At 38.7% G+C, this 115343-nt stretch carries 105 protein-coding genes, 3 tRNA genes and 1 riboswitch (2 of these 109 only partly in view); of the genes, 72 read left to right on the top strand and 36 right to left on the bottom strand.

Going from position 1 to position 115343, the window contains the following annotated elements:
- The 11 genes from B4B65_RS12255 to B4B65_RS12205 form a co-directional block, all read left to right on the top strand.
- Window positions 1-396, top strand: partial view of a DUF2931 family protein gene (locus B4B65_RS12255; protein ID WP_293915871.1) — the 3' portion only. It extends 240 nt beyond the left edge of the window; 396 of the gene's 636 nt are visible here — the last part of the coding sequence; its start codon lies beyond the left edge, outside the window; the stop codon is at window positions 394-396.
- 45 nt (window positions 397-441) lie between these two features.
- A complete protein-coding gene (locus B4B65_RS12250; RefSeq protein ID WP_201679321.1) occupies window positions 442-1128 on the top strand; it encodes a hypothetical protein in 687 nt (228 codons plus the stop codon).
- The gene (locus B4B65_RS12245; RefSeq protein ID WP_293915870.1) at window positions 1100-2287 is read left to right on the top strand and encodes a PQQ-binding-like beta-propeller repeat protein; all 1188 of its coding nucleotides are present in this window, start codon (window positions 1100-1102) and stop codon (window positions 2285-2287) included. The genes B4B65_RS12250 and B4B65_RS12245 overlap by 29 nt, the downstream gene beginning before the upstream one ends.
- Window positions 2288-2298: 11 nt before the next feature.
- The gene (locus B4B65_RS12240) at window positions 2299-2883 is read left to right on the top strand and encodes a hypothetical protein (protein ID WP_293915869.1); all 585 of its coding nucleotides are present in this window, start codon (window positions 2299-2301) and stop codon (window positions 2881-2883) included.
- A gap of 355 nt (window positions 2884-3238) precedes the next feature.
- Window positions 3239-4813 carry a DNA/RNA non-specific endonuclease gene (locus B4B65_RS12235; RefSeq protein ID WP_293915868.1) on the top strand — a complete coding sequence of 525 codons (1575 nt, stop codon included), beginning with the start codon at window positions 3239-3241 and terminating at the stop codon, window positions 4811-4813.
- Between the two features lie 45 nt (window positions 4814-4858).
- Window positions 4859-6274: a fimbrillin family protein gene (locus B4B65_RS12230; RefSeq protein ID WP_201679317.1), complete on the top strand. Its 1416-nt coding sequence runs from the start codon at window positions 4859-4861 to the stop codon at window positions 6272-6274.
- Between the two features lie 82 nt (window positions 6275-6356).
- Entirely contained in the window at window positions 6357-9107 is a 2751-nt protein-coding gene (locus B4B65_RS12225) for a TonB-dependent receptor (protein ID WP_293915867.1), read from the top strand.
- Window positions 9108-9119: 12 nt separating this feature from the next.
- Entirely contained in the window at window positions 9120-10475 is a 1356-nt protein-coding gene (locus B4B65_RS12220; protein WP_236582167.1) for a DUF5689 domain-containing protein, read from the top strand.
- Window positions 10476-10486: 11 nt separating this feature from the next.
- Window positions 10487-11533 (top strand): endonuclease/exonuclease/phosphatase family protein, encoded by a 1047-nt coding sequence (locus B4B65_RS12215; RefSeq protein ID WP_293915866.1) that lies wholly within the window; start codon window positions 10487-10489, stop codon window positions 11531-11533.
- A 21-nt stretch (window positions 11534-11554) separates the two neighbouring features.
- Window positions 11555-12688: a clostripain-related cysteine peptidase gene (locus tag B4B65_RS12210; protein WP_293915865.1), complete on the top strand. Its 1134-nt coding sequence runs from the start codon at window positions 11555-11557 to the stop codon at window positions 12686-12688.
- A gap of 345 nt (window positions 12689-13033) precedes the next feature.
- On the top strand, window positions 13034-14074 hold the full coding sequence (locus tag B4B65_RS12205) for a hypothetical protein (RefSeq protein WP_201679312.1): 1041 nt from the start codon (window positions 13034-13036) through the stop codon (window positions 14072-14074).
- A 26-nt stretch (window positions 14075-14100) separates the two neighbouring features.
- On the opposite strand, the gene B4B65_RS12200 is transcribed toward B4B65_RS12205, so the two are convergent.
- Complete coding sequence (locus B4B65_RS12200) at window positions 14101-14754, bottom strand: alpha/beta hydrolase (protein WP_293915864.1); 654 nt, start codon at window positions 14752-14754, stop codon at window positions 14101-14103.
- Window positions 14755-14988: 234 nt separating this feature from the next.
- Here B4B65_RS12200 and B4B65_RS12195 point away from each other — a divergent pair, with 234 nt between their 5' ends.
- The 7 genes from B4B65_RS12195 to B4B65_RS12165 all read left to right on the top strand — a co-directional run bounded on the left by B4B65_RS12195 (window position 14989) and on the right by B4B65_RS12165 (window position 20412).
- Entirely contained in the window at window positions 14989-15741 is a 753-nt protein-coding gene (locus B4B65_RS12195; protein ID WP_201679310.1) for a nucleotidyltransferase domain-containing protein, read from the top strand.
- Window positions 15738-16796, top strand: coding sequence for a DNA polymerase beta superfamily protein (locus B4B65_RS12190; RefSeq protein ID WP_293915863.1), 1059 nt, complete (start codon window positions 15738-15740; stop codon window positions 16794-16796). The genes B4B65_RS12195 and B4B65_RS12190 overlap by 4 nt, the downstream gene beginning before the upstream one ends.
- Window positions 16797-16972: 176 nt before the next feature.
- Complete coding sequence (locus B4B65_RS12185; protein WP_293915862.1) at window positions 16973-17596, top strand: class I SAM-dependent methyltransferase; 624 nt, start codon at window positions 16973-16975, stop codon at window positions 17594-17596.
- 120 nt (window positions 17597-17716) lie between these two features.
- Window positions 17717-18898: a metallophosphoesterase gene (locus tag B4B65_RS12180; protein WP_293915861.1), complete on the top strand. Its 1182-nt coding sequence runs from the start codon at window positions 17717-17719 to the stop codon at window positions 18896-18898.
- Between the two features lie 150 nt (window positions 18899-19048).
- Window positions 19049-19498 (top strand): AraC family transcriptional regulator, encoded by a 450-nt coding sequence (locus B4B65_RS12175; protein WP_293915860.1) that lies wholly within the window; start codon window positions 19049-19051, stop codon window positions 19496-19498.
- Window positions 19499-19544: 46 nt separating this feature from the next.
- A complete protein-coding gene (locus B4B65_RS12170) occupies window positions 19545-19979 on the top strand; it encodes a VOC family protein (protein WP_293915859.1) in 435 nt (144 codons plus the stop codon).
- The gene (locus B4B65_RS12165) at window positions 19963-20412 is read left to right on the top strand and encodes a DUF1569 domain-containing protein (protein WP_293915858.1); all 450 of its coding nucleotides are present in this window, start codon (window positions 19963-19965) and stop codon (window positions 20410-20412) included. The genes B4B65_RS12170 and B4B65_RS12165 overlap by 17 nt, the downstream gene beginning before the upstream one ends.
- A 142-nt stretch (window positions 20413-20554) precedes the next feature.
- Here the strand turns inward: B4B65_RS12165 and B4B65_RS12160 are convergent, their stop codons facing one another.
- Complete coding sequence (locus B4B65_RS12160; protein ID WP_293915857.1) at window positions 20555-22945, bottom strand: TonB-dependent receptor; 2391 nt, start codon at window positions 22943-22945, stop codon at window positions 20555-20557.
- 222 nt (window positions 22946-23167) lie between these two features.
- Between B4B65_RS12160 and B4B65_RS12155 the strand changes: the two genes are divergently transcribed.
- Entirely contained in the window at window positions 23168-24106 is a 939-nt protein-coding gene (locus B4B65_RS12155; RefSeq protein ID WP_293915856.1) for a sensor histidine kinase, read from the top strand.
- The gene (locus B4B65_RS12150; protein ID WP_293915855.1) at window positions 24103-24804 is read left to right on the top strand and encodes a LytR/AlgR family response regulator transcription factor; all 702 of its coding nucleotides are present in this window, start codon (window positions 24103-24105) and stop codon (window positions 24802-24804) included. Before B4B65_RS12155 ends, B4B65_RS12150 begins: the two co-directional genes overlap by 4 nt.
- 9 nt (window positions 24805-24813) lie before the next feature.
- Here the strand turns inward: B4B65_RS12150 and B4B65_RS12145 are convergent, their stop codons facing one another.
- Complete coding sequence (locus tag B4B65_RS12145) at window positions 24814-25266, bottom strand: Lrp/AsnC family transcriptional regulator (protein WP_201679304.1); 453 nt, start codon at window positions 25264-25266, stop codon at window positions 24814-24816.
- 104 nt (window positions 25267-25370) lie between these two features.
- Between B4B65_RS12145 and rocD the strand changes: the two genes are divergently transcribed.
- From rocD to B4B65_RS12125, 4 genes are all read left to right on the top strand, one after another.
- Window positions 25371-26651 carry an ornithine--oxo-acid transaminase gene (gene rocD / locus B4B65_RS12140; protein ID WP_293915854.1) on the top strand — a complete coding sequence of 427 codons (1281 nt, stop codon included), beginning with the start codon at window positions 25371-25373 and terminating at the stop codon, window positions 26649-26651.
- The gene (locus B4B65_RS12135) at window positions 26648-27607 is read left to right on the top strand and encodes an arginase (protein WP_293915853.1); all 960 of its coding nucleotides are present in this window, start codon (window positions 26648-26650) and stop codon (window positions 27605-27607) included. The genes rocD and B4B65_RS12135 overlap by 4 nt, the downstream gene beginning before the upstream one ends.
- Window positions 27608-27979: 372 nt before the next feature.
- Window positions 27980-28447, top strand: coding sequence for a hypothetical protein (locus B4B65_RS12130; RefSeq protein ID WP_293915852.1), 468 nt, complete (start codon window positions 27980-27982; stop codon window positions 28445-28447).
- 935 nt (window positions 28448-29382) lie between these two features.
- On the top strand, window positions 29383-29733 hold the full coding sequence (locus tag B4B65_RS12125; protein WP_293915851.1) for a hypothetical protein: 351 nt from the start codon (window positions 29383-29385) through the stop codon (window positions 29731-29733).
- A 166-nt stretch (window positions 29734-29899) separates the two neighbouring features.
- Here the strand turns inward: B4B65_RS12125 and B4B65_RS12120 are convergent, their stop codons facing one another.
- Complete coding sequence (locus B4B65_RS12120) at window positions 29900-31093, bottom strand: aspartyl protease family protein (RefSeq protein WP_293915850.1); 1194 nt, start codon at window positions 31091-31093, stop codon at window positions 29900-29902.
- A 132-nt stretch (window positions 31094-31225) separates the two neighbouring features.
- On the opposite strand from B4B65_RS12120, the gene B4B65_RS12115 reads away from it, so the two are divergent.
- From B4B65_RS12115 to B4B65_RS12100, 4 genes are all read left to right on the top strand, one after another.
- On the top strand, window positions 31226-31561 hold the full coding sequence (locus B4B65_RS12115) for a DUF6660 family protein (protein WP_293915849.1): 336 nt from the start codon (window positions 31226-31228) through the stop codon (window positions 31559-31561).
- A 234-nt stretch (window positions 31562-31795) separates the two neighbouring features.
- Complete coding sequence (locus B4B65_RS12110) at window positions 31796-32527, top strand: methyltransferase family protein (RefSeq protein WP_293915848.1); 732 nt, start codon at window positions 31796-31798, stop codon at window positions 32525-32527.
- A gap of 16 nt (window positions 32528-32543) precedes the next feature.
- Window positions 32544-32966 carry a Fur family transcriptional regulator gene (locus B4B65_RS12105; protein ID WP_293915847.1) on the top strand — a complete coding sequence of 141 codons (423 nt, stop codon included), beginning with the start codon at window positions 32544-32546 and terminating at the stop codon, window positions 32964-32966.
- 75 nt (window positions 32967-33041) lie between these two features.
- Complete coding sequence (locus B4B65_RS12100; RefSeq protein ID WP_293915846.1) at window positions 33042-35084, top strand: heavy metal translocating P-type ATPase; 2043 nt, start codon at window positions 33042-33044, stop codon at window positions 35082-35084.
- Window positions 35085-35175: 91 nt separating this feature from the next.
- On the opposite strand, the gene B4B65_RS12095 is transcribed toward B4B65_RS12100, so the two are convergent.
- A complete protein-coding gene (locus B4B65_RS12095) occupies window positions 35176-36042 on the bottom strand; it encodes a hypothetical protein (protein WP_293915845.1) in 867 nt (288 codons plus the stop codon).
- A 193-nt stretch (window positions 36043-36235) separates the two neighbouring features.
- Between B4B65_RS12095 and B4B65_RS12090 the strand changes: the two genes are divergently transcribed.
- Window positions 36236-36616: a hypothetical protein gene (locus tag B4B65_RS12090; protein WP_293915844.1), complete on the top strand. Its 381-nt coding sequence runs from the start codon at window positions 36236-36238 to the stop codon at window positions 36614-36616.
- A 41-nt stretch (window positions 36617-36657) separates the two neighbouring features.
- On the opposite strand, the gene B4B65_RS12085 is transcribed toward B4B65_RS12090, so the two are convergent.
- Together B4B65_RS12085 and B4B65_RS12080 are read right to left on the bottom strand one after the other, a co-directional pair.
- Window positions 36658-36873, bottom strand: coding sequence for a hypothetical protein (locus B4B65_RS12085; protein ID WP_201679293.1), 216 nt, complete (start codon window positions 36871-36873; stop codon window positions 36658-36660).
- Window positions 36874-36898: 25 nt separating this feature from the next.
- Window positions 36899-37906 (bottom strand): DUF6268 family outer membrane beta-barrel protein, encoded by a 1008-nt coding sequence (locus tag B4B65_RS12080; RefSeq protein ID WP_293915843.1) that lies wholly within the window; start codon window positions 37904-37906, stop codon window positions 36899-36901.
- A 211-nt stretch (window positions 37907-38117) separates the two neighbouring features.
- On the opposite strand from B4B65_RS12080, the gene B4B65_RS12075 reads away from it, so the two are divergent.
- From B4B65_RS12075 to B4B65_RS12065, 3 genes are all read left to right on the top strand, one after another.
- Window positions 38118-39188 carry a sensor histidine kinase gene (locus B4B65_RS12075; RefSeq protein ID WP_293915842.1) on the top strand — a complete coding sequence of 357 codons (1071 nt, stop codon included), beginning with the start codon at window positions 38118-38120 and terminating at the stop codon, window positions 39186-39188.
- Complete coding sequence (locus tag B4B65_RS12070; protein WP_293915841.1) at window positions 39185-39910, top strand: LytR/AlgR family response regulator transcription factor; 726 nt, start codon at window positions 39185-39187, stop codon at window positions 39908-39910. The genes B4B65_RS12075 and B4B65_RS12070 overlap by 4 nt, the downstream gene beginning before the upstream one ends.
- 100 nt (window positions 39911-40010) lie before the next feature.
- Window positions 40011-40496 (top strand): hypothetical protein, encoded by a 486-nt coding sequence (locus B4B65_RS12065; protein ID WP_293915840.1) that lies wholly within the window; start codon window positions 40011-40013, stop codon window positions 40494-40496.
- A 22-nt stretch (window positions 40497-40518) separates the two neighbouring features.
- Here the strand turns inward: B4B65_RS12065 and B4B65_RS12060 are convergent, their stop codons facing one another.
- Window positions 40519-40881, bottom strand: a complete 363-nt coding sequence (locus tag B4B65_RS12060; protein ID WP_293915839.1) for a DUF4180 domain-containing protein — start codon at window positions 40879-40881, stop codon at window positions 40519-40521.
- Between the two features lie 155 nt (window positions 40882-41036).
- Complete coding sequence (locus tag B4B65_RS12055; protein ID WP_293915838.1) at window positions 41037-42341, bottom strand: hypothetical protein; 1305 nt, start codon at window positions 42339-42341, stop codon at window positions 41037-41039.
- Window positions 42342-42667: 326 nt separating this feature from the next.
- Between B4B65_RS12055 and B4B65_RS12050 the strand changes: the two genes are divergently transcribed.
- Both B4B65_RS12050 and B4B65_RS12045 read left to right on the top strand, forming a co-directional pair.
- Entirely contained in the window at window positions 42668-44992 is a 2325-nt protein-coding gene (locus B4B65_RS12050) for a GH92 family glycosyl hydrolase (RefSeq protein ID WP_293915837.1), read from the top strand.
- Window positions 44993-45194: 202 nt separating this feature from the next.
- On the top strand, window positions 45195-46784 hold the full coding sequence (locus tag B4B65_RS12045; RefSeq protein ID WP_293915836.1) for a M60 family metallopeptidase: 1590 nt from the start codon (window positions 45195-45197) through the stop codon (window positions 46782-46784).
- Window positions 46785-46861: 77 nt separating this feature from the next.
- Here B4B65_RS12045 and B4B65_RS12040 read toward each other — a convergent pair whose 3' ends face one another.
- On the bottom strand, window positions 46862-47728 hold the full coding sequence (locus B4B65_RS12040; RefSeq protein ID WP_293915835.1) for an AraC family transcriptional regulator: 867 nt from the start codon (window positions 47726-47728) through the stop codon (window positions 46862-46864).
- 252 nt (window positions 47729-47980) lie between these two features.
- On the opposite strand from B4B65_RS12040, the gene B4B65_RS12035 reads away from it, so the two are divergent.
- From B4B65_RS12035 to B4B65_RS12000, 8 genes are all read left to right on the top strand, one after another.
- Window positions 47981-48694 carry an RraA family protein gene (locus B4B65_RS12035; protein WP_293915834.1) on the top strand — a complete coding sequence of 238 codons (714 nt, stop codon included), beginning with the start codon at window positions 47981-47983 and terminating at the stop codon, window positions 48692-48694.
- A gap of 4 nt (window positions 48695-48698) precedes the next feature.
- Window positions 48699-51590 (top strand): glycoside hydrolase family 2 TIM barrel-domain containing protein, encoded by a 2892-nt coding sequence (locus B4B65_RS12030; protein WP_293915833.1) that lies wholly within the window; start codon window positions 48699-48701, stop codon window positions 51588-51590.
- Window positions 51591-51694: 104 nt separating this feature from the next.
- Window positions 51695-52861: a mandelate racemase/muconate lactonizing enzyme family protein gene (locus B4B65_RS12025; RefSeq protein ID WP_293915832.1), complete on the top strand. Its 1167-nt coding sequence runs from the start codon at window positions 51695-51697 to the stop codon at window positions 52859-52861.
- Between the two features lie 3 nt (window positions 52862-52864).
- A complete protein-coding gene (locus tag B4B65_RS12020) occupies window positions 52865-53653 on the top strand; it encodes an SDR family NAD(P)-dependent oxidoreductase (protein WP_293915831.1) in 789 nt (262 codons plus the stop codon).
- A 264-nt stretch (window positions 53654-53917) separates the two neighbouring features.
- Window positions 53918-56677 carry a DUF1553 domain-containing protein gene (locus B4B65_RS12015; RefSeq protein WP_293915830.1) on the top strand — a complete coding sequence of 920 codons (2760 nt, stop codon included), beginning with the start codon at window positions 53918-53920 and terminating at the stop codon, window positions 56675-56677.
- Between the two features lie 5 nt (window positions 56678-56682).
- Window positions 56683-58176: a DUF1501 domain-containing protein gene (locus B4B65_RS12010; protein WP_201679279.1), complete on the top strand. Its 1494-nt coding sequence runs from the start codon at window positions 56683-56685 to the stop codon at window positions 58174-58176.
- 10 nt (window positions 58177-58186) lie between these two features.
- On the top strand, window positions 58187-59071 hold the full coding sequence (locus tag B4B65_RS12005) for a sugar phosphate isomerase/epimerase family protein (protein ID WP_293915829.1): 885 nt from the start codon (window positions 58187-58189) through the stop codon (window positions 59069-59071).
- A complete protein-coding gene (locus tag B4B65_RS12000; RefSeq protein ID WP_293915828.1) occupies window positions 59071-60510 on the top strand; it encodes a c-type cytochrome domain-containing protein in 1440 nt (479 codons plus the stop codon). Before B4B65_RS12005 ends, B4B65_RS12000 begins: the two co-directional genes overlap by 1 nt.
- A gap of 92 nt (window positions 60511-60602) precedes the next feature.
- On the opposite strand, the gene abc-f is transcribed toward B4B65_RS12000, so the two are convergent.
- Window positions 60603-62189 carry a ribosomal protection-like ABC-F family protein gene (gene abc-f / locus B4B65_RS11995; protein WP_293915827.1) on the bottom strand — a complete coding sequence of 529 codons (1587 nt, stop codon included), beginning with the start codon at window positions 62187-62189 and terminating at the stop codon, window positions 60603-60605.
- 232 nt (window positions 62190-62421) lie between these two features.
- Window positions 62422-63147 carry a hypothetical protein gene (locus B4B65_RS11990; protein ID WP_293915826.1) on the bottom strand — a complete coding sequence of 242 codons (726 nt, stop codon included), beginning with the start codon at window positions 63145-63147 and terminating at the stop codon, window positions 62422-62424.
- Window positions 63148-63444: 297 nt separating this feature from the next.
- Here B4B65_RS11990 and B4B65_RS11985 point away from each other — a divergent pair, with 297 nt between their 5' ends.
- From B4B65_RS11985 to B4B65_RS11975, 3 genes are all read left to right on the top strand, one after another.
- A complete protein-coding gene (locus B4B65_RS11985; RefSeq protein ID WP_293915825.1) occupies window positions 63445-64518 on the top strand; it encodes a class I fructose-bisphosphate aldolase in 1074 nt (357 codons plus the stop codon).
- Between the two features lie 359 nt (window positions 64519-64877).
- The gene (gene ybaK / locus B4B65_RS11980) at window positions 64878-65348 is read left to right on the top strand and encodes a Cys-tRNA(Pro) deacylase (protein WP_201679273.1); all 471 of its coding nucleotides are present in this window, start codon (window positions 64878-64880) and stop codon (window positions 65346-65348) included.
- An 81-nt stretch (window positions 65349-65429) separates the two neighbouring features.
- Window positions 65430-66506 carry an acyltransferase family protein gene (locus B4B65_RS11975; RefSeq protein WP_293915824.1) on the top strand — a complete coding sequence of 359 codons (1077 nt, stop codon included), beginning with the start codon at window positions 65430-65432 and terminating at the stop codon, window positions 66504-66506.
- A 5-nt stretch (window positions 66507-66511) separates the two neighbouring features.
- Here B4B65_RS11975 and B4B65_RS11970 read toward each other — a convergent pair whose 3' ends face one another.
- Window positions 66512-67096: an NAD(P)H-dependent oxidoreductase gene (locus B4B65_RS11970; protein ID WP_293915823.1), complete on the bottom strand. Its 585-nt coding sequence runs from the start codon at window positions 67094-67096 to the stop codon at window positions 66512-66514.
- Between the two features lie 59 nt (window positions 67097-67155).
- Window positions 67156-67794, bottom strand: coding sequence for a Crp/Fnr family transcriptional regulator (locus B4B65_RS11965; protein WP_293915822.1), 639 nt, complete (start codon window positions 67792-67794; stop codon window positions 67156-67158).
- A 102-nt stretch (window positions 67795-67896) separates the two neighbouring features.
- Here B4B65_RS11965 and B4B65_RS11960 point away from each other — a divergent pair, with 102 nt between their 5' ends.
- Together B4B65_RS11960 and B4B65_RS11955 are read left to right on the top strand one after the other, a co-directional pair.
- Window positions 67897-68649, top strand: coding sequence for an SDR family NAD(P)-dependent oxidoreductase (locus tag B4B65_RS11960; RefSeq protein WP_293915821.1), 753 nt, complete (start codon window positions 67897-67899; stop codon window positions 68647-68649).
- Window positions 68650-68961: 312 nt separating this feature from the next.
- A complete protein-coding gene (locus B4B65_RS11955) occupies window positions 68962-70722 on the top strand; it encodes a helix-turn-helix transcriptional regulator (protein WP_293915820.1) in 1761 nt (586 codons plus the stop codon).
- Between the two features lie 56 nt (window positions 70723-70778).
- Here B4B65_RS11955 and B4B65_RS11950 read toward each other — a convergent pair whose 3' ends face one another.
- Entirely contained in the window at window positions 70779-71879 is a 1101-nt protein-coding gene (locus B4B65_RS11950; RefSeq protein WP_293915819.1) for an NADH:flavin oxidoreductase, read from the bottom strand.
- A 20-nt stretch (window positions 71880-71899) separates the two neighbouring features.
- The gene (locus tag B4B65_RS11945) at window positions 71900-72202 is read right to left on the bottom strand and encodes an ArsR/SmtB family transcription factor (RefSeq protein ID WP_293915818.1); all 303 of its coding nucleotides are present in this window, start codon (window positions 72200-72202) and stop codon (window positions 71900-71902) included.
- 724 nt (window positions 72203-72926) lie between these two features.
- On the opposite strand from B4B65_RS11945, the gene B4B65_RS11940 reads away from it, so the two are divergent.
- Window positions 72927-73775, top strand: coding sequence for an EamA family transporter (locus B4B65_RS11940; RefSeq protein ID WP_293915817.1), 849 nt, complete (start codon window positions 72927-72929; stop codon window positions 73773-73775).
- A gap of 111 nt (window positions 73776-73886) precedes the next feature.
- Here the strand turns inward: B4B65_RS11940 and B4B65_RS11935 are convergent, their stop codons facing one another.
- Both B4B65_RS11935 and B4B65_RS11930 read right to left on the bottom strand, forming a co-directional pair.
- Window positions 73887-74177 carry a putative quinol monooxygenase gene (locus tag B4B65_RS11935; protein ID WP_293915816.1) on the bottom strand — a complete coding sequence of 97 codons (291 nt, stop codon included), beginning with the start codon at window positions 74175-74177 and terminating at the stop codon, window positions 73887-73889.
- Between the two features lie 18 nt (window positions 74178-74195).
- Window positions 74196-74810: an NAD(P)H-dependent oxidoreductase gene (locus B4B65_RS11930; protein ID WP_293915815.1), complete on the bottom strand. Its 615-nt coding sequence runs from the start codon at window positions 74808-74810 to the stop codon at window positions 74196-74198.
- A gap of 97 nt (window positions 74811-74907) precedes the next feature.
- Here B4B65_RS11930 and B4B65_RS11925 point away from each other — a divergent pair, with 97 nt between their 5' ends.
- The 5 genes from B4B65_RS11925 (at window position 74908) to B4B65_RS11905 (ending at window position 80399) form a co-directional block, all read left to right on the top strand.
- A complete protein-coding gene (locus B4B65_RS11925) occupies window positions 74908-75828 on the top strand; it encodes a LysR family transcriptional regulator (protein ID WP_293915814.1) in 921 nt (306 codons plus the stop codon).
- A gap of 165 nt (window positions 75829-75993) precedes the next feature.
- Window positions 75994-76602 (top strand): hypothetical protein, encoded by a 609-nt coding sequence (locus tag B4B65_RS11920; protein WP_293915813.1) that lies wholly within the window; start codon window positions 75994-75996, stop codon window positions 76600-76602.
- Window positions 76603-76610: 8 nt separating this feature from the next.
- Window positions 76611-78482, top strand: a complete 1872-nt coding sequence (locus tag B4B65_RS11915) for a DKNYY domain-containing protein (protein WP_293915812.1) — start codon at window positions 76611-76613, stop codon at window positions 78480-78482.
- Between the two features lie 87 nt (window positions 78483-78569).
- Entirely contained in the window at window positions 78570-79400 is an 831-nt protein-coding gene (locus B4B65_RS11910; protein WP_293915811.1) for a hypothetical protein, read from the top strand.
- Between the two features lie 12 nt (window positions 79401-79412).
- A complete protein-coding gene (locus tag B4B65_RS11905) occupies window positions 79413-80399 on the top strand; it encodes a hypothetical protein (RefSeq protein WP_293915810.1) in 987 nt (328 codons plus the stop codon).
- Between the two features lie 96 nt (window positions 80400-80495).
- On the opposite strand, the gene B4B65_RS11900 is transcribed toward B4B65_RS11905, so the two are convergent.
- The 3 genes from B4B65_RS11900 to B4B65_RS11890 are packed head-to-tail and all read right to left on the bottom strand — an operon-like array spanning window position 80496 to window position 82502.
- A complete protein-coding gene (locus B4B65_RS11900; RefSeq protein WP_293915809.1) occupies window positions 80496-81383 on the bottom strand; it encodes a GEVED domain-containing protein in 888 nt (295 codons plus the stop codon).
- Window positions 81340-82065: a DUF4874 domain-containing protein gene (locus B4B65_RS11895; protein WP_293915808.1), complete on the bottom strand. Its 726-nt coding sequence runs from the start codon at window positions 82063-82065 to the stop codon at window positions 81340-81342. The genes B4B65_RS11900 and B4B65_RS11895 overlap by 44 nt, the downstream gene beginning before the upstream one ends.
- Window positions 82056-82502, bottom strand: coding sequence for a hypothetical protein (locus tag B4B65_RS11890; RefSeq protein ID WP_293915807.1), 447 nt, complete (start codon window positions 82500-82502; stop codon window positions 82056-82058). Before B4B65_RS11890 ends, B4B65_RS11895 begins: the two co-directional genes overlap by 10 nt.
- A gap of 678 nt (window positions 82503-83180) precedes the next feature.
- Between B4B65_RS11890 and B4B65_RS11885 the strand changes: the two genes are divergently transcribed.
- The 4 genes from B4B65_RS11885 to B4B65_RS11870 all read left to right on the top strand — a co-directional run bounded on the left by B4B65_RS11885 (window position 83181) and on the right by B4B65_RS11870 (window position 86035).
- Window positions 83181-84419 carry a hypothetical protein gene (locus B4B65_RS11885; RefSeq protein ID WP_293915806.1) on the top strand — a complete coding sequence of 413 codons (1239 nt, stop codon included), beginning with the start codon at window positions 83181-83183 and terminating at the stop codon, window positions 84417-84419.
- Window positions 84420-84441: 22 nt separating this feature from the next.
- Complete coding sequence (locus B4B65_RS11880) at window positions 84442-84840, top strand: hypothetical protein (protein ID WP_293915805.1); 399 nt, start codon at window positions 84442-84444, stop codon at window positions 84838-84840.
- 362 nt (window positions 84841-85202) lie between these two features.
- Complete coding sequence (locus tag B4B65_RS11875; protein WP_293915804.1) at window positions 85203-85598, top strand: hypothetical protein; 396 nt, start codon at window positions 85203-85205, stop codon at window positions 85596-85598.
- Between the two features lie 35 nt (window positions 85599-85633).
- A complete protein-coding gene (locus B4B65_RS11870; RefSeq protein ID WP_293915803.1) occupies window positions 85634-86035 on the top strand; it encodes a hypothetical protein in 402 nt (133 codons plus the stop codon).
- A gap of 274 nt (window positions 86036-86309) precedes the next feature.
- On the opposite strand, the gene B4B65_RS11865 is transcribed toward B4B65_RS11870, so the two are convergent.
- Window positions 86310-86383 (bottom strand) — tRNA-Ile (locus B4B65_RS11865).
- Window positions 86384-86425: 42 nt separating this feature from the next.
- On the opposite strand from B4B65_RS11865, the gene B4B65_RS11860 reads away from it, so the two are divergent.
- The 3 genes from B4B65_RS11860 to B4B65_RS11850 all read left to right on the top strand — a co-directional run bounded on the left by B4B65_RS11860 (window position 86426) and on the right by B4B65_RS11850 (window position 88209).
- Complete coding sequence (locus B4B65_RS11860; protein WP_293915802.1) at window positions 86426-87103, top strand: HAD family hydrolase; 678 nt, start codon at window positions 86426-86428, stop codon at window positions 87101-87103.
- 119 nt (window positions 87104-87222) lie between these two features.
- Window positions 87223-87414 (top strand): 30S ribosomal protein S21, encoded by a 192-nt coding sequence (rpsU, locus tag B4B65_RS11855; protein ID WP_002995293.1) that lies wholly within the window; start codon window positions 87223-87225, stop codon window positions 87412-87414.
- Window positions 87415-87669: 255 nt separating this feature from the next.
- Entirely contained in the window at window positions 87670-88209 is a 540-nt protein-coding gene (locus B4B65_RS11850) for a hypothetical protein (RefSeq protein WP_293915801.1), read from the top strand.
- Window positions 88210-88291: 82 nt separating this feature from the next.
- Here B4B65_RS11850 and B4B65_RS11845 read toward each other — a convergent pair.
- The 5 genes from B4B65_RS11845 to xerD all read right to left on the bottom strand — a co-directional run bounded on the left by B4B65_RS11845 (window position 88292) and on the right by xerD (window position 93107).
- Window positions 88292-88363, bottom strand: a tRNA-Arg gene (locus B4B65_RS11845).
- Between the two features lie 170 nt (window positions 88364-88533).
- Window positions 88534-89172 carry a hypothetical protein gene (locus B4B65_RS11840; protein WP_201679243.1) on the bottom strand — a complete coding sequence of 213 codons (639 nt, stop codon included), beginning with the start codon at window positions 89170-89172 and terminating at the stop codon, window positions 88534-88536.
- A gap of 61 nt (window positions 89173-89233) precedes the next feature.
- Entirely contained in the window at window positions 89234-91564 is a 2331-nt protein-coding gene (locus B4B65_RS11835) for a TonB-dependent receptor (RefSeq protein WP_293915800.1), read from the bottom strand.
- A gap of 234 nt (window positions 91565-91798) precedes the next feature.
- On the bottom strand, window positions 91799-92122 hold the full coding sequence (locus B4B65_RS11830; protein WP_293915799.1) for a hypothetical protein: 324 nt from the start codon (window positions 92120-92122) through the stop codon (window positions 91799-91801).
- Window positions 92123-92213: 91 nt separating this feature from the next.
- Window positions 92214-93107 carry a site-specific tyrosine recombinase XerD gene (gene xerD, locus B4B65_RS11825; protein ID WP_293915798.1) on the bottom strand — a complete coding sequence of 298 codons (894 nt, stop codon included), beginning with the start codon at window positions 93105-93107 and terminating at the stop codon, window positions 92214-92216.
- Between the two features lie 110 nt (window positions 93108-93217).
- On the opposite strand from xerD, the gene B4B65_RS11820 reads away from it, so the two are divergent.
- A complete protein-coding gene (locus B4B65_RS11820; protein ID WP_293915797.1) occupies window positions 93218-96088 on the top strand; it encodes a M16 family metallopeptidase in 2871 nt (956 codons plus the stop codon).
- A 72-nt stretch (window positions 96089-96160) separates the two neighbouring features.
- On the opposite strand, the gene B4B65_RS11815 is transcribed toward B4B65_RS11820, so the two are convergent.
- Window positions 96161-97021 carry a sigma-70 family RNA polymerase sigma factor gene (locus B4B65_RS11815; protein WP_002995274.1) on the bottom strand — a complete coding sequence of 287 codons (861 nt, stop codon included), beginning with the start codon at window positions 97019-97021 and terminating at the stop codon, window positions 96161-96163.
- A gap of 397 nt (window positions 97022-97418) precedes the next feature.
- On the opposite strand from B4B65_RS11815, the gene B4B65_RS11810 reads away from it, so the two are divergent.
- Entirely contained in the window at window positions 97419-97658 is a 240-nt protein-coding gene (locus tag B4B65_RS11810) for a helix-turn-helix domain-containing protein (protein ID WP_293915796.1), read from the top strand.
- On the opposite strand, the gene fmt is transcribed toward B4B65_RS11810, so the two are convergent.
- Window positions 97629-98555 (bottom strand): methionyl-tRNA formyltransferase, encoded by a 927-nt coding sequence (gene fmt / locus B4B65_RS11805; protein WP_293915795.1) that lies wholly within the window; start codon window positions 98553-98555, stop codon window positions 97629-97631. The two genes, B4B65_RS11810 and fmt, sit on opposite strands and share 30 nt — an antisense overlap.
- A gap of 93 nt (window positions 98556-98648) precedes the next feature.
- On the opposite strand from fmt, the gene B4B65_RS11800 reads away from it, so the two are divergent.
- The 3 genes from B4B65_RS11800 (at window position 98649) to icd (ending at window position 103379) form a co-directional block, all read left to right on the top strand.
- Window positions 98649-99869 (top strand): ABC transporter permease, encoded by a 1221-nt coding sequence (locus tag B4B65_RS11800; protein ID WP_201679237.1) that lies wholly within the window; start codon window positions 98649-98651, stop codon window positions 99867-99869.
- A 107-nt stretch (window positions 99870-99976) separates the two neighbouring features.
- Window positions 99977-102106, top strand: coding sequence for a cation:proton antiporter (locus tag B4B65_RS11795; RefSeq protein WP_293915794.1), 2130 nt, complete (start codon window positions 99977-99979; stop codon window positions 102104-102106).
- 10 nt (window positions 102107-102116) lie between these two features.
- Window positions 102117-103379 (top strand): NADP-dependent isocitrate dehydrogenase, encoded by a 1263-nt coding sequence (gene icd, locus B4B65_RS11790; protein WP_293915793.1) that lies wholly within the window; start codon window positions 102117-102119, stop codon window positions 103377-103379.
- A gap of 123 nt (window positions 103380-103502) precedes the next feature.
- Here icd and B4B65_RS11785 read toward each other — a convergent pair whose 3' ends face one another.
- Window positions 103503-103826, bottom strand: coding sequence for a winged helix-turn-helix transcriptional regulator (locus tag B4B65_RS11785; protein WP_293915792.1), 324 nt, complete (start codon window positions 103824-103826; stop codon window positions 103503-103505).
- Window positions 103827-103897: 71 nt separating this feature from the next.
- Between B4B65_RS11785 and B4B65_RS11780 the strand changes: the two genes are divergently transcribed.
- Window positions 103898-104353, top strand: coding sequence for a VOC family protein (locus B4B65_RS11780; protein WP_293915791.1), 456 nt, complete (start codon window positions 103898-103900; stop codon window positions 104351-104353).
- Here B4B65_RS11780 and B4B65_RS11775 read toward each other — a convergent pair.
- Window positions 104350-104886, bottom strand: coding sequence for an NAD(P)H-dependent oxidoreductase (locus B4B65_RS11775; protein ID WP_201679232.1), 537 nt, complete (start codon window positions 104884-104886; stop codon window positions 104350-104352). The genes B4B65_RS11780 and B4B65_RS11775 overlap by 4 nt on opposite strands.
- A gap of 93 nt (window positions 104887-104979) precedes the next feature.
- On the opposite strand from B4B65_RS11775, the gene B4B65_RS11770 reads away from it, so the two are divergent.
- Together B4B65_RS11770 and B4B65_RS11765 are read left to right on the top strand one after the other, a co-directional pair.
- Window positions 104980-105354 carry a winged helix-turn-helix transcriptional regulator gene (locus B4B65_RS11770; RefSeq protein ID WP_293915790.1) on the top strand — a complete coding sequence of 125 codons (375 nt, stop codon included), beginning with the start codon at window positions 104980-104982 and terminating at the stop codon, window positions 105352-105354.
- A gap of 110 nt (window positions 105355-105464) precedes the next feature.
- Window positions 105465-105544: transfer RNA gene (locus tag B4B65_RS11765), tRNA-Leu, on the top strand.
- A gap of 252 nt (window positions 105545-105796) precedes the next feature.
- Here the strand turns inward: B4B65_RS11765 and B4B65_RS11760 are convergent.
- Window positions 105797-106258 carry an Lrp/AsnC family transcriptional regulator gene (locus B4B65_RS11760; protein ID WP_293915789.1) on the bottom strand — a complete coding sequence of 154 codons (462 nt, stop codon included), beginning with the start codon at window positions 106256-106258 and terminating at the stop codon, window positions 105797-105799.
- 162 nt (window positions 106259-106420) lie between these two features.
- Window positions 106421-106601: riboswitch (cobalamin riboswitch) on the top strand.
- Window positions 106602-106769: 168 nt separating this feature from the next.
- Between B4B65_RS11760 and B4B65_RS11755 the strand changes: the two genes are divergently transcribed.
- The 4 genes from B4B65_RS11755 to B4B65_RS11740 all read left to right on the top strand — a co-directional run bounded on the left by B4B65_RS11755 (window position 106770) and on the right by B4B65_RS11740 (window position 110996).
- Window positions 106770-107774, top strand: a complete 1005-nt coding sequence (locus B4B65_RS11755; RefSeq protein ID WP_293915788.1) for a DUF1852 domain-containing protein — start codon at window positions 106770-106772, stop codon at window positions 107772-107774.
- 25 nt (window positions 107775-107799) lie between these two features.
- Window positions 107800-108831, top strand: coding sequence for a methionine synthase (locus tag B4B65_RS11750; protein WP_293915787.1), 1032 nt, complete (start codon window positions 107800-107802; stop codon window positions 108829-108831).
- A gap of 18 nt (window positions 108832-108849) precedes the next feature.
- Complete coding sequence (locus tag B4B65_RS11745; RefSeq protein WP_201679227.1) at window positions 108850-109842, top strand: bile acid:sodium symporter family protein; 993 nt, start codon at window positions 108850-108852, stop codon at window positions 109840-109842.
- A gap of 71 nt (window positions 109843-109913) precedes the next feature.
- The gene (locus tag B4B65_RS11740) at window positions 109914-110996 is read left to right on the top strand and encodes an alkene reductase (protein ID WP_293915786.1); all 1083 of its coding nucleotides are present in this window, start codon (window positions 109914-109916) and stop codon (window positions 110994-110996) included.
- A 294-nt stretch (window positions 110997-111290) separates the two neighbouring features.
- On the opposite strand, the gene B4B65_RS11735 is transcribed toward B4B65_RS11740, so the two are convergent.
- The 4 genes from B4B65_RS11735 to B4B65_RS11720 form a co-directional block, all read right to left on the bottom strand.
- Window positions 111291-112385 carry a hypothetical protein gene (locus B4B65_RS11735; RefSeq protein WP_293915785.1) on the bottom strand — a complete coding sequence of 365 codons (1095 nt, stop codon included), beginning with the start codon at window positions 112383-112385 and terminating at the stop codon, window positions 111291-111293.
- 112 nt (window positions 112386-112497) lie between these two features.
- Window positions 112498-112866: a nuclear transport factor 2 family protein gene (locus B4B65_RS11730; RefSeq protein WP_293915784.1), complete on the bottom strand. Its 369-nt coding sequence runs from the start codon at window positions 112864-112866 to the stop codon at window positions 112498-112500.
- 175 nt (window positions 112867-113041) lie between these two features.
- Window positions 113042-113500, bottom strand: coding sequence for a hypothetical protein (locus B4B65_RS11725; protein ID WP_293915783.1), 459 nt, complete (start codon window positions 113498-113500; stop codon window positions 113042-113044).
- A gap of 19 nt (window positions 113501-113519) precedes the next feature.
- A protein-coding gene (locus B4B65_RS11720; protein ID WP_293915782.1) for a bifunctional aconitate hydratase 2/2-methylisocitrate dehydratase crosses the window boundary here: on the bottom strand, window positions 113520-115343 show its 3' portion. 981 nt of this gene lie beyond the right edge of the window; the window shows 1824 of its 2805 coding nt (coding positions 982-2805); its start codon lies off the right edge, out of view — the gene reads right to left on this strand; it ends in the stop codon at window positions 113520-113522.

Below are 115343 nucleotides of genomic sequence, written 5' to 3'. Positions count from 1 at the left end.
TTTTTGAATTTTCCTGATTCACTCTATATTGTATATTTCTCTTATACGGATAGTCTATTCTACCGTAGCAGTGTCCCGATTAAAGATTTCAATCCGGAGGCATGGGAAAAATATAAGAAAGCCGGTCAGCATAATACATTTAGCCTGGGAATCGCTAACAAAGGCTGGATCATGTTATGGTGCAGTAATGAGGCGATGGGAACAACATTATTACTCAGAACAAAACTAACTCCGGTAGAACCAAGACCACAGGACCTGTATTATGCTAAGCAATATAATAAACAGGAATATATAAGAGAGATGTTTGACAAACTGAGTGACAGCATCAGCCTAAATATTAAAAACAACTATTATAATACAGATTATCAGGATAGTACAACCTATAATCTGAAGTGATAACTAATAACATATATTTTAAACAAAGAAATCATCCATTACATTATGAAAGGAAAAAAACGCACCATGTTGATTGTAATTAGCAGTATTATTCTGTTTGTCTTATTATTTCTTCATTTTGTGGTTGGCTGGCACCATATCCCTCATCATATCCGTGATTTCAAAGATGAGTTTCTGAGTAGCTCATCTTCATCAGATATAAATAACGGTGAGGCTGCCGGAGCAGACACCATAAGTGTAGGAGTAGATTATGCAAGCCGTGCTATTTCAGAACCACTGGATACGTTGATGTGGGGAAAGCAGATCAGGACAGGCGAGTTTGTTCCTGAAAGTGTCAAAGAGGAATACGATTATATTAAAACCATAGACTTTAGTAAGTTAGTGCCAGCAGAAGATGTTCCGACAGATGAAGAAGCACAATATGCGATAGTAAGAAGGTATAAGCAGGAAGTAGTCAATTTATTAAAATCTAACGATGCACATATACGGATCGGAAAAGGGTATAATGCTCCACTTCAAAAAAGAGATGATAACGAAGAAGAGATTGCACGGGTGACTGCTATGGTGACTGCATACAATACTAATGGGGTAAATCTGGGTAATATCCAGATGCCACTGAATATAGTCTATGACTTTGTAAAATTTGCAAGTGATCCAACAACGTGGTATATAACAGATTTCAGCCAAACTATTCCTTTTGATTATGAACTTAATAAAGACCGTCTCGACTAAATTATTTTGTATTACAGGTGCTGTAATTTCTCTGTTTGGAGGATGTAAGGATAACGGAAGCAAAAGTCCGGCAAAAACTAATCTTTTCATCACGACAAATGCCGGCAGTGTCTATGCATTTGATATTGTACATGATCAACTGCTGTGGGAAAAAGAAGTCCGGGATAGCAATATAGATGAACTGACTTATTTTTCCTTTTACAAAGATGAAGTTATAAAAAGCCATTTGAACGCCCGTATAGTGGGACTGGATCGTAGTACAGGGAAAGAGAAGTGGACTTATGAAGATAAGGTTTCTCCGGATCAGCAATATTATGACTATAATTTTTCGGATGTCAGATTTGTGCATTTTTATCAGGAGCCTACCGTTTACCAAAATGCAATGTTATTTGCAAATAGTCATGGCGAGATCAAATCAGTAGACATTCCCACATTAAAAGAGAACTGGATATACCAATCTGAAGTACCTTTATTAAGTGCTCCGCAAATTTTGGGAAGTTCAGTCTATATGAATATTGGTTACCGATTACTGAAGTTATCCGCCACAAACGGAAAACTGCTGCAGAGTTACAATTTTGATGAAGGGTCATCTTTTCCCGTCAGGATAAATGAAAATAAGATTTTTCTTCTGACAGAAAAAGGTACAGTAATTTGCTGGAACGATAATTTGGAAGCTGTATGGACTTTTTCACCACAAGATGAAAATCTGTACATCAGTACCAATCTGCTGATACATGATGATCAGATCCTGATCGGAAATAATAAACTCCTAAGTATAGATAAGGGGAGCGGAAAATTAAAATGGGAGCTTGACTTAAAGGATCCTGGTATATTTTCTGACGGAAAACATGCAGAGGAAGTGTCCAATTCCGGAACAGAGATTCTTTCATTGGTACCAACTGATGACGGTTTTGTGTTGAATACAAGTACACACATTGTTACGGTCAGTAAAAAAGGAAAAGTGCTGCAGAAATATGCATGGCCGGAATCGGATACGCTGATGGGCTTATCTTATCAGAACGGATATTATTATGTCGTAACGAAATCGGGAAAACTATTTAAAACAGATCAGGATTTTAAAGAGCGTAAACTGCTGAAAGAAAATATAAATTTCAATTTTGAAAGAGGTCTTGAAGATGTCTTTTTTAAATTTGATTAAATAAAAAGGTTATGAGAAATCTGATTTTGCTTTTGACGATTGCCTTCCTTATTGCGTGCAAAGGTTCAGATAAAGGAAACTCAGATACAAAAAAGTATCTGAGTCATGAAGATATGCCTAATGCAGCAACAACTTATGAAACTATTGAAACTACAGGTGTTACCGATAATACAGCACTTCTAACTTTTCTGCAGGAAAAGTTGGAGAAAGCAGGTTTTCGATTTGAAGAGGCAAAGGATCGGGGAGGTTGGTCTTACAACAATTGCGAGGACAATAAAATAATCTCTGTGAAAGGAAACGGCATCCGTTCCTATTTTTCAAGAAGTAAACAGCCGGAGAGTGGCACAAAAGATATCTATCCTGATTTTTCTATCCTTATCTATGAATTTCCAACGAAGGAGATTGCGCAAAAAAACTATGATATCATTTACAAAGCCTTATACTCCAGAGGAGCATTCTGTAATGGCAAAGCTCCTGACAATCTGGTTATCAATGGAAATGAAATATTTCATTTGTATACCCGGGCTGAAATGTTCAGAACTTATACTGAACGATACGGAGATCTGATTCAGAACTTTGGAAAAGGAGTAAAATAAGCGCAGTAAGATAAAAAGTTTAGACATAGTTGCTTTGAGTAGCTTTTTGTCGCTTATGAAACTAATATAAAAATCATCTGCAGCCACGCTTAACGTTTTTTTCATATATAACTTAAAATTTAATCAGAAGCTCGTTTTTTTAACATATCAATAGTATGTTAATTCATTAGTGATATGAAATGGTAATACTTAATAAAAAATTAAAAATAGATTAACCATAGGATTTTATTGTTTAGCTAACTTTGGTTAACTTTGAAAATCTATCATTCACTAATGAAAAGTTTTAAGATCCTATTGGGTCGACCGAATGATTATTTTCTATAAGTTTTTAATATTATTAATCTAATTAATGTTGATGAGAAAGAGCTGGCTCTATTTGCTGGGATGCGTCGTTTTAATGTTTTCTTCCTGTCGCAAGGAAACTGATCTAAATTCAAAAGGTACCTCAAATCAGGTATATTTTTCAAGTTCAATTGCGGGTTTACCGCAAACAAGAGTCCAGGGGACACAGTGGAGCGCTAATGATGCTATCGGTATCTTTATGTTTCAGAACGGTGTGCCGCTTAGTGGTACATCTGTTGTAAACAATGGGTTTAATAAACCCTACACTACCAATGGTAACGGTAATTTTTCCCCCTTGGATGCACAATCCTCTCTGGAATTTCCAACGGGAAGTAAAGTGAGTTTTGTTGCTTACTATCCTTATCAAAGTAACAGTACACTTACACCTACAGTTAATATTCTAAATCAGGATAATCAGCCATTACTTGATTTCATGATCGCCCGTAATACAACCGGTCTAACTTCCGGGCAGGGGCCTGTAGCCCTGTCTTTTGAAAGACAAATGACTAAAGTTGAACTCAAGATAAAAGGAACAGATCTGAGTGGTCTGAAAGCAAATTTTACTGCCCTTTCGTCCACCGCTGTAGTCGATCTTTCGTCAGGTCAGTTAACAACAGATAATACAGCAAAAGATATTCCTGCAAAAATATACCTGAATACAGCTAATGAGACCGTTGTAGAATGGACTCTATTCCCTGGAGTGCTTAGCGCACAAAACAAGATTATCTTTACCAAGTCTGATGGAAAAACCTATACCTGGACGATAGGTGCCGGAACAACTTTAGCCAAAGGACATCGCTATCAGTATGATATTACACTTGGGCAGGATGGGGGAGTAACACCGCAGCCAACAGTATCTTATATGGAACTTCCCGTGATAGCTGAGCAAACCAATATCAAGTATAATCTGAAAATGTCTACCACGACCAGAAGAAATTACTCGATGCTGTACGATACGCAGTATAAAGTAGCCTACTGGGTAGCCTATCCGTTAAGTAATGACTATCTGGGAAGCCAGGACCGTACAGATAAATGGGCATATGATCCTGCTTTTTTACAGAATCTGCAAGCAAATCTGGAAAGCGGATATCCGAATAATGCCAGTCTGCAGATTGACAGAGGACATCAGTTACCCAGCGGTGACCGGACTTATAATCGCGCGGAGAATGAATCAACCTTTTATTATACCAATATGACACCCCAAAACAGAAGCCTTAATCAGGGAGTCTGGGCTAATCTCGAAAATAAAATCCGTACCTGGACTACACAGGCAGGAGTGGATACGATGTATGTCGTGACGGGTGCTATGGTAACTACAGCTACAGACAAGACTGTTGAATATGTACAGGATAATTCGGGCAAACAGGTAGCCAAACCAAAATATTATTATAAAGTACTTGCGATGAAGCAAGGGTCCAATTATTATACAATCGGATTCCGAATGAACAATGTATCGCCTTCCAATACAGACTATATGAACTATACCGTAACGGTAGAATCATTAGAGAAAGAGACCGGCTTTACATTTTTTCCGGCACTGAGCAAGGAAGCCAAATCGACCATAAATACACAAATATGGCGCAAATAGTTATTAGTCAATAAAATATAAAAACCATTTATTCTTTAACAAAACATGAAAAAGAATCAATTTCTGGGTGCTGCTTTAGCACTTATTGTTCTGGGACATTCGTGCAAGAACGATGACTACCGCGATTTGGGAACACAAAACAACGCGCAGGTACAATTTACTTCTGCTATTGCAGGTAGTGTAGGTACACGTGTCACAGGTAATGCCTGGGATGGAAATGATGCTATCGGTGTATTTATGAAGCAAGGTAACGGATTGGCAACTCCTTTAGCTGCAAATAAAAAATACACAACAGGTGGCAACGGTAATTTCTCTGCACAGGGAACAGAGATCATTAACTATCCGGAGACTGGATCGGTTGATTTTATTGCTTACTATCCTTATAATGCAAGCCTTTCCGGTACTACCTTACCAGTGACAGTAGCGAATCAGACTACACCTGCTGCGATTGATGTATTGTACTCTAACAATGCGACAGGATTGACCAAATCCAGCGGAACAGCTAATCTTAATTTCAGTCACAAGCTGGCGAAAGTAGAACTGACTGTTAAACCGGGTACAGGTGTTACAGATGTCAACGGTCTGCAGGTAGCGTACAATAATGTAAACACTACAGCATCTTTAGATCTGGCTACAGGTACATTGAGCGGAGCTGCTGCAGCACAGAATGTATCGGCTAAAACTACAGCACAAACTGGTGCTCAGTTGGTAGAAGCTATCTTGCTTCCTGGGGATTTTTCTTCAAAAGAAGTTGTATTTACATTGGCATCAGGTACATTTAAATGGACTATGCCGGCAAGCACAACATTTGAAGGTGGTAAAAAATACACGTACGATATTGTTTTACAAACTACAACAACAGGAAATCAGGTAGCCGTAACAGGTGCAGGAACAATCACAGACTGGACAACTGTACCAGGCGGATCTGTAAATGTAGGTGTTGATGGAGGTACTAACCCAACTAATCCTGGAACCGGAACTGAGCAAACATTGTTTTTAGAAACATTTGGAACTCCTGATCCAAAAGCTACAACTAAGGATAGAATAGAAGCTTATACAGGTTACAGTGCAACAGGAATAACTTATACCGATATGTATACTGCTACTTATGCTGATATCCGTGCTACTTCAACTATGGACGGTCATGTGTGGTTGCCTTCTAATAAAGATACAGGAATCAAAATTGCAGGAATCAATACAACCGGAGCAACTAATCTTAAATTATCTTTTGATGTAACTGCCAATGCGAATGGCGCACCTGTTACAACAATTAAGGTACGTGCTAACGGTCAGGATATAACAGTTCCTGCAGGTACCGTAGCAACGTCAAATACGTACGTTCCTGTTAACATTACCGGAATTGCGAACAGCAATAGTGTTACTTTAGAAATCTTTGCGACTGCAGCTGATAATAAACAAGGTTATCGTATAGATAATATCAAATTAGTAGGTACAAAATAACTTTTATTACCAATCATTAACACTATAAACAAGGGGAGGATTATCCTCCTCTTGTCTATTTTTTTTTACTTAAAACAATACTATGCGTAATACGTTATACGTGTTATTTTTTCTTCTGGGATGTTTCCAGCTTAGTTATGCTCAGGAAAAGGCACAATTAAGGGGAACACTTGTAGATGAAAAAAATAAAACGCCTTTGGTAGGAGTCGTCGTTTCGCTGGAGAAAAACAAGCAAACAGCCACAACCAATACTGATGGAGCGTTTATATTTGTGAATTTGGAAGCCGGAGATGACCAATTGGTCATTAACTCAGCAGGCATCAGACCTTACAGCATGTCAGTTTCTCTAGCAGCTGGCGAAAATCAAACATTACCGGCCATAACATTGGTACAGGAGAATCAGATCGATGTACAGACCATTCTGGGCGTTATAAATGATGATATTCTCAATGACGATGGAGACATCCATGGTCAGGATATCCGTTCTTCTGTGATTTTATCCAATGATATTTACCTTAACAAAGTTGGATTCAAATTATCTCCTTTTCGCTTTCGCGTGCGGGGATATGACAATTTTTTTGAACAAACCTACATCAATGGTATATTGGCTAATGACCAATATCGTCGCGTCTTCAACTTTGCATCTATAGGTGCATTGAATGATATGACACGAAACGGAGATGTGGTCAATTACAATAATAGTGGAAATTTCACTTTCGGATCTATTGGAGGAGCCGAAAATATTAATATGCGTGCCAGTTCATATGCCAAGGGTGGTAAAGTAACAGGTTCTTACACAAACCGCAATTACTATGCGCGTGGGATATTCAGCTATTCTACAGGGTTGATGGATAATGGCTGGGCTTTTACCGGAGCTATAGGAGGGCGGTATGCTGATAAGGGATTTGTAGAAGGAACTTCTTATAATAATGTATCCTATGCTTTTTCAGCGGAGAAGCAGTGGGCAGACGGAGCGCATTCTCTTTCTTTTGTTACTTACGGATCTCCGGTAGTACGCGGGCAACAGGGCGCGTCTTTTCAGGAAGCCTACGATTTGCTGGATAACAATATGTACAATCCAAACTGGGGTTATCAGGATGGAAAAGTGCGTAATTCACGAATGGTAACGGCTTATGATCCTACAGTGGTGCTCTCGCATATCTGGAAAATAGACGAAAAGACGACATTGACATCCGGTGGTCTGTTGCATTATGGCCGCTATGCAAGTTCAGCACTCAACTGGTACAATGCAATAGATCCAAGACCGGACTATTACCGTTATCTGCCTTCTTATTTTGCAATGGATCCGGCGAATACGGATCAGTTTACTTATAACTACTATCGGGATTTGTGGACATCCAACAATACAGATGTAACACAAGTCAATTGGGATGAAATGTACAGACAGAACATGGATCCTGAAAACAGACGTAAATATAACGGAGCAGCACTTTATATGGTAGAGAAGCGTCATTCAGATCTTCTGGAAGGAACACTTAGTTCGACGTTCAACAAGCTTTATGACAACAATATGCGTCTGACAGCAGGAGTTGAAGCACGTAAAACAAGATCATATCAGTATAAAACTGTTGAAGATTTGCTGGGTGCAGACTATGTTCTGGATAAAGATAAGTTTGCAGAACGCGACAATCCCGGAAATGAAGATATAAAACAAAACGACTTGCTGTTTCCGGATCGTAAAGCATATGTAAATGATATCTTCGGTTATGACTTTGATATCGATGTACAATCTGTTAATGCCTGGGTGATGAATCAATATCAGACCTCAAATATTGATTTTCATTATGGCACAAAACTGACTTATACTGATTTTCAGCGTAACGGTAATATGAAGAATGGCCGTTTTCCAAACAACTCTTATGGCAAAGGTGCAAAATATCATTTCTTCGATTACACGTTGAAAGGTGGTCTGACCTACAAAATAAATGGACGTCATTATTTATCTGCAAACACGAGCTACAGTACAGAAGCACCTATTCCTGATCGTGCCTATGTCATGCCTAGGGTAACGGATCAGGTGGTTAAAGGACTGACAAGCAGCAAAATTTTTGCTTCCGATATCAACTATATTTTCTCTATGCCTCGTTTATCCGGTCGCGTATCTGTTTTTCAGACAAACTTCTACGATCAACTGGAGCGTATGGCCTACTATCATGATTCAGAACGTACATTTGTATTTCACAATCTGACAGGAGTAGATCGTGTACACCGCGGAGTAGAAGCAGCTGCTACCTACCGTTTGGATGACAACTGGAGCTTTGATTTTATCGGAACAATGGGTGAATATTACTATAGCAATAATCCATTGGGCATTATGAATTCGGAGAATGGTAAATTGATAGATATTGAAGAGACAGTGTATATGAAAGATCTGTATGTGTCGGGTACTCCGCAGTTTGCAGGTGTACTGGCCGCAAGGTACTTCTATAAATACTGGTTTTTTGAAGTAAGTGCCAATGCGGTGGGTCGAAATTATCTTTCAGCATCGGCTATGCGCAGACTGGCTTCAAACTACGTCAATATCAATCCATATGATGAGGATAGTTTCAACGCATACAAAACACTTACCAGTCAGGAACGCCTGGATGATGTTGTTACGATGGATGCCTCTATCGGGAAAATGTTCTACCTCAAAAATCGAAGAGCATTGAATTTCAATTTTTCTGTTATAAATTTATTAAACAATAAAAATATCCGTACGGGTGGTTACGAACAGGGGCGTTTAGATACAACGTATCCTAACCGTTTTGCTTCCCGTTATTTCTATATGCAGGGGATGAATATCTTCTTAAACGTAAGTTATAGATTTTAATACGCTATGAATATGAATACACTTAAATATTTATTTATTGCGGTATGTACACTTCTGTTGAACATATCGTGTGAAAGAGATTATATGGCTCCACCGCTTAATGAGCCTAAGTATGAAGGTGCACTGGACAATATTTCTATACTCCAGTTAAAGCAACGATACGCCAGCATCACATCACCACAGCTTATTGCTGAAGAGTTGATCATAAAAGGAATTGTTACCGGCAATGATGAGTCCGGTAATATCTACAAACAGATCTATGTTCAGGATGCTTCCGGAGCGATCAATATTGGTATCGATCAGAACTCTATTTATGCAAGCTATCAGGTAGGTCAGGAAGTATTTATCCATCTTAAGGACCTGTATGTCGTCAAATATGGCGGTGAACTACAGATCGGTATGGGTACTACCAATGCGAATCGTATCAGCTGGGAAATGTTTAAAGCAAAAGCTTTTTCAAATTCATGGCCGAATGTTGCCAATGCAACACCAAAAGTAGTTGAACTTAATGCATTGACAGATAATATGGTACATCAACTGGTCGAAATCAAAGATGTAACATTTGTCAATGGAGGAAAGAAAGCCTTCACCACCGGAGATGCGACTACCAACGAACAGATCAAAACAGCTTCTGGAAATGTACTTGATGTGAGATCGAGTAACTTTTCTGATTTTGCCAAAGATATCTTACCTACCGGAAAAGGAACGGTAGTGGGTATACTGGGACGCTTTAACGGCGGATGGCAGTTGTTCCTGCGCACCAAAGCTGATGTGAAAGATTTTGATGGTAAAGCTCCTGAACCGGAGCAACCGCAGGCCGGAACATTCTTCAAAGAGACATTTGGCTCAGGTACTTATCCATCCGGAAACAGACCAAAAATCAATGATTTTACTGATTTTGACATGAAAGCACCCATCAAGTATACAGATGAGTCGGGCGCTGCCGATATCCGTAGTGTATCCGGAGATAATGGCGCACATATCTGGCTTCCGGCAAACAGGGATGCAAATATTAAAGTGACAGGGATCAATACTTTAAATAAAGGTGATGTGACACTGAGCTTCCAGTTGGCTGCAAATTTGTTTGATGCAGGTACTTCTGCCAATGTCAACAATATTCAGTTAAAAGTAAATGGTACTGTTATAACGCTTCCTAGTCAGGTATTATCAAATGCTGCCGGAGATAACGGTAAATTCTATACGGTAACTATTCCTAATATAGCAAAAGCAGAAGCGGTAATCTTAGAGTTTATATCGCCTGCTGACGCAAATAAAGTAGGATTCCGTTTTGATAATATTCAGTTGGTGGGCGGAGCTTCTACAGGAGGAGGTTCCAATGGTCCGATTATCGTGACACCATCTAAATAAGATATTGCAGTATGATGAAAAAAACATATTTCAGGTCGCTCTGTATCTTATTTATTTTTGTTGTGCAGACCCATATTTCGGTCGCACAACAAAAAAAATATCAGGTGTATGCAGCTGCCTTTTATAATCTGGAAAATTTGTTTGACACAGAAAAAGACACCTTGATCAATGACGAGGAGTTTACATCTGAAGGTGGTAATCGCTGGACAGCAGAGAAATACAGAAGGAAACAGCTCAATATGGCAAAAGTCATATCCCGCTTAGGTAAAAAATACTGTCCCGCAGGTCCTGCATTTGTAGGGCTTTGTGAACTCGAAAATCGTAAAGTACTGGAAGATCTTACCCAACAGCCGTCACTGGTATCTCTGGGATACGGTATTGTACATTATGATTCACCAGACAGACGTGGTGTAGATGTAGCTTTGCTCTATAATCCGGGACTGTTTAAAGTAAAAAGCTCAAAAGTGTTTGCATACAAAGTTGATCATTTGCCAGAATACAGAACCCGGGATATTCTACTGGTAACAGGTGAACTGGCTGGAGAGGAAATGCACGTTCTGGTCAATCACTGGCCTTCCCGGTATGGCGGTAAATCTTCCGAACTTCGGGAGCATGCTGCTACTATCGTACGTTCTGTAGTAGATTCATTATATGCACAGGATTCTCTGGCTAAGGTCGTCATAATGGGCGATTTGAACGATGATCCGGTAGATAAAAGTGTACGGGTGGTGTTGAATGCTAAAAAAACACAGCCGGAAGTTGCAAAGGGCGGACTTTTTAATACCATGTGGCAACATTACGATCGTGGTGTAGGTTCTTTGGGCTATCAGGGGAAATGGAATCTCTTTGATCAGATCATCATATCTGAGCCTCTTTTAGGGGAGAATCGCTCAACCTTAAAATTCTGGAAATCTGAAATTTATAATCCCGAGTTTCTGATTACGCAGGAAGGTAGATACAAAGGTTATCCGTTTCGTACATTCTCCGGAAATGTATTTCAAAACGGATATTCCGACCACTTTCCGACTTTGATTTATCTGGTAAAAGATTTGAATTAAATCTTTAGTTTTGAAAGTTCTATGCGCATCTTGATTTATCTGTATATCAGCACTACACTCTTCTTTGCCACAGGTTGCGCAAAGGATGATAAGGATACTGCTATTCCAGTGTCTGCCCGTACAGTAATGGTGTACATGGCAGCGAACAACAGTCTTTCCTCAGATGCTTATAAAAACCTCAATCAGATGGAAGAGGGGTTTACAGGGATCGATGGAAAGCTCGTCGTTTATGCGCGTATATTCGGTCAGCAGCCCAAACTCTACGAGATCGTATACGATACGAGTCCGGAAATAAAAAGCAAGGTGCTCAAGACCTATAATGATCATGATTCTTCTGATCCGGATATTATGAAAATGATATTTGCCGACATGAAGAATCTTGCTCCATCTCATTCATACGGAGCGATATTATGGTCACATGCCACAAACTGGGCCCCGGCTAATGCAGGCAAAATCAGTGTACGTTCTTTTGGAGATGATAACTACAGCAAGATGGATGTACAGGTGCTGAAATCGGCTCTTCCTTCAGAATTGGATTTTCTGATTTTTGATGCCTGTTCGATGGCTTCTGTAGAGGTGCTGTATGAACTTCGAGATGTTGCACCCTATATTCTGGCTTCTCCAACTGAGGTGCTGAGTGTAGGTATGCCTTACCATCAGATCAACAGCCTATTGTATGATACAGATGTAAAGAAAGGGCTTAGTGCTATTGCTAAAGCCTACATTGCTTATTATGAGCAAAAGTCAGGTTTGGAGCAGTCCGCTACTTTTTCATTAGTAGATACAAGAGCAATGGCGGGACTGGCCAGAGAAACACAGCTTTTGCTTTCTCAAAATCCAGAAGTTATTCCTACGATCAATCGGAATATGGTGCAGCGGCTAGATCTTGATCCGGCAACACCGGTCAAAGCATATGATTTTCTGGATATGTTTGAAAAACATTTTCAACCGGAGAAATTACAAGGCCTGAAAACAGCTATAGAAAAAACAGTTGTTTATAAAGCACATACCGCCAATTTCCTGGGAAAGCCTATTCTGGCCTTTTCAGGATTATCAGGTTATATTCCAGTGAAAGAAGAAGCTTCCTTAGCTCCCTTTTATCAGACTTTGTCCTGGTCAAAAGATGCGGGTTATGACAAGTTATTCTGGTGGTAAGGATCAGCAAAACAAAACAGTCCGAAATCTACATTTCGGACTGTTTTGTTTTATATCTATAATTGATCAAAGATTATGCGGATGGCGGGGTATTTCGCAGATATTTTACTTCTGTCTCAGAGAAAACATCCAGATTAATAATGCTCATTGTTGCATCAGCATACCAGTTTCCTTCTTCGTCTAATTTTTGTAGTTGCCATTTATATTCATGCCCCTTTTTTGAGAAAACCTTGATTCTAAAATATTCATTAAATCGAATGTTATTTTTTTATTAAATTTAATTCTTCAATCGTTTTGTTAATATTGTTTTTTGTATAATTGGAATATTTTTAACTAACAAAAATTATGAGTTTTTATTTTCGATTAAGTTTTATAATAATATTATTATTGTGCTTTCATAAAGGCAATGCACAAAATTTATTAAATTTTGAATCATGGAATGTTGGAGCAGCTCCTCAAACATCAAACTTGGAATACTTTGGTTCAGATGAAGATAATATTCTCATTTGGGAAAGTGTTCCAAGAGATGGAAAGAATGTAGTCTGGAGGGTTAATGGAAATTCTGTAGGAGATCAAGTGGGGGGATTTATATTTAAAAATCAGACTGTAAATCCTTGGAAGATGTATAGATATAGTGTTTGGATTAAAATGTCCATGAATCATGGTCAAATTTCGCTTGGAGTTTTTAATTCTCCAATAAAGAATTTGGATGGATCCATTAATCAGTTTGGAACATTCTTTTCTGATAAATTACCAATATTGGAACGATGGTATTTAGCAGTTTGTTACATACATCCTTTTAATAGTAATTTACAAGAGCATACAGGAGCAATTTATGATGGAATAACAGGGCTTAAAGCATTATCAATAAATGATCTTAAGTTTTTGAATGGAACAACATCAATTAATTTATTTAGTGATTTAATTATAAATGCTACGAATCCTGATCCATCTATATATACAGATTATTTTGCCCCAAGGCTAGAAGAAGTTAATGGTAATGAAATGCAACTTTCAGGTTTACTTGGCTTAACTACAGGAGTTGGTGAAACATTTTTTAAAGATAATGTAGGTATCAAAACTGAAAATACAAAGGGATACACGTTAGCAGTAAACGGTAATATCAGAGCCAAAGAGATAAAGGTTGACGCTGCAAATTGGCCAGATTACGTCTTCGATCAAACGTATCAACTCAAACCTCTCCATGAAGTTGAAAAATTTATAAAAAAAAATGGACACCTTCAGGAAATACCAAAAGCTGAAGAAATTGAAAAGGAAGGGCTGTCTCTTGGTGAAATCAACAATTTGCTTATAAAAAAGATTGAAGAACTTACTTTGTACATTATAGAAATAAACAAAACTGTAGATAAGCTTAAGCAAAATTAAAAACTGTTATGCTGACTTTAAAGTGATTAATAATTTCTATTAATCACTTTAAATAATTCTTCACTCACCGTTTTACTTTGATTCACCGTCATAAAATGTCCGGCGTCTTCAATACGTGTAGCTATATTTTTAACATTCTTAGCAGGAAGAATATTATCTTTTGTCCCATGAATATGTATATAGTTTGTCGGTTCCTGTAAATTTTTCCAATTCAAAATTTCATTAATCGCCCACGTCATAAACAGGGGGTCTGTATCTTTTAATATTTCCTTGAGAAGTTGCTTATCTTCAGCTGTATGAATACCGAATAGCCATCCTAATACAGGATTATAGCTTTTGAATAGGGATGGAGGAAATATTTTGTGCAGTTTTAATCGACCCAATAATCTGTATAAAGCCGGAATTTCATGTCTTGTTTTAGCTGATGCGAGTAATATGAGTTTATCATATACTATTAATTTAGAGATCTCAACTGCAACCATTCCTCCAAAAGATAATCCTATTATAGTTGGATTATCAGTATGTATCATTTGAGTCATACGTGCAGCATACTGTTCAATAGATTCTTGACTGTGTGGAGGAATCCAATCCAGATATTCAACATCAAGACCATTGAAATCAATGTTACTAAATACTCTTTTATCCACACCCAATCCGCTGATAACATATATTTTCTTCATAACCGATAATAACCCTTGTCAATATAGGTAAAAGATAGATCTCCTAAAAGCTATTACTGCGCATTCTATCTGCGTAGCAGATTATAAATCAAAAGCCTAACTTTAGACTATTTAATATTATTTCATTGTAATTCAGCTTGTTGTTTTTTTTGTTTTAGACTACGAAAAAGGATTGCATAGTCACTTTTGATCTTTGTATTGACCTTGTTGTAAACAAGATAAAATATACTTGATATGAGAGATAGAATACTTAAAAAATTAAATGAAATTTCAGTTGCAGAAAATATAAAGATACTTTTTGCTTGTGAATCCGGGAGTAGAGGGTGGAAATTTCCTTCTATTGACAGCGACTACGATGTTCGCTTTATTTTTGTAAGAAAGCCTGATGCCTATTCAACTATTTTTCCAGCAGTTATGGATCTGCAGTTTCCGATCCATGAGGACCTCGATATGTATGGCTGGGATCTCAGAAAGGTACTTACTCTTTTATATAGTAGCAATGCGACACCTTTCGAATGGATACAATCTCCTATAGTTTACTGCCAGGAGCTAACTTTTAAAAAGTTTTTTTTACAGTTGATAGAGTCTTATTTTGATGAGCGAAAGCAAGTACATCATTACCTTGGGACGGTTAGGAGCAAGATCGATATCCTTGAATATAAAAAAGTGAAATTAAAGTCATTATTTTACGTGCTGAGATCTTTGTTAGCAGCAGAATGGAGTTTAAATAATAATTCATATCCTCCTATGATCTTTGACGAGCTGATGGTGTTGATGCCAAAAGATATATGTAATGAAGCAATAGACCTTGTCGCATTAAAGAGCAATGTTAATGAACAATTTGAATATACCTTAACCTCTTCTCTTAGACAATATATATCAGATAAATTCAGAAGTCTGGAAGCAAAAGCCAAATTGACAGAAAGCAAACAGTTTGATAAAGATCATTTAGAAGAATTTTTTAAATCTATATTACATCAATCATGACAATACAGGATCTTAAGAATCAAAAACTGATACTATTTGAAGCTATAGTTGGAAGTAAAGCATACGGTCTTGCTACAGATGAGTCAGACACAGATATAAAAGGAGTGTTTTATTTACCTAAAGACAAATTCTTCGGTATGGAGTACATTTCTCAGGTGAACAATTCTACCAATGATGAGGTTTATTATGAATTGGGACGATTTGTTGAGCTGTTGTCCAAAAGTAATCCTAATACATTAGAATTACTGGCCAGTCCTGAAGATTGTATTCTGCATCAGGATCCTTTGTTTAAGATGTTTGATATGGAAAGTCTTGTTACGCGTGAATTAGTGGAGACTTTTGCTAATTATGCTATGGCTCAGGTGAAAAAAGCTAAGGGATTAAATAAAAAAGTAAATAATCCATTAGACGAAACGCGTAAAAATCTTTTAGATTTTTGTTTTGTAATTGATGGCCATGAAAGTATAGCCTTACAAAAATGGTTGAAAATAAAAAAATGGAACCAAAAGCATTGTGGATTGGTAAAAATTAATCATAGCAAGGGGGTGTACGCTTTGTTTTATGATACCACTGGGATGCACAATTATAAAGGTATTTTGCTCAAAAATGATAGTCAGGAGGTTTCTTGCAGCTCCGTGAAGCCAGGAGAAGTGCTTAAAGCTTATTTGTTTGTGAATCAGGATGCATATTCTTCTTATTGTAAGAGTTATAAAGAGTACTTTGAATGGGTAAAACAACGAAACGAAAGTCGTTATCAGGGAACATTAAAACACGGAGGGGGATATGATGCAAAAAATATGATGCACACGATCCGCTTATTAGATATGTCAAAAGAAATACTTCAATACAGAAAATTGAATGTAAGAAGACCTGATAGGGAAGAATTATTGAAGGTAAAAAAGGGGACATATACTTATGAAAAGTTGTATGAGGAATGTGAAAGATCTATTAATGAAATCAACTCAATGCTGGATGTATGTGCTTTTGCGCAAAAACCGGATATTTCTAATCTGGAAAGTATTTTAGTGAAAATCAGAAAAGAGTTATATAAATAGTTTTTGTGATACACTTTTACACCAGTCATTTTATTTTAAAATGACTGGTGTAGATTCATAGGACAAATGTCACCTGAATATAAAACATGATATCCCAAACTATTTTTGTGGTCTGTTTGATCCGGATACTACCATATTCTTATTAAATTGTGCCTGTAATAAAATAAACGGCGGCTATGGCAGAGGAACATAACAAGACTGAATTTTGGGAATCAGCATTTAATGATAAAAAGGAAATGTGGGGTTTTGAACCTTCCAAATCTGCTGTGTTGACGAAAGATTTCTTTGTGCAGAAAGATCTCCGGAATATACTGATACCCGGAGTTGGTTATGGGCGGAATGCACAGATTTTTAGAGATAACGGAATAAAAGTTACAGGTATTGAGATATCACAGACAGCCATCCAGATGGCGGAAAAACATTATGGAACAGATATGCTTATTTATCATGGTTCTGTTACGGATATGCCTTTTAACAAGGAGTTGTATGACGGAATATTTTGTTATGCTTTGATTCATTTACTGAATGAAGATCAACGAAAGAAACTGATCAGAGACTGCTATAATCAATTGGTACCAGGAGGTTATATGGTATTTACAGTTATTTCCAAATCAGCACATACATACGGTCAGGGACGCCTGATCAGTACCGATCGCTATGAAATATACGAAGGTGTCCATATGTTTTTTTATGATGAAGATTCCATCCGGACAGAATTCGGGGCATTCGGACTATTCGGGATCACAGAAATAGACGAGAATCAGCCGTTCTATTTAATCAAATGTCAGAAAGAACAATAAAAGTAAAATCATGATAGTTTTGCAGATCTTATGCTAGTAGCGGACGGCCTCACTTTTTAAGCATTCTGTTTAAAGTAATTTTAATACGCATCCGTCTACCTCTCTTTAACGACGCTAAATATGGCAAAAAGACTTATTCTGATATTATTACTTTTTCTGGTTGCAGATATATATTTCTATCAGGCGATCACTACGCTTACAGAAAGTACATGGATCCGGACGATCTATTGGTCTGTAGATGTATTGTTGTTTTCAGGAATTATCGCTATCGTATTTCTCCGGAGAGCAGGTAACAATCTGCAACGATTCATTCCTGTATTGATTACAGCTATGCTGGTTATCTTTATTCCCAAACTATTCTCCTTTCCGATACTTCTGGCAGAAGATATGGTAAGGCTATTTCGGGGATTTCCGGCAAGGAGTATATATGTTAGTGAAGCAACATTAGCCCTTGCTGTTATTATGGTATTGATTATTCTGTTTGGCCTTACACGTGGTAAACATTTTTACAGAGTGAGAAAAGAGACACTCTTCTTTCCTGATCTTCCGGAAGTTTTTGACGGTTTTACCATTACACAATTGTCCGATATACATTCCGGAAGTCTGAATGATATCAAAGGAGTACAAAAAGGAATAGATCTTGCCAATGCACAAAACAGTGATCTTTTGTTGTTCACAGGAGATCTTGTCAATAATATGGCTAGTGAAATGGATCCCTGGATTCCATATTTCACAAAACTCAAGGCTCCCTATGGTAAGTATTCCGTATTGGGCAACCACGATTATGGAGACTACATCCGTTGGGATAATAAGGAAGCCAAGGAAGCCAATCTTAACCGTCTGAAACAGGTACATGCCGAAACTGGTTTCCGATTATTACTCAATGAAGCGGTAATTATCAATAAACAAGGTCAAAGTATAGCACTGGTAGGAGTAGAAAACTGGGGTAAGGGTGGTTTTCATCAATATGGCGACCTCAAAGAAGCCACTTCTCATATTCCTGATGATGCATTCAAAATACTGATGTCTCATGATCCTTCTCACTGGGATGAAGTTACCGTTGATCACAATCAGCGTGTACACCTCACTTTGGCAGGACATACACACGGGATGCAGTTTGGAATAGAGCTATTTGGCTTCAAATGGAGTCCTATTCAATATTTTTATAAACAATGGGCAGGTCTCTACCAGAGAGATGGTAAATATTTGTATGTCAATCGAGGATTTGGATATCACGGACTAAAAGGAAGGGTAGGTGTATGGCCGGAAATAACGGTGCTTACACTCAAACGAGAAGTTTAAGTGCTTATTTACTGCTGTAAGCGGATCTGGCAATAAAATTTATACGTTTATGTGGCTAATCAGATAACTCAGTAAAAAGTGGTATCTTGTATCTGTTATTTCATCCGGTACTATTATTACAAGGATGAAATAACAGATGATACAACAGCTATGGAAACGGATCAGTATCCCCGAATTTATCTTTACAGACGCATAGTACAGGCTAAGCTTTTTATAGAAAAGTATTATGCTGAAAAGATAGATCTGGACAATATTTCCGATGAAGCTTGTTTTTCAAAGTTTCATTTTATCCGATTGTTTAAGTCTGTTTATCAAAAGACACCTCATCAATACCTCACCAGTATCCGGATTGATAAAGCACAGCTCTTCCTTCAGGAAGGCAAATCTGTTCGCGATGCCTGTTTTTTAGTTGGATTTGACAGTATTTCAACCTTCAGCGGACTGTTTAAAAAAGAGGTAGGTATTAGTCCGGCTCAGTATGTAAATAATTATAAGCGACGTTTAGCAGATATAAAGCGTAGCCCTCTGGCTTTCGTTCCGGGATGCTATGCGTATATGCATGGCTGGAATGAAAATAGCAATTTTGAAGAAGAGTCATGAAAAATGGTTTCGGATTTTTGTAAGGATAACTTTAAACAAATAGATTATGATTACGAAAATGACCGTTACAAACATCCACGTTATTAATCAGGACAGTGCGTATGACTTTTATGTAAACAAATTAGGTTTTAAATTAGTTGATGATATTCCGATGGGTCCCGACACCCGCTGGCTCACTGTATCTCCTCCTGAACAGCCGGATTTGCAACTTGTCCTGTTTCCTGTCACTGTCAGCAAGATGTTTCCCAAAGAAACAGCAGAAACATTAATCGGACTTATACGTCAGGGAATATTCGGCTGTGGTGTACTGACCTGCAATGATATTTTTGCCACTTACGAAGAATTAAAGTCCAAAGGTGTCGAGTTTATCAAAGTTCCCACAAAGGAGTTCTATGGCACAGAGGCTTTATTTAAGGATGATTCAGGAAACTATTTTTCATTACAACCACTTAACAATTTTGATGATGAAAACCGTATTTGACCAAAATCTTAGAGCGCATTTGATATCCAGAATTCAGTTGTTAAATGAAGAAAGTAAACCTGAATGGGGCAAAATGAATGTGTTTCAAATGAGCAGACATTGTTCCATCTGGAACGATTGGGTGCTGGGGAAGAGTAAACAAAAACATAAACAATCCTTTATAGGAAAGATTTTCGGTAAAATAGCACTGAAAACCACCCTGAAAGATGATAAACCTATGGGAAAGAATATGCCGGCCGGAATATTTGTAGTAAAAGAAAAAGAGGGCAATCTAAATATTCAGAAGGAGGTCTGGACTTCTCAAATAGCAGAATACAGCCATTTTTCGAATGAAGGATTTGTACATGATTTCTTTGGCAGGATGAGCAAAGAACAAATCGGAATATTTGTTTACCAGCATATGGATCATCATTTAAGGCAGTTCGGAGTATAACTTCTTTCTCTGGCAGACTCATTTTTAAATTGAAGAAAGCTAAAATATTCATAGCTTATTAAATAATTCTTATATCAGAAAGCTTAATGCGGGCTTATGTTTAATCTCCCGAAAACGAGTTTCGGGAGATTAACTGGTTTGATTAGTTCGTGCGGTTTCTCTCCTCCTCATTTCCGAAATTCCTTTGTCTGGATTTTATTTCTTTGTTGCCGAATTTATAACTTACAGATATGCGGAATCCTCTGCTGTCGTGGTAAGATTTGACATCATTTTTGATCCCATTGGAGTAATAGCTGATAAGTGGTCTTTGTGCATTCAGCAAATCTTCTCCTGTAACTGTCAGCGTCAGATTTTTATTGAGCAATAAAAATTTCATAGAAATATCCATAATATGAAGCCTGGAAATATGGAAGATCTGATATCTTCCGGGAAGCTGTAACCCATAATTCAAACCAAAAAATATGGATTTTGACGAATTCAGGGTAAAATCGTTATTGCTGTAAAAATAAGCGTTATAGCCATCGACAGATTCTACGAAATTTGTTTTTGATTTCACATGCTGATAGTTTACATTGAATCCTGTAAAACTATTCCACCAGGACCATTTACTGAAATTGTAATACGTTGAATACCCGATCTGATAGGTGTCCGCATAGTTTAGAGGAGTGCTTTTTGTCACATTGCTTACCGGATCAACAATAGACAGTTCCTGTCCAAAATCTGAAACCCGAGAGAAGTATACCGAACTCATCCATTTCTGTTTGTAGATGTAGGAAAATTCAAGATTATCAATAAAAGAAGGTTTCAGAAACGGATTTCCTTCCGAATAATAGTAGGGACTGGTACGGATCACGAAAGGATTGAGATAGTCAAAATCCGGTCTGCGGATTCTCCTGCTATAATTAAGAGAAAATGAGTTACTGTCATTGGGTACATAGGTAACATAAGCTGTCGGAAAAAACTGAATATAATTGTTTTTATTAGCCTGATTCAGATTGGCGGAATATCCCTCTGTTTGCGTAGCTTCCATTCGCATCCCAAATTGCGTTTCCCAATGTTCATTCAGCTTTCTGTGAGCCGAAAAGTATAATGCTTCATTGTATTCTTTATAATTAAAAACATTAGACTGATCCGTATTCAGTATTGGTGTTCCGCTTAGATTGTCATATACCTGCAGATCGTTATTCGTATTTGTATAGGATATTTTTCCTCCGAAACTAAGATTAGCCCATTTGTAAGGTAAGGAAACATCTATCTTTCCTGAATAGTTTTTTATCGTATTGATATTGCTGTTTGTAGATGAAAAATAGCTGTTCGGGATGGTGGTACGGTTTGCGTCCAGTTCATGACCGGCAAAAGAACGGTAATCCCCCTTCTTATACCGGAAGTAGTCCAGATCCATAGTGATGTTCTTACCGGATGAATCTAAAGCAAGACTATGATACCAGTTAAGTGCATTCATTTCAGGCTTATTATGCGCTTCTACATCAGATGCAATGTAGGAATTTATGATTCCGTTTGAAGCATTAAATCTTGTAGTGAGGGGATTATTAGCAGAAGTACGGTCTGTGAAACTGCCTAAGTATTTGACTCCAGTAGTCCATTTGTCCGTTATTTTGTAATCTGCTCCCAATCCCAGACTCCAAATAGAACTTACAGATTTGTTTCGAACCTCCTCTGTCCATAATTCGTCTGTGTAGAAGATGCGTCTGTCTGAGCGGGTACTCAGTTTTTCAGTACCTTTACTCATACTGGTTTGTAAAGATAACCGATTATGATTGTAGTTGAATAATCCCTGCAGATTGCTTCCTGCATATGTTTTCTGCGTATAAGTTGTGCCTATATTCGCAGTCCAGGAATTAGCTTTTGCAGTTTTGAGTTTAATGTTAATCAGTCCACTGTTTCCTTCAGCATCATATTTGGCAGGTGGGGTAGTGATGACTTCAATGCTTTTGATGTTGTCTGCCGGAATAGATTTTAAAAAAACAGCTACATCCTCTTCTGACATCCGTTGTAACCGGTCATCTATCATCACCAACACATTACCCTTACCTACAATAGAGATATTTTCGTTTTGTACTCTTACCGTGGGTGTGGCTTTCAGTGCATCCAGAGCCGTACCTCCGGTAGCGAAAGTTGAATTCTCCACATGAAATACCAGTCTGTCTACCTTTTGCTCGATTTGTTTTTTTCGACCAGTTACCGTTACTCCGTCTAATTCGGTTACCTCATCTATCTCCACATCTGCCAGGGTTGTATCCTGACGTAAAAGGAGAGGTATATTCTTAAATTCTTTTCCGAATTGCTCAATGACCAATTGGTAATCACCTTTGGATGTTTGGATAGAAAAATATCCAAGACTATCTGTGAATGCCTGATGAATCCGGACTGAGTCCTTATTCAGGAGATTGATATGTACAAATTCGACAGGTTGCCGGCTTAGATTGACAATTCTGCCTTTTATCCAGATCTGTTGTCCCATAGCACTCAACTGACAAAGAATAGCAACTATAAAAAAGATAAATGTTTTCATGTGTTTAATGTTAAATCCGGACAAATATTCTCCGAAAAATAGTATTGGCCTATTTTTTTCGACAAACCCCTCCAGTTTATCTACGAATCCGTTTTTGTAGACTTTGATGAATGAGTACCTTTGAAAAAAACTAGTTAGATGTTGTATAAAGGAACATTATCAAAAGCAACGGAAAGATTCATCCATCTCATATTTTGGCTGATTGTAGTGTATTTTACATTCGTGAAAAATCCCTTATATGCAAAGTTTGCAGTACCGGATCTGTTTTACATGACTTACGTGATCTGTTTTGTTTCCACCTTTTACTTTCATTATCTGATCGTCATGAGATGGGCATTTAATGCCTTTAAATGGAAAAAACTGTTTTTGGGAATATTTATTTCCTATCTGGTTTTTACAGGTTTACGGTGGGTGTCAGAACAGGTGGTTACGGATGTATTATTTCATAAAGTCAATTATGTCAATACCACCTTTATCAGTTATATGCTGGATAATATGCATTACAGCAGTATGCCTATTGTTTTCAGTTCTTTACTTTGGTTTGCTATCTATTTTATAAGACTGCTGGAATACAATAAGATTATCCTGGAAGAAAACAAAAACACGGAAATTAAATTTCTGAAAGCACAGATCAATCCACATTTTGTATTCAATACCCTTAATAATATTTATTCAATGGTTTATTTTCAATCGGATAAATCGTTGCCTGCCATTGAGAAACTGAGCCAGATCATGCGTTTTACAACGTATGAGTCTCAGAAAGAAAAAATAAAGCTGGCAGATGAAATCGGCTATATTAACGCATATCTGGAGTTGGAACAGTTGAGACATGAGGAAAATGCTTTTGTTGAATTGCAAATGGAGGTACTGAATGAGGGTATGGAAATACCGCCTTACCTTTTGTCACCTTTAGTTGAAAATGCACTCAAACATGGAATTGCGTCTAATTCAGCTCCTATTATAATACATCTTCATGTCGATGCACAAAAACTGACTTTCAGAGTGGAAAACGGGATCGGAAATCATAAAAAGGATAAACTAGGCGGTATAGGATTGGATAATCTAAAAAAGCGTCTTGAAATATACTATCCGCAAACACATGATTTAAAACTGCAGAATAAGAATAACTTGTTTACAGCTGAACTGCAAATAAATTTATGATAAAAAGAAAAATAAACTGCGTCATCTTAGATGATGAACCTTTTGCAGTAAAACTTCTGGCAGATTATGCCTCTAAAGTATCACAATTGAATATTGTATATGCAGGGACGGATGCTTTTGAAGTCATTGAAATATTAAATTCCGCATCTGTAGATTTGATATTTATAGATATACAGATGCCTCAGCTCACAGGTATTGAATTAATGCAGATGTTTAACCAGAAGCACAATTTTGTTATCACTTCGGCTTATTCTGAATATGCATTAGATGCTTTTCAGTTTAATGTAATTGATTTCTTATTAAAACCGGTCACCTTTAACCGTTTTTATCAAAGTGTAGAAAAATTCAACCGCTGGCAAGCTGCGTTTGCAAACAGTGAGGCTGACAATTCGCTGTTTGTGAAAGTAGACCGCAAACATTACAAAATCCAACCGGATGACATCCTTTTTATAGAAGGACTAAAAGATTATATCCGTATTCATACGGTATCGGAGCGGATCGTGGTATTAGAAAATATGAAAGATATTCTGGACAGATTGCCGCAAAACCAGTTTGTGCGTATCCATAGGTCCTATATCATCCCTTTAAACAAAATCAAAGTAATAGAAGGAAATCAGATCGTCATGACGAATGGTGAATATCTTCCGATCGGGGAGACTTACCGAAAACTTATTGGTGAATGGCTGGGGAAAAATTAACCGGTCTTTCTATAAAATAATATTTCGCTTGAATGCACAGCCCAGTTCAATAATGGAATCTGTCTTTGCAATTCCCGGAATATTATCAATTTTTTCATACAGTAATTGCCTCATATGTTCATGATTTTTGGCAACGATTTTAATGTATAAAGTATAGTTTCCTGTAATGTAATAACATTCGGTGACTTCAGGGATTTTCTGTAATTCTTCAATTACCCGCTTTGAATCGTAATCTTTTTCCAGACTAATACCCGTGAAAGCTCCCCAGTCGTAGCCCAGTTTTTTTTCATTTAATACAGGTTTAGTTCCTTCTAATATACCCTGATCGGATAGTCTGCTTATGCGCTGATGAATCATCGTATTGGAAACGCCCATTTCACTGGCAATAGCCGAATAAGCCATTCTTCCGTCTGTGTCCAGCGTTTTGAGTATGCGGATATCAAAATCATCTAATGTATACATGGTTTTTGGAGTTGAATATTCAAATTTAGTATAATTTGTTATTTTTTAAGTCAAATTAAATATTTATTTGTGTTTTACATGTTATATTTTATAAGTTTGAAAATATGAATAATAATATTGAGGATATGAATATTCAAACCGATAAAACCAAAAGTGATGCTTTTATAGCAAAAGAAAACCAATATGGTGCACATAATTATCACCCGCTTCCTGTTGTATTAGAAAGAGGAGAAGGGGTATTTGTCTGGGATGTGGAAGGTAAAAGATATGTTGATTTTTTATCAGCTTATTCAGCTGTAAATCAGGGCCACTGTCATCCGCGTATTATCAATGCGCTGACCGAGCAGGCTAAAAAACTAACGCTTACTTCACGTGCATTTTTCAATAATAAACTTGGAGAATTTGAAGAATACATCTGCAGGTTATTTGGATATGATAAAGCGCTTATTATGAATTCCGGAGTAGAAGCCGTGGAAACAGCCATGAAACTCTGTCGTAAATGGGGATACCAGGTCAAAGGAATCGATAGTAATCAGGCAAAAATTGTATTCGCCAAGGATAATTTTCACGGGAGGACCATTTCTGTGATTTCGGCTTCTAATGATGAAGTCAGTACCCATGAATTTGGTCCTTTCGTAGATGGAATCATTCAGGTACCTTATAATGATGTCGAGGCTTTTGAAAAACTCTTAAAAGAAGATAAGAATATTGCAGGCTTTATCGTAGAACCCATTCAGGGGGAAGCCGGGATTATTATTCCTGATGAAACATATCTTTCTGCAGTCCGCCAATTGTGTACAGATTATAATGTACTGTTTATCGCAGATGAAATTCAGACAGGTATCGGACGTACAGGAAACTTATTGGCATCCTATGATGTCTTCGGATCTGTACATAGCAGTAAACCAGATATTCTCATTTTAGGTAAAGCATTGTCCGGAGGTGTATTACCGGTATCTGCAGTGCTGGCTAATGATGATATTATGCTTACAATCAAGCCGGGAGAACACGGATCCACCTATGGAGGCAATCCATTGGCTTGTGCTGTTTCCATAGAAGCGCTACAGGTGGTGCTGGATGAAAAACTCACTGAAAACAGCCGAAAAATGGGTGAAATATTGCGGGCCGGGCTGAAAGAAATTGCCGGAAAGATAACATTGATTAAAGAAGTAAGAGGAAAAGGATTATTAACAGCTATAGAAATGAATTGCTCTGAAGAGGATGAATTAGCCTGGAATCTATGTCTTGAATTCAAGAAAAATGGTCTTTTGGCCAAACCCACACATGGCAATAAAATTCGCCTGGCCCCGCCATTGGTAATCAATGAAGAACAGATAAGAGAAAGTCTGCGTATTATCGAGAAATCCTTAAATACTTTTGTATGAAAAGATCTATAGAACTGATTAAGAACAGATCTGATATAGGTGCAGGGACAAGAGGATCAGATCTGGGGATAGACGCAATAGAGATTGCCGCAATTAATAAAGGCAGTCTTTTCTTTAGAAAATATCCGTTTGTGGATGTACAGACACGTAATGATTCCATTTATGAGAATGATCTCAATCCATTCGGCAAACATATAAAACAGGTATATCAGCAATGTAAACAGGTGGCTTCTATTGTGGAAGACAGCATATTGAAGGAAAATTTCCCACTTGTATTCTCCGGTGATCATTCTTCAGCAATCGGTACGATCAGCGGTATAAAAGCTGCTCTTCCCGATAAAAGGTTGGGCGTGATCTGGATCGATGCCCATGCAGATATACATTCCCCTTATACGACGCCTTCCGGAAATCTGCACGGAATGCCGATCGCTGCAGTGTTGCAGGAAGATAATTTACTGTGCCGGATTAATGAGGTGGACAGCCATACACAGACATATTGGGAAAAACTAAAGCATGTAGGTACAGCTGAGGCCAAACTGGTAGCTGAAGATCTGGTATATTTTGGCGTCCGCGATACGGAGAAACCTGAAGATATGCTTATCGAAAGGTTGGGCATCAAAAACTATCAGGTAGGAGAAGTACGTGTTAAGAATGTAGAGCAATGTATTACAGAGGTATTTGAACAATTGAAAAACTGTGATATTATATATGTCTCATTTGATGTAGATAGTATGGACAGTGAAAAGATTTCTGAAGGAACAGGTACACCCGTACCCGAAGGATTCTTTCCTTTTGAGGTTACCTTACTCTTGCAGGAACTGATGCGTTCGGAAAAAGTAGTTTGTATGGAAGTTGTGGAAGTGAATCCTCTGCTGGATCATCATGGAAACAGAATGGCTGAAGTTACATTTGACATCCTGGAGAAAGTAGTAACTGTTATAGAAGGTACTGAGTAAAATCCGGAATAGCTTTCCTGTCAGCTTATAAAAACCGCTTCGAAAGAGGCGGTTTTTTATTTTGATAACAACTTATGTAGGTGAAATATTTTTATTTTTCTGTAAATATTAAAATAGACTTAAAGAGATATGATAACTCTCTGAAAAATCACTTAATTTTAAATGAGAATAGTAATCGTTTGTATTTTGTCAATATGAGATTTTGAGCGACGTGAAAGCAGAGAAGCAAATTAAATTCCTGAAGGAAAGATCAGCAGAATAAAGAAAAGTATGTGGTTACTGTCCTGGAATTTAAGAAAGATATTACGAATATTTTAGAAACGGGAACAAAATTGGGTGGCTTACAATTGAAATTTTCAAATTTTTAATAAGATGAAAGAGATAGAGGGAATACATCAGAGTATAAAAGGAGAATTACCCGATACGACAAGGATGGTTATCACAATAAAAAATGTTGACCATGTTGAAGAAGTCCTTAATAATGCTAAGGAAATTATGAAATGTATTTCTAACTATGCTTATACAGATAATTGGCCATCAGATGAAGAATGGAAATCTATCCTTCCGAAGTGGTTTGTGGAAAGTATGACCCAAAAATCTATCGAAACAATAATGAAAACCAAAGGCCAATGGCATTATGAATCTTGGATAGAGAGTATGTACCATAGAGCATGGGAATGGTATAGTTCGAAGATTGAAGGTAGTACAATAACGATTGTGCTTAAAATGCTTAATCTCCCATATATTTTTGAACAATTTCTTTATATATTTTATTCTCAGGGAGTACCAATGAGTAATATTACAGATAAAGATGATATATATGGGGAAACCCAACATTAAGTTTTAACGCTTTGCATGAAGCAGTTTTTTTTATTTAAACCATTTTTTTATCAAAGATCTGTTGACAAGAGCCGTTGATTTTTTTCTTTACTGATCCGGGAATTTAAGAAAGATATTACAAATATTTTCAGAAACTGGAAAAAATAAAATGCGACATACAGAAAATGTAATTAGAGTTATTGCACTAAAAATATTAAAGGATATTGAAATATAAAGAAATTGTAGACTCAACCGATAGCATTAATTATAGATAAATGAAAAGTGTAAAATGGTTTTGGATTGTAAACTGGTTATTAACCCTTATAAGTTTATTTTTTTTGGTTTGTTTTATAATAGATCTGAATAAATTCTCTTCACTAAAAAATGTTTATTATCTGGTGACTTTGGATGAGTCCATTACTCCCTTTCTTTTTATAATGGAGTGTATTCAGATTCCGTTAATACTAGTGATTTTATTATGGAAGAAGCAAGAAAGAAGAACTCTTCCATTATTTTACTTATTCTTTCTTATTACTTTATGCGTTTTGAAAATAGTATTATACTTTACTACAGCTCTTGGTTTTGCATATGGAGAGTATTAATTTATTCTTCAATAGAATCGGAAATTATATAAAATGAATTTTTAAAAAAACAAAAATAGGATGTTGTCACGCAGTGTTTATTGGGAAGGTAAGACTTTATTCCGATGAAACAGGAGAGCCTGTTTATTATCAGAATTTCAATTATATAATAAGAGAAATCGGAAAGGATGCTAATGGAAAGTATTATCGCATTAAGGACTAATGCTTTATAACGTCTTGACCACTTCATAAGTAGTGGCTTTTCTGAGATAAGAGAATATCCTCTTTTGCCTTGAAGAAGAATTGGCAGATAGTGCTTTAATACCGTCGGAGAGAAGGTTGAAAGTCAGATAGTTTATTAAGACAATAAGAATTATGATTCCAATAAGAGAAGAGTATGATAAAATATCAAACAGAGATTTAGTAAATATTATTTCGAAGGAAGGGAAGATTAATATTAATTATTATCCTGTTTTAGCAAAAAGAATGAAGGACGATTCTAGATTTGAAAAATTCTTATTGGCAGAAGTTAGCTCAGAAGATAATATCAATGAGGTATTTTTTGGTTTTGCTAAAATAGCGTGGATTCCGTTATTATCAATTATAGAATATAGTACATCTAACTTTATAAGGAAAGGGGTAATTGAGTTTAAGAAATGGTCAGAAATAGAGAAAGACGTTTTTATAAATTATATTAAAAACGAAAAAATAATTAAATACTTTTAATTCTGTAAAATATAGTGAATAAACTTTTGACTATTCTTAAATAACAGAGAGTGTACTTTTTGTAAGAGCGTGTTCAGAAAGCTGGATTTTGAAATTAGTCAAAATTGTCAAAGAAAACCGAACTGGAAAATATTAAAATCCAGTATAAAAGTCGACCAAACGGTGTTTATTCCTTCGCTATTTTCACTGTTTTTCTACTGTTATCTTTATCTTTTATGGTGAGATTCAGGCTTTCTCCGGTGAAGTAATTTCCAAAGAAAAGTTGACATATATCCTTGAATTCATCAACTTTATAATCATTGATCTGCAGAATAATGTCTCCACGTTTCAAGCCTGCTTTTTCAGCATTTGAACCTTCATATACAACGGAGACTATATAGTCATCATTCACAAGCTGGGAATCAAAACCATAAAAATTACTGTTCTTAACAATTTGTCTGGCCTGATAAGGGTGAAAATAAAAGTGTTTGTGCAGATAATCGAGAGTGATTACGCCATATTTACCAATGGGCATGCCTATGGCGTTTTTATTCTTATGCTCCGATACATTGGTTATAATGCTGTCCAGTATTCCGGGGCCGATTTCAATCTGATTAAGCAGTATTCTCCATTCATCTCCCTCTTTTCCGGCACCGAAGAGTCCTGATGAAACGGAGCCTTTGCCTTTATACAGCATTTTCACTTCTCCTTTATTATTCAATTCGTTATAAGTAGGGTAGGACACCGCTAAAAGTTTATCTGAGCCGCTGTCAAATAAAACCTGGAATGGATTACTGCCAGCTACTTTTATGTTCAAAAACGGCCTGCTGTTTTTGTCAAAAGCCAGGGCCATCCTTTCGTCAGGAAGTACGGTGAAGTTTTCGATTTTATCGGTCAGGATGAGCAATTTTTTTTCAAGATCGATCTGTACGATACTATGCTTAAGGATTGTACTTCCTAAAAGCCCATCTACAGAAAAACACTGCAAAAGGCCACTGGCAGACAAGTCATAAACCAGTGCCTGTGTATTTGAAAAAGCAATATTTCCGATTTGTATATCCGGCATTTTCACAACCGGAATGTCACTTGATTTGCCTGTAACATCCGTTGTCGCTATTTTATGTCTTGATTTAAGGTTAAGCTCTGCGCGTAACTGTTCTGATATCAGAAAAGGGGCGCCGGTATCCAGAATAAATCTTCTTTCTTTATTTTCAATGGTTAGCTTAATAATTATCTTATTCTTTACATACTCAAAGGGGATAGTATCACAGAAATTAGAAACCTTGATTTTCGAAGCATTCAGATTTTGTGCATACCCAATATCAGGTAGCATGAAAAGAAATGCCATCATGGCAATAAAAGATAATTTAGATAGAGTCATTGTTCAGCAACGATTAATAATCACAGTCCACAATATAATAAAATTGTATTTACTTCCAGTCACTCAAAATTCTGATAAAAAATATACTTTGCAATAGTATTGCAAGTAATAGTTTCATACATTTATGCGATCATGAAGTGTCTGATTATCATATGGGCCTTTTATTTTGTTGCGCTATCTATAGTTCCCTGTAGTGATGGCATAAATAAATGCGAAGATTTGTCTTCTTCTCAGCAGAAGGCAGAAGATTCGCTGCTTCATGACCACAACCAGGATCAGGACGATTACTGTTCCCCTTTTTGTCAGTGTAGCTGTTGTAGTGTTACACTGGCTGTATTTCATTTTGAAGTATTAAAGATGACCGAACCTTTTTCTCAGTTTACAACTGATAATGCGGCCGTAACCGGTTCATCTGTTGTCCGTACATATACCGGAAGTATATGGCAACCTCCTCAGTCAATAGCTTAGTTCCTGATACAGGAGCTGCTTCCTCATTCTCCTTTGTTTGCATTTATCAGAACAAAGGCTGAAAACACAGTTAGTCAATTACATATTACCGAAAAACAAAAATAGAATAGCTTGTGCTATACGCGACCTGTTACGTATTGTTCCTGTATGAATGCAGAACAATCGTATCTATGTTTTAAATAGCATATAAGATCTATTTACACTGTCACTGTACAGTATCAATAAAAAAATTAGATGGCATTAAAAGAAGAAATGGAACAGCAGGGTAACTGGTTGTTCCGATACAGAAGTATTTTACCCGTTGGCATTCTGGTGCTTGCACTGATCATTTTTATAGAGATGAAATTAAAGCAAAGTCCATTATCAGCATGTGATTATGTTTTTGAATCATTCTGTTTACTCATTAGTCTCGCAGGCTTATTGATCAGAGCCTATACAGTAGGATATTCACCTAAAAATACCTCAGGACGTAATACAGCACAGGGGCAGGTCGCCGATACACTAAATACTACCGGCATATACAGTGTCGTCAGAAATCCTCTTTATCTGGGTAATTTCTTTATGTGGCTTGGCCTTGCATTACTCACGGAGAACGGATGGTTTGTCATCAGTTTTATCCTCCTTTACTGGATGTACTATGAGCGGATCATTTTTGCCGAAGAACAATTCCTCGAACGTAAATTCGGAGATCAATACACCGAATGGGCCAAAAGAGTCCCTGTGTTCATCCCTAATTTTAATAAATTCAGCAAACCCGACATAAAATTCAATATCATTAAAGTTCTGCTCAAAGAAAAGAACGGCTTTTTTGCTTTGTTTCTGTTATTTAGTTTCTTTAATGTTATTGAGGAATATATTCGCAAACATACACACTACAATATGGTTTTTATAACAGGTTTTCTGATTGCAATGGTTAGTTATCTGATATTAAAGTGGCTAAAGGTGAGTATGTCCAATGAAAACTGATAAAATAAGCATGGCTATGAAAAATGAAATAGAAAACAAGCTCAAAGCTAAAAACACGAAGCCAACGAGTATGCGCATATTGGTGTATGATTTTTTAGCTTCTCAGCAAGTAGCCTTATCTCTTTCCGAAATTGAAAATTACTTTTACCCGGCAGATCGTATTACTCTATACAGAACGCTAAAGACTTTCGAAGAGAAAGGAATTGTACACAGTATACAGGAGAATAATACCAGTAAATACAGATTGTGCAATGACGATTGCAGTGAACAGACACACAGAGACTGGCATCTGCATCTATATTGCAAGGTATGTAAGCAGACAACTTGCAGGACAGACATTAGTTTCAAGCAGCCTTCAGGTGCTGCAGTGCAAATAGACGAAGTAAGATTATTTGCCAAAGGTATATGTGAAATCTGCCTGCCCAAAAGTATGCAATAGTATTGCAGATATAAGCTGGTTAGATTTGTATCCGTGAATAAATGATTAAGTATTGAAATAAAAAACTATCAGATCATGACAACAAACAACAACAATACACCGAAAAATAATACCGATTGCTGCACATACACCGAAAAAATATATGAAAAAGCAGGAGCGAAGGATCTTATAGACGGCAAAGGAAAAAAAGATGACCATAATCATGATCATGGCGGACATAGTGATGATGACGGTCATGATCATTCTAATGTAGAAGGAAGTCCCTTTAAACTCTTTCTGCCAGCCATTATTTCTTTTGTGCTGCTGATGGTGGCTATTACTTTTGATAACTGGCTGCCTCAGTCCTGGTTTACAGGATGGGTGAGAACTCTCTGGTATGTAATTGCTTATATACCTGTAGGACTTCCGGTTATCCGAGATGCTATAGTCAGTGTTAGCAAAGGAGATGTATTTTCCGAATTCTTTTTAATGACCATAGCCACTGTGGGAGCATTTGTTATTGCTGAATACCCTGAAGGTGTTGCCGTGATGCTGTTTTATGCTGTAGGTGAAGTTTTTCAGACATTGGCTGTGTCAAGAGCCAAAGGAAACATCAAGGCATTGCTGGATCAGCGTCCGGATGAAGTCACGATTCTGGTCGATAATCAGGCAAAAACAGTCAAAGCAGAAAGTGCTCAGATCAATGATGTGATACAACTCAAACCCGGAGAGAAACTGGCATTAGATGGTGAACTCTTATCAGAGTCGGCTTCCTTCAATACGGCAGCACTGACAGGGGAGAGTAAGCCGGATACAAAAGCGAAAGGTGAGGTTGTACTGGCCGGGATGATCAATCTGAATACAGTGAGTCTGGTAAAGGTGAGTACAGCTTATACAGACAGCAAGCTGAGTAAAATACTGGAATTAGTACAAAATGCGACTGCGCAAAAAGCTCCAACTGAACTATTTATACGCAAATTTGCTAAAATATACACGCCTATAGTTGTTGTATTAGCTATTATTATTTGCCTTGTTCCGTACTTTTTTGTGCAGGATTACCAGTTCAATGACTGGCTGTACAGAGCATTGGTTTTTCTGGTTATTTCCTGTCCGTGTGCATTGGTGATTTCTATACCTCTTGGTTACTTCGGCGGCATTGGGGCAGCCAGCAAAAACGGCATCTTGTTTAAAGGCAGTAATTTTCTGGATGCTCTGGCTGAAATACAGCATGTAGTAATGGATAAAACCGGAACAATGACCGAGGGTGTTTTTCAGGTTCAGGAAGTAAACTTTAAACCGGAGTATAACCAGACCGAGATATTGGGAATGGTAAATGCGCTGGAAAGCCACAGCACACACCCGGTAGCTACCGCCATACATCAATATGTAGGAGAAATAGACAGCAAACTTATTTTAGAGCATACGGAAGAAATAGCGGGACATGGATTGAGAGCACAGATCAACGGAAAAGAGCTGCTGGTCGGTAATTTCAAGCTGATGGATAAATTTAAGATTGCCTATGATGTCGATCCCTCTTCCATAGTATACACCTTGATAGCCGTTGCGTATGATGGACAGTTTGTCGGCTATATGACTATTGCCGACAGTATTAAAGAGGATGCTGCAGAAACGATCAGACTTTTGCATAGTTTTAATGTAAAGGCGACGATGCTCAGCGGTGATAAAAGTTCTGTGGTACAATATGTAGCAGGACAGTTAGGGATTGACAATGCCTTCGGAGACTTATTGCCAGAGGACAAAGTAAGCAGACTTAAGGAAATAAAGGCTGGAAATGTACGTGTAGCCTTTGTTGGTGATGGCGTAAATGATGCTCCGGTGGTGGCCTTAAGTGATGTCGGTATAGCGATGGGGGGATTGGGCAGTGACGCAACCATTGAGACTGCTGATGTGGTAATTCAGGATGATCAACCATCTAAAATTCCGATGGCTATCCGGATCGGAAAGCAAACAAAACGCGTGGTATGGCAAAATATAACGTTAGCATTTGTCGTAAAAGGAATCGTATTGATTCTGGGTGCCGGAGGTCTGGCTACCATGTGGGAAGCAGTTTTTGCAGATGTAGGCGTTTCTTTAATTGCCATTCTGAATGCTGTACGTATACAGAAGATGAAATTTTAGAAAGATAAGGAATAAATGGTCTTTTCTGATTTCGCTGTCCGGAAGCGGGTATAAAACTTCCGGGCAGCAAATCAGATAACACACTGTAGAATTAAAAGGTTACCGCAGTTGTTTTATTAAATCCTGTTTTAACAAAAGGTTTCAGCTGAGGTGTAAATAATTGTGGTGCAAATTCAATTTCCTTTGTTGTCTTGTTGACAATCCATTGCGATCTCTTCTCCAGTATAAATTTTAGTCTTTGCTCCGGTGACAGACCTGGCAGGGTATAGTAAGTGATATGTTCGCCTTCTTTTCCGTTATTCTCCCGATAAATCCCTTTAATACGTACATTGTTCCTGGTTTCAAAAGATTTGATAAAGGGGCCGTCTTCATTTGCAATTTCCCAACGGGGATCTTTCGGACAACAAACCGATCCGTACTGTTCGGACCGATAAGATACAAAGTGATCTTTAGGTATATCCGGATTCTTAAAATCAAGCTGAGGATGACCATTTCCGGATATGCGCATACTATCCACGCTAATCTGATCTTCATTTCTTTTAATATGATAATACACATTTGTCGTAGCGGGCTCCAGAACAATACCGTTTTTGGTAGCATCTTCTGCTACACGCTGGTAAAACTCCCAGTCCGGAACTATGAGAATAAACTCCTTTACCGAAGGATAAAATGATGTTGAATTTTTGAACAAATCTACAGGCACTCTGGCAGATAAGAAGAATACATGTAATGTGTCCTGATCTTCTTTCAGAGGTATATCGATCAGATAATTATCACCCTGATGTGCGACATGCTCATTTTCAATCATAATGACTTCACGATAAGCAGTGTCCAAAAAATTGACTACCGTATCGCGGACGGTAGAGGAAAGTGAAGAATTACCCGACTTTTGCAGGTTCATGCAACTGCAGGCAAAAGCAAGTACAGAGGAAAAAGTGAAAACAACTAATTTTATCATAAGCGGGTTTTTAGTATTAACAGTCTATCCGTTTCTTAGTTTTAAAGATATCACTGTTTGTACTAAATGTAATATCCTGATCTATATTTGCAGGAAAAGAGTTGATAAGCGTATAATTCACAGGAATATTTTTCTTCTCTGATTATGAAAAGCAGCTTGAACATCCTATTTTTACTGCATAACCTGATTACGGATGAATAGAATAATAAACGGTGTAATACTCGTTTGCTTTATAGCACTGGTTTCCTGCAGCACATATAAATTTATTGAAGGCTCTTTATTAAAGAGTTGGGGAATCAAACCGGGAGAAGCAGCAGTCCTGAATACATCAGATTCTAAAATATACAGATTCCTGATTATCAACAACTCGTCTGAGGATAATGATCTGACTGTTAAAAATGCAGATGGCACATTAATACGACAGATTGCACAACATGATACTGTAGAAGTGAAAGCGGCACTGAATGGCATTCGTATTGAAAACAGCGCTGTAAAAGACGCTATTTTTACCCTGAGTGTCTTCTTGAAGCGGGAGACCTTTAAAATGCCCGAAGTTAAAAAGCAGCCGCTTTGATTGCAGGCGTTAATACTCCTATCAAAGAATGAACCTGGCTATTAATAGCGCATTTCCTCACAGTTGTAACCAATTTTATTTAAGAAACTAACGATATCATCCATACGAAAGGACTGACCTTCCACACGCAGTACATTGTCACAATCCATCAGATCAAAATTAATGGCAAATCCCGGATATTTTTTAAGGAGTTGCTGGACAATTAGATAGGCTATGTCAGAATTAGCAACATCTGTTTTATATACTTTTATCATCATATCATTTATAAAATTAGAGTGTTTGTTATTTTCTTTTGATTTTTGAAAAAGGATTGAAGGATAGACCTATATTAAAATAGAATGCGGGATCTGGCTTTGTTTTGAAAATATAATCATCGAATGATTTTTCTTTTTCAAACACCCGGGCTGTAGGAACGATCCTCGCACCTGTTTTCGCTGCTATAATAAAATAATTGCCAAGCAGATGCTCATAGACAAATCCGGAATTGATATCCATCTGGCTATACTGGTATTTTTGGGAAGTACCATCTATATTATAGAGATAAAATGAAGTGCCATCCAATTCTGCACCTACAGAAACTCTTCCCTTACGGAAAACATGTTTTCGGAGCATTAGATTTCTTGGCAGGTTTATATCTGCAATGAATCCGTTATCAAATTCATGTTCATACAAAAAGGTTGGAATAATAGGGATTTGAGCACTGGGATCTATATTCCAAAGGAGTCCGACAGCCATTTTTGTTTGTCGGTTTGCCTTTAATATCATTGTACCCGTTACTAAACCTCTGACTCTCTCCAAATCCTTTTCGCTGCCATCTACCATTACGCTGGACGAGAAAATGGTCATTTTATTCCATAATCTGGCAAAGTAAGCCAGATTCAGGGATGTAAAATGTGTCTGATACTCATCCTTTTGTATAGCTTTATCTGAACCGGATGGATGTATAAGTTCGGATTCTGCCATGATATATCTGTATCCAACGGTTGTTCCCAATGCCCACTTCTGTTTTTTGATCAGATTCAGATTGACACCAACCCTTGCCTGTGAAAAATTGGTCATTTTTCTATCCGGAAGATTTTCAGCAGCTATCTGAGATGAGTAATTATAAGGAGTCAGATAGGAATACTCTGCATTAAAGGGTCTTAGTTCTGTAAATTTTAAGGCAGCATAAGCCAACGTAAGTTTCGTTATTTGTGCGTTTTTGGAAACACTATCTGCAGATTGGGCAAAAACCGTAGTTATGGATAAGATTGAAGAGAAAAACAATAATATTCGTATGCTGATGTTCATGTCTTAATAAATAAGGAGATTGATTTCAGAAGCAAAAAAAGCAGTTATAACAAAGCGGAAATGTGTTTTTATACGAAACGGACTGTTTTTTATACCAAATGGATATTGAAAGGCAGATTTGTATAATAAAAGTAGGCATTCGTATAATTTATATACCTTATGAGGTATATGTTTATATTTTTGTGGAGTTGATTTAATCCCGACAGCTTCTATGAGTTACAGACCGCAAAAGATGACAAATAATCAGGTTATTAATTTTATCGTTGATAAACGGTATAGTGTCTGGCGTCATATAGCTCTTCTGATCACGCTATTTTTACATCTCTATTATTCGACTTCCTTAGATGCTGTTAATCGGGATATTAGTTATCCGGGGCTGATAGCCGTATTTATTACGTTCACGATTATGTTTTACATTAACATATATCTGTTAGTTCCCGCCATATTTTTAAAAGCTGAATATGCTTTATATTTTTTATGTCTTGTCATTTTGGTCGTCGTAGGTCTTACCTCTCTGGTATTTATTTTCAATAATTATATTAAACCGGATGTAAGCATTAAAGAAAAGTTTGAAGTAAACCGCTTTTACAATGGGGCAGTCTTATCTATAATTATCATTCTGATAAGTACACTGATCAAACTGATGCAACGATGGGTAAAGGACAACGAACGCATAAAAGCATTGAGTAATCTGACACTTAGTATGGAATTAAATGAATTAAAAAATCAGATCAATCCGCATTTTCTTTTTAATATGCTCAATAACGTAAAGGCTTTAACCCGTACCAATCCGGAAGCGGCTTCTATGGTTATCATGAAATTGTCCGAATTTCTACGATATCAGTTATATGAAAATAATGACGATAAAACCCTTTTGGTGTCAGAAATCAACTTTTTATCCAATTTTGTAAATCTGGAAAAAATCAGGAGAGACAGCCTTTCTATCGATATACAGAATGATGTAGACCCCCGGATACTCAATGGCATTTTTATACCGCCCAACCTCTTCACCACCTTTGTTGAGAATGCTGTTAAGCACAGTCATAGCAGCGATAACGGACACGCCTATATCCATATTCACATCATGTCGGAGAACAACAGACTCAAATTTGTCTGTAAAAATTCTAAAACAGAAGATGATCAGAATCCGGACAAAACAAATAGCGGATTAGGACTGAATAATATTAAACGGCGTTTACAGTTGTTGTACGACAAACAATACAGCCTCGATATCCGGTCTTCTGATCATGAATATATTGTTAACTTAAGTATACCCGTATGAACTGTATAATAGTAGATGATGAACCTCTTGCCAGAGATGAAATGCAATCGCTGATTTCAGAGGTTTCTGAAATAGAAATATTGGGTAAATTTTCGAATGCCAGACAGGCACTTGATTTTTTAAAAGAGCAGCCTGTAGACCTGATCTTTCTGGATATACAGATGCCACTTGTTACAGGTATTGATTTTGCTCAGCAAATTTCCGGTCAGAGCCTGATTATCTTTACGACAGCTTATCCGCAGTACGCTTTGAAAAGTTATGAACTGGATGCATTGGATTATCTGTTGAAACCTATAGAGAAACTACGTCTGGAAAAAGCAATACATAAGTTTCTCAGTTATAAAAATCTTCTTTCGGATACAACGGTGAAAAATACAGTTGAGGCTAATACAGAAGATTTTCTGTTTATAAAATCAGAAAGAAGGTTTTACAAGATCTATTTTCAGGATATCCGGTTTGTAGAAGGCCTGAAGGATTATGTAGTTATTTACACTAAAAGCCAGAAACTGATTACAGCAATGAACCTGAAGATTATGCATCAGAAATTGCCGGTCAGGAGCTTCCAGCGTGTCAGTAAATCTTATGTAATCAATGTAGATTTTATAGATTCCTTTGATAACCATACCATTTATATGGATGAGAATGAAATTCCGCTGGGAGAGGTTTATAAAAAAGAATTCTTCGAACGGTATTTAGGAGGATCTCTTAATGCACAAAAATAATGCTCTGGATCTTTGTAGTATATTTTCACTGATTTCAGCGATATAATTCTAGTAAATGATTCCTTATCTTCGAAGATACGGTACATTAAAAATCAGAAAGATGTCCAGATTATATTTTATATTATTCCTGCTTCTCTTTACTTTTAGCCGTAGTGTCAATGCCCAGATTATTAGTGTAGGGTACAAGTATGAAGAGAAAAGTATGTTTCAGAGTACGGTTAACCTTCCCTTTCTGATGGATAAAAATAAGCCTTATGAATATATGGCGGGCATTGACTACACAACCAAAAATTCATTTGCTCCTTCAGGCATAGCTCCGCAGCTGACCGGGGGATATTATATAATAGACGATAAACATAAAAGTAATATTCTGTCTCTACAACTGAGCGCCGGATATCTTTTCGATCTGAATAAGAATTTTCAGAATCAGGTCCGGTTATCTCCTCATGTATACTTTGAACTGAACGGTATTTTTAATTTCAAAGCTGGGTATGACTTTTTTATGCCTCTGGAAAAAGGATATCCATATGTATCAATAGGTCTTGGCGGACTGCTTTCGCTCAGACATATGAATATAGGGTTCTGAAACCTTTTTTAGGTGGCTTCAGTTATGATCTGCTCAATGCGGATATGGCTTCTTTTCTCGTTTTTACAAAGTTGATACGACCTGTTTTATTGCTTTCATATATAAAATCCCGCAGGCTTTTACTGGAATATATTGAAAAATCACCTATGATTGCCATACGACCGCTGTAGGTAGAGAATTTCTGTAGAATATCACCTGCAATACCCGTTTTGAGATCAAAAAAATCCGGATGTACATGTGCTGCAGTAATTATAACGCTGTCTGCATCCTGATACTTACAGTTCATGATAAGCTCCAGGGCATCCTGTGCCGTACTTATTTCTATGTTATCAGATTGTAATTCTGCTATTCGGATTTCGTTGCTCGTTATAAAGTCTATATTCATATCCTATAAGGGTTGCTTTAACTTCTGATATATTTTGGAAATCAGGGTCAAAACAAATATAGTCATCTTCGGGCATAATGTTCTTCGGAGAAGATTATACTAAAAATCATCTTATTCATTACAAATAAGATGATCTGAATTGTACTATATAAAAATTATTTCTGTTGTGCTTCTGCCCAGGCTTTAAATTGTGTGATCGCTTTGCTCAACACGCCCGCCGATCCTTTAAATTTTCCGGAACCACTGGGAACATTTCCTTTTCCATACCATTCGTAAAATCCCTGAGTCCGGATGACCCGTTCCAGCATGGGGCGAACTTCTGCATAGGCTTCATGGGCAAATCCATTTGCGATGAGTTGCTGGATCATTCGCCCTCCAAACCATGTCCAGTCACCGCCATTCTGATATATATAGGCTCTTGACATATCTCCTCTGAAAAATCCTTCAGGATAAGTCGGATACAAGGTTAGCCCTATACTCGGCATTCCTGACAAGCGTACGTTTTCAACCATTTGCTTGTTGACGACAGCTATTTCTTTTTTGGAGAGTACGCCGGCTTCTATTGCTATAGCGGTCCCGCCGTGATAATGAATCTTGTTTTCATCAAATCCATCAGGCAGAGGTGACTTTCCGGGATAGATATGAGGGATGAATTTTTGATTTTTTGTATCCCAAAGGTGTTTTCGGATATTAGTATGAATAGATTTTTGCAGCTTTTTCCACTGCGCTACTTCGGGAGCCTGCGGAGCAATACTACATAAGTCTCTTAAAGCAATAATCAGCATAGCATTATCATATACATCTATAGCTTCATTGGAAAGCTCATTCCAGTCACATCCAAAGTTATCATGTGGCTGCACATCTCCCCAGTCCGCGGTCATAGCACCATATAACAATCCATATTGTTTATTGTAGCGTTCACGCAGAAGGTAGTCTATCATTTTATTCATGCGGGCGAGTACAGTTGTTCCCGCTACATTTTCCTGCAGGATACCATCGTCACCTGTTTTGCGGATGTATTTACATACAAGTTGTATCAGAGAAGTTTCCTGATCCGTTTCCACTGTATTCTTAAACCCTACATGACCCGGAGCCGCTGCTGCATAATAAGGGGTGTCATCATTCCATGTAAAATCCTTTTTCAGTACATATCCGTCTACCATTTCGTCGTTAGGTTGCTGCAGAGCGAAGAATAGCAATATAGCTCCTCTGACATCTTCTTTAGAACGTTCTTCCAAAGCTGTTTCAATAAAAGTATTGAGATCTCTTGCCCATATCTGCGAGTAACCACTTCCGGCATTAAATCCTTCTTTTATGACCGAGCGGGCCAACTTATCTACATGTGTCAGGGAGGTGTCAGCCAGAATAGCAGCTGATAATTTTTGATTTTCCAAGTGTTTGCGGGAATGACAGCCTGTCAACAAAAACAGACCGCACAGCCAATAAAGCATAGTATTCATAATGGTGTATAAAGTTATATGTATATACATGCAATGATACGCATAATTGTAAGATAAGCAAGTGATGATTTGTAATAAAAGTATTGATACATTAAAATAATGAAGTTTTGTAAGGCTTTTATATATAAGATAAGTATTTAATATTTTTATTATTCGGAATAATAAAATATATTTGCTTTTATATGTATATACATTTTGATTTAATTAATCATATCTACATACACGTCAGAAATTATAAATTATGAAATATCCATGTAGTACAGACTGCACAAACAAGAATGAATATAGTTTGGATATTCTAAATGACCATTGAAAATCAAATACATATGAAATATATATTTATCACCATATTGTCAGTCTGCACCTTTGTTATTCAGGTATACGGACAAACTGCCGAAAAGCCTGTACGTTATGTAAATCCAAATATTGGTACAGCACATAGCCGCTATTTCTTTTACACACCTGCAGCTTTACCATTTGGGATGGCCAAATTAGCGCCCAGTACAAATGGAAGTTATGGGAATGCCTCCGGATGGGAAGCCGTCGGATATGATGAACGACACGAATCTATTGCAGGTTTTTCCAATTTTCATGAATTTCAGATTGGGGGTGTAGTATTTGCACCTACTGTAGGAAAGGTAAAGACATATCCCGGAGTATTGGAAGATCCGCATTCGGGTTACAGATCGGCATTTGACAAAAAAGATGAATTCGCTACTGCCGGTTATTATCAGGTCGGGCTAAAGGATTATGGAATTAAAGCGGAATTAACGGCCACAGCACGTGTGGGATTCCATCAGTATACTTTTCCAAAGACAGATTCTGCCAATATTATCTTTGACATTGGTCACAAGATGGGAGAGAGTGGACCTGTGCTGGACGCTCAGGTAAACTATGAAGGCAACCATATTTCAGGTTATGTGGTGACTAAACCGGTATATGTAAAGAAGTATCAGGAATCGGCCACAGTGACGATGTATTTCTATGCAGAAATAGATAAGACACCTGTAGCCTACGGTACATTTACAGACAGTACAACATATGCCGGAGAGAAAGAAAAGAGTGGAAAAGGAGCAGGACTCTATCTGGTGTTCCATACAAGGGAAGGGGAGGCTATCGGTATTAAAACCGGACTTTCTTATACATCGATTGAAAATGCCAGAATAAATCTGATAAAAGAGGCTAAAGATCTTTCATTTGATAAAGCCAAAGAGCAGGCTTTAGATAAGTGGAATACCGCATTGTCACGCATCACCGTAAGCGGAGGTAAAGAATCAGACCGCATCAAATTTTATACAGGTCTATATCATGCATTGTTAGGCAGAGGGCTCGCCAGCGATATAAATGGTGCTTATCCCCGGAATGATGGCGGAGTGGGCCAGATAGCACTTCGTAAAAACGGAGAGCCTGTACATCATCATTACAATACGGATGCGATATGGGGAGCTTTCTGGAATCTGACACAATTGTGGGCGATTGCTTATCCGGAATATTATAACGACTGGATTCAAAGTCAGTTACTGGTCTATAAAGATGCAGGCTGGCTGGGAGACGGCATCGCAAACAGTAAATACGTATCCGGAGTGGGAACAAACTTTACGGGATTAGCCATCGCTGCTGCTTACAATATCGGCATACGGGATTATGATGTAGAACTGGCATATGAAGCAGTCCGCAAAAATGAACTTGTATCTGATGGGCGTATACCCGGTGCAGGTAAATTAGATGTAGGCGTATTTGTCCGTCAGGGGTATTCACCTTATCTCATAGATAAATCAGACAGCCCTGAACTCATGGTGCAAGGTTCGCCATTCGGAGCCTCGCATACCCTGGAATATGCTTTCTCCGCTTACGCCGTTGCTCAGTTTGCCAAGGCTTTAGGAAAAAATGAGGATTACCGGACACTGAACAGATTATCCAAAGGCTGGAAGCAACTGTATGACCCAACAACCAAGTTTATACGACCTAAAGACGTTAACGGACAGTTTATAGATAAATTCAATCCTTATGAATCCTGGAGAGGATTTCAGGAAGGTAATGCCTGGCAATATACATTCTATGTACCACACACTCCCGAAGAACTGGTATCCCTTGTGGGGAAAGAAACATTTAATAAACGACTGGACAGTATTTTTACGATCTCCCGCAAGAATGTATTCGGAGGAGGTACACATATCGATGCTTTTGCAGGTATTGAAGGATTATATAACCACGGCAATCAGCCCAACTTACATATCTCCTGGCTATTTCATTTTGCAGGAAGACCAGATCTGAGCCAAAAATGGGTACGGGCCATATGTAATGAATTTTACGGAACAGATGGCGTACATGGCTACGGCTACGGACAGGATGAAGATCAGGGGCAATTGGGAGCATGGTATGTATTATCAGCAATGGGTCTGTTTGATGTCAAAGGACTAACCGCTCCGGATGCCTCTTTGCAGATCGGCGCACCCTTATTTGACCAGATAAAGATTCAGTTACCTGAAGCTATACGTCAGAAACCTTTTACGATTACTACCCACGGGCAGAATCCGCAAGCAATTTATATCAACAATATGAACCTCAACGGAACAGTACTTAAAAAGCCTGTACTGCGCTTTGAAGAACTGCGCAAAGGCGGTCAACTGGATATTTACCTCAAAAAGTAATAATAAATCTTGACATCATGCTGATTCCGGATGATATATCTCGGAGGGAGGAAAATAATTGTTATTTTGAGCAAACGATTGAGTTGGTTTAAAAACGCACTTTATGCTATTTTCAGGCATTTTATCGCCAGAATATTACATTTAACAGATGGCTTAAGACGTTTTATTGCTCTATTTTAGGCATATCTTATTCCAATAAATTATGAAAAAAATAGTACCTCTGTTGTTACTCATAATGGGTAGCTACGCCACTCTACAAGCTCAGTCCGCTGCAAAACTTAAAGAAACCTATAAAGAACTAAGCGTCTTTTCAGATCCTTTGGCTACGCAATTAAGAAAAGGAATTAAACGTGCTGATATTGCCAAAATTACAGATCCGCAGATCCGTAAGGTCGCAGAACAATTGCAGACAGGCAAATACGATAAAAATTACAGATTAGCTTCCTACCATGCCATTTTATCACCAAGCGAGCTTGGGGAACAATTGTCTATCGGCGATGGATACAGTAAATATCAGAATATTACAGGCATTTATTTGCCAATCGGCAAACAAACCATCCTTGTAGATGGAATTTCCCATGATAATCATATTAAATTAGTTGTTCCAAACTGGGACAGACATGCTCCGCAGGGAATAGACCCGACCGATGATCCTAAAGGATGGGGAATAGAAAAACAGGAGTTTGACCTGCGTAACGGAGTGAACCTTGTAGATATTAAAAATTTCGGAGGATTGGCATATATCACTTACTTTTCGGATAAGCCAAAAGAACAAAGTCCTATACAGGTTCACTTTTTGAATGCAGCTGTAAATGGCTATTTTGATATTAGTAAACACAATGATCAGGACTGGAACAATCTGGTCGATCATGCAGTCTATCCTATAGTGGATGCTGTTGGAAAACATATACAAATAGCTTATCCAACGGAAGCAATTAAGAAGTATGCATATGGTAAAGGTGTGGAACTGATCAGTAATTATGATTCATTGGTCTATCGTCAGCACCGTATATTGGGATTGATTAAGCACAACAGAGTGCCTGAAAACAAGATCCTTTCCCGTGTCAATTACAACTACTATATGTTCCGTGACGGAGACGGAGTGGCATATATGGGAGATAAACCCGGGTATGCAATGGCGATGGTCGTAGATCCTGCAAGTGTAATAAAGGGAGATCCTTGCTGGGGATTCAGTCATGAAGTAGGACATGTGCATCAGACGCGCCCGTACCTCAGCTGGGGTGGTCTTGGAGAAGTGAGTAACAATATTTTTTCCTTGTACGTGACGACCTCATTTGGTAATAAAAGTCGCCTTTCAGAACAAAAGAACTATGACAAAGTTCGTAACGAACTGTACGGAAAAGGTAAAAGTTACCTTCAGGATCCAGATGTATTTAACCAGCTGGTCCCTTTCTGGCAATTGCAGTTATATTTTGCCGGACAAGGTGTAAATCCTGATTTTTATCCTGATCTTTTTGAAGCTTTCCGCCAGCAGGCAGCTGTTGATCTGACTCAAAACAGAAGAAACAGAAGAAGTAATTTCATGGATAGAGGAAAGAATCCGGCCGTATACCAGCTCAATTTTGTAAAGACTGTTTGCGAAATTGGTAAAGTAGATTTAACAGAATTCTTTGATGGATACGGATTTTTCTATGTCGGCAACTTTGAGATGGATGACTATGGTAAATATAATTATGAAATGACGCAGGCAATGGTAGACGAATGCAAAGCAGCTATACGCAACATGAATCTTCCGAAACCAAAAACTGATCTTTCTCTATTAAAAGATTAGATTAAAGATTCCTGCTAAGGCTCATTTTCTAACGGAATAAAAAAGGGCGCTGAAAACAATTCAGCGCCCTTCCTATATTATACTTCCATATCTTTTCGATATTCTCTCGGACTTTTTTGCATAATCATTTTAAAGAACTTATTGAAATTCGTTAGGTTCTGATATCCGCTTTGGTAACAAATCTCTGAAATAGAAAGTTGTCTGTTCATGAGTAATTTACAGGCATGACCGACTCTCATTTCATTGACAAATTTAGAGAAGGACTTTTGTGTATGTCTTTTAAAAAAACGACAAAAAGCATTGGGTGTCATATTGACTATTTCTGCTGCCACACTTAGGGAAACTTCATCTCTGAAGTTTTGCATCACATAGATATATACGTTATTGATCCTGTTGGTATCCTGTTCTCCAAATGTAGGCTTGTAGCCAATAGATGCCAGATTTTCACATTCACTCGTTTGATGAAGGAGTTCAATGAGATTCAAAAAGCCTGTGATTCTTGAAAAACTCTGTTTATCAACAAGAGATTTGATTTGATGACTGGCTTTTTCTAATACTTCTCCATAGAAACGTAATCCTCGCTGAGCTTTTTTTATAAAATGCTGCATAGAATGGATAGTCGACTGATCATCTGTCAAGGTAAGCAGAAAATCTGCCGGAAAATAGATCACAATAGCTTTTGCACGCTCTTCATGCATAGGATTGAGAAATACATCATCATTTCGCCAGATATGGGGAACATTTGGTCCCATTAATACCATATCTCCTGCCTCGAAAGAAGCGACATGATTTCCCACTATACGCTTGCCGTAACTTTCTAAGATCAATACCAGTTCACATAGCTCATGAAAGTGAAGAGGATTACTCAAGAAGTTCTGATCTACAAGTTTGATATGAATGGTTTTTTCACTGGGCGGTGACAATTCGATGAATTGCGCTTTCATAATCGGTTATCGTTTATAATGATATCAAATATAACCAATTAAAGGTTTTAGTTAAACAATAATGATCGTTATTATTGTAACAAAACCATATATGGGAGTAAAAAGTTTTATTTTATGTGTATCGGGTTTTAGTTTGCTGCTTGTGTACCTTCTACCTTTGGTTGAACTGATTTTTTGGAAATATAAAGCGTTGTTTCCGGACAAGGTCAGATTTTGTAAAGGATAAATTCAGTACCCAAAAAAATGATTCCGATGAAAATATACGAAACCATTAGTCCGACATGGAAAACAGATAAAGAACTGTTTGAACGGATCCGCAGCGAGCTCTTTACGGCAGTGGTAGGGGATGTGATGGATCAAATGGGATTATATCATCAGTTTTTACCTCCGGATATTCGTGCTCTTCGTAGTGATATGATAGTTGTAGGCCGCGCCATGACTGTTTTAGAAGCGGATGTATCCTCACAGGGGAAAACGATATCCCGCAATCCGGTATTAGCCAGTGCATTCGGTTGTATGCTGGAAGCCCTCGATGATCTCAGAGAAGATGAGATCTATGTCTGCAGCGGCTCTTCTCCGGATTACGCAGTATGGGGAGAGATTATGAGTGCCCGTGCAATACAATTAAATGCTGCAGGAGCAATTCTAAATGGGTATTCCAGAGATACAAATGGTATATTAGCACTAAATTTTCCTTGTTTCTCATTAGGCAGCTATGCACAGGATCAGGCGCCCCGTGGAAAAGTAATAGACTGGAGAGTACCTATCTGTATAGGTAAGGCTCAGATTGAAGATGGAGATCTTTTGTTTGGAGATATAGATGGTGTATGTGTAGTACCAAAAACACAGGAAAAGGAAATATTGACCCGGGCATTTGAAAAAGCCAGAAGTGAAAAGGTCGTCTTTCAGAAAATAACTGAAGGAATGGCTGCAAAAGAGGCATTCGAGAAATACGGAATTATGTAAACCTATGAAAGTAAATACAATAGCAGTATGGGTAATGATTTGTGCATTTGTTTCGGTGACAAAAGCCCAACAGCTTAAAACACGAACATATCTGCCTCCGATTCCGGCAGCAGTGACAGGTACAGATCAGCCCAGCCTATCGCTGAATGGCATGTGGAATTTCCGGTCAGACCAATCCTCAACATCAGCAATCAATGTCCCCGGTGAATGGGAAATGCAGGGTTATCATATTTCACCAGGAGAAAAGGCGATCTATGAGAAAGAATTCACTCTTCCTGCCTCATGGGTAGATAAACGTGTGTTAGTCCGCTTTGATGGAGTGAGTTCACATGCTGTAGTCAAGGTAAATGGTATCATGATAGGAGAGCACGAGGGAGGATTTGTAGCCTTCCATATGGATCTGACTTCAGCTATAAGACCCGGCAAGAATATACTTACGGTGGAAGTACAGGCAAATACGATCAGTGATATATTAGGTTGTGTCTCTCAGTATGCAGCTCATACAGTCGGCGGTATATTGAGGAAAGTGACATTATTTGCTCTTCCACAAGTTTACATTTCAGATCTGGATGTAAACAGTAGCTTTGACAGCCAGTACAGACATGCTAAACTTGACTTAAGTACGCGTATTATGAATCATACCCGTTCTATACAAGACGCAGGCATAAGGTACACACTGAAAGACAAGGAAGGAAAAGTGGTCTTTGTAAAGAATATTTCTGAAAAAGCTCTTAAAGCGCTGACATCAGAGCAGCTGGCTGTACGTGTAGCTGTAGATAAACCTCATCACTGGACGGCAGAAACTCCATATCTCTATGAGTTGACGACAGAATTGCTGAATGATCGTCATGCGATTCAACGCAATGTACAGAAAGTAGGTTTCAGAGAAGTAAAGATAGCCGGCAATCAATTACTGATCAATGGTAAACCTGTAAAATTAAAAGGCGTAAACCGGCATAGCGTTCATCCGCTGCTCGGCAGAGCTTCTGACCCGGAACTGGATCGCAAAGATGCAGAGCTATTTCTGGCTGCTAATCTCAATTATATACGCACTTCACATTATCCGCCTTCTGAAGAATTTCTTCATGCAGCAGATGAATTAGGCTTGTACGTAGAGAGTGAATCCGCATTAAACTGGATCCAGCATCATGCTTCACCAATCTGGCAACACTGGGATTATCAGGATCCTAAGTTTTTACCACTGATGATACAGGCCAACAGAGAAAATGTAATGACGAATAAAAAGCATCCTTCTGTTATTCTGTGGTCGCTGGGAAATGAATCCAGATGGAGCAATTTATGGGCTGAAGTCAATAAAACTGTTAAACTTCTGGATAAAAGCAGACCGACCAGTTTTCATGACCAGACATGGGGAGGATTCAATAACGCAGGCAGTAAGGCAGATATAGCCAATTATCATTATCCTGGCATCGACGGACCTGCAAATACAGATACGATCTCCTGTCCCACACTTTTTGGAGAGTATGCACATTTGTCTACATACAACAGAAGGGAATTGCTTACTGATCCCGGAATAAGAGATCTGTTTAACGCACCCATGCGCAGTTTCTTTGATTCTATATACGTACATAAGGGTAATCTTGGGGGAGCGATATGGAGTGGAATAGATGACACATTTCATCTCCCTGATGGAAGAATTGCAGGTTACGGACCATGGGGACCTTTAGATGGCTGGAGAAGAACAAAGCCGGAGTACTATGGTATAAAGAAAGCTTATTCACCGGTAAGGGTACTGAATATGCAGCGAACAAAAGACGGAGTAATGTGCACTGTTCAGAATCGTTATGATTTCTGCTCTCTTGAAGATATTAAGATACTGGCCGTTATTGACGGAAAAGAAATACGGCTGAAATCATCAATAAAACCACATAACACAGGTCAGATCCTTATTCCACAAGCTAAAGACGCTGATACCGTTGAGATTATGTTTACGGATCCGAGAGGATTTGAAATTGAACATGAGATATTCACAGATAAGAAGCCGGTTCAGGTAGCCCATGTGTACAAATCCTTGTCTTTAAAAGAAGATTCTGCATTTATTTATATTACCCAGGGAAATATAGATTATACGATCAGCAAGACATACGGAGTGATTACTACAGTCCGTAAAAATAAGGAACTGATCCTCACCAAAGGGCCCTCTTTAGCCATTATAGCCGCAAATACAGAAGATGGAGGCAAACCTAATGTAGCAGGAGAAACCTATCAGAATAATATCTATCCGCTCAAACATTATCCCTTATATACTTTATTTGCAAAAAATGTATCTGTAGAAAATAAAACAGACAGTATCCTTGTCAACCTCAACCTTTCCTATCAACAAGGGGAAGGAAATCAACAGTTTGTCTTTACGAAAGATGGCTTTTTAAAAGTGAGATATGAAATGGAGAATAAAAAAAGTGATATCCAGGTCTATCAGTATGGATTAATGATGGAACTTCCTCTCACTTTTGATGAACTTACCTGGCACAGAGAAGGCCCCTTCAGTTATTATCCAAAGGATCATATCGGTCGGAATAAAGGGTTTGCAAAACTTAACGCAAATAACATATATGAAGTTGAAGCACATGGAAAACCTTTAGCAAGAGACTGGAAGGATGATGCCAATACATTGGGATCCAATGATTTCAGGTCTACAAAAGCCAACATCATCTCTGCCGAACTGAAACACAATACACAAAGTACAGTAAAAGTAATGTCCAATGCTAAGCAGGCATCCCGAAGCTGGAAACAGGATGAACACATCCAATGGCTGATTGCAGACTATACAAATAACGGATCAGAACCTTTTTACGGAAGTCCGCATAGTTCGGGACGTCTTACACTCCGAAAGGGTGATAAAATTAAAGGAATGCTCTTGCTGAAAATTGATTAGGAAAGTGTAAATTACAAGGATGAAGGCATCCTCATAAGTTGATCTTCTTCTCTGTTTCGAATGTATTAAGAGCAGATACAAAATATATGCATAAACCTGTTTAAATGAAGATAGTAGATGTTAAAGTCTGGTTGGTGGAAGGAGTAAAATACAACTGGACATTGCTGAAAATATATACTGACACCGGACATACAGGTGTAGGAGAAGCCACCAACTGGCCAGGAAGTCCCATTGTTTTTGAGGCCGCAAAGCATGCGGGTCAACGGATCATCGGACTGGATCCTATGCGGACCGATTTTATATGGACCAAACTGTATCGTGATCTGAACTGGATCGGACCTTATGGTGCCAGTATGTGTGCTATAAGTGGAATAGATATGGCATTACTGGATTTAAAAGCTAAAGTCCTCGGTGTACCCTGTTATGAACTTTTGGGAGGTGCTTTCAGGAAAGATATTCTGTTATACGCTAACTATTGGTTTACAGGTGGCGGGCATAATAAGGCAGACTATGCTGCTCAGGCATTGAAAGTGAAAGAAGCCGGTTTTACCGGACTCAAGTTCGATCCGTTTGCACACACTAATTATTTATATGGAGAGGACCTTTCATCTAATCTGACACTGACATCTGAGCAGCAGGATCTTGCATTCGAGGTCAGTAAAGCCGTTCGTGAAGCCGTGGGGCCGGATTTTGATATTATGATCGAAACACATGCTATGCTCAACTTTCGGGTCGCAGTCAAGATGGCCGAACGCCTGTCTACTCTGGATATCACCTGGTATGAAGAGCCCGCCGGTCCGGAAAACGCAGATACATTAAGAGCTATGCGAGAGAGAATTCCTTCCAGTGTTTCTATCTGTGTTGGAGAACGGCACTACACCAGACATGGTATTCGTCCGGTACTCGAAAAGAATGTTTGTGATATGATGATGCCCGATATTACACGCTGTGGCGGCCCTTCAGAGATGAAACGTATGGCTACAATGATGGAAGCATATAATGTGCTGCTGGCTCCTCATAATCCCAATGGTCCGCTGTCAACGCTGGCAAGTGCCCATGTATGTGCTGCAATACCAAACTTCTTCAGACAGGAATTTATGTTTAATGATGTCCCATGGCGGGATCAGGTTATCGATCAGCCTATAGCGGACATGATCAGCAACGGAGTATTGACACTTAGCGATCGACCGGGACTTGGAGTTGATCTGGTAGAAGAAGAAATGCTGAAACATCCCGGTATTCTCGAACCCAGATCTGGATTTTACGTATAGACAATGGCACTTACAATAGATTTAACAGAAAAGAATGTTCTGATTACAGGCGGCATTTCAGGAATAGGATTAGGAACAGCCATCCAGTTTGCAAAAGCAGGAGCAAAGGTAATCGTTTGTGCTGAGCGATCTGTACATGATGAACAGGTTCGGACATTCTATAAAGAGCTTTATCAGTACAGCAGCGAAGTGTATTATTATCAGACAGATGTAACAAATCCTGTTGAAATAAAGCAGTTAGAAGAAGAAATCAGAAGTCAGTTCGGTCGGTTAGATATACTGATTTCCAATGCCGGCAGGAATATTTTCACTACACTGGCAAATTGTGATGAGGAAACCTGGAATACCAATCAAAAATTAAATCTGGAATCCCATTGGTTTCTTGGTAAAACAATGAGACCAATGCTGCAAGCATCGGGGCAAGGGGTCATCATTGTATTATCCTCTAATCATGCATATAGTTCAATGCAGGGGTGCTTTCCTTACAATGTGACAAAAGCAGCGCTCCCTGCTATGGTCAGAGCAATGGCCATAGAATGGACACCTTCCATTCGTACGGTTGGAATAGCTCCTGGATTTATTGACACGCCCGGAAATCAACTGTGGTTTGATTCATTTGAAGACAGCCAAAAGGCGAGAGCTGATACCATCGCACTGCACCCTGTCAAACGCCTGGGTACACCCGAAGAAATCGGAGGATGGTGTGTTTTTTTATGTAGTGAATATGCTGTTTTTGCAAACGGAACAACCTACCTGATTGATGGTGGCAGAAGTGCATTAATGCAGGATTGAGATGGAATAAACACAGCTTATGATTGTAAATATGAATAATACAACAGAGCTGCAATATCTACCGTTAAAATAGTGTCACTACCAGTCATTTTAGTTGTAGTGGTCTTCCCAAACTCTACCTAATTTTACAACTATACAAAGCTGTACTTACTTTATGTTTTTTAATGAAGTATAGCTGTATACTATAAACCTTAATCTACTTATAACAAGTCTGTTTTGAACAGATTAATATCTTTAAGTTGATTATCCAGTTGTAAATAAAAAATGGTTAGAAAAATTATTGTGTGTGCAGTTTTACTGCTTCTTGTCATTGGAGTAGCCTTGTTTGCTTTTGCAAAAGAGGACCCTGTAGATTTTAGTACTGAAGTCAAGCCCATACTGAATAAACACTGTATTACCTGCCACGGAGGAGTAAAGAAAAACGGAGGGTTCAGTATACTTTTTGAGAACGAAGCCTTCGCAAAAGCAGAATCCGGAAAACCAGCTATTATTCGCGGAGATGCGGATCATAGTGAATTTATAAAAAGACTAACCCATGCAGATCCGGAACTTCGCATGCCTTATAATGCTGCTCCACTCAGTGAAGCCGAGATTGATATCCTCAAAAGGTGGATAAATGAAGGTGCTAAATGGGGAGAACACTGGGCATATACGTTGCCCGAAGAAGTAGAAGTACCCAAGCCATTTTCATTTGCCAGACTATTCGGAAAGTATCCGTCAGGGATTTCAAATGATATTGATTATTTCGTACAGGACAAATTCAGTGAAAAAGGATTGAAGTTTTCGGGTGAAGCGGATAAACAAACCCTGTTAAGAAGAGTATATCTGGATCTGACCGGAGTGCCGCCTACCTGGGAAGAGATCCGTAGTTTTGAAACCGACACACGTGAAAATGCATATGAAATACGGGTAGACAGTCTGCTTTCCTCATCCCGTTACGGTGAAAAATGGGCTTCATGGTGGCTGGATATGGCCAGATATGCCGATACTAAAGGTTATGAAAGAGACGAGTCCAGACAAATCTGGAAGTATAGAGACTGGGTGATCAAAGCGTTTAATTCGGACAAACCTTACGATCAGTTCACTATTGAACAACTGGCCGGAGATCTGTTGCCTGAGCCTACAAAAGAGCAGCTTATTGCTACAGCTTTTCACCGTAATACAATGAACAATGACGAAGGTGGTACAGATAGTGAAGAATTCAGAGTCTCATCTGTATTAGACAGGGTCAATACGACCTATCAGGTATGGCTGAGTACCACATTCGAATGTGTCCAATGTCATAGCCATACCTATGACCCGTTTAAATTTGAAGAATACTATAAATCTGTTGCTTTTTTTAATAATACAAGAGATGAAGACACCTACGGTGATCATCCTAAATTACGGTTCTATACCGCTGATGATGAAAAAAGATTGGATAGCATTAAAAACTGGATCAGTCAGTCCGGCAATCCGCAGTTAGTCCGTTCTGCAGAACTATTTCTTCACACATTAGAACCTAAGGTACATGCACATTACAGTGATCAGATCACTAATGGTGCTTTGTATGATACCAAGTGGCTGGGACTGCGCAACGGAGGAAATGCAAGACTGAAGAAAATAACACTGGACGGTAAGAAATTATTCTTCCTGAATTACTGGACATCTGCTCCGGGCGGAAAGCTGGAAATCAGAAAAGATGGTCTTCAGGGACAGATACTGACCAGTATTGATCTTCCGGCTACACAGGGAAGGCAGGTGATCCATGTTCCGATTCCGGAAATATCCGGTGTTCACGATCTTTATCTGCTTGCAAAAAATCCGTCTATAAAAACAGATGAGACTGTCCTGATGATCGAATGGTTTGCGTTCAGAGAAGGATTTCCGGGGATGGATAGCCCGAAAAGCCAGCATATGGAAAGCACCTTTATGCAACTGGTAAATATGAACCCCGAAAGTGTGCCCGTTATGATTGAAAATCCTAAAGAGATGGCACGTACAACTTACGTCTTCGAACGCGGTAACTGGATGGTTCACGGAGATGCGGTCACACCTGCAGTACCTGCTGTTCTCAATGATTTTCCTAAAGGTGCACCAAATAACAGATTGGGATTCAGTCAATGGATTGTAAGTAAAGAAAACCCGCTTACCGCTCGTACATTAGTGAACAGAGTCTGGGCACAGCTATTCGGAAGAGGATTAGTCGAACCGCTGGGCGACATGGGTACTCAAAGTATTCCGCCTATACATCGTGAACTGCTGGATTACCTGTCATTGAAAGTAATGAACGAAATGAACTGGAGCGTCAAATCTCTTGTTCGGGAAATGGTAACATCCTCTACATACAAACAATCTTCAGGTTTAAACAACAAGCAGGTGGAGAAAGATCCGGAAAACCGGTATTGGGCACGTGGGCCACGTTTCCGTCTTTCTGCTGAACAGATCAGAGATCAGGCTCTTGCCGTCAGTGGTCTGCTGAGTTCCAAAATGTATGGTCCGGGTGTCATGCCTCATCAACCGGAAGGTGTATGGATGACTGTATACAGCGGCGAATCATGGACTAAAAGTACCGGTGAAGATCAGTATAGACGAGGTATATACACCTTCCTGAAGCGCACAAGTCCTTATCCGTCATTTATCTCGTTTGATGCTTCCAGCCGGGAAGTCTGTCTGGTGGATCGTATCCGGACAAATACACCTTTACAGGCGTTGACAACACTTAATGATCCTGTCTATCTGGAAGCAGCCAAAGCTCTGGCCACAGAGATGGAGAAAGATGCAAAAGGTAATGTCAGGCAACTTATAGCTTCCGGATACAGACGAACGATGTTTAAAGATCCGGCTGAAGATAAACTTATCGCTTTGGAAAAACTTTATCATCAGGCACTGAATAATTTTAAATCTCATCCGGAGGCAGCCACTAAATTCCTGAGTATAGCGCCTGCCGGTAAGAAAGATCAACAACAGATAGCGGCTAAGGCTGCAAGTACTGTGGTGGCAAATGCGTTGTTGAATCTGGATGAATTCTTAACCAAATCCTAAAGAGTATGGTAGACTTAGATAAATTGATGCGTGAAGCACAACAATACAAATTGCAGGCTGTTACCCGCAGGCACTTTCTCAAAGATTGTGTAGCAGGGATAGGCAGCATTGCACTTGGCAGTCTGTTAGCCAGTTGTGGTGGAAGTGGACAGGGAGATGCTCCGCTTAATCTGAATGCGCTGAATCCGATGATCCCCCGAGCACCGCATTTTCCGGCTAAAGCCAAAAGTGTAATTTATTTGCACATGGCGGGAGCGCCCTCACAACTCGAACTTTTTGACTATAAACCGGAACTGCACAAGTTACATAATAAGCCATGTCCGGATTCCCTGTTGAAAGGTAAGAAATTCGCATTTATCCGCGGCACACCTAATATGCTGGGACCACAGGCCACATTTGCACAATATGGAGAAAGCGGAGCATGGATATCCGATCACTTGCCACATTTCAGCAAAGTAGTGGATGACGTCAGTTTTTTGAAAGCGGTACATACAGATCAGTTTAATCACGGACCGGCTCAGCTGTTTATGCACACCGGTAGTGCCCGGCTCGGCAGGCCGAGCATAGGTTCATGGGTCACTTACGGCCTTGGCTCGGAAAATAGTAACCTTCCGGGGTTCGTGGTGTTGACATCCGGAGGAAAAACTCCTGATGCAGGTAAAAGTGTGTGGGGAAGTGGATTTTTACCCTCGGTATATCAGGGTGTACAATGTCGCTCAAAGGGAGATCCGGTCTTATATATTGCTGATCCCGACGGGATGGGAAGAGATCTTAAGAAACATACGATTGATGCTATCAATACAGTGAATATGGATGAGTATGAAACGTATAAGGATCCGGAGACTCTGTCCCGTATCGCACAGTATGAAATGGCTTATAAAATGCAGGTTGCAGTACCTGAAGTAATGGATATTGCTTCGGAACCAGAGTATATACATGAATTGTACGGCACGCAGCCAGGTAAGGAGTCTTTCGCAAACAACTGCCTGCTGGCGCGTAAACTTGTAGAGCAGGGGGTACGCTTTGTACAATTATTTGACTGGGGATGGGATAGTCACGGAACCAGTGCTTCAGATTCGATAGACCTGGGATTCAGAAATAAATGCAGGGAAATAGACCGTCCGATGACAGCTTTGATTATGGATCTCAAACAGCGCGGACTGCTGGATGAAACTCTTGTTGTATGGGGTGGTGAATTCGGGCGCACACCTATGCAGGAGAACAGAGATAATCGTGACATGCCTTTTATGGGCAGAGATCACCATACAGACGCATATACCATCTGGATGGCAGGAGGTGGTGTACGTAAGGGAGTGACCTACGGAGAGACTGACGAAATCGGATTTACGGCGGTCAGTGGCCGGTCTTCTGTACATGATGTACATGCGACTATGCTGCATCTGCTGGGCTTTGACCACGAAAAGTTTACATATGAGTTTCAGGGACGTCCATTCAGACTCACTGATGTTGAGGGAAACCTCATCAGCGATATTATATAACCAATAGATTATGGGGAAAATAAAACTATTATTAACAGCTATCCTTACATTATTCATGATGCAGCATGTGCATGCTTCAGCAACATTTAAAATTCGTTTTTACGCTACAAACTGGGGAATGAATGAATCCTGGGACAGCTATTGCGAAAAAGTCAAAAAAGCCGGATACGATGGTCTGGAGGTATGGGTACCAGGAAGCAAAGAAGAACAAAAGCAAATGTTTGATGCGTTCCGGAAGTATGGTCTGGCATACGCATTTTTAAGCGGAGGCGGCGGAGCAACTTTTGAACAATATTACAACAGCTATGTCAAAAATGTAGAAATGGCCATGCAGCTTAAACCGGATTTTGTCAATTGTCATACCGGAAAGGATTACTTTACATTTGATCAGAACAAAAAACTGATTGAAGCCGCTGATATCATCAGTAAAAAATACCATATTCCGGTTATGCACGAGACTCATCGGGGAAGATTTAGTTTTGCGGCTCACATTACAAGACAGTTTTTAGAACAGATTCCCCAATTACAGCTTACACTTGATATCTCTCACTGGTGCAACGTTCATGAGTCACTGCTAGGTGATCAGACAGAAACAGTTGAACTGGCACTATCCCGTACAGCGCATATTCATGCCCGTATTGGACAGCCGCAAGCGCCTCAGGTCAGTGATCCGGCTGCTCCGGAATGGAAAAGCACAGTGGAGCAACATCTGGCCTGGTGGGATGAAGTGATCCGTTTGCGTAAAGAAGCCGGAGTAAATCAGTTAACGGTTACCACCGAATTTGGTCCTTCGGGATATTTGCCAACATTACCCTATACACAACAGCCGGTCGCAGATCAATGGACTGTAAATGTATATATGCTTAATCTTTTGAAGTCCCGATACCAACAATAATGATCTTTATAGAAGAATTACTTAGTTTCACAGGCCGCTGGCATCCTGTATTGGTTCATTTACCTATCGGAATACTCTTTCTGGCTCTTGTATTTGCTGTTTTCGCACGCTTTGAACGCTACCGCAATTTGTCTTTTGCAATTCCGTTCTCCTTACTTTTGGGTACCGGAGCCGCTATTCTGACTTGCATAACAGGTTACCTGTTATCACTGGATGGCGGATATGATACATCCGTGTTGAGTTTTCACCAGTGGCTGGGAATTGCTGTTGCCGTCATGAGTTTGTGGACATATTCGCTGTACAGAGCCGCTGATACAGGTGCAGGGCTGTGGGCAAAACTGGTAAAACGGCGTTTTTTCTTTTTGATAACGGTTGTCGTTTTATTGGGTGCAACTGGCCATTTTGGAGGAACACTTACACATGGAAAAGGATATATGAAAGATGCCCTTCCTTCTTCAATCAAGAAAATTGCAGGTATTCAGGCTGAAGAAGAAAAACTGATTTTAATCGAAAATGTTCAGGATGCCCATGTTTATGATGCTATTATTCAGCCTATTCTCCAACAACGTTGTCAAAGCTGTCATGGAGATAAAAAGCAGGAAGGAGGGCTCGCTCTGCACAATCGGGAAAGTTTGTTAAAAGGAGGGGAAGATGGATCTGTGCTGACAGCCGGAAAACTGGATAAAAGTGAATTGTATGCCCGTCTTATTCTGCCTGAAGGTCACGAAGGGCGTATGCCACCAAAAGGCAGAACACCTATCAGCCCCGAACAAATACAGCTTATTGGCTGGTGGATAGAACAGGGCGCAGATTTTGAAAAGAAAGCAAAAGACCTCAAACAAAATGAAAAGATTGCAGCACTGTTAAAGAGTCTGGAAGAAGGTGACTCGTCTGCCAAATCAGCATATGCTGCATTGCCGGAGGCTCCGCCACTGCCTGACGAGGCTATTCAGCAATTACAGCAAAAAGGGGTGAAGGTCATCCCGTTATCTGCGGACAATAACTATGTCATGGTCAATGCAATCAATTATCCCGAATTCTCAGATGCAGATATGCAGGACTTGCTAAAGATGAAAGATAATATTATTCAGTTAAAACTGGGACACACGGCGATCTCTGATAAGGCTTTGTCTGAGATTGCAAAACTGCCTGTACTCATGAAACTTCATTTGGAACATACGGCAATTACAAATGAAGGATTAAAATATCTGAAAGGACATAAAAACCTATCTTACATAAATTTATATAAAACAAAAGTATCTGATGAAGGGCTCTCTTATCTGCAGCATATTCCCAAGTTAGAACAGGTATATGTTTATCAGACTGGGGTAACTCCCGGAGGTATAGATAAAGTTCGCCAGACCTTATCAAAATCACATTTGGATACCGGAAATTATCAATTGCCATTTTTGGCAACAGATACGATGCAATATCAATAAATACGTCTGGAGTTTAACGAAGAAAATACAGTACACCAGATGGGGCCGGATTTTTAAATCCAGCCCTTACTGATAAAATATTGGATAATCCGCTATAACTGTATGGTCTGTTCTATATGAATTTGAGACAGAAAATATTCATCATGTGATATAGCGAGTAATGTACCTTTGTAATCATTTATAGCAGAGGTCAGAATTTCCATATTCTGAATATCCAGATTATTGGTAGGTTCATCAAGAATAATAATATCAGGTGCTAGATTGCCTATGGTAAGACAGCACAGCATCAGCCTCATTTTTTCTCCTCCGCTCAATGCATAGCAGGGTTTATCCCATGTATCTCTGTCAAAAAGAAACCGAACCAAACGGATTTTTATTTCATGCTCCTGTAAAGCTGAAGAATTAAAGTGTGATGCCTGTTCAAATACAGTCAGGTCACCATTGATAAGAGAATAATCCTGATCGATATATACAGCATGCCGGATCGCACTGAACAGATTTCCTTTACCCGGCGACAAATTGCCCAGTATCATATTGATCAATGTTGTTTTACCGGAACCGTTTACACCTTTTATGGCATATCTGTCCCCACTGAAAATTTTAAAAGACACATTGTTTTCCCATATAGCAGACTGAGCATAAGTGTAATTAATATCTTTAGCTTCGACTAATACTTTTCCTTTATGCAAAGAAGACTGATCAAATCCAAACTTCATTCTGTCCGTATCAGATACTTCCTTGCGTAACATATCCAGATCATTTGTGATATGACTTAGTTTTTCGGCATGGACATCCTTTATTTTTGCCGTACTTCGTTCCGCACTGTTACGCAGCGTATTCATGACAATGGTTGGAAGACCTGCTTTCTCCTGTTTCTTTTTTCCTCTGGCGTCCAGCTTTTGTTGCCTTTCCAGTGTTTCTCTTTCCACCTCCTTAGCCTTACGCAATGCTTTTTCCTTGCTTCTGATATCTTGTTCCAGCGCTTCTGACTCGATCTTCTTTTGCTCTACATAATGGTCATAATTGCCACCGTAAATCCGGATTCCTTTAGGACTGAGTTCATAAACCGTATTCAGCAGATTCAGTAACTGGCGGTCATGACTTACGATAAGCAATGTCAGATTGGTCTGTGTAATAAACTCATACAGCTTCGTTCTGCCGATACGATCCAGATGATTACTGGGTTCATCCATCAATACTACATCCGGTTCATGAATCATAATACCGGATAAGAATACTTTCGTTTTTTGTCCTCCACTCAGACGGCTCATAGACTGCTGCAGATCGATATCCTCAATTCCCCAATACTGAAAGGCTTTCTGGCAACGTTCTTCAATACTCCAGTCATCATCCAGTATCTGCAAATGTTCATCTGTCATGCGGCCATCCAGTATTTCATAAAAAGCCTGCAATTTGGCACTTATACCTAATGCTTCAGCAACAGTACTTGTGTTATATTGTCCGTAGTGCTGCGGCACGTCATAGCATTTTGCGTCCACATGAACCTGTCCGGCAGAAGGCTGAATCTTACCTGCAATAAGTTTGAGAAGGGTAGACTTGCCCACTCCGTTGTTACCAATAAGTGCAATTTTTTGCTGTTGCTGTATGTGGAGTGAAATCTGGTCGAATAAGAGCTCCTTATTCGGGTGTATATATGTAATTTGTTGTAAACTAATCATCAGTAATTTCTTTAAAAAATTAAACAATAAATGGGCTGACTTGAGAAGTTCTGATCCCTGTTAATGCTATTAAAAGAAATTTGATATTACATATATACTGTTTTGGTTTTGTGCTACAAAGGTAGGAAATTTTCTTAAATAAATGCTAACACAGTATTTGGTATAATAAAAAGGCCGAATTAAACATATGCTGTCTAACCGGCCTTCTATGTATATAAAGGAAAAAATTATGCTAGTTTACAGCTTGCTTTACAACACCAATGTATAAAGGTGTGTTGGTATTATCCTTCTTCCCAACCAGGATAATAGAGTAATAATTATCCGGATCTAATTTTATACCCTCTCTGCTTACCAGTACGTTACCGGATTCATCTTTTACAGATAATTTAAATGTTCCGCTGGCCTGAGATACAAAAGCCTGGTTAGCTGTTGCTGTAGTCTGAGTTTCGGTTACTCTGTCTTTAAATTTATCTTGGATAGCCGCATCGCCGATCTGCAGAGAAACTTTCCCCGGCATATCAGCTAAGTTAAAGAACCGGAGACCTGCAGGTTTATCAGTTGCCGGTGTAAGGGTAGTTTTCTTGTCTTCTGTAATAAAATGTTTTGCTTTATCCTTATTGCCAAAAGTAAATGAAGAATAATAAACACTGTCTTTTACAGCGAAAGTAGTATCTACAAGTGTTTTAGGATCCTGAGTTCCTTTTACAATAATATTACGGTTTCCGGTGAACAGCGCGATCCAGTCATACCCTTTATACATTAATGGGAAATACGGATTCTGGATAGGACGCTGATCAGCATAATAAACAATACCCTGAGCATCCGAAAATCCATTGACCATGGTTAGTCCGCCTGCAGGAATATCAATATAATTGTTGTCATTGTCTTTCAGACAGCTGCTCAGTAAAAAGCTACTTAATACAAAGCAGATCATTAGATAGAATGTATGTTTTTTCATGTTTTCTAAAGTTTAGATTTCCGTTTTCCGGAATTTAAATTATTCTTTCTCTTCTGGGTTATAAGACGGATGGAGAAATCGAAAAGCTACAGATTTATAAAATTTTTTATAATTATTCCTTCTTTTTAAGTTTTAATTTTCTGAAAAACAGATTTTTAAAAATATATGAAGTGTTTTATGGCTATTGAAAAAAACGTAGTCCGGAAGATGATTTAACATTTTAGTAATCACGAATTATGCGTAAAAAAACAGCAAACATTTATACATCTCAATGGTTTTAACATAAAAGAAAATATTATGGCTATAATTGATCAAATTACTACTTACCTCGGCAATGAAGCTGATGAATTACTCCGTTATGAGAGTAAAGCTGTTGCCAAAGATATACTTCATCTTCCATCGCCTGATTTTATCGATCAGGTATACGGCATTACTGACCGTAATCCGCAAACCATACGTAGTCTGGGACAGCTTTTTGGACATGGACGCCTTGCAAATACCGGATATTTATCCATTTTGCCGATTGATCAGGGTATAGAGCACAGTGCCGGCGCATCCTTTGCTGCCAATCCTTTATATTTTGATCCTGAAAACATTGTAAAACTCGCAATTGAAGGAGGTTGTAATGCTGTTGCTACCACTTTTGGTGTATTGGGTTCCGTTGCCCGCAGATATGCACATAAGATCCCTTTTATTGTAAAAGTAAATTATAATGAATTACTGACGTATCCCAATAAAAGCGAGCAAATCCTGTATGGAACAGTTCTTGAAGCCTGGAATCTGGGGGCAGCAGCAGTAGGAGCAACAATCTATTTTGGATCTGAAGACTCCGGAAGACAGATTGTAGAAGTTGCAAAAGCTTTTGAAGAAGCTCACCGGTTAGGTATGGCAACTATTCTGTGGTGTTATCTGCGTAATGATGCTTTTAAAACTGGCGGGAAGGATTATCACCTTTCGGCAGATCTGACCGGACAGGCAAATCATCTGGGAGTGACGATACAGGCGGATATCATTAAACAAAAACTGCCTGAATTGAACGGTGGTTATCAGGCGCTCAATATGGGGAGCAGCAGTTATGGAAAACTTGATGAACGGATGTATACTGAACTGGCGTCATCTCACCCTATTGATCTTTGCCGCTATCAGGTATTGAATTGCTTTTCCGGTCGTGCAGGGCTCATCAACTCAGGAGGTGCTTCCGGTAAAAATGATTTTCCGGATGCTGTTAAAACAGCTGTTATCAATAAAAGAGCAGGTGGAACCGGATTGATATCGGGAAGAAAGGCCTTTCAAAGGCCTATGGATGAAGGTGTACAGCTTTTGCATGCTATACAGGATGTCTATCTGAGTAAAGATGTTACGATTGCTTAGATAAAGAATCTATTTATATAAATCTTATTCGTAAATCCTCTGATTTTGAATCAGGGGATTTTTACTGACTAATTTCTAAACATGGAAATTAATTCCGTAAAAAAGATAGCTTATTAGTTGTTAAATGTTGGAATCTATCACTTTATTATACCCTGAATGATTTGCTCGTTTATCTTTAATGGCAATTATGGACAAATCCATATAACAGACAGCAGTTGAGTCTGGCAGGTGACACTTTTCAGATCAAAACTATACTTCCTGATGCTATTATATAAAGAATGATACAAAAGCATTCCTTTGCTGAAGGTTGACTTTCTGTTAAAAGTATTATCTTCACGTTCGGAAAATAATGAATAGACATGTCAAATAAAACCAATGCTGTCCGGATGCTGGATCAGCTTAAGGTCAATTATGAAGTACGCGAATATGATGTGGATGAAGATGATCTGAGTGCTGGTCATGTTGCAGAATCATTGGGTCTTGATCCTAAAACATTATATAAAACCTTAGTTCTGAAAGGTAATACCAGTGGATATCTGGTAGCTGTAATTCCTGGAGATACTCAACTTGATCTTAAGAAAATAGCAAAGGCTTCCGGTAATAAGAATTGTGAGATGATCCCTGTAAAGGATATACAGACCCTGACCGGATATATACGCGGAGGTTGTTCACCTATAGGGATGAAGAAAGCATTTCCTACCTATATAGAACAATCTGTTCAAATACAGACTGCCATTAGTATCAGTGCAGGGAAGAGGGGATTGCAGATTATTCTGAGTCCCCAGGATCTGGTAAAGGTTACGAATGCCCGATATGCTGAATTGATATAGTTACATATTTTCATATATAGTTTCATTATCAGCAAAATAGAGTCCTAATTATAAAGTATAAATTGACATTATCATTATCTTATGTTTAATTCTCCTGCAGGTTTAGCCTCCTCAAAAAAGCATTACGCCATATTGGACGGACTGAGAGGTGTGGCCGCTTTGGTTATTGTGATTTTCCATTTTATGGAATGGGTCTATACCGATTTTAGTGATAATATTGTAGGACATGGCTATCTGGCTGTAGATTTTTTCTTTTGTTTGTCTGGCTTTGTTATTGGCTATGCTTATGATGACCGTATTAATCAAATGGGCCTTAAGCAATTTTTTATTTCCCGGGCTATACGTTTACATCCTTTAGTTGTTCTGGGAGGCATACTGGGTTTATTAGGCTATTTCTTTGATCCTTTCACAGGACCGGAAGAAGTTTTGTCTACCAGCCGTTTGATCCTTATAATAGTCTTTACCTTACTTCTGATTCCGTTTCCGGTAATGAAAGACAAGGTTTATAATATGTTTGGATTGAATGCTCCGGCTTGGTCTCTTTTTTGGGAATACATCGCCAACATTGTATATGCGTTGTTTCTGTCCCGTATCAGGAGAACCTTTCTTATCCTTTTGACTATTCTGGCTGCAGGTGTTTTATGTTATGTCAGTTATACAGCAGGTGGTTTGTCTGGTGGGTGGGGAAAAGGAAACTTTTGGGAAGGTGGTGCACGCATTGCCTATTCTTTTCTTGCAGGTCTGCTCATTCACCGTTCCAAATGGATTCTGCAATCAAAACTAGGCTTTGCAAGTCTCAGTATTTTACTGATACTTCCTTTTATGATGCCGTTCACCTCGTGGAATTGGCTGGCAGAATCTGTCGTAGTACTTTTCTATTTCCCATTACTGGTATCTCTGGGAGCAGGAGCGGTTCTTTCACCCTCCTTACAAAAGATCTGTAATTTCTCAGGACAGATCTCTTATCCGATCTATATGACTCATTATTGGGGAATTTGGGTATTTGCTCATTATTACACCACGTACAAACCCAGTACAGAACAGCTTTTTTATATCATACCGGTCTGTGTTATATTATTAGTATTGTTCGCGTACCTGACAATGATTATATACGATATTCCTGTTCGGAGATATTTAAGCCATAAAATGCGTAAATAGTTATCCTATTTTCTATGTAACCCCAGTCTTTTTACCTTTTGCAGCCACTTCTGTCTTAATGCAGGAGAAGAAGTCTTGACAATACCGACATATGTCACCTTTACGGGACTGATTCCGCAAAACTGTAAAACGGAACGCTTTAGCTGATTAACACTGGGACGTCCAAAGAAAAGGCGGTAATACCATCCCGGCTGATCCAATGTCGTAATGATATGAGCCGATCTTCCTTTTAACAATTTATCCCAGAAAACAGAATTCGGGCGATACTGAAAAGCACGGCCCGGAAGAAATAAACGATCGATAAACCCTTTGCTGATGGCAGGAAGACCTCCCCACCAAACCGGATGAATCCATACGATATGTTCAGCCCAAAGGATCTTATGCCAGGCTTCCTGCAGATCTGGTTCCAGTTCTATTCGCTGACGGTATCCATACTGAAGGTTAGGATTAAACTGTAATTCTGAAATGATGATTTCCTGTATCTGAGCTCCCGCCTCCAGCGCTCCCTGCTTATATGTTTCTGCAATTGCTGCGTTGAAGGAGCTGCTGTTCGGATGAGCGTTGATAATAAGTATTTTATTCTTTGACATTATACTGTTGTTTATACAAAAATACCCTATAAAACAACAGGACTTGCAGGACAAATGTCCTAAAAAACGATTTCACGTCTGATACGGCTGAGGTGTCTTTGTGTTATACCCAGATAAGTAGCCAGATAGTGGAGAGGGATTAAGCGTATATAGTCAGGTTGGTGCTGCAGTAAGTCAGCATAACGTTGATTGGCTTGCTGGCGCTGCAGTTGAAATATACGCTGCTCCAGTTCGATATATTGCTGTTCAGCTATGGTTTTCTGAAACCTGATCCAGTTTGGATAAAGATCGTCCAGTTTTCTGATATCTTCAGCACTGATTACAAACAGTTCCGCATTAGAAATAGCCTGTATATTTTCCTGACTAGGGGTCTGCTGTATAAGAGAGGAATAAGCCGCCATCAGTTCATTTGGAAAACGAAAACAATAGGTAATTTCGTCCATATTCTCTTTCAGATAGTAAGAACGAAAAATTCCGGAAACAATCAGTGCAACTTCGCTGGACTCATTACCTTCTCTGATAAAATAATCTCCCTTTTTCAGCGACTTAAATTTAAAATGGGAGGAGATGGCATCCACTTCTGAAGCGGAGAAGAACTGGGAGTTTTCTAAATAGGAATTGATCATCATATTAACAGCATCATTATGCCCAAGGCATAAATATACGGTAATGAAGGGTGTTATTTCTCGATTTGGCATAAAATCTGTTTTTTAAAGGTTTTATTTAGAATCAGACATTTATAAGACAAACAGGGGACGGCAAAATCGTAACTTGTACACATTCATTAAAATTAATTCATTATGGGAATTTTAGAAAATAAAGTAGCTATTGTAACCGGAGCAGGATCAGGGATTGGTCGTGCTGTAGCTTTGTCTTATGGAAAAGAAGGTGCAAAAGTAGTAGTTTCAGATATTAATGAGAATGCCGGACACGAGACGGTAGATACGATTGTGAAGGGCGGAGGAACGGCTTTCTTTTTTAAGGCGGACACCTCCTCTGCAGAAGAAAATGAGGCTCTTGTGGATGCAACGATAGAGAAATACGGGAAATTAGACATTGCCTGCAATAATGCAGGTATAGGAGGTTCAGCTGCATTAAGTGGCGATTATGGATTAGAAGATTGGAAAAAAGTAACGGATATCAATTTTAACGGCGTATTTTACGGTTGTAAATACCAGTTAAAGGCGATGGAAAAAAATGGTGGGGGAGCTATTGTTAATATGGCATCTATACATGGTATGGTCGCTGCACCTATGTCATCCGCCTACACCGCATCCAAACATGCTGTAGTCGGGTTGACCCGCAATATAGGTGCCGAATACGGTCCGAAGAATATACGTTGCAACGCTGTAGGTCCCGGATACATTATGACGCCTTTGCTGACTACACATCTGAGTAAAGAGCAATTGGAAACCTTACGCGGGAAACATCCGATGGGACGCCTTGGAGAAGCAGAAGAGGTGGCAGAATTAGTGCTGTTCTTGAGTTCTGACAAAGCATCTTTTATGACAGGAGGTTACTATCTGGTAGATGGAGGTTATACCGCAGTTTAGTAGTTTTATAAAATCGAAAAGCGTGACTGAATATGGATTTAGTCACGCTTTTTTTATAACATCAATTTAATAGGATTTTTCATAAACCTCTTCTTACGGAATCTTCATCAGGAATTCTATATACTTATATATCCTATAATAAAAGAGTTGGCGGGGACGCCAACTCACGCTTGAAGTTTTACCTGTCAGCGTCGGCTGCTGTCCTCACCAGCAATAAAGAGCCGGAGTGGCTTTGCTACGCAATTGAATTTAAAACGCAGTTTTAGAGAAAAAATACTGTATTTTAGAGAAAAAAGAAAGTCATCGAGCCTGATGAAAGCATTAACATTCATTATAATAATTTTAAGTATCAGTTTTTCTGCAGTAAAGGCTCAGCAGCCTACGGTTGAATCATTGGTAAAAGCCTGGAAAGTAAAAGACAAAACACAGTCCTTCAAAGCTGAAGAAACCTATGCACAGTTAAAGCAAAAAAGTGGATATCCGGCTCATCAGAAGTTAATGACCAGTTTGTATTCCTATCTCAAATCCCATCCTGACGACAGACTGAAAGTGCGTATAGATATGTACGATATATTAGGAAAAAAAGAATATCATAAACTGGTAAACGAAGAGGATTCTGTTCGGCTATATGAAGATATCATGATAGCCCACAAACTGGAAGACGAGCAACTGAAATCAGAACTATATACCTTATATGCTGAAGTAGGACACAATAATTATGTATTGTACAACCTTAAAGCCTTGGAACTGCAGAAGAAAATAGGCTTAGCACATTTCAAATTTGTTCACAACAGATATTTCAATGCCAGCTATGGACTATATAACAATAATGAATACCAGCAAAGTATTGATTACGGACTTCAATGTCTTCAGTATAAAGATGTAGCTGTAGAAACCTGGGATCCCAGAGTGTATATTTTTCAACTGGATATTGTGGGAGCCTCATATCTAAAACTGGCCAGATATGACAGCTGTATTTATTACTACAGGCAGATACTGGACACGCTGCAAAAGAAACCTGATACATCTCCTTACATCCAGAAGTTATGGCTTGGGATCGCAAACGGCAATATTGGCCATGCACTAATCCTGAAAGGAGAGGAGAGGGAGGGCTTACCTCTTGTACAGCAATGGCTGAATAGCAGTACGGAGTTTAATTCCTACAATAATATATCCAAGGCTTTAAATGTATTGGCAGGAGTAGACTGGCAGCACAATAGATATACGGATGCGTTGCAAAAATGGAAATCAAGTTATATAGCCGCTGAAAAAGTAGGAAACTATATCGATGAATTTAAAATTGAGGCACTGGAAGGTATAGTAAGGAGCTACCGGACATTACATAACCCTGATAGCGCATATAAATATGGCGATCTGTCTGATAAATTAAGTAAGGAACGTTTACTGGCCATAAATTCAAAAAAGCTATCCGTCATGAAAACGCAAATGGCTTTTGATGATATGCAGGTCAACTTACAAGACATGAGTAACTACCTGAAACAGGAAAGAACAATTCGCAATTTCTCCTTAATCGCCATTGTATTACTGACTATTATCAGTCTGTTGATTTACAGCAGGCAAAAGCTTACGGCTCAGCTCTTACTTTCCAAACAGGAAACAGCTAAAAAAGAAATAGCCGATGCTCAGGCTCAGTTAACGGAGTTTGCCAAGTATATCCGGCAAAAGCAACAGCTCGTGCATCGCTTACAGTTGGTCATCAGGCAAAACAATTATTCGAATGAAGAAGAGGAAGAAAATATTAATAAGGATCTTTCCCATTATGTGTTGGTTACCGATGAGGAATGGGTGAAATTCAAGCAAGCATTTAGCAAAGCGTATCCGCTGTTTTTTATTCGGCTCAAAGAGATCATTGAACGTATCACGCCAGCTGAAGAACGATTGGCAAGTCTTATTTTCCTGCAACTGAGTAATAAGCAGATCGCAAATACATTAGGAATCAGTACAGATAGTGTAGCCAGAAGTAAGAGAAGGTTGAAATCTAGAATCAACCTTCCCTCAGATACCCGATTTGAAGATTACATCAGCACGCTGAATGAATCATCTGCTGTATAAGGATTATCGAGCTGCGAAAGCAGGATAAATTTTCCTTTCGTTTAATCCGTATTAGCTTAAATCAGTTGTGCAAGAGCTTCTTTTGAAAAGCCTTTCAGCTTATCAACTTGATTTTGCCCGATTTTCTGTACCCATTGCGGATCTGCTAACAAGGCACGTCCTACAGCCACAAGATCAAAATCTCCTCTGTCGTATCTGCCTAATAATTCATCTAAAGGACTTGGTTGGGAACTTTCACCTGCAAATGCCGCCAGAAACTCACCATCAAGGCCTACAGAGCCTACTGTAATAGTAGGTTTTCCTGTTATTTTCTTTGCCCATCCTGCAAAATTAAGATCAGATCCATCAAATTCGGGTTCCCAGAAACGGCGTTGTGAACAATGAAAGATATCAACCCCTGCTTCGGAAAGCGGTAAAAGCCACTGTTCCATTTCCCGTGGAGTCTGTGCAAGTTTATACTGGTAGTCCGCTGGTTTCCACTGTGACAACCTGATAATGATAGCAAAATCTTCACCCACTCTGCGTCTTACCTCTTTGATGACATCGATCGCAAATTTGGAACGTTCTGCCAAAGTCTCTCCGCCATAGCTATCTGTACGGTTATTGGTGGCTTTCCAGAAAAACTGATCTATAAGATATCCATGCGCACCATGCAATTCCACACAGTCGAATCCCAATCTCTGCGCTTCTGCTGCAGCATCTCCGTATGCCTGAATAGCAGAAGCAATGTCTTCAGTGGTCATGGCTCTGCCATTGGCAAGACCCGGACTGTTGTACGAAGACGGTCCTTCAAAAGGAGAAGATGGTCTCCATCCGGAATGATGGTCAGGCATAATGCCCATATGCCAGATCTGAGGCCCCATACTTCCTCCGGCCTGGTGAACGTCATTAATGACTTTCTGCCAGCCTTCTAATGCTTCCTGTCCGTAAAAATGAGGGACATCGGGATCGTTGGAAGAAGATACACGGTTGATCACCGTACCTTCGGATAGTATCAAACCTACGTCAGCAGCTGCACGTCTGCCATAATAAGAAGCGACATCGGAAGTGGGAATACCTTGCGGAGAAAAGGATCGTGTCATAGGAGCCATTACAAATCTGTTTTTTAGATGCAAGGATTTGAGTTGAAAGGGCTGAAATAAATTATTATTGCTCATAAAATTCCTGTATTTTGTTGTTATAGTTCGTCTTTAAAATAATCACTTATTAACTGTAAAATTTCTTCATTCCGTTTGTAATAGGTCCATTGTCCTATTTTGACGGATTTTACCAGATTGGCTTTCTGCATTATGGTAAGGTATTCGGATACAGTAGATTGTGTCAGTCCGGATTTTTTTTGTATCTGCCCCACACAGACCCCGACTTCACGAAGATCGGCATGTTCCTGCACTGGAAAGTGTTGTTCCGGCTCCTTTAGCCATTGTAAGATTTGAAAACGCCCCTTATTAGAGAGCGCTTTAAATATTTCTATAAAATCCATAAAGCAAATATATCGGGATTTCCCGATATACATATATCATTTACAAAACATGATGAATAACTGACACTGCATGTATATCCTGTGACAATTAATATGGGAACTATAGCATCTGGAATATCTTTTATAATTTCACTTTATACATTATCCGCCTTTTGTCCGTCATAAACCGGCATGACTTTTTAATGTAAATGCTACTTTTGATTATGAAAACCGGTAAGAATTCAAATCGGATAGTTTTACTTATTATACTGCTGGCTTTGATGCTGATGCTTGGCGTATGGCTTTACTTTGAATGCCGGATAAGACAAATCTGATTTTTGAGAATTCTGAAGTCTGTTGCTAAAGCAGAAGAAACAGGAGAGTGGTATAAGGCAATTCCTGGCTACAGACAGGGTATATAAAAATGAAAAAGGAGCCGAAGCTCCATTTATCACACATTAAGTAAAGTTTCCTTTAGCTCTCGCCAAAGCTAATTAAATATATTTGGTTAAACAAGAGAATAATACTGAAATCACTTAAATTATTTTAGGGTAAAATTAATACAATCAATTACTTATACCTCTTCTTTAAAAGTTTTGTTCTCTGACTATGTAACAATTTCTGCAATCAATTTAAAGCAATTTTAAAAAGGAGCTTTTACATTTTTATTAATTTAATTCTGTTATCCATCATTTTTAAATTTAACATTTCCTGCTAATGAAAGTTTAGCTTAGATTTGAGCCTGATGAAAAATAAAAATATTGCTGTACCGGCAGCTCTGGCATCTATGATCTGTGTGCAGGGTGGGGCATCTATCGCAAAAAAACTGTTTCCCGTTCTTGGTCCCGGTGGCACAAGTACCTTACGAATAGGTTTGTCGGCCCTGTTACTGTTTATTATCAACAGACCAAGATTGTCTGCATTGAATAAACAACAGTGGTTATACTGTTTTGGATATGGTGCCTGTATCGGCAGTATGAATCTTATCTTCTATTATGCAATTCAGCGTATTCCTCTTGGATTAGGAGTAACGGTAGAATTTATCGGGCCGCTTTTACTGGCTCTTTTTCTGTCACGCAAACTTTTGGATCTGGTTTGGGCTTTATTCGCATGTGCCGGCATATTGCTTATCGTACCCTGGCAAAGCAATAATATTGACATAATCGGACTGGGGCTCGCTTTTCTGGCAGGTATATTCTGGGCCGGATATATTGTGATGGGAGGTAAAATTTCTCAGGTAGTCGATAACAGAGTTGCTGTTACTGTAGGAATGGGTATAGCTGCTATACTGATTCTGCCGTTTGGTATTTTAAGCGGAAGTCTGGCACATTTAAGTTTCCATTATTTGCTCTTGGGATTTGGGGTAGCTATATTTTCCAGTGCATTGCCTTTTACACTGGATATGATAGCATTAAAACGTCTCCCTCCGAAGACATTCAGTATCCTGACAAGTCTGCAGCCCGCATTCGGAGCTCTGTCCGGCTTGCTCTTTTTGAAAGAATATCTGAGCTTTTTGCAGTGGATGTCTATCCTTTGTGTAGTTATTGCAAGTATGGGAACTACTCTTACCAACAGATATAAAGATACGTTGTAACCCACATTAAGGTTCCTGATAAAAAAGACATCCTATCCAAACCCGGATAGGATGCCTTCAGACTTGCAAATTTTCGTTGTATGGGTGTAACGTATATAAAAAGGCTTTTTATTAACCCAGCTTTTTCATCTTGATAATCAAAGGAGCTTCCTGAAGTTTTTCAGGTACAATAGCTACAAAGTCAAGAATATAGGATTGCTGATTGTGTATATCCAATCCCTGCTGATCCTGCCATATTTCATAGAAAACAAACCGATTCGGATCTTCCATATCTTCATGCAGATCATATTTTTGACAAGCCTTTTCCTCCAGTGTTTTGCTGACCATATTCTTCAGTGTCTCCAACACCTCATCTCTATATTCGCTTTTGGCTTTAATGACCGCTGTTAAGTATATATTCATAGCTCTGATATTTTTTATTTAGCATGCTACAGAGTTCAGTTCCTCTGCAAATACATTTTTCAAATGTAAGCGATATTGTTCCATATCCCGCTCAACCTGTGCATTTTTTTCTACATCATGAAAATGAAAGCTTTCCATTTTTTCCAGGGAGACAAAAGCATTCATACGATGAAAACCAAACAGTGCCCCCTCATCCACACTGTGTTGCTGGAAGAATTCTCCCGGCAATGTGAAGGCTGTAGCCGGAGCATTCCAACTGGTTGTCAGCATGTATTTACGTCCTGCCAGCTGACCTCCCGTGCCGTAATTAATTGCCGGATTATCGGATGAGCGTCCATCACTATGGTATATGCCTTTATTGTGACCCACCGTAAACACTTCATCTATATACTGCTTGAATTTATGTGGCAACTGGAACCACCAGATCGGGGTGTGGTAGATAATGTAGTCCGCCCACACAAATTTGCGGACTTCTTCCTCTGGATCATATCCCTTATCGATGTTTGTCAACTGAACCTCAACATCTTCCATTTCATTGAAGAAATCAAATGTGGTAGTCGCTATAGTAGTATTGAAACGCCCTCCGGAATGTCCGAAATGCTGTCCTCCATTAATGATAAGTATCTTTTTCATATATATTGTTTTGATATGTTACAAAAATACGGTGGTCAATACTATTATAAAAATAAGATAATTTATATATTTGTATCATAATTATAATACTTAGTAAATGGTAAATCTGGAATGGTACCGCACGTTTAAGGCGATTTATAAAACAGGAACCCTGACAGGTGCTGCTGAGGCACTTTTTATTTCTCAGCCGGGTGTAAGTCTTCATCTGAGTTCGCTGGAATCTTATGTAGGATATAAATTATTTGACCGCACCGGTCGGAAAATGGTACCTACAGAACGAGGCAAAGTGTTGTATAATGCGGTCGTCGATGCACTGACAAAACTGGAAGAAGTGGAGAAAAACTTTCAGAAAAGTACGGAACAGCATACGCCCACGATAAGCATAGGGATGTGCTTTGAGACCTTTCAGATCACTCTCGAACAGTATGTTTCTTCGTTACCCTTTAATCTTATTATCTGCTTTGGAGAATATCCGGAAATGCTGGATCAGCTGGACAAGGGAATCGTTGATCTGATTATCACCCCTCAAAAAGGAAATTCCTCACAACTGGAATTGGAACCGTTTTCCTGTGAACAGATCGTACTGGTTGGCGGAAGCGATGTGAATAAAGCGGCTTTTGAGGCCATTCGGAAGACAGATGATATCCATCAGACCGAAAACTGGCTGAAAGAACAAAAGTGGTATGGCACAACAGGAGATATGGAACATTTACTACGATTCTGGAAACTTAATTTTGACCAGCAACCCAACTTCCGGCCTAATTATATTGTACCCAATCTTAATTCCATAGTACGTTGTCTGAGTGGAGGAACAGGGCTTGCCGTGATTCCGGATTTTCTATGCCGTCAGGAAATAGAAAACGGACAGATACAATTGATATGGGAAGGAGTGAAGCCTTTGAAAAATACGCTTTACTTTGGTACCCGCAAACAGAATTCACATCAAAAGGAAATCAATCGTATCAAAGACCTTTTCAGAAAAGTGATGGGAAGAGCTGTAGAACAGGAAACCACTTAAAACTGTTCTACTATCAGGAATATTCTGTGTTTTATCTCAAATCAAATAATAAATAGAACATCACTAATATCTCAGCAAATTCAACGAATATCATTCCGGGCTCAATTTTTGACAAGAACACTGTTATATTTAAGTTGTCAATCCTTTAAACATGACATGATTGGAATGAACGAATTCAGAGAAAAGGAAATAAAGAATATCATCAGATTGCGACAGGTAGTAATGACAGTATTGCTGCTGGTTAATTTTTCGGTTATATTCTTTTTTGGCTACAATTTTCATGTCGTTTACACAGAAAGAAAGTTATATCATATTGACTTCCTGAGCTACGTACTACCTACTATCCTTTATCTGCAGGTAATACTGGCTATACCATTTGGTATACTTCTTTATCTGACCTACAGACGGACCGCGATTTTCATTACTATACTAAGACAATTGGATGAGGATAATTTGCAGCTGTATCACCGGTATGTGCAAGTTATAGGAAGGTTTTGGGCCGGTATTGCGCCTTATGTTTTCCAGACACGCCATATTATTATTCCGACACTCGTATCGCAAAAGAATATCCCTTATACAGATATTATGGATGTTTCATTTTCGAGATCCAGACCCTATAAATCACCTACTGTGTATAATATGAAGATCAGAACTTTTGAGAATAAAAAACACAGCGTTACTTTCTATCAGTATGCTCAGGCACAATTTGCCATTCAGACATTTATGGAAAAACAACCCGGAATACCTGTGGTAAATAGTATAGATATCAGATAAACAACGGAATGAGCAAGGAACAACTTACAGTTACACTTAAGGGAAATATCTTTGATAAAAAGGGAATCTGGCTTTACACTTTATTTTCCCTGCTGATCATGCTTCCCTTTGGCTACTTCTTTTACGCCAAAGGCTATGATCTTTTGTTTCAGCTATTTGGCTTCTTGATTACAGGCCCTGTGAGTATCGTACTGATTGTACTGCTGTTTGCAATCGTGTATTATGCTGCTATAAGTTTGTTTAATCTTCTGTTGAAACCCGTGGTGACCCTCTCCCTCGTAAATAAAAGTCTGGAGATCAAAAGCAGGAATCAATTTTACAGTATTCCGTTGGATTCTATTCATATTGTTAAGGCTGTGATCAGAAACAAGCGCTGGGACAGACTGAGTATAATTACAGAAAAAACCATTCATATCAATACAGGCAATGTATTTATGGGTATTGTAAATAAAGAGCTGGATGCCTTCTGGTCCCGGTTGAGTACTATACTGGAAAAGGAATACCAGTATAGTACTCATAAAAATGTGGGCCAGGTAAAAAATGTATATTATGAACAGCTTTTTGTGTACCAAAAAGGAATGCAGATTGAAACGGTCACACGTCCGCTTAAGATTAAAACGGTTCTCTTTATATTACTAGGTTTCTTTCTGATATTGGCTGGCATTGTTTATTACCTGATTAACAGGAATAATGATGACGATCCGGATAATCAGGTTGCCCGAAATGGTGTATATCTTCCGGGTAACGGCAGTCCGTATCTAAGCTATAATAACGAGGTGTATTTCTTAAGAATGGGAGATGGTTATTTTAAGGTAAAAGAGGCCAGCCTTAGCAGTTTTAAACAACTTACTTACAAGAATGAGTATGGAAGCAAAATGGGTATTGATGCAACTCATGTATATTCTGGTAATAATAAGATACCCGGGATTGACCATACAGCAACAATATATGTAGGACAGAACTTTGTGAAGGATGGTAAATCTGTTTTTTATAAGACAAGAAGAATACCGGGTGCCGATGCAGCCAGTTTTGAAAGCCTCCCTCATCCGCGTATCAATACACCAATATTCAGTTATGCGAAAGATAAAAACAATGTGTATTATCAGGATTACATATTACCTGGGGCGGATGTATACAGTATTTCATCCATAACTGGAACAGTGGAATATGTAAAAGACAGCAAACATGCTTACTATCATCAATATCTCTTACAGGGCATGAATGGACGCAACTTTACTGCAGAAGAATTAGATTATGCGCTTACATATGGGACTGATGGCCGAAACCATGTGGTAAATGGAATTATTTTTCCTGCTAAAGTACAGGACAGGCTATGGGGATCAGTAACTCCGGATCTGAATCAAATGGTCTTGCTACAGAAGCGTGCTTCAGGAAGATTACATCTGCTCTTTTCTGATCTCAGATCGCTTTACTATTTCGATTCAGATAAGCAGGCTTACATACATGCAAAAGCGATAAAAGGACTCCGACCATTTGTAAATGGCATATTTAAGGATGATAAGGTTATATATTTTACAGCTTATCAAAATATAAGAAGCCGTAAATACGGACATTTGGGAGAGGTGACTTATATACACAGGTCGAAAATTCCTCAACAGGATTTTGTAAAATACAAAGAGGACGAACACCTTATTGTATACAGACAAGGCAATCAGTTTTACGCTACTGTAATTGATTTGCCAAATATTCACCCCATTTATTCTTCCCTATATCTTGTGGAAAATATCAGTCATCTGGAACGCGAACTGACAGCCCGAAATTATGATAATGTAGCCAATCTGCTGAAACTTATAGAAGGGGAAGAATGTGCTATTATCAGAACAAAAGAACAGGCTTTTTTGGATAAAGAAACAGATTAATTAATACGATCTAAATATATGAAATACAATATTATTAAAAGGAATTACTGGAAGTACATAAGCTTTTTAGGATTAATATTTACAGGTATGGTTACAGAAAGTGCCTTTGCACAAACAACTATTGATACTCTGATAATTAAGGCTGGAAATATAGAACGTGCTTATATGGATAAAATCAGTATTATCGGCATTTTAGCACAAAAACCGGTAGTACTTAAAGATGGCTCCTACAGGCTGGAGAGTAAAAATCAAACAGCTGATATTACACTGTCGAACGGGCTTATCTCTGGTGCTGTATCAGAAACAGATGGTAATACGAAAAATGAGTATACTATTACCAATTCTTTAATTATGACCTATACTTCATTTACCGGGGCTATCCCGACAGTAGAAACGTATAGAAAGGAAAAGAACCTGTTTTTTAAGCAATATGAAAACAGTATACTGAGAACGGAGGGCTGGGTGTCTCTGGACAAGAACAAGCACTATGGAAGAGGTGTCAGTAAGACCTATCACCGTAATGGTAACATACAGCAGATTTCGGATGAGGTCTCGGAGACCTACACGGAATATTATGAGAATGGCAACAAACAAAGAGTATCAGCAATAGACAGATATGAAGCATATGATGAAAACGGCAGACTGACCAATAAGCAGTATCAGAAGAATAATGTGAGATACAGCGATGATTATACAGCAGGTAAGCTCTATATGCGTACCTATGAAAACAGCGAAAAGGATGAGGTAAAAGAATACTATGAAAATGCTATACTTCAAAAGAAAGAGGTGATCAAAACGGTCAACGGTATTCAACGGTTACTTACTTATAACAAAGCTGGAAAATTAATCAGCAATGAACGCTACTTACCCGTGGAAGAAGCAATTATATACGATGAGAAAAAACCCTCCGGACAATAAATCGTTATTCTTATGAAGCAATTATTAGCAATTACGTTATTCATCTTTATAATTACTTCCTGCAAGGAAGGCCATAAAAAAAGTGTTACCAATCCGTCCGGAAAGCAGGTGACTGCAGATACCAGTATTAAAACAGGGAATGAAGTCAACCCATTGAAGGAAATAGAGAAAAGTGGAAGCTCATTTTACGATTGGTATTTCAATAATGATTTCCAGTATATTGATATTGTTAAGGATAAAAATGGAAAATCTTCTTTGGATACAGCTACTTATTTTAAAGCGCTCAGGTCGCTTGGCACTGTTTCGGAAAAATTTATCAGGGAAGAAAAGAAAAGGCTAAACAGGTGCTATTTATTTTTAGGGACGGTTAATTTTGAGGATTATGAAAATGCCGATGCGTATACCTATGATACCTATTGCGGAGATCTTTATTATATGTACTGGATCAAAAGTCAGGAACCACCAGATGAATATACTGTTCTCAATGTAAAACAGCTATCTGAAAACAAAGGAACAATGGATATTTACCTGAATTATGGTGGTCAGGGAGATCCTTTATGCAGAATAGATGTGGAAAGGGAAGGCGCAGGCTGGAAAATAGTACATATTGATTTTTTCAACAAAACCAATCCCGATATAGAAAAGCAAAAATTTTACGGATACAAATGGCAGAACGGGAGAGTAGCCCTGAATATAGGAGAAAGTTCTCTGGCATTTGAATACCATGGGCAGTGTGTTTATTTCTACCCGGTGCGTAAGATCAGCGATACCGAATTTGAAATGATCTGGGAAAGAGATGTAGATTGCAAATTTGATAACGGTACAGCTGAAACTTTCGGGCTGAAAGAAGTCCCTCAGATGGGCAAACCCTTCGCCAGATTCCGCTTAAAGGATAATATCCTGTATGCGACCTATTATTACAAATCCTGGGTGAAAGCGTACTCCGAAAAAGTACAGGATGGGGTCTTTACAGAAACTTATTTTAAAATGGCAGAGTAGTTACCTTATGGATAGATAAAAAAACAGATTATCTCGTAAGATCCGAATTCAATTTTTAAGAAGAGCCGGCATACCAGATATACCGGCTCAGTACTTCTAAAGAACTTTAATGAAAAAGTCAAAACTGCTACTATTATCCTGATATCCACAAGTACCTATCGTAGGTAACCAGGCATCATGAAAACGTATACGCATAGCAACAACACCTGTTTTAGCGGTAGCAGGAATCGCTATAGTTCTACTTACTGCTACCACTGTGGCACTATTATCGCTGGCATTGTTACCAATATAAAAAATACACTCAGCAGTATTATCAAATACGCCATCTCTGTTCCAGTCCACCCAGGCAATAATCCTGTTCCATTTTGTAGAGGGACTGTTGTTAAAGTTCAGTGTAAAAGATGTACCCCTTTTGGCTTCTATTAGTTGTGTCGTATAGTTTACATATCCACCTGCAGGAAAAGCACTGGCAGTATAGCTGATGTTTTGTGTTGCTCCAGAAGTAGATAGGCTTTGTATATAGCGATCGGCAGGAGAAACGTCATCTCCGGGAGCACCACAATATTCAAGGGCTCCATTTCCAATTAAACTTGTTTCTAACTTATTGATCCCCATAGCTCCGCCTGCTACGTTGACCTGATTCCAGTCAAGATTACAAAATCGCATAGCATAACGGGCATCAAGATAAGTGGGAGACGAAGGATAATCAGGCATCCATATTCCTATATTATAACTTCCAATATTCTGTGGCTTATCAAAATTTGCCGAAAGTGTTTGCGTCACTCCTGTATGCCAGTCCGATGGCTTATTAGTTAATGCTTTAGATTCCACAACAGATCCATCTGCTCTCATTAATACTAAAAATACCTGACGTGGATTATGGATAGCGGAGAAGCCATAATTACGAATGACAATATTGCATTTGATTTGATTTGTTTCTTCAATTACATTTGAGGCAGCATAATCCACCCAAAGGATAGCCAAGGTGATCAGCTACGTAATCGTAAACACTACGCGTTACTCCACCATTAAAATAAGCCGGATCGTAAGGAAAATCATTGGCATCCAACTGTCCTTTTGTAATTGGTGTATTTTTCCAGTTTTGAATAGCCTGAGGGTAACTGTGAGTCACACTGAAAGTGGTATAATGATGGTCTTTAAACTGCTTGATAGCCTGGATAGGATTCACATAATTTACATTCCATTCACCTGTTCCTTCATAAGGCATTTCTCCGTCCATTAATGTCGATTTCGAATCAGTAGATACTATGCTGTAGTTTCGGGAAGACCAGAAACCATCACTGTATGCATGCTGATGGGTATTATCTGTTAAAAAATCATTATGAAATCCTATCCGGCTTTTTTCACCGGGGGAGAGTGTTGAAGCGGTTTTGTAAGCAGGCATACGTAATTGTGTATTTCTTTGCTGGGGCAAAATGCTAAGTAATTTTTGCAGCAGATTATCCTTATCTGTTTGATTGTACGCATTGTTATAGTTATGCCATTCTCCCCATAATCCTATAGTACCAGCCTGCAGAACATGTATTATGTCAATGTTGTTTTGTATGATAGGTTTTAGTTGATCAAAATGGGAAAGTATACGTGACATAGGCGGATAAACATAGCCCCCTGTACCATCGTAAGTATATGCAAATCTTAGTACCACTTTATAACCCTTATTTCTTCCCCGTTTAATACTGCAGATACAGTATCCAATGCAGCTTGTGATAATGTATTTGTACCTGCAAAGTCAGTAAGATACAGATATAACTGAGACACTTTTATATGTCCGTCACTCGCATTATAGTTTTGCTCCAATCTGGTTAACCAGGTATTGACATTTAATTTACGATTGCTATCCCAGGGAAAGATTAATGAAGGGATTTTAGCCATTTCCTCATACCTGAATCCTCTTTCGGGATTGGGTAAATGTGATTGCGAACTTCCTGAGGGAGTTAACCCTGATGCCATGCCCATTTTATTGGTTAACAGCATTTCGTTATTCTCGGGTATAAGAATTTCTTTATTGCAACTATAAAGAATAAAACACAACAGTACTGTACCCAATGAATAGATAATTGGTTTGAAATTTAACTTTTTCATTGTAAAAATTGGTTATTGATTAGTATAAATTACACGTAATATCATTTGATATTCAATATGTATGAATTTCAAATTTTACGCTTTTTGTTAAAATAATTTATTTTATCTTTTATGTTGCTTTCGAAAACTGTAAAGCAACTGTTGTTAGTGTGATCCGAATCTAAGATTAAATAAGTTAATACAATACTAAGTATTATTTAGTAAATATAAATATTTTTTTAAAAATATTTATTAAACTTATTTGTGTTAAGCATCTTATTTTTAAGAGCTTGAAATTATATACTAATAGATCGCTTTGGTTAAATATCTGCATTTTACCAGTCTGGCTGATGTATTTTTTAAAAAGCTATTTTTCTAATATGATAATAGTATAAGTCGGAAAACTAAAGGTGAAACAAAAAATCCCCACATTGCTGTGAGGATTTCTGTGCGCCCACCTAGGCTCGAACCAGGGACTTTTACTATTTTTTTCAGCTACACTCTTCTATAAAAAAGCTTAGAAGCAGCTTACCAATACCTAAAAATTAAAATCACTAAATTTAAATATATTAAAATTTGGGAAATGCAAAATATATCCTGAATGAAAATAATTTCAAAATATAACCTCAGGTTGTAGGATAGCTAATCATGTTGCTTTAATTTTAGTTTTTATTGCACTAACATTAAATTACTTAAAGTATGAAAAAAGTCTATTTTTTGATTTTTTGTACACTAGTCCTCTCGTGTGCGAAAAATGATGGGATCAATGATAATAATACCATCAGTATAGATGATCTGCAAAAGAGCTTCTATCAGCAGAACCCAGATGCAAACAATCCTTACTTTCTGAACCAGAGCTACAAGACATCGATTAATTGGGAGAATGTAGTCGAATCAAATGATGGATCTTTATATGTAAAAGTCAACAGTCCGGATACATTAAATGTTACAAGCAATCTTAGATTAGAAAACTATTTGTGGTTAAAAGCAAAAAAAATCGATAAGGAATGGATATTTTCTTTTATCGCTTTTATTCCTGAAAATGTCGATAGTTCAAATTCTTTCTCAGGAACGATAGTGACAACATATCTTCCCAATAAAGAGATAACACTCGAATTATACAACAGTTACGGACCTGGTTTTTCTCTCTTGGCTCCAAGATTGCCTAAAGATCAGGACTGCATCTATGGATATGTCAATGGACAGTTAAATGCACTTTACTGTGGCTCAGGCTCAACAAAAGATGATTATGATAAATGGTTAAAAGGAAATCCAAAAGATTATATGAATACTAATCCATCCAAAGGAGGGAGCCCTGGTGGTGGTAACAAGGGTAATACTGGCAGTAAAGTATACGTAGAGAACTATATTACCAACCCTTGCCTTAAGAAAGTTGTTGATGAAATCATAAGCAATGATATTGCTTCATTAACAAATGAATGTCTGCTGGAAGTATTCAAACAAAATGACAAGGTCAACCTTCGGTTTTATGAAACAACCGGACTTCCTGATCTGACATCGGGTGTCGCTAAGACAACTTATAGATCAGGCTCACCTTATCTGGATGTTAATATTGAATTGAATGTAAATACACTTCCAAATGCTTCACAGGAATACATTGCTACAACTACTTTACATGAATCTATTCATGCTTATCTTTATACCAAAGGTTATTTTAATCAGGCAATAGGCCAGCATGATGTAATGTGGTCTAATTATATTGATGTAATGGCAGGTTATCTAAATCAAAATTATGGCACAGATATAAATGAGGCCCAAATTCTTGCTACAGATGGTCTATACAACACTTTTGGTAGTAAAATTACCGAAGAGGTTTATACAAAATTAATTAACAAAAAACCTTTTCCGAGTGACCAAAGGTCTGCTCTGATTGAAAAATACAGACTAGGACAAAAAGGTAAAAAATGTAATAATTAACAAAATAAAACAGCTACGTAACATGGAAAATTCAAAAATAAAGTACATCCTTATCATTATGTTTTTAAGCCTGATAGTGGGATGTATAACAAGCAAAAAAAATGACTGGCAGGGTAGCTACACCAAAAAGAATGTGTACGATAAGAATATCGAAAAGGACAAAGTAGCGGTTTCGATTAATCTCTTTGACAATCGAGATAACAGTAAAATTGACATATCAGATGTAAAAGATCTGCCCGGAAAAGTTATTGCTACATCAGAAAACTCCAAACTATTATTATTTCATAAAGATTCGGTTCCAGAAAGTATCTGGATTAAAAAATTAAACAAATCCACTATAGTGATTCATCCAAAAGAATATAGGAAGAATTTGATCATCTACAATATTTATCTTGGTCACAATCCTAAATATATATTGTAATACAATAGGCATCATTATTTTGAGAGATAAAATGTATTGAAATATTGATGTACAAGATTTATTATTAATGTTTTAATCTTTTGAAGAAATTATCCCTACATGATTAATACCATGTAGGGATTTAAAGTTATGCAGTATTTCTTAAAAGATTTTTTTTGCCCCTTTCTTAACAAACTTGGGTCGAGCCCTTGGCTACGAATGGTCTATATAACACATTTGGCAGTAAAAGTCTGCAACAAACTTATGCTGTTTTAAGTCAAAAAACAGTACATCAATGACCGAATGCGCAAATATTATAGAATCATATAAAACCGGAGCAAAAGGAAAAAAAATGTAAAAATTGACAAATTAAAAGTAATACCATGAAAACAAGAAAATCACACTTTATCTTACCTCTAATCTTAATTTTTTTCATGAATTGTTCAACTACAACGAAGCTTGGAAAGTCGGGAAAAATTAGAGAGAAGAATATTTACAGTAAAAAAATAGATAAAGATCATATTGGAGTCTCTATAAGATTATATAATTTAAAAGATAATAAAGAGCTTAACATATCTGAATTAAAGGAGTTACCCGGATTGGTAATTGACAGCGCTTTTAATTACAAACTTCTTGTCTTTCATAAAGATTCTATTCCTAGACAGTTAAGGGTTGAGAGAAATGATAAAATGCCATTGGTTGTTTACCCAAAAAAAGGGAAAAAGAATCTGATCATGTATAAAATCTATCTTGGAGATGATATTAGAAGTGTAATGTGATTATTTGTTTAATCAATGTAAGCGACAAACAGAATATGCAAAATTCAAAAATAAAGTATATCGGTATCATTATGTTTTTAAGCCTGATAGTGGGATGTATAACAAGCAAAAAAAATGACTGGCAAGGTAGGTACACCAAAAAGAATGTGTACGATAAGAATATCGAAAAGGACAAAGTAGCGGTTTCGATTAATCTCTTTGATTATCGTGACAACAGTAAAGTTGACATATCAGATGTGAAAAATCTTCTGGGAAAAGTTATTGCTACTTCAGAAAACTCCAAACTATTATTATTTCATAAAGATTCGGTTCCAGAAAACATCTGGATTGAAAAATTAAATAAGGGTGCTATAAAGATTCGTCCTAAAAAAGAACTTAAGAAGAATTTAATCATCTACACTATTTATCTTGGTCACCTCCCTAGAGCTATTTTGTAATATTATAGGCATCATTATTTGGTAAATGTGTCGATTGTGCTTTGTTGGGATTTTTTGGTAAAGAGGGACTTTTACATTTCAAATTCCATCTGTTTTTTATGATGTCATAGGCTCTAGCGCCAGCAAAAGTTCGTAACGTAGTTGTAACAAACCCGCATGGAGTTTAAAAAAAATATGTCAATATACTAATAAGAGGGAACTCGTCTAATAATTGTTGCTGACGATAATCAGCATCCTAAACCAAAAAATCCCCACATTGCTGTGAGGATTTCTGTGCGCCCACCTGGGCTCGAACCAGGGACCAAAAGATTATGAGTCTTCTACTCTAACCGACTGAGCTATAGGCGCGGTTTTTTTGTTGTCTTTTCAGCAGTTATTTCTGTTTTGACGATGCAATTATCGATATTTGTAACGATAAATCAAAATTTTTGTATGCAAAAAGTTAAAAATATTATTCTTGATTATGGCAATGTGATCTTTATGATCGACTTTATGAGAGCACAGGAAGCCTTTACTGCGCTGGGTATCAAAAATGTAGATCAATTTTTTGCGCACAAAGGCCATGCACCAATTTTTGATGCCTTTGAGAAGGGAGAAATCTCCGCCGAAGCCTTTAGACAGGGAATTCGTGATACCGCAGATGTTCCTCACCTCAGTGATGAGCAGATCGATGCTGCCTGGAATGCATTGCTGATTGGTGTGCCGGAGGGAAATCATGAACTTCTATTGGAGCTGAAAGAGAAGTATCGTTTGTTTCTGTTGAGCAATAATAATGAGATCCATTATCAATGGATATTGGATTATCTGAAACGGGAATATCAACTGGAAGATAATACTTCATTTTTTGAGAAGGATTATTATTCCCATCTGATGAAAATGCGAAAACCCAATGCCGATATCTTCGAATATGTATTGAATACACATGATCTCAACCCGGAAGAAACTGTTTTTATAGATGATAGTCCGCAACACCTCGATACCGCTGCAAAATTAGGTCTTCAAACGTTTCTGCTAACCAAGCCTGATACATTACCAGCTTTACTGAAACGTGAAAAATTAATAGACTGATCCGTGAGCAGGAAGAATCAAAAATATATTTGAATTAAATTCGTTTATTGCAGAATAACTTCCTATCTTTGTGACCACAAAAAAAATTAAAGAGCTACGAAAGGAGGTATATAGAAAGCATGATCATTGTAAATGTAAAAGAAGGAGAGTCATTGGATAGAGCATTAAAACGTTTCAAGAAGAAATTCGAGAAAACAGGTGTTTTAAGAGAACTTCGCTCACGCCAGGCTTTTGAGAAAAAATCTGTTACCCGTCGTATTCAGGTTAAAAAAGCAATCTACAAACAATCTTTAAATCAGGAAACTGTTTAATTATTGTTTCGACATAAAAAAGGTTATCCCCACAAAGGATAACCTTTTTTTGTTTTAGGGCTATTATTTCTATTCTGATGAGGCTAAAATTCTGGTCAGGACCTCAGCTTAAAAGAGGGAAGGAGATGGGCTTTATATAGGTTTGTATTTCTTTTATTATTCAGGATTTCTGACTACTTCATCGTGTTCTCAGCACTTGTCTGATAGGGTTGTGGAAAGTATATTATTTAAGCATCCATTACCAAAAGCTAATTTATGAACCATTACCTTATTCTATCTTTGATCTTATGTCTTTGGTTAACCGGCTGCGATCCTGGAGCTGATTACAGAAGTTTACCAAAAGTAACAGAGGCACCCTTACTTCCAGCTTCGTGGATCGCTTCATATCCGACATCAGGAGGCTACGAATTACCCGCAGATGTACCTTGGGTATCGGAAGATTATAACAGCCCGTTATTTCTGAATGCCATGAACGATGGTGATCTTGTAAAACTCCGCATTATCTCATCCGGATGCTTTCAATACAGCATTTATGAGATTCGCATCATAAAAAACAAAGCCACATATCAAGTGCTATACGGAAAGAATATAAAGAATCTGACTCTAAGCCAATGGCGGAGTTTGATGAAATTTGAACGGGAGCTAAGCCTTCAGAAAAACAATACAGGTAACTGTACAAATATTGACACCTATATCTTATCCGCTAAAGGGAGAGAATTCACTATAAAAGATTCCTCATGTCGTTGGAGTGGAAAACAAAACTTGCTGGAAGCATTACAACTAAGTTCAGAATAAATTGTGGTGACCGGACCGAGACAAAGCTAAAGGTGAAAGGGAATTAAAAAAAGAAAGCTCCAACAAAAGTTGGAGCCTTAAGTGTTCCCGGAGGGAGTCGAACCCACATCGACAGAACCGGAATCTGTAATTCTATCCATTAAACTACGGGAACAATTCGCAAGCGAAGATAATGAAGTTTGGATTAATATCTATATTTTTTTTAACATTTTAAGAGAGGTTCATCAGCTGTGAAAAACAGCTTGATGAACCTCCTGAGTGATAATCCTGTTATGTGATTACCTAATCCTTACAGATCAGGCATTTGCCTGAATGTATATGATTCTAGTGACCGTGGTCACCTGCATGTATAAGATGTAAATTAACTTTCAGGTCCAGATCATTCTCACCGGAGAATTTAGTGAAATTCACATTATTCCAGTCAGCTGCTGTAATACCAGCCTTTGCACCAGGGTTAAGATGACGTAATACATAGCGGAATGTAAAAGAATCAGATGTTTTCAACACCGTAAGATATCCGGTAACACCAACATTCACTTTGGTATTATCTGCTTTACGATCCGCATATACGTATTCTAATGTTCCTGCCGGTGCTCCCAGTAAGAAAACCTGATGGATATCATCTCTGTCCACAAAAGTTTGCTGTGTTTCGCGACCTGCAAAATCTTTAGCGACCATACTCAACCGGTATGTTTTACCTTCTTCCAGATCCAGATGCGCTCCTACAGGTGGCAATAGTGGATTACCACTGAAAGAGACAGTCTCTGTTTCAGCTCCCGTAATATCATTGTAATGATAGTGATCCCCGTGTGCTTCGCGCTCTACTTCCGTAAAGGTTAACGTCACGCCACCCACTTCTTCCTGATCATCCTCAGGAACCGGATCATCCTTAGAACAAGATTGAAGAGCTACAAAAGATGCAGAGAAAAGTAATACGAGTAGATAATGATTAAGTTTTTTCATGTTGTTAAATGTTTATTTAATAAAAAGTCAGCACTTGTACGGAATGATTCAGACAAGTGTATTAAAATTGATAAGCTACACGGAAAGAGATATTCCGGCCTGCTCTGTGGGCATAGTACCGGAAGGTATCCATATAATCCTTGTACAACTTATTCATCAGGTTTTCTGCAGAAAGCGTGAGGTGCAGCTGTTGTTTTCCAATAGCCCAACTTGCGCCTGTGTACAGATCCACCAGGTGATAGGCAGGGGGAGGAGCTACATAATCCATGTCTGCTTCAAAACGATCCTGCCGGGCCACATACCGGTGGCTTAATTTAACATACGGTTTTTGCGCCCATTTTGCGGATGCCAGATTCCATTGTATACTCTGTGTGACTCTGTCCGAGGGAATAAACGGAAGGTAAGTTTTCAAAGAAGTATTTTTAGCTCTCACGGCAGAAAATGCCAGATCATATTGCCAGTAATCAGAGATATGATAAGACCCTTTGATGTCCAGCCCGTAGAAAAAGGCATTATGCTGCTGATAACTATACACCGGGAAAGTGCCACGTATAGTTTGTCTCACAGAGTCCGGGTTAGGTACAGCATAAATGTAATCGTAGATATATTGCGCATAGATATCCATATTGACATCTATTTTACCCGGATTATAAAGCAGGCTATTGACCCATTTTACTCCTTTTTCACTTTTCATGTCCGGATTACCGACTTCATAAATACCGCTTCCATGATGCAGGCCATCGCTGTACAATTCATTTGCTGAAGGCGCTCTCCATGCCAGGCCTATATTACTCTTCCAGTTGAGGGCAGGCGTAATATGGTATAACAGTCCTGCTGTTCCCGAAACGTTGTGAAATGTCCGTGTACCGGAATACAACTTTTGATTGATAGTCCCGTCATCATTCGGATTCCGGTAGTCATAACGGTAACCTGCCGCATCAAAGTAGCGGTAATCATAACGCAGTCCAACTTCAAAATGGTAGGAATTGTGATGAAACTGTGTAAGTCCGAATACACCAAAGCTATGATTGTCATAATTTGGAATAATCGGTGTAGTACCTGTTCCCGGCTTATTGTTGTTGATCTGTATAACTCCGTTAAGACCAAACTGAACAGCAGGTGTGCGGTACAGTACATCCAGTGACTGAGTAGTGAGGGACATATCAGCCATAGGCAAATCATCAGCTTCCACACGACGCAGATCGTATTCCCTGCGGTGATTGCGCTGATAACCATACTGTACCTCCATTGTACCCGAAGCAGACAATTGTTGCTGCCATTTCACTTTTGCCAGATCATGAGTTACCTGTTGACGCGGAGCTTCTATAGTATAAGAAAAATCATACTGATCAAGTGGTCTTCCGTTTTCGATAATGGTATAAATATCTTCACGTGTTCCGACATGGGCTCCGCGAAATATTCCCAGATTGGTTCCGAACCGACTGAAATAGGTCTCAATATGTCCGGACTTCAGGCGATATTGCAACTGACCGGAAAAATTAAGTTCTTCCACACCAGTATTGCCGAGATAGTACGATCCTGTGCGGATGTTCCCCAGTTTCTTTCCTGATGCCTGTAAACGCCAGGCCAGATCAGGAAGTACTTTTGTATTTCCTTCCAGCATTGCCGAAGTGGTACCTCCACGTCCGTTGCTTTCGCCTACTAGATCCAGTCGGCCGCCGATCACTTTATCGTAACGAAGTTCGGCAGGAGTAGTTACAACTACACCACCCAAAGCATCCGCACCATAACGTACAGCCTGCGCTCCTTTAATCACTTCGATCTTATCAGCTGTAAACGGATCGATCTCCGGAGCATGCTCTGATCCCCATTGCTGCCCTTCCTGTCTTATTCCGTTGTTCAGCACAAGTATCCTGTTGCTGTGCAGCCCGTTGATGACCGGCTTCACGATTGAACTCCCTGTACTAAGCGTAGTCACACCGGCAATCCTGCTCAATGCATCACCTAAAAGCTTTCCTTTTGTTTCGGAAAGATCCTGAGCCGAAAGACGGTGTTTGCTTCCTGAAAGCGCTGTATTAGAAACTCCAACCACTTCTACATCATCCAGATGAATATTAGAAGGACGGAGTGTAAAATTCTGAGATTTATCTTTAGATAAGACAATCTGATCAGATTGCAGGGCATCATATCCTACAGAACTGATATGCAGAGTATACGTACCAGCACAGACAGCAGACAAGCGATAATAACCTTTGGCATCCGTCATTACAGATTTGCCGGAAGGCTGAAGCATGACCGTTGCATTGGCAACAGGAAGTTTGGTTGTTGCAGATTGAATCTGCCCTGTCCATACATACGGACAGGAGGACTGGGCAAAGGACAGCGAATAAGCTGTGCACAATAGTAATATAGCGATTACTCTTTTAATCATTTAAAATTGAATCAATGACAATGGGCATACACATTTGCCTCGTGCAGGTCACAGCGTAACAAAATGAATCTGTCGGATACATCTACGCTACAGACTGCAACCTGTCAGGCTAGCTGTGTGATGATATTCTTGAATGTGGCGACAAATACTATCTAAAAGCACTCCTTAAAAGAAAATCCTGTTAAAGAATTCACAGACAGATTTATCCGCAAAAAGTATGTTAAAAGGGGGTCTCTAACAAGGAGGATCCTTGTTGGATTTAAGGGCATCAAAGCCTTTAGGTATCTTAAATGCTAACTCATCCTGAAGCAGTCTGTTGACAATCTGCTCAGGAGCAGATAACGTCAACTCGGGAGACAGCGGTAAGACTGTACGATCTGTATGTATAATATGACAGATAGCACATTCTGTGGCCGAGTCCTTAGCCGGGGAAGAATTATTACCCGATGCATGTACAGGATGATGATGTGTGTGGGTATATTGTACAGAATAGAAAAATGCAAGCAACAACGCTGCTAAAAGCGTGCAATATTGGGTTATATACTTGCGACTATTCAATATAATTATGTTTTTCAGTATGCAAAAATACATCAAATACAACTAGGTTGCAAGTTTAATTAAACAATGTTGCATTTGTTTTTATTTTATTTTACGATCTGGGATGATATTGCGTGATGACAGCATGCAGATAATCCCGGTCTATATGCGTATAGATTTCTGTCGTAGTGATACTTTCATGCCCCAGCATGTCCTGTACTGCCCGAAGGTCAGCACCACCTTCTACCAGATGAGAAGCAAAACTGTGCCTGAATGTATGGGGACTGATTTCTTTCTGAAGACCTGCTTTTGCTGCCAGATCTTTGATAATTAAAAATATCATAACTCTGGAAAGTGAGGTTCCGCGTTTATTGAGGAATACATAATCTTCAAATCCGGATTTTACAGGCTGATGTACCCGTATTTCATTCAAATAAATATTAAGGTACTTTATAGCGTGCTGCCCGATAGGAATTAATCGCTCTTTATTTCCTTTTCCTTCTACCTTAATAAAATCTACCTCTAGAAAGAGGTTAGATATCCGCAGGTTTACTAATTCAGAAACCCGAAGTCCGCAACCGTATAATATTTCAAGGATCGCCTTGTTACGCATACCGTCTCCAGTACTCAGATCCAGCGCAGCAATCAATTGGTCAATTTCTTCTATATTAAGCACCACAGGAATCTTCCGGTTCAATCGGGGAGACTGAATCAGCTCTGCAGGATTTTTGGTTATAAGTCCTTCAAGTTGAAGATATCCGAAAAAAGCTTTCAATCCTGAAATAAGACGGGATTGGGTATAAGGAGAAATATTAAATGTATTCAGCCAGACGAGAAACTCCTGTAAATGATGAACAGACAATTGGTTTACAGTAAGCTGTTGATCGGTGCAGTATACTTCCAGCTTGGAGATATCATTCAGATATGCTTCAATAGAGTGGGGAGCAAGACCTCTCTCCAGTTGTAAATAACGTTTAAAATCTTTCTTGTTGATTTCCCATTCCATATTTTGTACAATAGTAAATAAAATCTCTTAATAATATTAGATTGATAAAGAAAATATATTAACTTCACGGCGAACTTTACATAACTTAATTTAGTTACACTACTAGTATTATGAGATTATTAAAACCTATGGCCCTGGCATTTCTATTGCCGGCGACTTTTTCATTGGCGCACGCCAATACGCATTCCCCTACCAACATTCATCAGGAAGCACGTCAGATCTTAGCAAGCGACAGTATATCCTGGAATACAAAACTGCCTTTGGATAATGAAGTCCTTACAGGTAAGTTGAAAAACGGATTTCAGTATTTTATTCGCAAAAATACGGAACCAGAGAAAAGAGTAGTCATGTATCTGGCAAACAAAGTAGGCTCTGTGCTGGAGTCAGAAGAACAATTGGGATTGGCTCATTTTCTGGAACATATGAATTTTAACGGATTAAAGCATTTCCCAAAGAATGCATTAGTCGATTATCTGCAGAAAGCAGGAGTTCGTTTTGGAAGTGACCTTAATGCATACACCAGCTTTGATGAAACGATATATCAACTTCCTATTCCTTCTGATGATCCTGAATTGTTGAAAAACGGATTACAGGTCATGAGAGACTGGGCGCAGGATGCATTATTGACCACAGAAGAGATAGACAAAGAGCGCGGTATCGTACTGGAAGAAATGCGTGGCGGAAAAGGAGCACAACAACGTATGCGCGATCAGTATCTTCCGCTTTTGCTCAACAATTCACATTATGCCAACCGTCTTCCTATCGGAACGGAAAAAAGTATTTCTACCTTCAATCCGGATGTGTTGCGCCAATTCCATAAAGACTGGTATAGACCAGACCTGCAGTCAATCATTATTGTAGGGGACATCGATGTTAAGCAAATGGAAGCAGAGGTAATCAGATTATTTTCTGATCTGAAATCTCCTGCAAAACCAAGACCTCATGTAAAATATAAAGTAGATCTGGCTAATAAAAACCAGTTTATGGCTGTAACCGATCCTGAAATGTCGCATACAGTTGGTCAGATTATTATTAAACATCCGGAAGAAAAAACGGAAACAGTTGGAGACTACCGCAGAGCATTGCTTAAATCAGTCTATAATGGAATGATCAATGCACGTATGAGTGAAATACTGCAACAATCTAATCCGCCATTTATTCAGGCCGGGGGTGGTGTTGAAGAATTCCTCGGAGGACTAGACAATCTGGGCTTATACTTTGTAGCTAAGCCGGGAGAATTTGAAAGCGGATTCAAAACATTGGTTCGGGAGATGGATCGAATTCAGAAATTCGGGTTTACACAAACTGAATTTGACCGTGTTATTTCTTCTATCCGTAAGAATAACGAAACAGCATATACCGAGCGTGACAAGAAGAAATCAGAAAGTTATGTGCAGGGATATATGAATTATTTTCTGGAAAAAGACCCTGCCTTAAGCAATGAATATCGTTATCAGCTCACTAATCAGCTTTTGCCTTCTCTGACCCTGAAAGAGGTTGAACAGATCAGTCAAAAGTATTACGTAGACAACAACCGGGATGTACTGATCCTTGCGCCTGATAATCAAAAAGCAAACCTGCCTGACGAAGCAAAGATCAACACCTGGTTTGCAGAAGTTGACAAAGAAGAAATCACAGCTTACGAAGACAAAGTTTCCAAGTTACCTTTGTTGGCGAAACAACCTGTAAAAGGAAGTATCGTGAAGGAAGGCTCTGCCAATGCCATAGGCGTAAAAGAGCTGGTGTTGAGCAATGGCGTAAAAGTGTTACTTAAACCTACGACATTCAAAAATGATGAAATTCTGATTTCCGCTTTCAGTCCGGGAGGAACGTCCTTATATACAGATGCCGATTACAACTCCGCTTCTAATGCTGCAGGATTAGTTGATGCCAGTGGTGTCGGACAATTGAATAATGTAGAATTACAAAAATACCTTACCGGCAAACGCGTAGGTATCACACCTTATATCAGTGAACGATCTGAAGGATTCAGCGGACAGTCTGACAAAGAAGGTTTGAAAACAATGTTTGAGTTATTGTACGGCTACTTCACAGAGCCAAGATTAGATGATGATGTTTTCCAGAGCAACATTACCAAATCTCTTTCCTCTATTGCAAATATGGAAAATGATCCAAGTTTTGTCTTTAGAAAAAGTGTATTCAGCACATTATACGGAAATAATGTTCGTCGACAACCAGCTTCAAAAGAATCTATACAGCAGATTAATAAGAACAGAGCACTGGAAATCTACAAAGACCGCTTTGCGGACGCTTCCGATTTTACCTTTACTATTGTAGGTTCATTTACGGAGGAAGAGATCAAGCCACTTCTGGAAGAGTACATCGCTGCATTACCGGCTAAAAACCGTCAGGAGAAAGCAAAAGATCTGGGTATTCAGGAGCCGGCAAAAGGTGTCGAAACTGTTGTGAATAAAGGTAAAGAGCAAAAAGCTACTGTACAATTAGCATATTACGGCGATTATACTTACTCAGAGCAGGAAAATATAAATCTGGATGCACTGGAAAGTATTCTTAATATCACGCTGATCGAGCGCCTTCGTGAAGAGGAAAGCGGCGTATACGGAGTAGGAGCAGGAGCCAATTACCGTAAATTTCCAAAACCAAGATACAGCTTCAGTATCGGCTTTGGATCTGCAGTAGATAAAGCACAACCCCTGATTGCTTCTACACTGGATGAGATCAACAAGATTAAGAAAAACGGACCTACGAAAGTTGATCTGGAAAAATTTGTGATTGAACAAAAACGTCAGTTAGAGGTGCAGTTGCGCGAAAATGGTTTCTGGCTGGGACATATTGTCAATTCAGCTCAGAATCAGGAAGACGCTACGCATATCCTGAAATACATGGACGACCTCAATAAGGTGACGGTTGAATCTGTAAAGGCTGTAGCAAATAAATATCTGAAAGAAGATCGTTTATTCAGGTTTATTCTGATGCCGGATCAGGTTACTGCCAAATAAAGGGTAGTACCGAAAAGCAAAAAGCTCAACCGATAACGGTTGAGCTTTTTTTGATAATACTATATTAGATTATTAACCTAAATATGATTTCAAAATTTTGCTTCGTGAAGTGTGACGTAAGCGCTGTAACGCTTTGTCCTTGATTTGACGAACACGCTCCCGAGTTAGATTAAATTTTTCGCCGATCTCTTCCAGAGATAATTGATGATTGGAACCTAATCCGAAGAAAAGAACTATAATTTCACGTTCTCTTTCTGTCAATGTTGCCAAAGAACGCTTAATTTCCTCTGACAGGGACTCATCGATCAGTGAGCTGTCTGTGTCCGGATCATGATTTTCCAGTACGTCTAACAGGGTGTTTTCTTCCCCTTGCACAAAAGGTGCGTCCATGGATACATGTCTTCCGGAATTGCTCAACGTGTCAGATACCTTGTCTACTGTTGTTTCGAGGATATCAGCTAATTCTTCAGGAGATGGTTCGCGCTCGTATTCCTGCTCCAGTTTGGAGAAAGCCTTGCTGATCTTGCTTAAAGAACCAACCTGGTTTAAAGGTAAACGAACGATACGGGATTGCTCGGCGATAGCTTGTAAGATCGACTGACGAATCCACCATACAGCATACGAAATAAATTTAAATCCCTTGGTTTCGTCAAAACGTTTAGCTGCTTTAATAAGTCCGAGGTTACCTTCATTGATTAAATCTCCTAAGGTCAAACCTTGATTCTGATACTGTTTTGCAACGGAAACTACGAAACGTAAATTTGTTTTCGTTAATTTTTCCAAAGCGACCTGATCGCCCTCACGTATACGTTGAGCAAGGATCACTTCTTCTTCTGCGGTGATTAAGTCTACTTTACCAATCTCGTGAAGGTATTTGTCTAGTGACTGTGATTCACGGTTGGTAATCGATTGTGTAATTTTGAGCTGTCTCATTGAATATTATAATACCTTTCTGGCTGAAATGTTTGCAAAAATACAAAAAAAATGCTTAAAAACATGAGTTAAATGTAAATTATCTACTCATTATTAGTTAGTTATGACATAGTGCGAGATCATTTTATAACATCAAAAACTGTTCCAGTATTATACAAATAATCTATACTTCACAGTTTGAGTATTCGATATAATTTATATTTTTATATAAAAAGCTGATAAACAAACAATTAATAATTACTTAAATATTTGTTAAAAAGCAACAACTAATCTCCCTAACTGACAAAATACAATTTTTAAATTCCTGTCAATTACCAAACAATTTTTTATAAAAGTTGTTTTAAAAAAGTAAATTGAACCAAAATTGTTAATCATCCCCTATAATACATCATTACATATGCCTATTATTATACATCTGGATGACATAATGTCCCAACGAAAAGTATCACTCAGCGAGCTGAGTAATATGGTCGGTATAACCCTTTCCAACCTCTCTATAATTAAGAATGGAAAATGCCGGGCTATCCGTCTTCATACACTTTCAGCGATATGCAAAGCGCTCGATTGTCAGCCCGGAGATATTCTTGAATATACAGATCAGCCTGCATCAGCTGGAGGCAAAGCGGTAGCCACGTAAAAACTCATCGGTCAACATACGTTTCTTACCCTCAATCTGCAGGGCTTTCAGATGGATATATCCGTCCTGAGTAGCGTATTTAAGATAAGTTTTTCCATCTGTCACATACTGACCTGCCTGAATGTCAGGCATTGTGATTTCTTTTTCTACTTCGTATATCTTGAGAACTTTCCCATCCAGATAGGTGAAAGCAGCAGGATAAGGACTCAGACCTCTTATAAGGTTGAACACCGTAGTGGTACTGTTGTCCCAATTAATCAGACAATCTTCTTTAAATATCTTTGGTGCATGTTTAAGTGTTGAGCCTTCGATCAGTGTATCCTGTGGAATAGGGGTAAGAGAACCGGATTTCATAGCCTGAATCGTTTGTAATAAGACTTCTGCTCCTTTATGCATCAGTTTGTCATGAATTGTACCGGCATTATCACTTTCTGTAATAGTAACTTCCCCTTTGAAAAGAATATTTCCGGTGTCTATTTCGTGCTGAAGTAAGAAAGTGGTTACACCCGTTTTATCTTCTCCATTAATGATAGCATGATTGATAGGTGCCGCACCCCGGTATTGAGGAAGGAGAGAACCGTGAACATTAATTGTTCCTTTTGCAGGCATATCCCACACCAGTTCCGGCAGCATACGGAAAGCTACCACGACCTGCAGTTCAGCTTTGAATTCTTTTAACTGCTTCAGAAATTCGGGATCCTTTAAACGGACCGGCTGTAATACCGGTATCTGATGTTCTACTGCAAATTTTTTGACAGCGGACTCATGAAGCTTCTGACCTCGGCCAGCGGGTTTATCGGGGACGGTCACTACCGCTACAACATTTTCACCCGAGTCCAGTAAAGCTTTTAATGAAGCTACTGCAAAATCAGGAGTTCCCATAAAAATAATACGCATCTCTAAATACTGATTAATGTTAAAAAATTCTCTTTCTATGCCGAATGACAAAAATGATTACCTTTGCGAAGGTACAAATTATATTAATCAGGCTTGAATTTTCCTTACTTCCTTGCTCAGCGAATTACTTTTTTAGGAAAGCGTACTTTCTCTAAGCTGATTGTGCGCGTGACAGTCAGTGCTATTGTACTCGCCATAGCGGCTATGATCTTATCTGTCGCTGTACTGAGAGGATTTAAAGATGAAATCACCGAGAAGCAACGTGGCTTTTTCGGAGATATACTGGTTACCAAACAAGACTTAAACAGTTCCTACGAAAATACGCCAATGTCCCTGAGTAAGGCACGAATGGATGCCATACGGACTTCACCTAATGTACAGTCTATTTATCCTTTCGCGACTAAGGCAGGAATTATGAATGTAAACGGCGAAGTTGAAGGTGTACTTTTGAAAGGTGTCGATTCGACATATGATCAGCGGTATCTTTCTAAAACTATTGTGGAAGGAGACACAATAGATTTTAATGCGGAAAACGGCGCAAATACCCAGATTCTGATATCTTCTTATTTTGCCAAACGAATGCGTCTCAAACTGGGAGATGATTTTATTATGTATTTTGTACAGGAACCTGTACGTAAGCGGAAGTTTGTCGTAAAGGGAATCTTCAATACCGGTTCACAGGAACTGGATAAAGTCTATGTTGTGGGGTCTTTATCACTCATCAGAAGACTCAATAATCTGGATGATCAGGAAGCCGGAGGATATGAAATACGGGTTCGTGATTTTGAAAAACTGGTGCCGACTACAGAGCAGGTAAATGATCACCTGCCCATTGATCTGAATGCCAGAAATATTGTCGAGCAAATGCCGGATATTTTTGAATGGCTCAACATGCTGGATATGAATGCAAATATCATATTTGTGCTTATGGTAATCGTGGCTGTTATCAATATGATCTCTTCTCTGCTGATCAGTATTCTGGAACGAACATCCATGATTGGTATACTGAAGGCTTTAGGATTTAACAATCGCGGCATTAAACGTGTCTTTATGTACAATGCACTGTATATTATAGGGTTGGGACTTCTTATCGGAAATGCACTTGCTTTAGGCTTATTTTATTTCCAGCAGCAGACCCGGTTTTTCAAACTGGATGAAAGCACCTATTATATCTCTTATGTGCCTGTCAAAATCTTCTGGTATGATATAGCCGGACTCAATCTGGCATTGATAATAATAGCCATGATATCGCTTTTTGTACCCTCCATGCTGATCAGCAAGATCAGTCCGATCAAAGCAATCCAATTTAAATAAAACTAGTGTCATAAGACTAAGTTTTCCTCCGTTTTCCCGTTGTTTTTTATATTTTTGAAACAATTCATGTTTAATCCTGTATTAAATTAATCACGCAAGAAACTTTTATGAACAAAACTCTGGAACACTTACAACACGCCTTTGAGGCTCCCCTCAAAAGTCCCGTCCTTATATTTGCCCTTGTTCTTTTTATTATTCTGCTGTCACCGATTTTATTGCGTCCCATACGGATTCCCGGAATCATTGGCCTGATTATATCCGGAGTCGTCATCGGCCCTCACGGATTGAACTGGCTGGAGAAAAACTCTGCAGTAGATCTTTTTTCTACCATCGGACTGCTTTATATCATGTTTATAGCAGGTCTGGAGCTGGATATGAACGAGTTTAAGAAAACCAAACACAAAAGTATCTGGTTTGGATTTTTCACTTTTATAATTCCGATTGCGATAGGCTTTCCTGTCTGCCACTATATTCTGGGGTATGGCATTCTTTCCAGTTTGCTGATCGCCAGTATGTTTGCCACTCATACGCTGGTATCTTATCCTATTGTCAATAGCTATGGTATTTCCAAGAATGAAGCAGTAGCGATCACCATAGGAGGTACCATTCTGACAGATACCGCTGTATTGATTATTCTGGCTGTTATATCAGGAGCCACGCAAGGCACTATCAACCAGGAATTCTGGGTTACATTAGGTGTGTCATTTGCTGTCTTTCTGTTTATTATGTTTGGCATTATTCCACGTATTGCCAAATGGTTTTTTGAAAAGGTTGAAAGCGAGAAAACAGCCAATTATATTTTCGTATTAGCGGTTGTGTTTTTTGCCGCTTTTATGGCTGAAATGGCCGGATTAGAACCGATTATCGGCGCGTTTGTGGCCGGTCTCGCTCTTAATAAACTGATTCCGCATTCATCAGCATTGATGAATCGAATTGAATTTATTGGTAATGCTATCTTCATTCCTTTTTTCCTGATCAGCGTAGGAATGATTGTCGATGTAAGTGTATTAATGCATGGGCCTACAGCGCTTATTGTAGCCTTTACATTGACTATAGTTGCTGTAGCCGGCAAATATCTGGCCGCCTGGATTACGCAGTTGGTGTTTAAATACAGTAAACAGCAACGGAATGTAATTTTTGGTCTCAGCAGCGCGCATGCTGCAGCTACACTTGCCGTCATAATGGTAGGACACCGCAACGGACTGATCGATGATAATGTACTGAATGGAACCATTTTACTGATTCTTGTCACCTGTATTATTTCTACTATCGTAACAGAGAATGCATCTAAGAAGATGATTATGGCCGGAGATCAGGACGAACATCATTATTCTGAAGTTAACGAGAAAGATGAACAACTGATGATCCCGATAGCGAATCTGAATAATATGGAACCTATTCTGGATTTTGCAACATTGATCAAAAGTAAAAAATCACCTCATCCGATCAGCGTGGTATCAGTAGTGAAAGATGATTTTCAGGCCGAGAAGAACATGGCGACAGCACGTAAAAATCTGGATAATACCGTTAAATACGCCTCCGGTTCAGAGACTGAAGTAGAGATCATGGCTCCGGTAGATATCAATATCGCTTCAGGCATAAGTCATACCGCACAGGAAATCATGGCGAATTGTCTGATTCTGGGATGGCCGCAGGAAACCAGTTTTGTAGAAAAAATAGTAGGAGAGAAGACCGAAAGTATTCTCAACCGTACGGATGCAAATCTTTTTATGTGCAGATTTGACAAACCTTTTATTTCACACAAATCTATTATTTGCTTTGTACCCTCACTTGCTGAATCAGAACTCGGATTTGGATACTGGATGGAAAAAATGCTAAAACTTGCACAGGAACTCTCTGTACCTATGAAGTTTGTTTGTAATTCACGTACGCAGCTGGAAATAGAAAAATATCTGGAAGAAGAGGCGATAAGTGTCCCCGTCTCTTATGAAAACTATGAGGAATGGGATAATATATATGGACTGTCTGCCTATGCCGAAGAGAATGCATTACTGGCATTTGTTTCTTCCCGTTCAGGTGAAGTATCCTACAGGGATTCACTCGATGGACTGGCAAAACGTATTGGCCGGTACTATAAGGAACGAAATTTGATACTTATATTCCCAAGCAGATTACCGAATGAGCATATCGATGCCTATGAGGATGTAAAAGCTGCTCCAATCTTCCGTAAATTAAGCAGGGAGATCGGTAATATGTTCAGTAAAGACAAAATATAAACGAAAGCACATGAGTAGTAAAATCACTAAAGACCCGAAAGGCCAGTTACAAGTTCCGGACAAACCTGTTATTCCATTTATTATCGGAGATGGTATAGGTCCGGATATATGGAAAGCTGCAGTTCGTGTATTTGACAGCGCCATTGCAAAAGCATATTCAGGTCAGAGACAAATCGAGTGGAAAGAAGTACTTGCCGGAGAAAAAGCATTTGAACAGACAGGAGAATGGCTGCCTCAGGAAACATTAAATATCCTGAAGGAATATCTTGTGGGTATCAAAGGACCGCTTACCACACCTGTAGGCGGAGGAATACGCTCTCTGAATGTCGCTCTTCGCAAAGATCTGGATCTGTATGTGTGTCAGAGACCGACGAAATGGTATGAAGGTGTTCCTTCTCCGGTCAAACATCCGGAATATGTAGATATGGTTATCTTCCGTGAAAATACAGAGGATATATATGCAGGAATCGAATTTGCTGCCGGAACACCGGAAGCCCATCAAATACAGGATTATTTAAAAACGGAACTTAAGGTAGACTATAATTTTTCTGACACAACCGGTGTAGGTATAAAGCTGGTTTCTGAAGAAGGTTCCAAACGCCTGATCCGTGCTGCTATTCATTTTGCTATTGAACAAAACCGTAAATCTGTTGCTCTGGTACACAAAGGTAATATCATGAAATATACCGAAGGGGCATTCAAAAACTGGGGATACGAAGTAGCCGAAAAAGAGTTTTCAGATCAGACGTATACCTGGGGACAATGGGAACGTACAAAAGCTGAAAAAGGCGAACAGGCAGCCAATGAGGAACAGAAAGCGGCTGAAACAGCAGGTAAAATCATTATAAAAGATGTTATTGCAGATAATTTTTTACAACAGATCCTGCTCAATCCAAGAGATTACGCTGTCGTAGCTACCCTTAATCTGAATGGTGATTACATCTCTGATGCACTGGCAGCTATAGTTGGTGGAATTGGTATCGCACCAGGGGCGAATATAAATTATGCTACAGGTCATGCTGTCTTTGAAGCTACTCATGGAACTGCCCCAAGATTTGCAAATACCAATACAATGAACCCATCTTCTGTTATTCTAAGCGGGGTTATGATGCTGGAGTATATGGGCTGGCAGGAAGCTGCAGATGCCATTATTCAGGCACTTTCTCAGACTATCCGTGAAAAAATAGTAACAGTCGATTTCTATAATCTGATGACAGATGCGACATTGGTCAAAACCAGTGAATTTGCAGATAAGATTATTGAGAAATTATAATATTAAAAGAAGATTTAGCATTAAATAGAGGATTCTGAATCCTATAAAATAAGCCTCCGAATTATCAACGGAGGCTTATTTGTGTTTTAATAAGACTGATTTTCACAGATCAGTATTAAGATTTTATTCTTCAAATGTCCGTAACTGTTCCAGTAACTTACAGATATTCTGACCACGTAAAGTATGGCTGTAAGAAGAAGTCGTTTTGGTTTTCTCCTTTTGCAGTAAGTCATCCTTAATCAGTTCATTCAGCTGTTTGGCAAGCATACGGTCGCTGACATTAGGCAACAGAGACCGGAGTTCGGTATAAGTCTTTACTGAAGCCCGTGTTGCAAACAGAATCGATATTTTCCATCTCCCGTTAAAGAGCTGCAAGGTTTTCATAGCCTGACAGTAGTCTCTTAAAATTGTTTCATTTTCCAGATTTGCGGATGATTCTTTACGCATTACTAACAATTTTGTAAGTTCTTTTATAGACACAAATTAGCTTTTAACTTTGATTCATCAAAAAGTTAAATATGGAATTAAAGGAAAATATCATTCGCTTTCATCATGTCTGTATCAAAGCACAGGACATCACAGAGACAGTCACATTTTATAAGCAGTTTGGATTTGAAGAAGTACATCACTGGTCTCTTCCTGAGTTTAAACTGGAAATGTGTATTATGCTTTATCATAGTGGCATGGATTATTATCTTGAAATTTGTGATAAACATGCTGACATACCGACGCAGGGCCGTAAAAGAAATCCTGAAGAAGAATATGTTGAGAATGCACTCTTACATATCTGCTTTATGGTGAAAGATGTGGCTGCAGCTATGCAGCAAGCAATATCATATGGTGCCAAACCATTGAGTAAAGAAGTCTGGCAAATCGACCTTAAAAATGCAGAGAAAACCGTTACAGTAAACAATGGTCTGGTGTATAGTCCAAATGGTGAAGTCATTGAATTTATTAAGGCGGTCTCTTTCTAAACCAATTGATTAATAAATTCGATATAATCAAGTGCACTTTGCTCTAAGCGTTCTGTCGCACCATGATGTTGCGCACCATAAAAAGCAAAAAGAGGCCGGTAGTCTGCATGTATATATTGAAAAGTAATTTCAAATGGCGTTGTCAGTTCTTGTAAGCTATATTTATACCTTCCTTCGGCACTGAAATCCTGCTCTTCTATACCTGCTGTAATTGCAAGTGCAATCTTTTTACCAGCCAATTGGTAACCACTATTCCGGCCATATGCCCAGCCATGTGTCAGTACAACATCCAGCCATTTTTTGAAAAGGGGAGGACAATTGAACCAGTAGAAGCAAAATTGAAAAATAATACGATCGTATCCGGAAAGTAAAGCTTGTTCACGTGCGATATCGATTTGCTCATCCGGATAAGTACCATAAAGGTCATGTACAGTATAGTTTTCCGGATATTTGCTTAATTCTTCCATCCATCGTTTGTTAATTGTTGAATTGCTCAAATCCGGATGAATAACAATAATCAGTGTTTTAGTCATAGCGATATATTTTATTAAGACACAAACTTACATAGTATACCTACAAAATGGTATATTAGCATCTATTTGTATGGTACTAACAAAAATGTAAGTATGACCAAAATAAAAGAAACATCGACCAACTACGAGAATAAAAGGGCTTTGATCGAAGAATGTCCGGAAATATATGCCGCTAATCTTATCGGAGGACAATGGACTATTGCTATATGCTGTTATCTCGAAAACGGGAAAATGCGTTTCGGCCAACTGCGGAAACGAATGCCTGCGATTACAGAGCGCATGCTGACGTTGCAATTACGTAAAATGGAAGAAAACGGACTGGTCAAAAGAACTGTTTATGCTGAAGTACCTCCCAGGGTAGAATATGAACTTACAGCGATCGGGATGGAGTTGCTTCCTATCATAAAACAATTAGAAGCATGGGGGAGAAGACATCAGCAAAACTGGGAAGAAAAAAGCGAAAATTAATTGGCTTCATAATCAGTGTATTTAGCATTATTCGTTATTTTTATTTTGCAAATATCAGGAGAATATCTACCTTTGCATCACTCCAAACAACGGAGACCAGTAAAGAAAACGCCCAGATGGCGGAATTGGTAGACGCGCTAGTCTCAAACACTAGTGGGAAACCGTGCCGGTTCGATCCCGGCTCTGGGTACAAAACCGGAAATAGAGTTTTTTTAAACTTTTATTTCCGGTTTTTTTATTTTGTAAATCCTTGTTCTTCATATAGATTAATTCGGCTCCTTTTTTTCTTTCCTCTGTGGTTCGGCCTTGCTGTAATTGGCGCGTTTTGAAGTTGCTGATTTTGGCTTCACAGTCTTCTTTGATCTCTTGGTATTCGCCTATATCAATGATTTCGTAAAGTTGGAGGCTCTTGGCTTCGATGATGACGGCAGCCCTGTCCCCGTTATATACTGATATTATTGGTATTCTTGATCTCGGCCATCACAAAGGTACTGTGCGTACTTCCGATGCTCTCTACCGAGCCAAGTTTATTGAATACAAAGTCCTGATAATGTTTCATGTCTTTGGCAAATACTTTTAGAAAGAAATCGTAATCGCCTGATATGTTATAGCACTCAACCACCTCATCGATCTTTAAAATATCTTCTACAAAGCTATGGCCGATCTTACGGTCATGTTGCTTAAGTTTGATATTGCATAATACTATAAATCCCTGATTGAACTTTTCAGGATCCAATAGCGCGATATACTTTTTGATATAACCATTAGTTTCCAGACGTTTTACACGCTGTACGACCGGTGAAGGCGACAGGCTAACCTGTGCAGCCAGTTCCTTGATTGTACAACTGGAGTCATTTGCCAGTATTTTTAACAGCTTTAGATCGATCTCATCCAATTGCGCCATAGCATAATTTACTTTTAGAAGGTATAAAGATAATAATAAACAGCATAAAAGTTTTACAAAAATGCTAATTAAAGTAATTTTTACTGAAGTTATAAAGGTATTTCAGCTTTAATAACTGTTTTTGTAACTTTGTCTCGAGTTAAATACTCTGGTTCTTTACATATTTCAACGATCAGGAAAGGTTTTACTTAGCGGTGAATTAATATGGAATCGTGTGTAAATCACGAGCTATCCCGCAACTGTAAGTAAATCAATGTTTTGCCAACAAAAGGTCACTGCGCAAGCGGGAAGGCCGGTAAATACGGTTGCAAGTCAGGATACCTGCCTTTTCTGAATTGGTCGATACTTTCGCGAAAGAGGTTGTCGGACAGATCAACGTATATTCCAAGGTGCCTTTACCTGTTAGGTGTACCTTAGACTGCCGTACGCCCTTCTCTCCTCTTTTTGTGTAAGCATTCTGAACTATCAAGGAACTTTTTAATGATCATTAACCATTTAAAAAGTTAACAACATGGAAAATATCCAGCACGCCATCAAGAATGATTTTGTGTTCACGCTAAAGAGCACTCGTTTAGATGAAAACTATCACCCCGCAAGTCAAACGCGTTTAACAACCAATTTTGCAAACTTGGCTAGAGGAGATAATCGTCAGCAAAACTTACGCAATGCCTTAAATATGATTAACAATCGATTCAATGCATTGGCTCATTTGGATAATCCTAAAGCTGATCGTTACCTCGTAGAACTTGAAATTCTCACAGTAACGTTGAGTATTGATGATAAGAATGGGAGTAACGATCTGCCGATGATTGAAGTTTTAAAGACGAATATTTTTGACCGTAAGACTAACGAGTATATCGAAGGTATTGCTGGAAATAACTTTTCTTCGTATGTGCGTGATTACGATTTCAGTGTTTTATTGATCGAGTACAATAAAAATAAATCTAGTTTTACTGTCCCTGAAAATTTTGGTGATTTGCACGGAAAACTTTATAAGTGCTTTGTGAGTTCAGACACTTATAAAGAGCACTTTAAAATGTCGCCAATCATTTGTCTAAGTGTATCAAGCAACAAAACTTATACCCGCACGGACTATCAGCATCCCGTTCTGGGTTTTGAGTATCTGCAGGATCAGTATTCACTCACCGACGAATATTTTGCTAAAATGGGCTTAAAAGTTCGTTTTTTCATGCCTCAGAACAGTGTGGCACCCATGGCTTTTTATCATTCCGGAGATCTACTTACTGATTATACCGATCTTGGACTAATCAGCTCCATCAGCACGATGGAAACATTCCAGAAGATTTATCGCCCTGAAATTTACAATGCAAATTCAGTGGCTGGGCAAATTTATCAACCTAGTCTTAAACACGAAGATTATTCACTTACTCGCGTGGAATATGACCGCGTAGAGCGCAGCCGACTTGCTATTGAACAGGGTAAATATGCTGAAGAGCATTTCATCAAACCTTACCAGGATATGCTCGAAGAATGGTCTGCCAATTTTCCTCTTTAATTTATACAGCACCTAAAATTATTTTATGATCAAGAAATTATTACCAACCTCAATTGTTGGAAGTTTACCCAAGCCTGCCTGGCTTGCGCCACCCGAAAAACTATGGTCACCCTGGAAATTAGACGGCGATCAATTACTGGAAGGTAAGCAGGATGCCTTGCGTATTGCTTTGCAGGAACAGCATTTAGCTGGAATAGATATCATCAGCGATGGTGAGCAAACACGTCAGCATTTCGTAACCACTTTTATCGAGCATTTAAGCGGTGTAGATTTTGAAAACCGTAAAATCGTAAAGATCCGCGACCGTTACGATGCAAGTGTTCCTGTAGTGGTGGCTGAGGTTGCACGCCAAAAGGCAGTTTTTGTAGAAGATGCCAAATTTTTACGTAAACTGACCAATAAGCCTATAAAGTGGGCCTTGCCGGGACCGATGACCATGGTGGATACCCTGTTTGACGATCATTACAAAAGCCGGGAAAAATTGGCCTGGGAATTTGCGAAACTGCTCAATGAGGAAGCAAGGGAACTGCAGGATGCAGGAGTAGACATTATTCAGTTTGATGAACCCGCATTTAATGTGTTCTTTGATGAGGTTAACGATTGGGGAATGGCAGCATTGGAAAGAGCCAGCGAAGGTTTGAACTGCGAAACTGCGGTACATATCTGCTACGGCTATGGAATAAAGGCAAATAATGATTGGAAGAAGACTTTGGGTTCAGAGTGGCGCCAATACGAAGAAATTTTCCCGAAAATCCAAAAATCCAATATTGACATCGTGTCGTTAGAGTGCCATAACTCGAAGGTACCGTTTGATCTGATCGAACTTGTCCGTGGCAAAAAAGTAATGGTCGGTGCAATCGATGTGGCAACCAACACTATCGAAACACCGGAAGAGGTAGCGGCTACCTTGCGCAGAACCCTCGAGTTCGTTGATATCGAAAATCTTTACCCTTCAACAAACTGTGGCATGGCACCTTTATCCCGAAATGTGGCGAGTGGTAAGTTAAGTGCTTTAAGCGCAGGAGCAGAAATCATCCGTAAAGAATTTGAAGGTTAAGAATATATTAAAAGTACATTGAAGAAGTTATTAGAAGTATTAAGTAGAGCAGGTCTCGACGGTTTTTTGTTAATGATAGGCATCATGATCTTGCTGGCCTATTTTCTGCCCCAGCCGGGCATGATCAAGGAACCTGTCTCGCTGGAGCAGATTGCCAATGTAGGTGTGTCGTTTATTTTCTTGTTTTATGGAGTGCGACTGAGCTTAGAGAAGCTAAAAACTGGACTTGCCAACTGGAAAATGCACATTGTCGTCCAGTTGACCACCTTTTTGTTTTTTCCGCTTATCGTTTTGGCATTCCGCCCCTTGTTCATAGGCACTGATTTCGAGCTACTTTGGTTGGGTATATTTTTTCTGGCCGCTTTACCGTCCACCGTTTCTTCTTCCGTAGTCATGGTTTCCATCGCCAAGGGCAACATTCCGGCAGCTATTTTCAATGCCAGTATTTCGAGTCTGATCGGAGTAGTGGTTACGCCGCTATGGGTTGGACTGTTCATCGCTTCAGCCACAGGCAGTTTTGATGTGAGTGATATCGTCATCAAATTGGTCCTTCAAGTCCTGTTGCCTGTCATCATCGGTATCAGCCTAAACGCCCGTTTTGGTGCCATTGCCGAGAAATATAAGAAACAGCTCAAATATTTCGATCAGGCGATTATCCTTACTATTATTTATACGTCGTTTTGCAAGTCGTTCTCCGAACATCTTTTTGAGGGCTTCACCGCCCTTGAACTTATAGGACTCGCAGCAGGGATGATGGTTTTGTTCTTTGCCGTATTCTTTTGTGTCGGCTTACTCAGCCGCTTGTTTGGTTTTTCAACTGAAGATCGTATTACAGTTTTATTTTGTGGATCTAAAAAATCATTGGTGCACGGTACCGTCATGTCAAAAGTACTCTTTCAGCACAGTACCATCACCGGAATCGTATTGTTGCCACTTATGCTTTACCATGCCTTACAATTGATTGCAGCAAGCATCATCGCTCAGGCTATGGCTCGACGAAAAGAAGTATGATTTTTATTTACGGTCATGTCTGTTGATCCTTTTTGATAAAGGATTTCCAAAATGGGACGAAAAATGCCAATATGAAACTTTTAGAAAAAATACAGTTAGGTGATATCAGCCTGAAAAACAGAATGGCCATGGCAGCGATGACCAGAGGCCGTTCAGACCTCAATGGACTGGTGGGTGACATGACAGTGGATTACTATGCCCAAAGGGCAAGCGCAGGTTTGTTGTTTACGGAGTCCATCAGGATCAGTGAGGAAGCTACAGGCAGTCCGCTCACTCCTGGTATTTTCACGACCCCACAAATAGAAGCATGGAAAAAGGTTACAGCAGCGGTACATGATAAAGGCGGTGTGATCATAGCCCAGCTCTGGCATACCGGCCGTATGGGGCATTCTGTTGAAAGGAACGGTAAGCTCCCTTTTGCGCCGTCATCCTTGCCGGTTCGCGGAATGCGGCATTATACTTCTCAGGGGATGAAGGATTATGAGATACCTCAGGAAATGACCATCCCGGAAATCCAGGAGACGATAAAGGACTTTGGACAGGCAGCAAAAAATGCCATGGCTGCAGGGTTCGACGGGGTTCAGCTTCACGCTGCGAATGGCTATTTGCCCAACCAGTTCCTGGCTGAAAGTGCCAACCAAAGGACGGATGCTTACGGCGGCAGCATCCCTAACAAGGTCCGCTTTGTAGTGGAGGTGATGCAGGAATTGATCAGTGCGGTAGGAAGTGAAAAGGTGGGGATTAAAATCTCTCCTTTCCATCCTTATGGAGATATGGTGCTGGATGATCCTGCAGGGACCTATACCTATCTAATCGAAGAACTGAACAAACTGGACTTTGCTTATGTGGAAATTATGAGGCGCAGCTCCCATTTTCCTATGCCTGAACATTATGCTCCTGAAAACGAGATCGAATTCTTTGGCGGGAAGATTGGCCAGATGGTTATTGCCAATGGCGGGTACGACAAGGCTACTGCCGAAGCCGAACTTGAAAAAGGTATTGCAGCGCTAATTTCATTTGGCACCTTGTACATCGCAAACCCTGACTTGCCTGTACGGTTTGAAAAAAATGCCACACTGAATATGCCCGACAGGGCAACAATGTTCGGGGGCGGGAGAAATGGTTATGTTGATTACCCACTTTGGAACGAATAAAATTCCAAATCGAGATATTCAAAAAATGCCCACTTTTTTCGGTTTAAAGTGTTCAGTTAGCTGATTTTAAGGGTTTTTAAAGGCGGTTCGAGGTAAAATAGAAAAAATAGTAAATATTCGATAAGATCAAATAAAACAAAGATATTCTTGACATCTCAAGAGACATTGGTACGAAAAATAGGTTGAGATATTTATCCCGACCTAAGTGATGAACCGGCTCCGAGTACTAAAACAGGGAAAGTGATCTCAAATCGCTTTCCCTGTTTTTATCTATACAAACCTGTTTGCAATCAACTATTTAACTTCCCGGTTTAGAATCAACAAGGTTTTGTTTTTAGTATTTCTGTCGGTCATGGGGTAAAATATAATGGCATAACCCTGATCGTGTGTTTTGTTTAGATCCGAAATAACTAAGTTGTCATAGTCCATCTTTAAGACTTCATTTGTTAATAAATTCTTATACCCTTTTTCTCCTTTACTGTAAAATATCTCCAAAAGACGGTCATCTTTTGTAGTAAACCAACCGTTTCCAAATTCACCGTTAAATCTGGTAACAAAAGTATTTTCTGATATTTTTACAGGCTGCCAGGTATTAAAGAATGGGTCAGATATGTTAATTAGTTCAACAGTACTGCTTTTTCCGTTCTCATCTATTTTTTCCAGAATGATTTTCCCTTTTTCCTGTGCCAGAAGGTGTGAATTTTTATCAAAGGATAAATTCAGTATCTGCCTGAAAAACTTTTGATTGGTTTCCAGTTTTCTCTCCCTGATTACATTGCCTTTTTCATCAATTTGTCTGTGTAACCATTTAGCCCCGTCTTTTGCCACAATATGAATTTCATTGTTTTCTATAAATATATTGTTGTTTCTCGGGAGAGGTACTTTAATGTTGTGCTTCTTTTTTATCACATCATTTTTGAATTCTATTGCAAGGAGTTTGTCGGGCTTTGTTTCCGACCAGATATCTACATCATAAAAGATGGAATATTGATTAGATACCCCGATAAAGTCACCTACAAAAGGTCTGTTTCCTTTTGGCTGTTCTGTTTTTTCACGGTTAAAAACAGGAATACTGATTTCATAATCCCTGTCCGGATCGTAAGGCTGTATCGAAACATAGTTTTCTGCATTGGGCGCTAAAAATAGGGTTGGCAGGATTCCATCATATTCTATATAGCTTTCAGCAGCTCCGTCAGCATCAATAATGGTATATATTAAATTATAAGTTCCATTTTCTTTATAGACATAATTTGTTAACAGTGTTTTTGTTCCGAAAGGAATACTACCTTTGGCAGCAACTTCTACATCCGCATCCAATCTGGTTAATATTCCGAAGGCTGTCTTTATAACACTGATTTGGAATGGATTGATCTGGTCAATATTCTTCATAGATACCTGATTTATAAAAAACTGAAATAAAGTCCTTTATTATAGCTTAGCGTTAGCGTTGCAATACTATCTGGCTACAATGTCCTTTAATAGTTATACTTTTTTGAGATGCTTAGGCTTCAATTTGGATTGCGCTTCCACCCACTACTTTAATACCTTCGGTAAATTCTTTCCAAAACCGGATATACCGAAACTTAGCCCCAAACGGTTCGCCTTTATAATTTCCTTTCAACTGAATTACTAAGGTGATCACTGCCAGATTATCAATAATATTCAGATTTTCAATATCAGGAGTAAGTTCATGGATAATCAGATTACCCTCACGATAAGTATTTAAGTCGACTTCTTTTGTGATTACATTTCCATATGGGTTGATAAAAAGCAAATCCTGATGCAGCAATTCATCTAGCTCTTGTATATTACTTTCTTTAATAGCGCTGTAAAGCCTGTTTTCCAGGTTTAAAACTTCATCTTTTGTCATAATTTTTCACGGATTAAATTTGAGTATTTGCTTTTGCAGGATTGCCATCCATATTTCAATAGCATACATAAACGTTTTTCAGAGGATGAAAATTAATATTTCGATCCGCTGGTCTTCGAAGTTACTCTAAACTTTTAGAAAATACCGGTAATAGTATTCTTTTATTTTCAAAGAGTTAACTGTTTCCTCTGGCAGTATTTATTGCATCCAGATATTGGTTAATACAAAAGCGAAACTTAAGATCTCTGTAATTTAGATCGAATGGAAGAACTTTAGAGAAGTTTTTAAAATCATGCCAGATCACGTCGTCAGATCCGATGGATATCTGACAGGTAAGGCTATGGTCTCCCGGAATACCGGAGTACTTGTAATCAAACAGTGCATACCTGTTGCCGGAGTACATATAGTCGTCCAGGGTTTTACACAGGAAGTGATTCTGATTGTCAAAAGCGATGAAAGGTGAAATCCCTTCATAGAAACCGTTTTGGATGCGCAAGCCATGTTTAATAAGCTGTATAGTCTCAATCTTTTCTATTATCATCCTGAGATCAACTCCATTTATATAAATAGTAGTTGTCAGATAATCTTCTAATTGAGACCGTACGCATCCAAAACGTATTTCATCAATCTTCATTGCTGTACAAACGAGAAATCTAGAAAGAAATCTGGTGAGCGGCTGAAGAATCTGTAGTCATTTTTTTAATAGGAGGCGAAAACTGCGTTAGCTTAATTCCTTTAACAGCAGCTTTATACTCTTCAATGGTAGGGGTTCTTCCAAAAATAGCGGACAGAACAACTACCGGAGTAGATGCCAGTAATGATTCTCCCTTCTTACGGTCTGAATCTTTAACAACACGCCCCTGAAACAAACGCGTAGATGTTGCCATTACGGTATCACCCTGCTCAGCTTTCTCCTGATTACCCATACACAGGTTACATCCGGGACGTTCCAGATACAGGATATTGTCATAGGATGTACGGGCAGTACTTTTAGGTGCTGCATCATCAAATTCAAATCCTGAATATCTTTGCAATACATCCCAGTCTCCCTCTTCCTTGAGTTCGTCAATGATATTATAAGTAGGAGCAGCCACAACTAAAGGAGCGTGGAATTCTACTTTTCCGTATTGTTCCTCCAGGTTTTTCAGCATCCTGGAAACAATCTTGATATCCCCTTTATGCACCATACATGAACCAACAAAACCAAGGTCTACGTGTTTCTCTCCACCATAATAAGAAAGTGAACGAATGGTATCATGTGTATAGCGTTTTGATGCATCTACATTATTTACATCCGGATCTGCAATCATAGGCTCATCGATAATGTTCAGATCAACTACGAATTCAGCAAAATATTTCGCATTTTCATCAGGAGTTAACGGTGGTTTTTCACCTGATCTGATTTCCTCAATTCGTTTATTTGCTTTATCAATAAGACCCTTAAGTACTTGTTTCTCATTATCCATACCTTTTTCAATCATGATTCTGATCCTGTCTTTTGCGATCTCCAATGATTCAATAAGGGTATCCGGCTGGGAAATACAGATGGAAGCCTTGGCTTTCATTTCTGCTGTCCAGTCTGTAAAAGTAAATGCCTGATCAGAAAGGAGCGTACCGATATGTACTTCTATAACTCTTCCCTGAAATACATTTTCTCCGTTAAATTGCTTCAACATCTGTAATTGAGTAGCATGCACTACATCTCTAAAATCCAGATGATCATTCATTTTACCTTTGAAAGTTACTTTTACCGATTCAGGGATAGGCATAGAAGCCTCACCTGTAGCCAGTGCAAGCGCTACAGTACCGGAGTCAGCACCAAATGCAACTCCTTTAGACATACGGGTGTGAGAGTCACCACCTATAATAATAGCCCAGTCATCTACAGTAATATCGTTAAGAACCTTATGAATAACATCGGTCATTGCATGATATACACCTTTCGGATCTCTGGCTGTAATAAGACCAAAGTCATTCATAAAGCTCATCAGTCTTGGGATATTCTGCTGAGACTTACTATCCCAGACAGAAGCCGTATGACAACCAGACTGATAGCCGGCATCTACTATAGGAGAAATTACTGTTGCCGCCATTGATTCCAGTTCCTGAGCAGTCATCAATCCGGTCGTATCCTGAGAGCCAACAATATTTACTTTTGCACGAACATAAGATCCGGCATGCAAAACTGCTCCCGAAGTTCCGACAGCATTTCTGTTAAATATCTTTTCTACTGCAGTAAGTCCCTGACCCGGATTTGAAATCTCTTTGGAAGGAGCAAATACAGTCGGAGCAACGATTCCTAAAGTTTTAGCGGCAAAAGTCTGTAGCTTTTTACCAAACTCAATAGAATAAGACCCCCCGGCTTTCATGAATTCGATCTTTTGAGGTGTGAATGCTGATGTAACATCCATTATTTCCTGGCCGTCTTTGTATAGTTTTTTGGTTTTTGTATTAACGGTAAGAACTGTACCTGTATC

The sequence above is a fragment of the Sphingobacterium sp. UBA5789 genome (assembly GCF_002418355.1).
GTDB lineage: Bacteria > Bacteroidota > Bacteroidia > Sphingobacteriales > Sphingobacteriaceae > Sphingobacterium.
Note: the sequence above shows the minus strand (reverse complement) of the source record. Positions and strands in the feature narration are given on the sequence as shown.

Coding starts and splice junctions, on each gene's coding strand:
- B4B65_RS12250 (WP_201679321.1), top strand. CDS start 442: ATGAAAGGAAAAAAACGCACCATGTTGATTGTAATTAGCAGTATTATT.
- B4B65_RS12245 (WP_293915870.1), top strand. CDS start 1,100: ATGAACTTAATAAAGACCGTCTCGACTAAATTATTTTGTATTACAGGT.
- B4B65_RS12240 (WP_293915869.1), top strand. CDS start 2,299: ATGAGAAATCTGATTTTGCTTTTGACGATTGCCTTCCTTATTGCGTGC.
- B4B65_RS12235 (WP_293915868.1), top strand. CDS start 3,239: ATGAGAAAGAGCTGGCTCTATTTGCTGGGATGCGTCGTTTTAATGTTT.
- B4B65_RS12230 (WP_201679317.1), top strand. CDS start 4,859: ATGAAAAAGAATCAATTTCTGGGTGCTGCTTTAGCACTTATTGTTCTG.
- B4B65_RS12225 (WP_293915867.1), top strand. CDS start 6,357: ATGCGTAATACGTTATACGTGTTATTTTTTCTTCTGGGATGTTTCCAG.
- B4B65_RS12220 (WP_236582167.1), top strand. CDS start 9,120: ATGAATACACTTAAATATTTATTTATTGCGGTATGTACACTTCTGTTG.
- B4B65_RS12215 (WP_293915866.1), top strand. CDS start 10,487: ATGATGAAAAAAACATATTTCAGGTCGCTCTGTATCTTATTTATTTTT.
- B4B65_RS12210 (WP_293915865.1), top strand. CDS start 11,555: ATGCGCATCTTGATTTATCTGTATATCAGCACTACACTCTTCTTTGCC.
- B4B65_RS12205 (WP_201679312.1), top strand. CDS start 13,034: ATGAGTTTTTATTTTCGATTAAGTTTTATAATAATATTATTATTGTGC.
- B4B65_RS12200 (WP_293915864.1), bottom strand. CDS start 14,754: ATGAAGAAAATATATGTTATCAGCGGATTGGGTGTGGATAAAAGAGTA.
- B4B65_RS12195 (WP_201679310.1), top strand. CDS start 14,989: ATGAGAGATAGAATACTTAAAAAATTAAATGAAATTTCAGTTGCAGAA.
- B4B65_RS12190 (WP_293915863.1), top strand. CDS start 15,738: ATGACAATACAGGATCTTAAGAATCAAAAACTGATACTATTTGAAGCT.
- B4B65_RS12185 (WP_293915862.1), top strand. CDS start 16,973: ATGGCAGAGGAACATAACAAGACTGAATTTTGGGAATCAGCATTTAAT.
- B4B65_RS12180 (WP_293915861.1), top strand. CDS start 17,717: ATGGCAAAAAGACTTATTCTGATATTATTACTTTTTCTGGTTGCAGAT.
- B4B65_RS12175 (WP_293915860.1), top strand. CDS start 19,049: ATGGAAACGGATCAGTATCCCCGAATTTATCTTTACAGACGCATAGTA.
- B4B65_RS12170 (WP_293915859.1), top strand. CDS start 19,545: ATGATTACGAAAATGACCGTTACAAACATCCACGTTATTAATCAGGAC.
- B4B65_RS12165 (WP_293915858.1), top strand. CDS start 19,963: ATGAAAACCGTATTTGACCAAAATCTTAGAGCGCATTTGATATCCAGA.
- B4B65_RS12160 (WP_293915857.1), bottom strand. CDS start 22,945: ATGAAAACATTTATCTTTTTTATAGTTGCTATTCTTTGTCAGTTGAGT.
- B4B65_RS12150 (WP_293915855.1), top strand. CDS start 24,103: ATGATAAAAAGAAAAATAAACTGCGTCATCTTAGATGATGAACCTTTT.
- B4B65_RS12145 (WP_201679304.1), bottom strand. CDS start 25,266: ATGTATACATTAGATGATTTTGATATCCGCATACTCAAAACGCTGGAC.
- rocD (WP_293915854.1), top strand. CDS start 25,371: ATGAATAATAATATTGAGGATATGAATATTCAAACCGATAAAACCAAA.
- B4B65_RS12135 (WP_293915853.1), top strand. CDS start 26,648: ATGAAAAGATCTATAGAACTGATTAAGAACAGATCTGATATAGGTGCA.
- B4B65_RS12130 (WP_293915852.1), top strand. CDS start 27,980: ATGAAAGAGATAGAGGGAATACATCAGAGTATAAAAGGAGAATTACCC.
- B4B65_RS12125 (WP_293915851.1), top strand. CDS start 29,383: ATGATTCCAATAAGAGAAGAGTATGATAAAATATCAAACAGAGATTTA.
- B4B65_RS12120 (WP_293915850.1), bottom strand. CDS start 31,093: ATGACTCTATCTAAATTATCTTTTATTGCCATGATGGCATTTCTTTTC.
- B4B65_RS12115 (WP_293915849.1), top strand. CDS start 31,226: ATGAAGTGTCTGATTATCATATGGGCCTTTTATTTTGTTGCGCTATCT.
- B4B65_RS12110 (WP_293915848.1), top strand. CDS start 31,796: ATGGCATTAAAAGAAGAAATGGAACAGCAGGGTAACTGGTTGTTCCGA.
- B4B65_RS12105 (WP_293915847.1), top strand. CDS start 32,544: ATGAAAAATGAAATAGAAAACAAGCTCAAAGCTAAAAACACGAAGCCA.
- B4B65_RS12100 (WP_293915846.1), top strand. CDS start 33,042: ATGACAACAAACAACAACAATACACCGAAAAATAATACCGATTGCTGC.
- B4B65_RS12095 (WP_293915845.1), bottom strand. CDS start 36,042: ATGATAAAATTAGTTGTTTTCACTTTTTCCTCTGTACTTGCTTTTGCC.
- B4B65_RS12090 (WP_293915844.1), top strand. CDS start 36,236: ATGAATAGAATAATAAACGGTGTAATACTCGTTTGCTTTATAGCACTG.
- B4B65_RS12085 (WP_201679293.1), bottom strand. CDS start 36,873: ATGATGATAAAAGTATATAAAACAGATGTTGCTAATTCTGACATAGCC.
- B4B65_RS12080 (WP_293915843.1), bottom strand. CDS start 37,906: ATGAACATCAGCATACGAATATTATTGTTTTTCTCTTCAATCTTATCC.
- B4B65_RS12075 (WP_293915842.1), top strand. CDS start 38,118: ATGAGTTACAGACCGCAAAAGATGACAAATAATCAGGTTATTAATTTT.
- B4B65_RS12070 (WP_293915841.1), top strand. CDS start 39,185: ATGAACTGTATAATAGTAGATGATGAACCTCTTGCCAGAGATGAAATG.
- B4B65_RS12065 (WP_293915840.1), top strand. CDS start 40,011: ATGTCCAGATTATATTTTATATTATTCCTGCTTCTCTTTACTTTTAGC.
- B4B65_RS12060 (WP_293915839.1), bottom strand. CDS start 40,881: ATGAATATAGACTTTATAACGAGCAACGAAATCCGAATAGCAGAATTA.
- B4B65_RS12055 (WP_293915838.1), bottom strand. CDS start 42,341: ATGAATACTATGCTTTATTGGCTGTGCGGTCTGTTTTTGTTGACAGGC.
- B4B65_RS12050 (WP_293915837.1), top strand. CDS start 42,668: ATGAAATATATATTTATCACCATATTGTCAGTCTGCACCTTTGTTATT.
- B4B65_RS12045 (WP_293915836.1), top strand. CDS start 45,195: ATGAAAAAAATAGTACCTCTGTTGTTACTCATAATGGGTAGCTACGCC.
- B4B65_RS12040 (WP_293915835.1), bottom strand. CDS start 47,728: ATGAAAGCGCAATTCATCGAATTGTCACCGCCCAGTGAAAAAACCATT.
- B4B65_RS12035 (WP_293915834.1), top strand. CDS start 47,981: ATGAAAATATACGAAACCATTAGTCCGACATGGAAAACAGATAAAGAA.
- B4B65_RS12030 (WP_293915833.1), top strand. CDS start 48,699: ATGAAAGTAAATACAATAGCAGTATGGGTAATGATTTGTGCATTTGTT.
- B4B65_RS12025 (WP_293915832.1), top strand. CDS start 51,695: ATGAAGATAGTAGATGTTAAAGTCTGGTTGGTGGAAGGAGTAAAATAC.
- B4B65_RS12020 (WP_293915831.1), top strand. CDS start 52,865: ATGGCACTTACAATAGATTTAACAGAAAAGAATGTTCTGATTACAGGC.
- B4B65_RS12015 (WP_293915830.1), top strand. CDS start 53,918: ATGGTTAGAAAAATTATTGTGTGTGCAGTTTTACTGCTTCTTGTCATT.
- B4B65_RS12010 (WP_201679279.1), top strand. CDS start 56,683: ATGGTAGACTTAGATAAATTGATGCGTGAAGCACAACAATACAAATTG.
- B4B65_RS12005 (WP_293915829.1), top strand. CDS start 58,187: ATGGGGAAAATAAAACTATTATTAACAGCTATCCTTACATTATTCATG.
- B4B65_RS12000 (WP_293915828.1), top strand. CDS start 59,071: ATGATCTTTATAGAAGAATTACTTAGTTTCACAGGCCGCTGGCATCCT.
- abc-f (WP_293915827.1), bottom strand. CDS start 62,189: ATGATTAGTTTACAACAAATTACATATATACACCCGAATAAGGAGCTC.
- B4B65_RS11990 (WP_293915826.1), bottom strand. CDS start 63,147: ATGAAAAAACATACATTCTATCTAATGATCTGCTTTGTATTAAGTAGC.
- B4B65_RS11985 (WP_293915825.1), top strand. CDS start 63,445: ATGGCTATAATTGATCAAATTACTACTTACCTCGGCAATGAAGCTGAT.
- ybaK (WP_201679273.1), top strand. CDS start 64,878: ATGTCAAATAAAACCAATGCTGTCCGGATGCTGGATCAGCTTAAGGTC.
- B4B65_RS11975 (WP_293915824.1), top strand. CDS start 65,430: ATGTTTAATTCTCCTGCAGGTTTAGCCTCCTCAAAAAAGCATTACGCC.
- B4B65_RS11970 (WP_293915823.1), bottom strand. CDS start 67,096: ATGTCAAAGAATAAAATACTTATTATCAACGCTCATCCGAACAGCAGC.
- B4B65_RS11965 (WP_293915822.1), bottom strand. CDS start 67,794: ATGCCAAATCGAGAAATAACACCCTTCATTACCGTATATTTATGCCTT.
- B4B65_RS11960 (WP_293915821.1), top strand. CDS start 67,897: ATGGGAATTTTAGAAAATAAAGTAGCTATTGTAACCGGAGCAGGATCA.
- B4B65_RS11955 (WP_293915820.1), top strand. CDS start 68,962: ATGAAAGCATTAACATTCATTATAATAATTTTAAGTATCAGTTTTTCT.
- B4B65_RS11950 (WP_293915819.1), bottom strand. CDS start 71,879: ATGAGCAATAATAATTTATTTCAGCCCTTTCAACTCAAATCCTTGCAT.
- B4B65_RS11945 (WP_293915818.1), bottom strand. CDS start 72,202: ATGGATTTTATAGAAATATTTAAAGCGCTCTCTAATAAGGGGCGTTTT.
- B4B65_RS11940 (WP_293915817.1), top strand. CDS start 72,927: ATGAAAAATAAAAATATTGCTGTACCGGCAGCTCTGGCATCTATGATC.
- B4B65_RS11935 (WP_293915816.1), bottom strand. CDS start 74,177: ATGAATATATACTTAACAGCGGTCATTAAAGCCAAAAGCGAATATAGA.
- B4B65_RS11930 (WP_293915815.1), bottom strand. CDS start 74,810: ATGAAAAAGATACTTATCATTAATGGAGGACAGCATTTCGGACATTCC.
- B4B65_RS11925 (WP_293915814.1), top strand. CDS start 74,908: ATGGTAAATCTGGAATGGTACCGCACGTTTAAGGCGATTTATAAAACA.
- B4B65_RS11920 (WP_293915813.1), top strand. CDS start 75,994: ATGAACGAATTCAGAGAAAAGGAAATAAAGAATATCATCAGATTGCGA.
- B4B65_RS11915 (WP_293915812.1), top strand. CDS start 76,611: ATGAGCAAGGAACAACTTACAGTTACACTTAAGGGAAATATCTTTGAT.
- B4B65_RS11910 (WP_293915811.1), top strand. CDS start 78,570: ATGGTTACAGAAAGTGCCTTTGCACAAACAACTATTGATACTCTGATA.
- B4B65_RS11905 (WP_293915810.1), top strand. CDS start 79,413: ATGAAGCAATTATTAGCAATTACGTTATTCATCTTTATAATTACTTCC.
- B4B65_RS11890 (WP_293915807.1), bottom strand. CDS start 82,502: ATGAAAAAGTTAAATTTCAAACCAATTATCTATTCATTGGGTACAGTA.
- B4B65_RS11885 (WP_293915806.1), top strand. CDS start 83,181: ATGAAAAAAGTCTATTTTTTGATTTTTTGTACACTAGTCCTCTCGTGT.
- B4B65_RS11880 (WP_293915805.1), top strand. CDS start 84,442: ATGGAAAATTCAAAAATAAAGTACATCCTTATCATTATGTTTTTAAGC.
- B4B65_RS11875 (WP_293915804.1), top strand. CDS start 85,203: ATGAAAACAAGAAAATCACACTTTATCTTACCTCTAATCTTAATTTTT.
- B4B65_RS11870 (WP_293915803.1), top strand. CDS start 85,634: ATGCAAAATTCAAAAATAAAGTATATCGGTATCATTATGTTTTTAAGC.
- B4B65_RS11860 (WP_293915802.1), top strand. CDS start 86,426: ATGCAATTATCGATATTTGTAACGATAAATCAAAATTTTTGTATGCAA.
- rpsU (WP_002995293.1), top strand. CDS start 87,223: ATGATCATTGTAAATGTAAAAGAAGGAGAGTCATTGGATAGAGCATTA.
- B4B65_RS11850 (WP_293915801.1), top strand. CDS start 87,670: ATGAACCATTACCTTATTCTATCTTTGATCTTATGTCTTTGGTTAACC.
- B4B65_RS11840 (WP_201679243.1), bottom strand. CDS start 89,172: ATGAAAAAACTTAATCATTATCTACTCGTATTACTTTTCTCTGCATCT.
- B4B65_RS11835 (WP_293915800.1), bottom strand. CDS start 91,564: ATGATTAAAAGAGTAATCGCTATATTACTATTGTGCACAGCTTATTCG.
- xerD (WP_293915798.1), bottom strand. CDS start 93,107: ATGGAATGGGAAATCAACAAGAAAGATTTTAAACGTTATTTACAACTG.
- B4B65_RS11820 (WP_293915797.1), top strand. CDS start 93,218: ATGAGATTATTAAAACCTATGGCCCTGGCATTTCTATTGCCGGCGACT.
- B4B65_RS11815 (WP_002995274.1), bottom strand. CDS start 97,021: ATGAGACAGCTCAAAATTACACAATCGATTACCAACCGTGAATCACAG.
- B4B65_RS11810 (WP_293915796.1), top strand. CDS start 97,419: ATGCCTATTATTATACATCTGGATGACATAATGTCCCAACGAAAAGTA.
- fmt (WP_293915795.1), bottom strand. CDS start 98,555: ATGCGTATTATTTTTATGGGAACTCCTGATTTTGCAGTAGCTTCATTA.
- B4B65_RS11795 (WP_293915794.1), top strand. CDS start 99,977: ATGAACAAAACTCTGGAACACTTACAACACGCCTTTGAGGCTCCCCTC.
- icd (WP_293915793.1), top strand. CDS start 102,117: ATGAGTAGTAAAATCACTAAAGACCCGAAAGGCCAGTTACAAGTTCCG.
- B4B65_RS11785 (WP_293915792.1), bottom strand. CDS start 103,826: ATGCGTAAAGAATCATCCGCAAATCTGGAAAATGAAACAATTTTAAGA.
- B4B65_RS11780 (WP_293915791.1), top strand. CDS start 103,898: ATGGAATTAAAGGAAAATATCATTCGCTTTCATCATGTCTGTATCAAA.
- B4B65_RS11775 (WP_201679232.1), bottom strand. CDS start 104,886: ATGACTAAAACACTGATTATTGTTATTCATCCGGATTTGAGCAATTCA.
- B4B65_RS11770 (WP_293915790.1), top strand. CDS start 104,980: ATGACCAAAATAAAAGAAACATCGACCAACTACGAGAATAAAAGGGCT.
- B4B65_RS11760 (WP_293915789.1), bottom strand. CDS start 106,258: ATGGCGCAATTGGATGAGATCGATCTAAAGCTGTTAAAAATACTGGCA.
- B4B65_RS11755 (WP_293915788.1), top strand. CDS start 106,770: ATGGAAAATATCCAGCACGCCATCAAGAATGATTTTGTGTTCACGCTA.
- B4B65_RS11750 (WP_293915787.1), top strand. CDS start 107,800: ATGATCAAGAAATTATTACCAACCTCAATTGTTGGAAGTTTACCCAAG.
- B4B65_RS11740 (WP_293915786.1), top strand. CDS start 109,914: ATGAAACTTTTAGAAAAAATACAGTTAGGTGATATCAGCCTGAAAAAC.
- B4B65_RS11735 (WP_293915785.1), bottom strand. CDS start 112,385: ATGAAGAATATTGACCAGATCAATCCATTCCAAATCAGTGTTATAAAG.
- B4B65_RS11730 (WP_293915784.1), bottom strand. CDS start 112,866: ATGACAAAAGATGAAGTTTTAAACCTGGAAAACAGGCTTTACAGCGCT.
- B4B65_RS11725 (WP_293915783.1), bottom strand. CDS start 113,500: ATGAAGATTGATGAAATACGTTTTGGATGCGTACGGTCTCAATTAGAA.